The sequence below is a fragment of the Pseudomonas sp. P9_35 genome, assembly GCF_034008205.1.
Classification (GTDB): Bacteria; Pseudomonadota; Gammaproteobacteria; order Pseudomonadales; family Pseudomonadaceae; genus Aquipseudomonas; species Aquipseudomonas kilonensis.
Map to the genome: position 1 here is coordinate 3316093 of NZ_CP125373.1, position 114891 is coordinate 3430983.

The 114891-nt window shown below is 61.2% G+C and carries 99 protein-coding genes and 3 tRNA genes (2 of these 102 cut by a window edge); 56 read left to right on the forward strand and 46 right to left on the reverse strand.

Features of this window, described 5'->3' with window-relative positions:
* The 3 genes in view from QMK47_RS14480 to wecB are tightly spaced (at most 36 nt apart) and all read right to left on the reverse strand, a layout consistent with a single transcriptional unit that may run on beyond the window.
* Positions 1-1186, reverse strand: the 5' portion of a protein-coding gene (locus QMK47_RS14480; protein WP_320390472.1) for a glycosyl transferase family protein. Its footprint begins 929 nt before the window's first position; the window shows 1186 of its 2115 coding nt (coding positions 1-1186); its start codon is at positions 1184-1186; its stop codon lies beyond the left edge, outside the window.
* Between the two features lie 12 nt (positions 1187-1198).
* A complete protein-coding gene (locus QMK47_RS14485; protein WP_320390473.1) occupies positions 1199-3412 on the reverse strand; it encodes a hypothetical protein in 2214 nt (737 codons plus the stop codon).
* Positions 3413-3448: 36 nt separating this feature from the next.
* Entirely contained in the window at positions 3449-4681 is a 1233-nt protein-coding gene (wecB, locus tag QMK47_RS14490; protein WP_320390530.1) for a non-hydrolyzing UDP-N-acetylglucosamine 2-epimerase, read from the reverse strand.
* 927 nt (positions 4682-5608) lie between these two features.
* On the opposite strand from wecB, the gene QMK47_RS14495 reads away from it, so the two are divergent.
* From QMK47_RS14495 to QMK47_RS14505, 3 genes are read left to right on the forward strand one after another with little or no spacing between them, the layout of a single operon-like run.
* The gene (locus QMK47_RS14495) at positions 5609-6169 is read left to right on the forward strand and encodes a TRAP transporter small permease (RefSeq protein WP_253474556.1); all 561 of its coding nucleotides are present in this window, start codon (positions 5609-5611) and stop codon (positions 6167-6169) included.
* A complete protein-coding gene (locus QMK47_RS14500) occupies positions 6166-7446 on the forward strand; it encodes a TRAP transporter large permease subunit (protein WP_253474558.1) in 1281 nt (426 codons plus the stop codon). Before QMK47_RS14495 ends, QMK47_RS14500 begins: the two co-directional genes overlap by 4 nt.
* Positions 7447-7496: 50 nt before the next feature.
* Positions 7497-8516: a TRAP transporter substrate-binding protein gene (locus tag QMK47_RS14505; RefSeq protein WP_320390474.1), complete on the forward strand. Its 1020-nt coding sequence runs from the start codon at positions 7497-7499 to the stop codon at positions 8514-8516.
* Between the two features lie 218 nt (positions 8517-8734).
* Here the strand turns inward: QMK47_RS14505 and QMK47_RS14510 are convergent, their stop codons facing one another.
* On the reverse strand, positions 8735-9526 hold the full coding sequence (locus QMK47_RS14510) for a transporter substrate-binding domain-containing protein (RefSeq protein ID WP_258691157.1): 792 nt from the start codon (positions 9524-9526) through the stop codon (positions 8735-8737).
* Between the two features lie 92 nt (positions 9527-9618).
* Positions 9619-10272, reverse strand: coding sequence for a TetR family transcriptional regulator (locus tag QMK47_RS14515; RefSeq protein ID WP_253474567.1), 654 nt, complete (start codon positions 10270-10272; stop codon positions 9619-9621).
* Positions 10273-10413: 141 nt separating this feature from the next.
* Between QMK47_RS14515 and QMK47_RS14520 the strand changes: the two genes are divergently transcribed.
* Together QMK47_RS14520 and QMK47_RS14525 are read left to right on the forward strand one after the other, a co-directional pair.
* Entirely contained in the window at positions 10414-11640 is a 1227-nt protein-coding gene (locus QMK47_RS14520; protein WP_320390475.1) for an arabinose transporter, read from the forward strand.
* 54 nt (positions 11641-11694) lie between these two features.
* Positions 11695-12564, forward strand: coding sequence for an SDR family oxidoreductase (locus tag QMK47_RS14525; RefSeq protein WP_320390476.1), 870 nt, complete (start codon positions 11695-11697; stop codon positions 12562-12564).
* A 105-nt stretch (positions 12565-12669) separates the two neighbouring features.
* Here QMK47_RS14525 and QMK47_RS14530 read toward each other — a convergent pair whose 3' ends face one another.
* Positions 12670-13302, reverse strand: coding sequence for a response regulator (locus QMK47_RS14530; RefSeq protein WP_214512347.1), 633 nt, complete (start codon positions 13300-13302; stop codon positions 12670-12672).
* A 31-nt stretch (positions 13303-13333) separates the two neighbouring features.
* Complete coding sequence (locus tag QMK47_RS14535; protein WP_253474575.1) at positions 13334-14695, reverse strand: cache domain-containing protein; 1362 nt, start codon at positions 14693-14695, stop codon at positions 13334-13336.
* Between the two features lie 314 nt (positions 14696-15009).
* On the opposite strand from QMK47_RS14535, the gene QMK47_RS14540 reads away from it, so the two are divergent.
* Positions 15010-17070 (forward strand): carbon starvation CstA family protein, encoded by a 2061-nt coding sequence (locus QMK47_RS14540; protein WP_253474578.1) that lies wholly within the window; start codon positions 15010-15012, stop codon positions 17068-17070.
* 15 nt (positions 17071-17085) lie between these two features.
* Positions 17086-17283, forward strand: a complete 198-nt coding sequence (locus QMK47_RS14545; protein ID WP_003201656.1) for a YbdD/YjiX family protein — start codon at positions 17086-17088, stop codon at positions 17281-17283.
* A gap of 558 nt (positions 17284-17841) precedes the next feature.
* On the opposite strand, the gene QMK47_RS14550 is transcribed toward QMK47_RS14545, so the two are convergent.
* Positions 17842-19638, reverse strand: coding sequence for a methyl-accepting chemotaxis protein (locus QMK47_RS14550; protein WP_320390477.1), 1797 nt, complete (start codon positions 19636-19638; stop codon positions 17842-17844).
* Positions 19639-19928: 290 nt separating this feature from the next.
* Here QMK47_RS14550 and QMK47_RS14555 point away from each other — a divergent pair, with 290 nt between their 5' ends.
* Entirely contained in the window at positions 19929-22037 is a 2109-nt protein-coding gene (locus QMK47_RS14555) for a TonB-dependent siderophore receptor (protein WP_320390478.1), read from the forward strand.
* A 70-nt stretch (positions 22038-22107) separates the two neighbouring features.
* Here QMK47_RS14555 and QMK47_RS14560 read toward each other — a convergent pair whose 3' ends face one another.
* The 8 genes from QMK47_RS14560 to ribBA all read right to left on the reverse strand — a co-directional run bounded on the left by QMK47_RS14560 (position 22108) and on the right by ribBA (position 30588).
* Positions 22108-23115: an acyltransferase family protein gene (locus tag QMK47_RS14560; protein ID WP_413817729.1), complete on the reverse strand. Its 1008-nt coding sequence runs from the start codon at positions 23113-23115 to the stop codon at positions 22108-22110.
* 502 nt (positions 23116-23617) lie between these two features.
* Entirely contained in the window at positions 23618-24661 is a 1044-nt protein-coding gene (locus QMK47_RS14565; RefSeq protein ID WP_320390480.1) for an LLM class flavin-dependent oxidoreductase, read from the reverse strand.
* A gap of 30 nt (positions 24662-24691) precedes the next feature.
* Complete coding sequence (locus tag QMK47_RS14570; protein WP_013693314.1) at positions 24692-25177, reverse strand: flavin reductase family protein; 486 nt, start codon at positions 25175-25177, stop codon at positions 24692-24694.
* A gap of 44 nt (positions 25178-25221) precedes the next feature.
* The gene (locus tag QMK47_RS14575) at positions 25222-26373 is read right to left on the reverse strand and encodes an ABC transporter ATP-binding protein (RefSeq protein WP_320390481.1); all 1152 of its coding nucleotides are present in this window, start codon (positions 26371-26373) and stop codon (positions 25222-25224) included.
* A 17-nt stretch (positions 26374-26390) separates the two neighbouring features.
* Entirely contained in the window at positions 26391-27200 is an 810-nt protein-coding gene (locus tag QMK47_RS14580) for an ABC transporter permease (protein WP_253474596.1), read from the reverse strand.
* Positions 27201-27206: 6 nt separating this feature from the next.
* Positions 27207-28136, reverse strand: coding sequence for an ABC transporter permease (locus tag QMK47_RS14585; RefSeq protein WP_320390482.1), 930 nt, complete (start codon positions 28134-28136; stop codon positions 27207-27209).
* Entirely contained in the window at positions 28133-29158 is a 1026-nt protein-coding gene (locus QMK47_RS14590; protein WP_258691163.1) for an ABC transporter substrate-binding protein, read from the reverse strand. Before QMK47_RS14590 ends, QMK47_RS14585 begins: the two co-directional genes overlap by 4 nt.
* A 320-nt stretch (positions 29159-29478) precedes the next feature.
* Positions 29479-30588 (reverse strand): bifunctional 3,4-dihydroxy-2-butanone-4-phosphate synthase/GTP cyclohydrolase II, encoded by a 1110-nt coding sequence (ribBA, locus tag QMK47_RS14595; RefSeq protein ID WP_320390483.1) that lies wholly within the window; start codon positions 30586-30588, stop codon positions 29479-29481.
* An 81-nt stretch (positions 30589-30669) separates the two neighbouring features.
* On the opposite strand from ribBA, the gene QMK47_RS14600 reads away from it, so the two are divergent.
* Entirely contained in the window at positions 30670-30966 is a 297-nt protein-coding gene (locus tag QMK47_RS14600; protein WP_253474607.1) for a DUF1330 domain-containing protein, read from the forward strand.
* A gap of 123 nt (positions 30967-31089) precedes the next feature.
* On the opposite strand, the gene QMK47_RS14605 is transcribed toward QMK47_RS14600, so the two are convergent.
* From QMK47_RS14605 to QMK47_RS14635, 7 genes are all read right to left on the reverse strand, one after another.
* Positions 31090-31653, reverse strand: coding sequence for an NUDIX hydrolase (locus QMK47_RS14605; protein WP_253474610.1), 564 nt, complete (start codon positions 31651-31653; stop codon positions 31090-31092).
* Between the two features lie 2 nt (positions 31654-31655).
* Positions 31656-32408 carry a GntR family transcriptional regulator gene (locus QMK47_RS14610; protein ID WP_103309674.1) on the reverse strand — a complete coding sequence of 251 codons (753 nt, stop codon included), beginning with the start codon at positions 32406-32408 and terminating at the stop codon, positions 31656-31658.
* Positions 32409-32468: 60 nt separating this feature from the next.
* The gene (locus tag QMK47_RS14615) at positions 32469-32873 is read right to left on the reverse strand and encodes a carboxymuconolactone decarboxylase family protein (RefSeq protein WP_003201685.1); all 405 of its coding nucleotides are present in this window, start codon (positions 32871-32873) and stop codon (positions 32469-32471) included.
* A 134-nt stretch (positions 32874-33007) separates the two neighbouring features.
* Complete coding sequence (locus QMK47_RS14620) at positions 33008-33493, reverse strand: flavin reductase family protein (protein ID WP_320390484.1); 486 nt, start codon at positions 33491-33493, stop codon at positions 33008-33010.
* Between the two features lie 12 nt (positions 33494-33505).
* Positions 33506-34987 (reverse strand): aldehyde dehydrogenase, encoded by a 1482-nt coding sequence (locus QMK47_RS14625; RefSeq protein ID WP_258691165.1) that lies wholly within the window; start codon positions 34985-34987, stop codon positions 33506-33508.
* Entirely contained in the window at positions 34984-35817 is an 834-nt protein-coding gene (locus QMK47_RS14630) for an alpha/beta fold hydrolase (protein ID WP_003201690.1), read from the reverse strand. The genes QMK47_RS14625 and QMK47_RS14630 overlap by 4 nt, the downstream gene beginning before the upstream one ends.
* A gap of 45 nt (positions 35818-35862) precedes the next feature.
* Positions 35863-36453, reverse strand: coding sequence for an amino acid synthesis family protein (locus QMK47_RS14635; RefSeq protein ID WP_003182108.1), 591 nt, complete (start codon positions 36451-36453; stop codon positions 35863-35865).
* Between the two features lie 812 nt (positions 36454-37265).
* On the opposite strand from QMK47_RS14635, the gene QMK47_RS14640 reads away from it, so the two are divergent.
* The 13 genes from QMK47_RS14640 to nudC all read left to right on the forward strand — a co-directional run bounded on the left by QMK47_RS14640 (position 37266) and on the right by nudC (position 54353).
* A complete protein-coding gene (locus tag QMK47_RS14640; protein ID WP_253474622.1) occupies positions 37266-38675 on the forward strand; it encodes a circularly permuted type 2 ATP-grasp protein in 1410 nt (469 codons plus the stop codon).
* A 3-nt stretch (positions 38676-38678) separates the two neighbouring features.
* Positions 38679-39629 carry an alpha-E domain-containing protein gene (locus tag QMK47_RS14645; RefSeq protein ID WP_003201699.1) on the forward strand — a complete coding sequence of 317 codons (951 nt, stop codon included), beginning with the start codon at positions 38679-38681 and terminating at the stop codon, positions 39627-39629.
* On the forward strand, positions 39626-40423 hold the full coding sequence (locus tag QMK47_RS14650) for a transglutaminase family protein (RefSeq protein ID WP_024619080.1): 798 nt from the start codon (positions 39626-39628) through the stop codon (positions 40421-40423). Before QMK47_RS14645 ends, QMK47_RS14650 begins: the two co-directional genes overlap by 4 nt.
* 197 nt (positions 40424-40620) lie before the next feature.
* Complete coding sequence (locus QMK47_RS14655) at positions 40621-41118, forward strand: GNAT family N-acetyltransferase (RefSeq protein ID WP_253474625.1); 498 nt, start codon at positions 40621-40623, stop codon at positions 41116-41118.
* A gap of 99 nt (positions 41119-41217) precedes the next feature.
* Complete coding sequence (locus tag QMK47_RS14660; protein ID WP_253474628.1) at positions 41218-41712, forward strand: hypothetical protein; 495 nt, start codon at positions 41218-41220, stop codon at positions 41710-41712.
* 89 nt (positions 41713-41801) lie between these two features.
* On the forward strand, positions 41802-42473 hold the full coding sequence (locus QMK47_RS14665) for a DUF3313 domain-containing protein (protein WP_253474631.1): 672 nt from the start codon (positions 41802-41804) through the stop codon (positions 42471-42473).
* 125 nt (positions 42474-42598) lie between these two features.
* The gene (gene tpx, locus QMK47_RS14670; RefSeq protein ID WP_013693326.1) at positions 42599-43099 is read left to right on the forward strand and encodes a thiol peroxidase; all 501 of its coding nucleotides are present in this window, start codon (positions 42599-42601) and stop codon (positions 43097-43099) included.
* A gap of 177 nt (positions 43100-43276) precedes the next feature.
* A complete protein-coding gene (locus tag QMK47_RS14675) occupies positions 43277-44593 on the forward strand; it encodes an MdtA/MuxA family multidrug efflux RND transporter periplasmic adaptor subunit (protein ID WP_258691167.1) in 1317 nt (438 codons plus the stop codon).
* Positions 44590-47685 carry an MdtB/MuxB family multidrug efflux RND transporter permease subunit gene (locus QMK47_RS14680; protein ID WP_253474638.1) on the forward strand — a complete coding sequence of 1032 codons (3096 nt, stop codon included), beginning with the start codon at positions 44590-44592 and terminating at the stop codon, positions 47683-47685. The genes QMK47_RS14675 and QMK47_RS14680 overlap by 4 nt, the downstream gene beginning before the upstream one ends.
* Positions 47686-47896: 211 nt before the next feature.
* Positions 47897-51001: an efflux RND transporter permease subunit gene (locus QMK47_RS14685; protein ID WP_214512842.1), complete on the forward strand. Its 3105-nt coding sequence runs from the start codon at positions 47897-47899 to the stop codon at positions 50999-51001.
* Positions 50998-52488 (forward strand): efflux transporter outer membrane subunit, encoded by a 1491-nt coding sequence (locus tag QMK47_RS14690; RefSeq protein WP_258691169.1) that lies wholly within the window; start codon positions 50998-51000, stop codon positions 52486-52488. The genes QMK47_RS14685 and QMK47_RS14690 overlap by 4 nt, the downstream gene beginning before the upstream one ends.
* A 215-nt stretch (positions 52489-52703) precedes the next feature.
* Positions 52704-53516 carry a crotonase/enoyl-CoA hydratase family protein gene (locus QMK47_RS14695; RefSeq protein ID WP_320390485.1) on the forward strand — a complete coding sequence of 271 codons (813 nt, stop codon included), beginning with the start codon at positions 52704-52706 and terminating at the stop codon, positions 53514-53516.
* 6 nt (positions 53517-53522) lie between these two features.
* Complete coding sequence (nudC, locus tag QMK47_RS14700) at positions 53523-54353, forward strand: NAD(+) diphosphatase (RefSeq protein ID WP_320390486.1); 831 nt, start codon at positions 53523-53525, stop codon at positions 54351-54353.
* Here the strand turns inward: nudC and QMK47_RS14705 are convergent.
* Positions 54321-55100, reverse strand: coding sequence for a TSUP family transporter (locus QMK47_RS14705; RefSeq protein WP_092143641.1), 780 nt, complete (start codon positions 55098-55100; stop codon positions 54321-54323). The genes nudC and QMK47_RS14705 overlap by 33 nt on opposite strands.
* Positions 55101-55493: 393 nt before the next feature.
* Here QMK47_RS14705 and QMK47_RS14710 point away from each other — a divergent pair.
* From QMK47_RS14710 to QMK47_RS14720, 3 genes are all read left to right on the forward strand, one after another.
* Positions 55494-55567: transfer RNA gene (locus QMK47_RS14710), tRNA-Cys, on the forward strand.
* 193 nt (positions 55568-55760) lie between these two features.
* Positions 55761-55847: transfer RNA gene (locus QMK47_RS14715), tRNA-Leu, on the forward strand.
* 193 nt (positions 55848-56040) lie between these two features.
* Positions 56041-56487, forward strand: coding sequence for a hypothetical protein (locus QMK47_RS14720; protein ID WP_413817780.1), 447 nt, complete (start codon positions 56041-56043; stop codon positions 56485-56487).
* 117 nt (positions 56488-56604) lie between these two features.
* On the opposite strand, the gene QMK47_RS14725 is transcribed toward QMK47_RS14720, so the two are convergent.
* Positions 56605-56967: an NUDIX hydrolase gene (locus QMK47_RS14725; RefSeq protein ID WP_003201745.1), complete on the reverse strand. Its 363-nt coding sequence runs from the start codon at positions 56965-56967 to the stop codon at positions 56605-56607.
* 285 nt (positions 56968-57252) lie between these two features.
* Here QMK47_RS14725 and QMK47_RS14730 point away from each other — a divergent pair, with 285 nt between their 5' ends.
* The gene (locus QMK47_RS14730; protein ID WP_253474650.1) at positions 57253-57438 is read left to right on the forward strand and encodes a hypothetical protein; all 186 of its coding nucleotides are present in this window, start codon (positions 57253-57255) and stop codon (positions 57436-57438) included.
* 88 nt (positions 57439-57526) lie between these two features.
* The gene (locus QMK47_RS14735) at positions 57527-57754 is read left to right on the forward strand and encodes a PLD nuclease N-terminal domain-containing protein (RefSeq protein ID WP_320390487.1); all 228 of its coding nucleotides are present in this window, start codon (positions 57527-57529) and stop codon (positions 57752-57754) included.
* A gap of 25 nt (positions 57755-57779) precedes the next feature.
* Here QMK47_RS14735 and QMK47_RS14740 read toward each other — a convergent pair whose 3' ends face one another.
* From QMK47_RS14740 to QMK47_RS14750, 3 genes are all read right to left on the reverse strand, one after another.
* Positions 57780-58205, reverse strand: coding sequence for a hypothetical protein (locus QMK47_RS14740; RefSeq protein ID WP_253474653.1), 426 nt, complete (start codon positions 58203-58205; stop codon positions 57780-57782).
* 121 nt (positions 58206-58326) lie between these two features.
* Complete coding sequence (locus tag QMK47_RS14745; RefSeq protein ID WP_003201752.1) at positions 58327-58557, reverse strand: hypothetical protein; 231 nt, start codon at positions 58555-58557, stop codon at positions 58327-58329.
* A gap of 154 nt (positions 58558-58711) precedes the next feature.
* Positions 58712-58966, reverse strand: coding sequence for a DUF6555 family protein (locus QMK47_RS14750; protein WP_003201754.1), 255 nt, complete (start codon positions 58964-58966; stop codon positions 58712-58714).
* 230 nt (positions 58967-59196) lie between these two features.
* Here QMK47_RS14750 and QMK47_RS14755 point away from each other — a divergent pair, with 230 nt between their 5' ends.
* A complete protein-coding gene (locus QMK47_RS14755; RefSeq protein ID WP_320390488.1) occupies positions 59197-60096 on the forward strand; it encodes a polysaccharide deacetylase family protein in 900 nt (299 codons plus the stop codon).
* A gap of 103 nt (positions 60097-60199) precedes the next feature.
* A complete protein-coding gene (locus QMK47_RS14760) occupies positions 60200-60391 on the forward strand; it encodes a hypothetical protein (RefSeq protein ID WP_013693334.1) in 192 nt (63 codons plus the stop codon).
* Positions 60392-60530: 139 nt separating this feature from the next.
* Here QMK47_RS14760 and QMK47_RS14765 read toward each other — a convergent pair whose 3' ends face one another.
* From QMK47_RS14765 to QMK47_RS14775, 3 genes are all read right to left on the reverse strand, one after another.
* Positions 60531-62327: a DAHL domain-containing protein gene (locus tag QMK47_RS14765; protein WP_258691174.1), complete on the reverse strand. Its 1797-nt coding sequence runs from the start codon at positions 62325-62327 to the stop codon at positions 60531-60533.
* Between the two features lie 267 nt (positions 62328-62594).
* Positions 62595-63449 (reverse strand): prohibitin family protein, encoded by an 855-nt coding sequence (locus QMK47_RS14770; protein WP_253474662.1) that lies wholly within the window; start codon positions 63447-63449, stop codon positions 62595-62597.
* Between the two features lie 124 nt (positions 63450-63573).
* Positions 63574-63661: transfer RNA gene (locus QMK47_RS14775), tRNA-Ser, on the reverse strand.
* 124 nt (positions 63662-63785) lie between these two features.
* Between QMK47_RS14775 and QMK47_RS14780 the strand changes: the two genes are divergently transcribed.
* The gene (locus QMK47_RS14780; protein ID WP_214512834.1) at positions 63786-64457 is read left to right on the forward strand and encodes a Bax inhibitor-1/YccA family protein; all 672 of its coding nucleotides are present in this window, start codon (positions 63786-63788) and stop codon (positions 64455-64457) included.
* A 261-nt stretch (positions 64458-64718) separates the two neighbouring features.
* Here QMK47_RS14780 and QMK47_RS14785 read toward each other — a convergent pair whose 3' ends face one another.
* Positions 64719-64997 (reverse strand): DUF1652 domain-containing protein, encoded by a 279-nt coding sequence (locus QMK47_RS14785; protein ID WP_003201764.1) that lies wholly within the window; start codon positions 64995-64997, stop codon positions 64719-64721.
* Between the two features lie 191 nt (positions 64998-65188).
* On the reverse strand, positions 65189-66652 hold the full coding sequence (locus QMK47_RS14790) for an MFS transporter (RefSeq protein ID WP_258691175.1): 1464 nt from the start codon (positions 66650-66652) through the stop codon (positions 65189-65191).
* Between the two features lie 132 nt (positions 66653-66784).
* Here QMK47_RS14790 and QMK47_RS14795 point away from each other — a divergent pair, with 132 nt between their 5' ends.
* The 8 genes from QMK47_RS14795 to QMK47_RS14830 all read left to right on the forward strand — a co-directional run bounded on the left by QMK47_RS14795 (position 66785) and on the right by QMK47_RS14830 (position 80061).
* On the forward strand, positions 66785-67690 hold the full coding sequence (locus QMK47_RS14795; protein WP_258691176.1) for a LysR family transcriptional regulator: 906 nt from the start codon (positions 66785-66787) through the stop codon (positions 67688-67690).
* Positions 67691-68022: 332 nt separating this feature from the next.
* The gene (locus QMK47_RS14800) at positions 68023-69480 is read left to right on the forward strand and encodes a serralysin family metalloprotease (protein ID WP_320390489.1); all 1458 of its coding nucleotides are present in this window, start codon (positions 68023-68025) and stop codon (positions 69478-69480) included.
* A 131-nt stretch (positions 69481-69611) separates the two neighbouring features.
* Positions 69612-70049 carry an AprI/Inh family metalloprotease inhibitor gene (locus QMK47_RS14805; RefSeq protein ID WP_413817730.1) on the forward strand — a complete coding sequence of 146 codons (438 nt, stop codon included), beginning with the start codon at positions 69612-69614 and terminating at the stop codon, positions 70047-70049.
* Positions 70050-70187: 138 nt separating this feature from the next.
* The gene (locus tag QMK47_RS14810) at positions 70188-71987 is read left to right on the forward strand and encodes a type I secretion system permease/ATPase (protein WP_320390532.1); all 1800 of its coding nucleotides are present in this window, start codon (positions 70188-70190) and stop codon (positions 71985-71987) included.
* Positions 71984-73318, forward strand: coding sequence for an HlyD family type I secretion periplasmic adaptor subunit (locus QMK47_RS14815; protein WP_320390490.1), 1335 nt, complete (start codon positions 71984-71986; stop codon positions 73316-73318). The genes QMK47_RS14810 and QMK47_RS14815 overlap by 4 nt, the downstream gene beginning before the upstream one ends.
* Before the next feature lie 14 nt (positions 73319-73332).
* Positions 73333-74682 carry a TolC family outer membrane protein gene (locus QMK47_RS14820; RefSeq protein ID WP_258691180.1) on the forward strand — a complete coding sequence of 450 codons (1350 nt, stop codon included), beginning with the start codon at positions 73333-73335 and terminating at the stop codon, positions 74680-74682.
* 279 nt (positions 74683-74961) lie between these two features.
* A complete protein-coding gene (locus QMK47_RS14825; RefSeq protein ID WP_320390491.1) occupies positions 74962-78054 on the forward strand; it encodes an autotransporter domain-containing protein in 3093 nt (1030 codons plus the stop codon).
* 153 nt (positions 78055-78207) lie between these two features.
* A complete protein-coding gene (locus tag QMK47_RS14830) occupies positions 78208-80061 on the forward strand; it encodes a polyurethanase (RefSeq protein WP_320390492.1) in 1854 nt (617 codons plus the stop codon).
* Positions 80062-80320: 259 nt separating this feature from the next.
* Here the strand turns inward: QMK47_RS14830 and QMK47_RS14835 are convergent, their stop codons facing one another.
* Positions 80321-80545, reverse strand: a complete 225-nt coding sequence (locus tag QMK47_RS14835; protein ID WP_253474707.1) for a YgdI/YgdR family lipoprotein — start codon at positions 80543-80545, stop codon at positions 80321-80323.
* Between the two features lie 220 nt (positions 80546-80765).
* Between QMK47_RS14835 and QMK47_RS14840 the strand changes: the two genes are divergently transcribed.
* The 3 genes from QMK47_RS14840 to QMK47_RS14850 all read left to right on the forward strand — a co-directional run bounded on the left by QMK47_RS14840 (position 80766) and on the right by QMK47_RS14850 (position 86941).
* A complete protein-coding gene (locus QMK47_RS14840) occupies positions 80766-82535 on the forward strand; it encodes a VRR-NUC domain-containing protein (protein WP_320390493.1) in 1770 nt (589 codons plus the stop codon).
* Complete coding sequence (locus QMK47_RS14845) at positions 82532-84862, forward strand: ATP-dependent DNA helicase (protein WP_320390494.1); 2331 nt, start codon at positions 82532-82534, stop codon at positions 84860-84862. Before QMK47_RS14840 ends, QMK47_RS14845 begins: the two co-directional genes overlap by 4 nt.
* A gap of 150 nt (positions 84863-85012) precedes the next feature.
* On the forward strand, positions 85013-86941 hold the full coding sequence (locus QMK47_RS14850) for a PAS domain S-box protein (protein WP_320390495.1): 1929 nt from the start codon (positions 85013-85015) through the stop codon (positions 86939-86941).
* 153 nt (positions 86942-87094) lie between these two features.
* On the opposite strand, the gene QMK47_RS14855 is transcribed toward QMK47_RS14850, so the two are convergent.
* Entirely contained in the window at positions 87095-87325 is a 231-nt protein-coding gene (locus QMK47_RS14855) for a hypothetical protein (protein ID WP_003201793.1), read from the reverse strand.
* 153 nt (positions 87326-87478) lie between these two features.
* Here QMK47_RS14855 and QMK47_RS14860 point away from each other — a divergent pair, with 153 nt between their 5' ends.
* Entirely contained in the window at positions 87479-88015 is a 537-nt protein-coding gene (locus tag QMK47_RS14860; RefSeq protein ID WP_003201795.1) for a hypothetical protein, read from the forward strand.
* Between the two features lie 148 nt (positions 88016-88163).
* Here QMK47_RS14860 and QMK47_RS14865 read toward each other — a convergent pair whose 3' ends face one another.
* Positions 88164-89501, reverse strand: a complete 1338-nt coding sequence (locus QMK47_RS14865; protein WP_320390496.1) for a cation:proton antiporter — start codon at positions 89499-89501, stop codon at positions 88164-88166.
* A gap of 324 nt (positions 89502-89825) precedes the next feature.
* Between QMK47_RS14865 and QMK47_RS14870 the strand changes: the two genes are divergently transcribed.
* From QMK47_RS14870 to ligD, 4 genes are read left to right on the forward strand one after another with little or no spacing between them, the layout of a single operon-like run.
* Positions 89826-91211: an iron-containing redox enzyme family protein gene (locus QMK47_RS14870; RefSeq protein ID WP_320390497.1), complete on the forward strand. Its 1386-nt coding sequence runs from the start codon at positions 89826-89828 to the stop codon at positions 91209-91211.
* Positions 91212-91221: 10 nt separating this feature from the next.
* Positions 91222-92235: a methyltransferase gene (locus tag QMK47_RS14875; RefSeq protein ID WP_214512819.1), complete on the forward strand. Its 1014-nt coding sequence runs from the start codon at positions 91222-91224 to the stop codon at positions 92233-92235.
* Positions 92207-93370, forward strand: a complete 1164-nt coding sequence (locus QMK47_RS14880) for a carboxylate-amine ligase (RefSeq protein WP_320390498.1) — start codon at positions 92207-92209, stop codon at positions 93368-93370. Before QMK47_RS14875 ends, QMK47_RS14880 begins: the two co-directional genes overlap by 29 nt.
* A complete protein-coding gene (gene ligD / locus QMK47_RS14885) occupies positions 93367-95976 on the forward strand; it encodes a DNA ligase D (protein WP_320390499.1) in 2610 nt (869 codons plus the stop codon). Before QMK47_RS14880 ends, ligD begins: the two co-directional genes overlap by 4 nt.
* Before the next feature lie 404 nt (positions 95977-96380).
* Here ligD and QMK47_RS14890 read toward each other — a convergent pair whose 3' ends face one another.
* On the reverse strand, positions 96381-96992 hold the full coding sequence (locus tag QMK47_RS14890; protein WP_258691192.1) for a Yip1 family protein: 612 nt from the start codon (positions 96990-96992) through the stop codon (positions 96381-96383).
* A 167-nt stretch (positions 96993-97159) separates the two neighbouring features.
* Between QMK47_RS14890 and QMK47_RS14895 the strand changes: the two genes are divergently transcribed.
* From QMK47_RS14895 to QMK47_RS14905, 3 genes are read left to right on the forward strand one after another with little or no spacing between them, the layout of a single operon-like run.
* The gene (locus QMK47_RS14895) at positions 97160-97660 is read left to right on the forward strand and encodes a CinA family protein (RefSeq protein ID WP_258691193.1); all 501 of its coding nucleotides are present in this window, start codon (positions 97160-97162) and stop codon (positions 97658-97660) included.
* 9 nt (positions 97661-97669) lie between these two features.
* Entirely contained in the window at positions 97670-98188 is a 519-nt protein-coding gene (locus QMK47_RS14900; protein ID WP_320390500.1) for a hypothetical protein, read from the forward strand.
* A 7-nt stretch (positions 98189-98195) separates the two neighbouring features.
* Positions 98196-98645: a DUF421 domain-containing protein gene (locus QMK47_RS14905; protein WP_024618528.1), complete on the forward strand. Its 450-nt coding sequence runs from the start codon at positions 98196-98198 to the stop codon at positions 98643-98645.
* A 160-nt stretch (positions 98646-98805) separates the two neighbouring features.
* On the opposite strand, the gene QMK47_RS14910 is transcribed toward QMK47_RS14905, so the two are convergent.
* On the reverse strand, positions 98806-99663 hold the full coding sequence (locus QMK47_RS14910) for an SDR family oxidoreductase (protein ID WP_320390501.1): 858 nt from the start codon (positions 99661-99663) through the stop codon (positions 98806-98808).
* Positions 99664-99850: 187 nt separating this feature from the next.
* Here QMK47_RS14910 and QMK47_RS14915 point away from each other — a divergent pair, with 187 nt between their 5' ends.
* A complete protein-coding gene (locus QMK47_RS14915; RefSeq protein ID WP_253474750.1) occupies positions 99851-100255 on the forward strand; it encodes a VOC family protein in 405 nt (134 codons plus the stop codon).
* A 149-nt stretch (positions 100256-100404) separates the two neighbouring features.
* Here QMK47_RS14915 and QMK47_RS14920 read toward each other — a convergent pair whose 3' ends face one another.
* On the reverse strand, positions 100405-101553 hold the full coding sequence (locus tag QMK47_RS14920; protein WP_253474754.1) for a MalY/PatB family protein: 1149 nt from the start codon (positions 101551-101553) through the stop codon (positions 100405-100407).
* 300 nt (positions 101554-101853) lie between these two features.
* Here QMK47_RS14920 and QMK47_RS14925 point away from each other — a divergent pair, with 300 nt between their 5' ends.
* From QMK47_RS14925 to QMK47_RS14935, 3 genes are all read left to right on the forward strand, one after another.
* Positions 101854-102930 (forward strand): alpha/beta hydrolase, encoded by a 1077-nt coding sequence (locus QMK47_RS14925; protein ID WP_320390502.1) that lies wholly within the window; start codon positions 101854-101856, stop codon positions 102928-102930.
* Positions 102931-103157: 227 nt separating this feature from the next.
* Positions 103158-103904, forward strand: coding sequence for a YkgJ family cysteine cluster protein (locus QMK47_RS14930; RefSeq protein ID WP_258687811.1), 747 nt, complete (start codon positions 103158-103160; stop codon positions 103902-103904).
* Positions 103905-104147: 243 nt separating this feature from the next.
* The gene (locus QMK47_RS14935; RefSeq protein WP_320388576.1) at positions 104148-105056 is read left to right on the forward strand and encodes an AraC family transcriptional regulator; all 909 of its coding nucleotides are present in this window, start codon (positions 104148-104150) and stop codon (positions 105054-105056) included.
* Positions 105057-105102: 46 nt separating this feature from the next.
* Here QMK47_RS14935 and QMK47_RS14940 read toward each other — a convergent pair whose 3' ends face one another.
* The 3 genes from QMK47_RS14940 to QMK47_RS14950 form a co-directional block, all read right to left on the reverse strand.
* Positions 105103-107340, reverse strand: coding sequence for a xanthine dehydrogenase family protein molybdopterin-binding subunit (locus tag QMK47_RS14940; RefSeq protein ID WP_253474766.1), 2238 nt, complete (start codon positions 107338-107340; stop codon positions 105103-105105).
* A 12-nt stretch (positions 107341-107352) separates the two neighbouring features.
* Positions 107353-107826, reverse strand: a complete 474-nt coding sequence (locus QMK47_RS14945; protein ID WP_003201837.1) for a (2Fe-2S)-binding protein — start codon at positions 107824-107826, stop codon at positions 107353-107355.
* Between the two features lie 125 nt (positions 107827-107951).
* The gene (locus QMK47_RS14950; protein ID WP_320388577.1) at positions 107952-109160 is read right to left on the reverse strand and encodes an MFS transporter; all 1209 of its coding nucleotides are present in this window, start codon (positions 109158-109160) and stop codon (positions 107952-107954) included.
* A gap of 152 nt (positions 109161-109312) precedes the next feature.
* Here QMK47_RS14950 and QMK47_RS14955 point away from each other — a divergent pair, with 152 nt between their 5' ends.
* A complete protein-coding gene (locus tag QMK47_RS14955) occupies positions 109313-110194 on the forward strand; it encodes a LysR family transcriptional regulator (protein ID WP_320388578.1) in 882 nt (293 codons plus the stop codon).
* A 265-nt stretch (positions 110195-110459) separates the two neighbouring features.
* On the opposite strand, the gene QMK47_RS14960 is transcribed toward QMK47_RS14955, so the two are convergent.
* The 4 genes from QMK47_RS14960 to QMK47_RS14975 form a co-directional block, all read right to left on the reverse strand.
* On the reverse strand, positions 110460-111161 hold the full coding sequence (locus QMK47_RS14960; RefSeq protein WP_320388579.1) for a YafY family protein: 702 nt from the start codon (positions 111159-111161) through the stop codon (positions 110460-110462).
* Positions 111162-111164: 3 nt separating this feature from the next.
* On the reverse strand, positions 111165-112097 hold the full coding sequence (locus QMK47_RS14965) for an NAD(P)-dependent alcohol dehydrogenase (protein WP_320388581.1): 933 nt from the start codon (positions 112095-112097) through the stop codon (positions 111165-111167).
* A gap of 183 nt (positions 112098-112280) precedes the next feature.
* On the reverse strand, positions 112281-112670 hold the full coding sequence (locus QMK47_RS14970) for a putative quinol monooxygenase (protein WP_320388582.1): 390 nt from the start codon (positions 112668-112670) through the stop codon (positions 112281-112283).
* A gap of 78 nt (positions 112671-112748) precedes the next feature.
* The gene (locus QMK47_RS14975) at positions 112749-113654 is read right to left on the reverse strand and encodes a LysR family transcriptional regulator (protein ID WP_320388583.1); all 906 of its coding nucleotides are present in this window, start codon (positions 113652-113654) and stop codon (positions 112749-112751) included.
* A gap of 174 nt (positions 113655-113828) precedes the next feature.
* Between QMK47_RS14975 and QMK47_RS14980 the strand changes: the two genes are divergently transcribed.
* On the forward strand, positions 113829-114128 hold the full coding sequence (locus QMK47_RS14980) for a superoxide dismutase (protein WP_253474787.1): 300 nt from the start codon (positions 113829-113831) through the stop codon (positions 114126-114128).
* 69 nt (positions 114129-114197) lie between these two features.
* Positions 114198-114891, forward strand: partial view of a type 1 glutamine amidotransferase domain-containing protein gene (locus tag QMK47_RS14985; RefSeq protein ID WP_253474790.1) — the 5' portion only. 2 nt of this gene lie beyond the right edge of the window; the window shows 694 of its 696 coding nt (coding positions 1-694); the start codon lies at positions 114198-114200; only part of the stop codon is in view: it crosses the right edge, with 1 base visible at position 114891.

Consider the following 114891-nt stretch of genomic DNA (forward strand, 5'->3'; position numbering starts at 1 on the left):
GGAAGGTGACATCCCACAAGCCGCTGTTGCGCAAAATGATCAAGCCCAGCAGTTGCACCAGAATGATGTAGGCGATGATGCTGACAAACGCCGTCACCACCCCCTTGCGATCACGAAACAGCAGGTATCGGTTGGCCAGCGAGCCGTGCCAGCCCATCTGCTCCCAGCCTTGCAAGCCGATGCCCAGGGTCCAGCGGGCTTTCTGCCGGAAGGCGGTGCGGAACGTGTCCGGGAAAAACTCGCGCACGCACAGTGGCATCGTCAGGGTCGATTCGTAAGGTTTGCGGAACCAGGATTTGCGCAGCACCCGGAACTGCACCGGGAAACGTACGAAAATCGCATTCATGCCGACCTTGGCCAGGCGCGCGCCAACGTCGTAGTCCTCGGTGAGGCTGTCGGTGTTGAACGGCTGGTTTTCGGTTTCACCGGCCAGCACCCGCAGGGCGCGATGGGAAAAGCAAGTGCCAACGCCGGCCGAGGGCACGGTGTCGGTCATGCTTTCACGCACCACCAGGTCCTTGCCGTGCCATTCGGCGAACTCGTCCATGTAGACGCCCGCCACCCATTCGTACCAGTTGCGCTCCAGCGACACCACAGGCAACTGGATCATGTCCTTGCGTGGCAACAGATAGTTGAACAGACGCAGTTCCAGCGGATGCAGCACGTCCTCGCTGTCGTGCAGGACGACGCCAGCGAAGGTCATGCCATGGGTTTTCTCATGCAGGAAAATCGCCTGGATCACCCAGTTCAGGCAGTCGGCCTTGCAGGTCGGCCCGGCGTGGGGCACTTCCACGCGGTGCAGTTGCTTGTAGCGCCTGCGCATCCGCTCGACTTCGTCGATGGTGCGCTGGTCGTTGATGTACGTACCGACGAAGACCACGTAGTTCTGGTAGTCGAGTGTCGACACCATGTTCTCGATCATCGGCGCGATGACGTCGTATTCCAGCCAGGCCGGCACCATGATCGCCAGGGGCTGTTCGTCCCGGGCCAACAATTGCTCGACGGTCAGCGGCCGGTAGCGGCGGTCCACGGTGAACTTGCGGTACAGGCGACGAGACCAGTACCACACGTCAACGATCAGATCGTCCAGGCTGGAGATCAGGATCAGCACCGCGACCACGATGGTCGCGATCTCCAGGTAGTTGTAGTAATGGGCCAGCCAATAGGGCCAATAAAGCGACGTCATCGAAAGGTACCGTTACTGGCGATTGCGACGGGCACTACGGCCTGCCAGCAACAAGAGGAGGAACAAGATAAAGGCACCTGGAATCAGCCAGAGCAGCGAAGGTTTACGCCAGGCGTCCAGGCCCTTGGGTTCTTCGCGGCCGATCAGCAGGCTACCGCTTGGGTCTTGGGTATCGAAGATCGCCACGGCCCCGTTGTTGCCCAGGATCGCCACGTCGCCACGGGTCAGCACAATCGGCTTGGCCAGGCTTGGCGGCTGGTTGCCCAGTGCCCGGTAGACCAGGCCATGCTGGCCTGCGGTCTGCACCACTTGCAGCGAGGCCAATTGGTTGAGGGGTTGTACGTCCAGCAACACCTGGTCCTTGTGGTTGATGCGCAGGCGACCTTGCTCGTCGACCTGGACCGATTCCTTGCTGTCCTTGAGCGGCAACTCGAAGGCCAGGAAGGCTTTGTCCGGGCTGACGACGGCTTTCGGATCAGCGCTGACCTTGAGCTGCGCGCGCAGCGGCGATACACCGCTGGTATCGGCCACCGAAATGACCCGCGCCAGGCTGCTGGCCGGTTGGTCGAGGTAGGCCTGGGGAACCAGGATCTGGGTGTCCACCGCGAAGCGTGCGGCCATGCCGGAGAAGTCGTCGTCCAGCGAGGTTTTTTCCAGGACGATGTGGCTGGTCGGCAGGACCGATACCGGGAAGGCTTGCGGCGTTTCCAGGCAGCGGTCGCTGACCGGCTGGCGCTGGAACGATACGCGCAAGGTGTTTTTCGAGCCCAGGGCGTAGCGTGGGATGTGGGCCTGGATGCGCTGTGACTCACCATCGGTGGTCAGTTGTTGCGCGCCGATCAGGAAATCATTGAAAAACAGCGAGGCTACCGGCGCTGTAGCGGAAGCACCCGGTGCTGCGGAGACGTCCACCACGGCCGTGACCGGCAGGCGACCGTCGTAGGCCACGCTGCCCAGAGGGAACGAAGTGCTCCAGTCGAATCGCGAGGCCACGTCGAAGTTGCCAGGGGCGCCGCCCAGCCGCGCCAGGGCCACACGGCCATCGTCGCTCAACGGTGTTTGCGCTTCGCTGACGGTCAATTGGCGACTTTTCGCCAGTTTGCTCCACGCCGAACCGAGCAGCGACAAGGCTTTGCCAGTGGATTGCGGGGCGATCATCAGGACCGGGCGAGTGCCGAGCAGCGCCAGGCTTACGTTGTCGGTGCCGGCGCTCGCCAGCGCTGCGTTGACGTGCTGTTCGCGCCATTGGGTCAGTGCGCTGGCGGCCGTTGCGTCGAGGCCTTGGACCTGGCTTTGCAAGGCGTCCAGGGACTGGTTGATGGCCTTGAGCAGTTCCGGGTCGTTGATCGCCAGGTCTGCCTGTACGTTCGGGGTCTGGCCCAACACCAGCAGTGCACCGATCTCGGCCGGGTTGGCCAAGGTGTGCGGGCCTTTGCCGTTGAGGCTGGCGAAGGCTGGAATGCTCAATAACTCGGCAGGGATGCGCAGGCTGCTCAGGTCCACGCTGTCCTGCACGACAGGGAAGGGCAGGATGCGGCTGTGTTTGCCGATGCGCTCCAGTGCGACACCCAGGCGCCAGGCCGAATCGTAGCTGGCGGCGGACAATGAGCCAGGGGCGACGAGGATGCCGGGCTCACCGGGCAGGGCGGCCCAAGCCGCACCGACGTCGCGCAACTGGCTGGCGTCGTAGCTGTAGTTCAGGCGCGTTTCAGGCTGGATGCGCAGCACGTTGCCGATGACCCGATCGTCTTGACACAACGGCCGAGACACTATCGAGGACCAGGCAATGCCCAGGCGCACCAGGCCGTTGTCACGCGCGGCCTTGTCGACGCCGAGTGTGGCGCTGGCATCGCCTTGTGCCTCGCTGAGCCCTTCGGCACGCACCGGGTAGCCATCAAGGGACAGCAGCAGGGTGTTGCGACCGCCTTCGCCATTGAGGTAGTTGGCATCCAGTTGCAAGGTTGCGTCATTGAGGGCAACGCCGGCGGGCACCGGCAGGTAGAGCTCGCGGCGGGCGTCGCTGGCGCTCAAGAGGATTGGCGCAGTGATGCCCAGGTCGCTCAAGCGCACTTCACGTGTCTGGCGGGTATCGGCGTTGAGTCGATGAATAGCCTGGGTCAGCGGGCTGTCCGCAGCCAGGGCAAAGGTCGGCATGAGCGCGAGCAGGCTCAGGCCACAGGCAAGGGCGCTGAGCGCGCCCGTAGGGATGGCAACGGAAGGCTTCATTCAGGCAAATCTCGATCTGATAAGGGTGGATAGCAGTTATGAGGTGAAATCGGCGAGCAACTCTTGTGGTTCGGACGTTGGCGCGTGTGCCAATTCCTGGAACGAATGCGCCTGGCCCACGACAAAGTCGCTGACCGGGCGGCCCATCAGGGTATCGACGATACGTTGGCTGGCCTTGCCATCGCCATAGGGGTTGGCGGCCTGTGACGCACGACGCCACAAGGCCTGGTCGTCGAACAGCGCGTCCACACCGGCGATGATCGAGGCCGGGGAGGTGCCCACCAGGCGCACAGTGCCTGCGGCCACGGCTTCGGGGCGTTCGGTGACGTCGCGCATCACCAGCACCGGCTTGCCCAGGGACGGCGCTTCTTCCTGCACGCCGCCAGAGTCGGTGAGGATGACGTGGGCGTGTTGCATCAGGCGCACAAAGGCCAGGTAGTCCAGCGGCTTGATCAAGTGCACATTGAGCAGGTCGCCCAGCTGTTCGGTAACCGGCCCGAGCACGTTCGGGTTGAGGTGCACCGGGTAGACGATCTGGATATCCGGGCGCTGGGCCAGTTGGCGCAGGGCCTTGCAGATGTCCAGGAAACCCTCGCCGAAATTCTCCCGGCGGTGGCCGGTTACCAGCAGCAGCTTGCGTCCGGTTTGCAGGAACGGGAACTGTTGGTCCAGTTCGTCACGCAACCGGGCATCGTCATCGATGCGTCGGGCCGTCAGTTGCAGCGCGTCGATCACGGTATTGCCGGTCACCAGGCAACGGCCTTGCAGACGCTCGCCCAGCAGGTTGTCGCGCGATTGTTCGGTGGGAGCAAACAGCAGGTCGGCGCTGAGGTCGATGCAGCGGCGGTTCATCTCTTCCGGCCAGGGGCTGTAGATGTCACCGGTGCGCAGACCGGCTTCCACATGGCCGACGGGAATGCGTCGATGGAAGGCGGCCATCGAAGCGACCATGGCCGAAGTGGTATCGCCATGGACCAGTACCCGATCCGGCCGGGTCTGCTCCAGTACCGGGTCGATGGCGCTGTACAACGCGGCGGTCAGGGAGTTGAGCGTCTGGTGCGGCGTCATCACGTCGAGGGTGAAGTCGGCCTTGAGGTCGAACAGGTCCAGCACCTGCTTGAGCATGCTTTGATGCTGGCCGGTGACGCAGATCAGCGACTCGATACCGGGTTCTGCGGCGAGGGCCTTGACCAAAGGTGCCATCTTGATGGCTTCTGGACGGGTACCGAAGATCGAAAGGATCTTGATCCGTGAGTCTTGAATAGCGATGACGTCCTTCCTCGCGCAGTTTTCTGCGCCGCACAACAGCCGTCCAAGCACAACAATGTGGTTGGGCAAGCCAGCGGTCTAAGTTAATTGGATCCAATATCAGTTAGATACTTACGAGCACGGGAAGTGACGTAGTGGCATCTTGATCTGGGCCGTCAAATTAATAACATTAAAGCTCGTTGCCGCAAAGTTTTATATGTGAAGTTTAAATATTTTTTTAAAAGGGGCTTCGTGGAAGGGCGAAAAAGAGGCTCTTCTGGAGATCTTTAGAATCTTATTACTATTTGATTAATAAGGATTTTTTTGTCTTTTTTCGAGATGCAGCGTGGCTGCGCGGGCGGCAGTAGGCGATGCTGACGGTTTTTTGACAGGCGGCGCCAATGTTTTTGTAAGAGATTTGCTCGCCATTAAAATGGCGCCTACATATTGTCAAAGTTGCTTGGTTCTCTAGTACCTTAGTGCCAATTCTTATAAGTGTGTAAAAAGTTCCATTTAAATTACGTTTTTATTTTAAAAGATTCACGCATGTGCACATTGTCGATGTTTATAAGCGGCGTGATTCTTAATTGGACTGAGTGATGTTTGATACGTTCTTGAATAGCTCTAATGCCCTCGCAAACCCAATTCGCCTCTAGCCGATAATCGCACGCTTTGTAATGTGTTCGCGCCAGGGATATTGACCGAACTAACTGGTTGGTACATTTTAGGCGCCGTACGTCTTGCGACGCATTGCCAAGACCATAATAAAAAAGTAGAGGAACACCTCATGCGGATCTATCTGCAAACCCCCGATGCCTTTCCCTCGCTCTGTCGCACCTGGTCTGGAGCCCCCGGCAATACCTGCGTCTGGATTCGATAGCGGACACCGCTACCGTTCCACCGCGCCGGTTGGACCCCCGGCATCCGACAATCCGAGAGGCCTTCAAGATGACAAAAGTCGTCGATCTGTATTTCAAGCTGCTCAAGCTACTGATCGTGTTGTGCATGGTCGCGATGATCGTGCTGGTGTTCGGCAATGTGGTGCTGCGTTATGCCTTCAACTCTGGCATCAGTGTGTCGGAGGAGCTGTCGCGCTGGTTCTTCGTCTGGATGATTTTTCTCGGTGCCCTGGTGGCGCTCAAGGACCGTGCTCACCTGGGCATGGACAGCCTGGTCAAGCGCCTGCCGCCGGCCGGCAAGCGTATCTGCCTGGTCATCAGCCATCTTTTGATGTTGTACATCTGCTGGCTGATTTTCAGTGGCAGTTGGCAACAGGCAGCGATCAACCTGAATGTAGTTGCCCCGGCGTCAGGATTGTCCATGGCGCTGTTTTATGGTGCCGGCCTGGTGTTTGGCGCCAGTGCCGCAGCGATCCTGTTTTACGAGCTCTACCTGGCGCTGTTCGGCAAGCTGGGGGATGACGAGTTGGTGATGGTCAAGGACAACGACGCCGAGGTGATCACGCCTAATCCCATCACCCCCGACCACATCAAGAGTACCCGCCCATGACACTGGTTATTTTCCTCGGGTCCTTGATTGGCAGCATGGCACTGGGCATGCCCATCGCGTTTGCCTTGCTGGTGGTCAGCGTGGCGTTGATGTTCTACCTGGATCTGTTTGACGCGCAAATCATTGCCCAGAACCTGCTCAACGGGGCGGACAGCTTCCCGCTGATGGCCGTGCCGTTCTTCATGTTGGCCGGCGAAATCATGAATGTCGGCGGCCTGTCCAAACGCATCGTCAACATTGCCATGGCGCTGGTGGGGCACAAGCGCGGAGGTCTCGGTTACGTGGCGATCATCGCTTCATGCCTGCTGGCATCGCTCTCCGGTTCGGCCGTGGCCGATGCGGCGGCACTGGCGGCGTTGCTGGTGCCGATGATGGTGTTGGCCGGGCATAACCGAGGGCGCTCGGCCGGTCTGATCGCTGCCGGTAGCATCATCGCACCGGTCATTCCGCCAAGCATTGGCTTCATCGTCTTTGGCGTGGCGTCCGGGGTGTCGATTTCCAAGCTGTTCCTGGCCGGTATTGTGCCGGGTCTGATGCTGGGGGCTTCGCTGGCCGTTGCCTGGTGGTACATCTCCCGCAGCGAGAACGTCGAGACGCCGCCCAAGCGTTCCCGTGCCGAAGTGCTGCGCACATTGCTCGACGGCAGTTGGGCGATGGGCCTGCCCTTGATCATCATCCTGGGCCTCAAGTTCGGCATCTTCACCCCCACGGAAGCCGCCGTGGTCGCGGCGGTCTATTCGCTGTTCGTGTCCCTGGTGATCTACCGGGAAATGAAAATCAGCCAGTTGTACGAAGTGATTCTGTCGTCGGCCAAGACCACCTCGGTGGTGATGCTCCTGGTGGCGGCGGCCATGGTTTCATCGTGGCTGGTGACCATCGCCGACCTGCCGGGCCAGTTGGCGGAAATGCTGGCGCCCTTCATGGACAACCAGACCCTTTTGTTGCTGGTGATGATGGCGCTGATCATCCTGGTGGGAACGGTGATGGACATGACCCCGACCATCCTCATCCTCACCCCGGTGCTGATGCCGGCAGTCATCCAGGCGGGGATCGACCCGGTGTACTTCGGCGTGCTGTTCCTGATCAACACAGCCATCGGCCTGATCACGCCTCCCGTGGGCACGGTGCTCAACGTGGTCTGCGGGGTGGCGAAGCTGGACTTCGAGGAAATCGTGCGCGGGGTGTGGCCGTTCATGTTTGCGCAGTTTGTGGTGCTGTTCTTGTTGGTCCTGTTTCCGCAATTGGTCCTGGGACCGTTGAAATTCTTCACCGGATAACACCGGTGCTGGCTAGCTCGACCTTAAAACAATAATGATCGGAGAGTGACATGGGACAACTGATGAAAACCCTGTTGGTCGGGGCGTGCGCAACGGGACTGCTGCTGGGTAGCGTGGTCAGTCACGCTGATGAAATTCGCGAGCGCACCCTGCGATTCGCGTTCCAGAACGTCAAGGAACATCCACAAGGGCAGGGCGCGCAGAAGTTCGCCGACCTGCTCAGCGAAAAGAGCGCTGGCAAGATCAAGGTCCGCCTGTTCCCCGGCGGTACCCTAGGCGGCGACGTGCAAACGGTGTCGGCGTTGCAGGGCGGTACGCTGGACATCACCGTGCTCAACTCCGGCATCCTGGCCGCCCAGGCACCGGATTATGCCATGCTCGATTTCCCGTTCCTGTTCAACAACGTCGAGGAAGCCCATGCGGTCATCGATGGGCCGGTCGGGCAGAAGCTGGCCGCGCAACTGGACAGCAAAGGGCTGGTCGGGCTGGGTTATTGGGACCTGGGTTTCCGTAACCTGACCAACAGCAAGCACCCGGTGACCAAGCTTGAAGACATGCAGGGCTTGAAGATTCGCGTCATCCAGTCGCCGATCTACCTGGAGACCTTCTCCGCCCTGGGCGCCAACCCGGTGCCGATGGCGTTCCCCGAGGTCTACACGGGCCTTGAGCAGCACACCATCGACGGTCAGGAAAACCCGTTCACCGTGATTGAGGGCAACAAGTTCTACGAGGTGCAGAAGTATCTCTCCGTCACGGGCCACATCTTCAACCCGCAGTCGTTGATCATCAGCCAGAAAACCTGGAACCGCCTCAACGACGATGAGAAGGCGATGATTCGCGCGGCCGCGACTGAGGCGCAGAAGTTCCAGCGTGAAGTCACGGCGGCGGGCATGGACAAGGCCAAGGTGACGTTGGCCGGCGCGATGACCGTGAACGAAGTCACCCCGGCCGAGAAAGATCGCTTTCGTGAGCGTGTGCAACCGGTGATCGACAAGTTTGCCAAATCCCTGGACGGCGACCTGGTGAAGACGATGTACGACGAAATCGCCAAGGTGCGGGCGGCGCAGTGAGGCAGATAGGTCAGTCCTGAACAGACCCAACCCCATGTGGGAGCGAGCTCGCTCCCACAGGAAATTTGCGGTGGACGCTAATCCCAAGGCCTGCACGACCCCATGTGGGAGCGAGCTTGCTCGCGATAGCGGTGCGTCAGCCAACATCAATGCGGTAGACGTGACGCCATCGCGAGCGAGCTCGCTCCCACAGGTTTTTTTGTTTCGTCAGCGAACGGTTATTGGGCGGCGGGAACGGCCAGCCATTGCCCAATCACTTTCTGGTAGCTGCCATTGGCCTTGCTCAGGTGCAGCCACTGATCGACGTACATCTTCCAGGTGTTGTCATCCCGAGGCAGCAGGTAGGCCTTCTCGCCATATTGCAGGTAGCGGGTCGGGTTGACCGCGCACAGGCCGGGCTTGAGCTTTTGCTGGTAGAGCGCTTCTGACGCGTCGGTAATCATCACGTCGGCTTTCTTGTCCAGCAGTTGCTGGAAGATGGTCACGTTGTCGTGGAAGTTCAACTGGCCGTTGGGCAGGAACGCCCGGACGAAGGCTTCGTTGGTGCCGCCGGCAGGCTCCACAAGACGCACCGAAGGCTGGTTCATCTGCTCAAGGGTCTGGTAGCGCTCCTTGTCTTCGCAACGCACCAGCGGGATCTTGCCATCCACGTCCAGGGTGTTACTGAAATAGGCTTTCTTCTGGCGCTCCAGCGTCACCGAAATCCCACCCATGCCGATGTCGCATTGACCGGCAACCATATCCGGCATCAGGGTTTTCCAAGTGGTCTGCACCCATTGCACTTTGACGCCCAGGCTGGCGGCCAGCGAGCGCGCCATGTCGATGTCGATGCCTTCGTATTCGCCGGTTTCGGTTTTAAAGGTATAGGGCTTGTAGTCGCCGGTGGTGCACACCTTCAGTTCGCCGCGTTGCAGGACCTGGTCCAGCAGCGAAGGTGCCGGTTCGGCCAGGGCGCCGCCGGAGAGCGCCAACAGGCCACAGAGCGTCATCGAGCTTGTTATGTTTTTCATAGTGATTGGACGTCTCGTAACTGTAGGGAACAAGACCGGGGAGTGTAGTGAAAGCGGCTGCTCGCTGTCACGGCGGTGTTGATCGTGAACAGTCAGCCGAGCGTAGTCTCGGGAGGCTGTCGCTGCAGGCTGTCCAGGTAGGCGCAGAACATATCGGCCATGGCGTCGCTATAGATGGCAACTTCCACGGGAGAACGGGGTGCGGATGAAAATCGCTTGCCCACGGTACTCAGCGTGGTGATCACCAGGTCACCTGCCAGGGCGCGGGCCTGTGCCGGGACGGCTGGCAGTGCTTGCAGCATGAAGGTGTCCACCGACTGCTGTACCGCCATCCGTGCGGCCTGGTGCTCGGGGGCGTCGCGGTAGAGTGGTGCGGCGTCGTTGAGCGCGACGCGTATCTGGGCCTCGTCGCATTCGGACTGGATGAACGCCCGCACGAGGTTGCGCAGTCGCTCGAAGGGTGGCTTGCGGTTGTCCTCAAGGATCTCGCGCAGCATATCGCTGGTTTGTCGCCATTCATCACTTTGCAGGCGGAACAGGATCGCCGCTTTGTTCGGGAAGTACTGATACACCGAGCCGACGCTCACGCCGGCTCGCTCGGCAACCCGGGCCACCGTGAAACGTGCCGCGCCCTGGGTCGCCAGAACCTGAACAGCCGCCTCCAGAACGGCGGCGACGAGCTCGGTGGAACGTGCCTGTTGCGGCTGTTTGCGCGAGGAAATCTGCGGGCTTGAGCGTTCGGACATACGGGCATGAGCCTCGGAAGGGAATGCGAATAGGAAATGCGACGGATTGTTCGTATCTTGAATGCGACGAATTGATCGCATTTTAGTCGGCTCCACAGACAACGTTCAACGTCACATCGCATTCTTTCTGTGAGTAGGGTTATGACTCAAAAAAACGTTCATCAGGGCGCCTCCTTGGCGCCCCAGGCAACCGTTGACGCCAAGCCGGTGCTCAAGCTGTTGCCACTCACGCTGACGGTATTCATCGGTTTTCTGACCCTGGGCATGCAATTGCCGGTATTGCCCCTGCACCTGCATGACACGCTGGGCATGGGCACGCTGGTCATCGGCTTGGTGGTCGGCGCACAATTTGCCGCGGCGCTGTTGTCCCGCGCCTGGGCCGGCAACTTCGCCGACATGCGCGGTGGCAAGCGCGCCGTCATGGTCGGCCTGGTGACGGCGGCGGTTTCCGGGCTGGCTTATCTGGTTTCCCTGGCGTTCGTTGCCACGCCCGTCACGTCGGTCTGGCTCTTGCTGGGCGGGCGTGTCCTGTTGGCGCTGGGCGAAAGCCTGATCGTCACCGGCGCGTTGGGGTGGGGCATCGGTCTGGTCGGCGCGCAGCATGCCGGCAAGGTCATGGCCTGGAATGGTATCGCCATGTACGGCGCCTATGCCCTGGGCGCTCCGCTCGGCGTGGCGCTGAATAGCGGCTGGGGGTTCACCGGCATTGCCGTCGCGACGATTTTCATCCCGCTGCTGGCGCTGGCGATTGTCGCGGGTGTCCGGGCTGTCGCCCCTACGGCGACCCGGCGGGCACCGTTCTACAAGGTGCTGGGCGCGGTGTGGGTGCCAGGCATGGGGTTAGCGTTTTGCAGCGTTGGCTTCGGTGTCATCACGGCTTTTATCGCACTGTTGTTTGCGGCCAGGGATTGGGGCAATGCCTCTCTGGCGTTTACCGCGTTCGGGCTGGCGTTCATCGGTGCGCGCCTGCTCTTTGGGCACCTTCCAGACAAGATCGGCGGCGCGCGTGTCGCCCTGGTCTGTGTGGTGATCGAAGCCGTCGGGCAATTGCTGATCTGGGGCGCCGACACTGCGGTGATGGCCTATCTGGGCGCAGCGCTCACCGGCTTCGGCTATTCCCTGGCCTTCCCGGGCTTTGGGGTGGAGGCGGTGAAGCGCGCGCCACCGCAGAACCGCAGTCTCGCCATGGGGGCCTATGTCGCGTTCCTGGACATTTCCCTGGGGCTGAGCAGCCCGTTGGCTGGGGCGTTGGCGGGCACATGGGGGATCGGCGCGGTTTACCTGGGCGGGGCCGTGACGGTGATGCTGGCCTTTGTCGTGGCGCTGACATTGATGATGCCAGGGGTACAAGGCCGGCAGCCGGCTTGAGCTGCGCCAGAAGTGAGTCTGTGTTGCTCGATGGTTCTAATCAGGAGTTGAAACATGCATGTATTCGTTACCGGTGCCACGGGCTGGGTTGGGTCTGCCGTGGTCCAGGAATTGATCGGTGCCGGCTATCAGGTCACCGGCCTGGCCCGTTCCGATGACAAGGTTGCCGCACTGGCCGCGACCGGCGCGAGGGTGGTCCGCGGGACATTGGATGACCTCGACGTCCTATACCAGGCGGCTTCGGCGGCGGACGCGGTGATTCACACCGCGTTCAATCATGACTTCTCGCGGTTTGCCGAGAACGCTGAGCAGGACCGCCATGTGATCGAAGTATTGGGCAGCGCGCTGCAGGGAACCGAACGGCCGCTGCTGGTGACGTCCGGCCTGCTGGGCTTGACCCAGGGGGCGAGTGAGCTGGAGGTGCCCAGCCCAGCTTCGCCGCGTAAATCCGAAACGGCGGCCCGGACGCTGGTCGAGCGCGGTGTGCACTGCGCGACCGTGCGGCTGGCACCCTCGGTCCATGGCCTCGGTGACCACGGGTTCGTTCCGATCCTGATTCGCCTGGCCCGGGAGACGGGCGTTTCGGCCTATCTTGGGGATGGCGTCCACTGCTGGTCGGGCGTGCACCGGCTGGACGCCGCACGGGTCTATCGGCTGGCGCTGGAGCAGGGCGTGACGCAGTCCGTCTACCATGCCGTCGCCGACGAGGCTGTGCCGTTCAAGGACATTGCCCAGGCGATCGGTCGTGGCCTGGGGTTGCCGGCGGAATCCCGGGAGCGTGAGCATTTCGGCTGGTTCGCCCACATGGCGGGCGCGAACATGGCGGTGTCCAGCGCATACACCCGTGCCTTGTTGGGCTGGACGCCGAGCGGCCCGAGTCTGTTGGCCGATCTTGAACAGCCTGGCTATTACCACGCCGATTGAAATGAATAACCTGTGGCGAGGGAGCTTGCTCCCGCTGGGTTGCGCAGCGACCCCAATATTTTACGGTCGCTGCGCAACCGAGCGGGAGCAAGGGCTGTGTGAGGTCTAGCGGGAAATGATCCCGTGGTCGATCGCGTATTTCACCAGGGCTGCGGGTTTGTCGATGTTCAGCTTGCGGCGAATGCTCAGGCGATGGGTCTCGACGGTGCGTACGCTGATGTCCAATTCACGGGCCATTTCCTTGTTGTTCAGGCCCTGGACCATTTTGGACAACACCTGGCTCTCGCGCGGCGTCAGCTCGTTATCGGTGTGCGGGTCGGTGGCGAGCCGCTGGGCGATCTCGGCACTGTAGAACGTGCCGCCGCTGATGATGGCTTCGATGGCCGCGATGATTTCCCGCGACGGCGCGTTCTTGAGTACGTAGCCGCTGGCGCCGGAGCGCACGGACTCGCTTACGTACTCGTAATTGTCGTACATGCTGAGGATGAGGATCTTGAGGCTGGGGTATTGCTTGCCCAGCAGCCGGGTCAACTCGAGCCCGTTCATGTCCTTGAGGCTGATGTCCATCAGCAGCAGGTCCGGTTGGCTGCGACCGACCATTTCAATCGCTTGCGCACCGTTCTCGGCTTCGCCCACCACGTCCAGTCGGGGCATTACGGACAGCAGCGCCTTGATGCCGTCGCGGACCAGGGAGTGATCATCGACCAGCGCGACGCGAATCACCGGAGGCAGGTTCATCGGCAGGTGCTCTTGTTGGAAGGGGCGCGCATCAGTTTTCCGTTACCGAGAGGTTCATGGGCAGCAGGATGTCCAGTTCGCTTCGTCCCGGTGCCGAGGTCACCTCCAGGCGTCCGCCGAAATGCTCGACCCGTTCGCGGATATTGCGCAGGCCGATGCCGGCGTGGCCGCGTTCTACTTGCGGGACGTTGAAGCCCATCCCATCATCCACCACCGTCAGGCGCAAGGACTGGCTGGAGCCGAACAGAGTGATGCCGACGCTTTTCGCCCCGGCATGGCGCTCGATATTGGTCAGGGCTTCCTGGGCAATGCGGAACAGTGAGACAGGGGCGCCATTTTCCAGGCGGCAATCGAATTCGTTGCTTCGGTAGGACACTTCAAGCCCGCTGCGCTGTTGGAACTCGGTCGCGAGCTGGCCGATGGCGGCGGGCAGGCCCAGGGTGTCGAGCAGGGACGAGCGCAAGTCGTGGGAGATGCTACGGATCTCGCCGATGGCTTCGCCCAACCGGTCGGTCGCGTTCTTGAGGATGCCCAGGCCGTTTTCCTGGCCGTTTTCCAACACATGGCTGGCCAGTTCGAACTGGAATTTTATCGACACCAGCAACTGGCTGATGCCGTCGTGGAGCTCGCGAGAGACCCGCGAGCGCTCCTCTTCCTGCAAGCTGACGATGCGCTGGTTCAGCCGCTGCAGCTTTTTATCGGCCAGGCGATGTTCGCTGACGTTGAGGGTCATGCCGCCGGCAAATACCAGCAGGACCGCTACCAAGGCGATCGCGGCGATGGCTTGCATGGTGCTGTGGATGCCACGGGCAACTTCGTCGCGGGCTTGCTGGGTGGCGCGCTCGACATCCTCCAGGTAAATCCCGGTGCCGAGCATCCAGCCCCATTGATCGAGCATCACGACATAGGCCAGCTTGTCGGTCACCTGGCCGGAGGAGGGCTTGTTCCAGGCATAGCGCTGGAACCCTTCGCCTGACTCGGCGCTTTTGAGCAATGCCTGGATGACCGGCAGGCCGTGGGGGTCCTTCATGTCCCAGAGGTATTGCCCCACCAGTTCCGACTGGCGGGCATGCATGAGGCTGCGGCCCTGGCGGTCATACACGAAAAAATAACCGTTGATGCCGAAGCTGAGCTTGCGCAGTTCTTCCAGGACCTGCTGCTGCGCGCGCTCGTCCCCCCGGCCGTTGTCGTACAGCGGGGCGATCAGGCTCTGCGCCATCTCGACATAGTTCTTCAGCTCCGCGCGCTTGCTCGCCAGGATGCTGTCTTCGATCAGTTGCGCCTGTTGATCGCCCAACTGGCGATTGAGCGAGATCACCAAGGCACAGATGACCGCGATGGCCAGGACCAGCGGCAAAATCCCGAGGGCGACGATTTTGTGTTTGAGCAGCATCTGTACTCCTGTCCGGACTCGGCGGGGAGGCGAATGGCGGCATCATATGCCAAACCCATGGGTGAGGCATAAAACCTGTGGCGCAAGACATGTGGGAGCAAAGCTTGCTCGCGATGCAGGCGCCGCGGTTTATGAAAGACCGTATTGACTCTATCGCGGGCAAGCCTTGCTCCCACAGGGGGAATTGGGGTTCTACGTAGTACTACGGATTTATTTATTGACCCATTACAGGGATATTGGGCCGGCTCCGAATAGCCGGGGCACACTATAAAAACAATCGCCGCAATCCACTGGATATCGGCAGGAGACACGCAATGACAACCCGTCTGGTTAAACACCTCGCCTGGTTTGCCGTGGCTGTTCTGGGAGCCTGTGCGTTGAGTGTCGTGGCCTTGCGCCGCGGCGAACCCATCAACGCCCTCTGGATCGTCGTCGCAGCCGTGGCCATCTACCTGGTCGCCTACCGCTACTACAGCCTCTTCATCGCCAACAACGTGATGCAACTCGATGCGCGCCGGGCCACCCCTGCCGTGCTCAATAACGATGGCCTGGACTACGTCCCGACCAACAAACACATTCTCTTCGGTCACCACTTCGCGGCCATTGCCGGCGCGGGGCCGTTGGTTGGGCCGGTGCTGGCGGCGCAGATGGGCTACCTGCCCGGTACACTCTGGCTGATCGCTGGCGTGGTGCTGGCCGGTGCGGTGCAGGACTTCATGGTCCTGTTCCTGTCCACCCGCCGCAACGGGCGTTCCCTGGGTGACATGGTCCGTGAGGAAATGGGCCGCGTCCCTGGCACCATCGCGCTGTTCGGCTGCTTCCTGATCATGATCATCATCCTCGCGGTGCTGGCGCTGATCGTGGTCAAGGCCCTGGCCGAGAGCCCATGGGGCATCTTCACGGTGATGGCGACCATCCCGATCGCGATGTTCATGGGCATCTACATGCGCTACATCCGCCCGGGCCGCATTGGTGAAATCTCGGTGATTGGCGTGCTGTTGCTGCTGGGCTCGATCTGGCTGGGCGGGCAAATTGCTGCCGATCCGGTCTGGGCCAAGGCCTTTTCCTTCACCGGGATCCAGATCACCTGGATGCTGATCGGCTACGGTTTTGTCGCGGCGGTGCTGCCGGTGTGGCTGATCCTGGCGCCGCGGGACTACCTGTCGACATTCCTCAAGATCGGCACCATCGTCGCCCTGGCGATCGGCATCCTGGTCACCATGCCCGAGCTGAAAATGCCGGCGCTGACCCAGTTCACCGACGGCACCGGGCCGGTATGGAAGGGCGGTCTGTTCCCGTTCCTGTTCATCACCATCGCCTGCGGCGCGGTCTCGGGTTTCCACGCGCTGATCTCCTCGGGCACCACGCCCAAGCTCTTGGATAACGAAACCAACGCCCGCTACATCGGTTACGGCGGCATGCTGATGGAGTCCTTCGTGGCGATCATGGCCATGGTCGCGGCTTCGGTCATCGAGCCGGGCGTGTACTTCGCCATGAACAGCCCGGCGGCGATCGTCGGCGGTGACGTGGTGGCCGTGGCCCAGACCGTCAGCAGCTGGGGTTTTGCAATCACCCCCGAGGCGCTGCAAGCGGTGGCCAAAGACATCGGCGAGACCACCGTGCTGGCCCGTGCCGGCGGTGCGCCGACCCTGGCGGTCGGTATTGCGCAGATCCTGCACTCGGTGCTGCCGGGTGAGAACACCATGGCGTTCTGGTACCACTTCGCGATCCTGTTCGAAGCGCTGTTCATCCTCACCGCCGTGGACGCCGGCACCCGTGCCGGGCGGTTCATGCTGCAGGACTTGCTCGGCTCGTTCGTGCCTTCGCTCAAGCGCACCGAATCCTGGCCGGCCAACCTGATCGCCACCGCCGGTTGCGTAGCGATGTGGGGCTACCTGCTGTACCAGGGCGTGATCGATCCGCTGGGCGGCATCAATACCTTGTGGCCGCTGTTCGGCATCTCCAACCAGATGCTGGCCGGTATCGCCCTGATGCTCGCCACCGTGGTACTGATCAAGATGAAGCGCCAGCGCTACGTCTGGGTCACGCTGCTGCCGGCGGCCTGGCTGCTGATCTGCACCACCACCGCGGGCCTGATCAAGCTGTTCGACGCCAACCCGGCGATCGGCTTCCTGGCCCTGGCGCGCAAATACAACGATGCCCTGGCCGCCGGCCAGGTCCTGGCCCCGGCCAAGAGCATTGAGCAGATGCAGCACGTGGTGTTCAACGCCTACACCAACGCGACGCTGACGGCATTGTTCCTGTTCGTGGTCTTCAGCATCCTGTTCTACGCGCTCAAGGTCGGCATCGCCGCCTGGGGCACCAAGGAGCGCACGGACAAGGAAGCGCCATTCCAGGCCTTGCCGGACGCTTGATAGGGGATTGCAACGATGTTCAATGACTTGAGTCGCCTCGGTAAATACCTCGGTCAGGCCGCCCGCCTGATGGTCGGCATGCCCGACTACGACAACTACGTCGAGCACATGCAAACCAAGCACCCGGACAAACCGTTGATGGACTACGAGGCGTTCTTTCGCGAACGCCAGGAGGCCCGTTACGGCGGCAAGGGTGGGCCCAAGTGCTGTTGAACTGAGGTCGATCCCCTTGTGGGAGCGAGCTTGCTCGCGATAGCGGAGTATCAGTCACGATGATGGCGACTGACCCGACGCCATCGCGAGCAAGCTCGCTCCCACAGTTGTTTTGGGGGGCTCAGAACTTCCATACCCCACAGTTGTTTTGGGTGGGGCTCAGAACTTCCATACCCCACAGTTGTTTTGGGTGGGGCTCAGGACTTCCATACCCCACAGTTGTTTTTGGGTGGGGCTCTCAGGACTTCCATACCCCACAGATCCCTTGTGGGAGCGAGCTTGCTCGCGATAGCGGAGTGTCAGTCACGATGATGGCGACTGACCCGACGCCTTCGCGAGCAAGCTCGCTCCCACATTTTTTTTGGGGTGTTCTCAGGATTGTTTACGCCACAAATTCCCTGTGGGGGGGGGCTCCCCCCCCCGGGGCTCGGCGGGGGGCCCTCGTCGGCCGTCCCGGCCGCCCGGCTTTTGCGGTTGCTGCGCTGCGGAGGCGGGCGGGAGGCCCCCCCCGCCACAACCTAGCGAAGGGGTAGTTGTCTGGCTTGGTTCCGGTGTTGATCACTCCGCCAACAACACCGCCGCATCGAAGCCCACTCGCAAATTGCCCCAATGACGGCCGCCGAAGAAGAACGGTACGTCGATCTCGGTCATGATTTCCCCGGTATCGCGCAGGTAGGTCTGGAGCAGGAAACGCTGGACGTTGCCCGCCGCACGCAGGCCGATCGGGTCGTTGAAGATGCGCTTGTTGCGGCACACCGGCAAATCCACCGCCCGGTCGCCGGTCGGCGGCTTGGAGACCCAGCTGTTGTTCACCGGGCAGTAGCCCTTGCTGTCGACAATGAACGAAACCTTGCCACCCGGCGTGCTGCGGGTGAGTTTGTCGCATTCTTCCTGGCAGACCTGGGCAAAGCGTTCGGTATAGCTGGCCATGTACTGCTTGGGATCGGTGCCGGGAATCAGTTGGTAATTCTGATCGAACAGGTTCTGACCTTCGCGTTGCAGCGCCTCCAGGCGGACCTGAAGCGTGTCGCGGCACTCGCTGGCGCGGGTGATGGCGGCATCCAGCTTGCCGTGGCCGAGCACGAAGCGACCCAGCAGCGCCTGGACCTTTTCGGCCACGCCGGACAGGTCGCGGGTGGCCGTTGCCGAATGCTGCATGCGCTGGTCGATCAACTGGCTGTCGGCGTGGATCTGGGTGACCCGGTCGTTGATCCCCGTGTTGCTGTCGGCGAACTGCTGGATATGGGTCGCGATGTCCGCCAGCTTGCCGTTGGTGGATTCGAAATCGCCGATCATGCTTTCAAAATGGCCAGAGGCGCGTTCCACCACTTTCTGGGTTTCCCGGGCGCTGTGGCTGATCTGGGTGGTCTGTTCGTGGGTGGAGCTGACTTCATCGAGCATGGCGTCGATGTTGCGTGAGATGTCATCGGTGGCCCGGCTGACGTTTTGTGCCAGGGTCCGCACTTCATCGGCGACCACCGCGAAGCCCCGGCCGCTTTCGCCGGCCCGGGCGGCTTCGATGGCGGCATTGAGCGCCAGCAGGTTGGTCTGGGCAGAGATCTGCTGGATCAACCCGACAATCGACTTGATGCTTGAGGAACGCTGGTTCAAGGCGCTCACCAGCGTGGCAAATTCACCGAGGCTGCTGGAGATTTCGCTGATGTTGCCAGTCACTTCCAGCAGCTCGGCATAAGAGTCGCGGGCCATGCTCAGGTTCTGGGCGGTGGTGCTGGAGATGCCCTGGGTCTGGCGCGAGACTTCTTCGATGCGGCCCACGGCGGTGTTGCTCTGGTCCATGACTTCCTTGGCGAAGCGGGCCTGGTGGGTGGCACTGTCGCTGGAATCGCTGATGTTCTTCAACGAGCGGGCCGATTCGACGGCGATGTGCACGGTCAGTGCCTGGACGTTGCTGATGATCTCCCGCTGCTTGGCCAGGAAACGGTTGCAAGTGCCGGCCAGCACGCGGATTTCGTCGTGAGTCACCAGCGGCAGGTCCTTGGACAGGTCACCTTCGCCGTTGGCGATCTCTTCCAGGGCCTTGGTCATGGCGGTGACGGGGCGCACGATGAGGTGGCGGAAATACCAGACCATGAAGCTGATCATGCACAGCGTCAGGAACGCGCCGAAGAGCAGGGCATGGGTGAGGCTGTCGAGCCGACCTTCGATCTGCCCCAGCAAGGCGCCGTCCAACTGCGCGTTGCGCAGCTGCAGCAGGATCTCGGCACGGGCGTTGAGGGCCACCCAGTACAGCAAGCCACTGACCAGCACCAACAGGAAAAGGCTCGACAGTTTTTTGGTGAGGGTATCGAAAAACTGCATCTCGATAGACTCGTACAAGGCCTTTAACGTCTGCATGCCGCTGCTCCTGGGCAAAAAAATCTCTCAATGGAATACATTCGACCGCGCGCGCCAAAGCTTTAGGGCAGTTGGGCGATTTGATATCACTGTTCGCGAAATCTGTGGGAGCGAGCCTGCTCGCGATAGCGGTGGGTCTGTTGCATTGGTGTTGAATGTACCGCTGCTATCGCGCGCAAGCTCGCTCCCACAGGGGTTCGGGGGGATCATCATTTGATACAAAAGATTTACTGGGAATCATTCTCAAAGTATATTTGCTCTCATTAACGTCCCTTCTATGAGTGCGCGTCTTGAAACGTTCCACCTCCCTCGCTAATCGCAACGTCTTTATCAAGTGTGTGTTGCCAACGCTGTCCTGCTGCTTTATTGCCAGCCCATTGTGGGCGCAGGACACTCTCGAACTGCCGGCCACGGACATCCAGGGCAGTCGCGTCACTCAGGACGAGGGCTATACGACGTCGCAAGCCAGCACGGCGAGCAAGAGCGATGTACCGATCAAGGAAGAAGCGCAATCGATCAACGTGGTGACCCAGCAGACCCTGGCCGACTATCAGGTGCGCTCGCTGAGCGACGCGATGAAGTTCGTCAGCGGGGTTAGCCAGGGCAACACCCTGGGCGGCTCGCGAGACTCGCTGGTCAAGCGCGGGTTTGGCACCAACGACGACGGCTCGATCCTGCGCGACGGCGTGCGCTCGAACCTGGGGCACAACTTCAGCGCCACCACCGAACGGGTCGAAGTGCTCAAGGGCCCGGCCTCGATGCTGTACGGCGCGCTGGAGCCTGGCGGCCTGGTCAACGTCATCAGCAAGAAACCGGAGTACACGCAAACCACCACGTCGAGCGGCTCGGCCTACAGCGAAGGCGGCGGCACCATGGCCCTGGACACCACTGGGCCGCTGGGGGACACCGGGTTGGCTTATCGTTTGATTGCCGAGCGCGGGCATGAGGACTACTGGCGCAACTATGGGGTCAATGAGAGCACGCTGGTGGCGCCGTCCCTGGCCTGGACGGGGGAGCGGGCTTCGTTGAATCTCAGCTATGAGTACAACGAATATTCCAATCCGTTTGATCGGGGGACGGTGTTCACTGATGGTCATCCAGCAGACATTGACTACAACAAGCGCCTGGATGAGCCGTGGGCCAAGAGCGTGGGGATTCGTGAGACGGCCACCGCTCGGTTCGAGTATGAATTGAGTGAAGCGTGGAAAACTCGTGTGACCTACGGGTGGAACAACGACCGGTACAGTCTTTCGATTGCGCAGCCGCGGCTGTCAAACGGAGTTTTCCAGCGTGCCGCCAACGGCGCGCATTATGACGATGAAACCCGCTACGCCAGTTGGGATTTCATGGGCAAGCAGGAACTGTTCGGCCAGCGTCATGACCTGTTAATCGGCGTCGACAATCAGGTGTCCGATCAATTCCGTGGCAAAACCTATCGCGGCGCTTATCAACCAGGCTTTGACCCTGCGGCACCGGTGTATGGTGGCCTGGGGGAGCCGAGCAGGGTGGATGCGCCGCAAAGCAACTTGAGCAACAAACTGACCTCCAGCTCGGTGTATCTGAAGGACAACTGGCACCTTGATGATCGCTGGATCCTGGTCTTCGGGGGGCGCTACCAGCATTACGATCAATACGCTAACCAAGGCATGATCAAGCGGGTCAATGTTCGCGACGACAATGGCGACGCCTTCGTTCCGTTCCTGGGACTGGTCTATAAAGCCACCGAGACCCTGTCGTTGTATGGCAACTACAGCCGGTCGTTCAAGCCTAATGATGTGGTCGACAAGAATAGTCGTACCTTCCAACCAGAGGAGGGCCGCAGCTACGAAATCGGCGCCAAGTACGATCCGCTGCCGGGATTGAACATCAACCTCGCTTTGTTCGACATCGTCAAAAAGAACGTAGTCACCACCGTTGACGAAGTCTCGGAAGCCGCCGGCAAAGTCGGCTCCCAAGGCCTGGAACTCGACATCACTGGTCGTCTGGCTGAGCGTTGGGACTTGATCGGCACCTATGCCTACACCCATACAGAAATACTTGATGATCCCAAGGACGAAGGCCATCGCCTCGCCGATGCGCCAAAGCACACCGCCAGCCTATACCTGAGCCACCATCTGAACGTGCCAGCCGAATTCGGTGCCTGGCACGCCGGTGCCGGCGCCCGCTACGTCGGCGAACGCGCCGCCAACAAGGCCAACGAATTCTGGCTGAGCAGCTACACGGTCGCCGACGCCTTCCTGCGCTGGGAGTCGCCGGTGCTGGGGCACAAAACCTCGCTGCAACTGAACGTCGACAACCTGTTCGACAAGCAGTACTACCCGTCTTCCACGGGGAGCGAATTGCAGGTCAACGTCGGCGAGCCGCGTACCGCCAGGCTGAGCGCCAGCGTGACGTTCTGATTCGGCTGCGCTGAAACACAAAATGCCCGGGACCAGCGTCCCGGGCATTTTTTTGTACGGCAGTCAGAGGTTAAGCCGCCGTGCTGCCAACGGAAACCTGCGTGGCGTCGTACTTAACGCCCGCCCTGAGGGCATGACGAAGCTTCAGCGCCGGTCGCTCGACCCCGTAGTACGAAATACCACTCAAGGCGAACGACAGCACCAGCACCGCCGTGATGATCAGGATGCTGTACTCCATCGGCCAGAATGCCCGCAACACGTACATCACCACAAAATGGTTGAGAAACACGCCGTAGCTGATATTTCCCAGGAACTCATCGAGCCGGTGATGCTTCAACCTGCTGAGCAGAAAAACCGCCGGCAGGCCCAGGGCAATGCCCAGGGTCACCTCTGCGTTGAACGGCCGACGCGGAATGATCCCCACGACAATGGCGAGAAACATCAATGCTGCAACGAATCCGGTAACGAACGCGATCCACAGCCACCTGGCCTGGGCCCGATACAGGTAGCTGCCGCAGAGGAAAATGAACAGCACACCCGGCAGCAGGCGGTAGCCATAGATGTCGGTGTTGAGGTAACCCAGCGAGGCGACCATGAACACCGTTACGGACAGCGCAAAGGCGATACCTCGTGTCCTGTAGAGGATCAGGAGCGGGATCAACAGGTAAAAGCACATTTCCAGGCCCAGGGACCAAGCGGGTGGCAGGATCTCGGGCACGGTGATGCCAAACATGTAGAAGCCCAGCGGCACGATCGGCAGGCTGGTGGCGATGTTCTCGAGCGTCAGCGCGGCTGCCTGGGGTGTTCCCGGCAGAAGGAAATGGATCACCGCGCAGGACAGGACGAAGTACACCAGAAACTGTGGGTACAGCCTTAGCAATCGATCCATGTAGAACAGGCCGATTTGCCCTGGGGTGTTGTAGGTCCTCTCGATCAACGAGGTCATCACGAAGCCGCTGATGATCAAAAAGGACACCACGGCAACGACGCCGGGGTTAATACCCATGAACGTCACGCCCATATGAGAAACCGCTACCAGCATGGCCAGCAGCAACCGATAAACCCCCACGCGCATCATCCTTAATCAGAGTTGATCCGTTTGCGCGGTACGGTATGTGGCTTTGCGAGCCGTTAATAGCGGTTTGCGGAGCGATGGCGGGGCAGTGGGGGCAATTGTCACATTTGACACACATGTTTCAGTTGGAGGGCCATCGCGAGCAGGCTCGCTCCCACAGGACTGGTGGCGTACCCGGATGTCGCGTACGCCGCAGGACCCTTGTGGGAGCGAGCCTGCTCGCGATGGCGGAGTGTCCTTCACAGAGATGTTGAATGTACTGGCCCAATCGCGAGCAAGCTCGCTCCCACAGGACTGGTGGCGTACCCGGATGTCGCATACGCCGCAGGCCCCTCTGTGGGAGCGAGCCTGCTCGCGATGGCGGAGTGTCTGTCACAGAGATGTTGAATGTACTGGCCCAATCGCGAGCAAGCTCGCTCCCACAGGACTGGTGGCGTACCCGGATGTTGCGTACGCCGCAGGACCCTTGTGGGAGCGAGCTTGCTCGCGATGGCGATGTCACTGATCACCGAAACACCGGCACCACCTGCTGGATAAACAGCTCCAGGGATTTTTTCTTTTCAGCATGGGGCAAGCTGTTGTCGCACCAGAAGCTGAACTCATCCACCCCCAGTTCCTGGTAATACTTGATCCGCTCAATGATTTCCTGCGGAGTGCCGATCATGGTGTTCTTGCGGATGTTCTCCAGTTGGAACTCCGGGCGCTCGGCGAACTTTTCTTCCGGGGTTGGCGCGAGGAAGCCGTTGACCGGCACTTGTTTGTTGCCGAACCAGGCATCGAAGGTGCGATAGAACTTCGAGATCGCCTGGGCGCCGACCTTCCAGCCTTCGGGATCATCCACCGCATGCACATGGGTGTGGCGCAAGACCATCAATTGCGGGCGCGGTACGTCGGGGTTGTTGTCCAGGGCGGCCTGGAACTTGTTCTTCAGGTCCAGGACTTCCTCATCGCCCTTCATCAACGGTGTGACCATCACGTTGCAGCCGTTGGCGACGGCGAAGTTGTGGGAGTCCGGGTCGCGGGCGGCGATCCACATCGGCGGGTGAGGTTTGCGGATTGGCTTGGGCACGCAGGTGGAAGTGGGGAATTTCCAGATCTCGCCATCATGGGCGTAGTCGCCTTGCCACAGGGCGCGCACCACCGGGACCATTTCCCGCAGGGCCTGGCCGCCGGAGGAAGCCGGCATGCCGCCGGCCATGCGGTCGAACTCCACCTGGTAGGCGCCCCGGGCCAGGCCGACTTCCATGCGGCCATTGCTGATCACGTCCAGCAGCGCGCATTCGCCGGCCACCCGCAGCGGGTGCCAGAACGGCGCGATGATGGTGCCGGCACCCAGGTGGATGGTGGTGGTCTTGCCGGCCAGGTACGCCAGCAGCGGCATCGGGCTTGGCGAGATGGTGTATTCCATGGCGTGGTGTTCGCCGATCCACACGGTGCTGAAGCCGCCGGCCTCGGCCAACAGGGTCAGCTCGCTCAGGTCTTCGAACAACTGGCGATGGCTGACGCTTTCGTCCCAGCGCTCCATGTGTACGAACAGGGAAAATTTCATGGCGCTTTCTCTTTATTGTTGACGATCGGTTCAGGCGAGGACGGGCAGGGCGCCCATCTTGCCGTGGCAATAAACCAGCGGCCCTGGTGTGTGCTGCGGGACGATCAGGTTCTTTACGGCGCCGACCATGATGGCGTGGTCGCCGCCTTCGTATTCGCGCCACAGTTCGCACTCGATGATGGCGGTGGCGTTGCTCAGCAGTGGGTTACCCAACTCGCTCAAGGTCCATTCGATGCCCTGGGCCTTGTCCTTGCCTTTGCGGGCGAAGGCGTAGGCTTCATTCTGCTGGCCGCCGGAGAGCAGGTGGATGGCGAAGCGCTTGTTCTTGATCAGTACCGGATAGGAGTCGGAGCTGTAGTTGGGGCAGAACAGCACCAGCGCCGGTTCCATCGACAATGAGCTGAAGGCGCTGGCGGTGAGGCCGACGATCTGGCCGTCGTCATCGAGGGTGGTGATCACGGTCACGCCGGACGGGAACGAGCCCATGACTTGTTTGTAGACGCTGGCATCGATCATCGGACGATCCTCGGGCTTTATCGGTTGTGGGCGCGCAATGTTCATCAGTGGGCACCCGCGGCCTTGTTCAGGTCGCTCTCGGCCCATTGGGTGTAGACGCAGGCGTCGGCGGTGGCCCAGCGCACACGCACCGAGTCGCCGGCCTTGAGAGGCATGCCGGCGGCGGACAGCGCCTTGACGGTCATGGCCGTGCCGCCGGACGTCACTACGCTGCAGGTCTGGCTTTCACCCAGGAACAGCACTTCGACGACCTTGGCCGAGACTTCATTCCAGCCGGCCGCCAAGGGTTCCTGGGCGGCTTGCTCGACGCTCAGGGCGAGGGCTTTTTCCGGACGCACCATCAGCAGCACGTCCTGGTCCGTTTGCAGGCCGGCGGTCAGGCGAATCGACAGTGACTGGCCTTCGAAGGTCGCCACCGCGTTGCCCTGGGCCTTGAGCTTGAGGAAGTTGGAATTGCCCAGGAACGAGGCCACGAAGGCGTTCGGCGGGTTCTGGTAGAGGTCATAGCCGCTGCCCAGGCCGACGATCTTGCCGTGGCTGAAAATGGCGATGCGCTGGGACAGGCGCATGGCTTCTTCCTGGTCATGGGTGACGTAGACGATGGTGATGCCCAGGCGTCGATGCAATTGACGCAGTTCATCCTGCAAGTCTTCCCGGAGCTTTTTGTCCAGGGCCCCGAGCGGTTCGTCCATCAGCAGGATGCGTGGCTCATAGACCAGCGCCCGGGCAATCGCCACACGCTGCTGCTGGCCGCCGGACAGTTGCGAAGGGCGGCGATGGGCGAACTCTCCCAGTTGCACCAGTTTGAGCATGGCGTCGACCCGGCGTTCGCGCTCGGCGCTGGCCAGTTTGCGAATCGCCAGCGGAAAGGCAATGTTGTCGCGCACCGACAGATGGGGGAACAACGAGTAGCGCTGGAACACCATGCCGATGTCGCGTTTGTGCGGCGGTACGTTGACCAGGGATTTGCCGCCCACCAGGATCTCGCCGCTGCTGGGGGTTTCAAAGCCGGCCAGCATCGACAGCGTGGTGCTTTTGCCCGAGCCGCTGGAGCCGAGGAAGGTCAGGAATTCGCCGTCCTGGATATCCAGGGAAATGTCGTCCACGGCGGCAAAGTCGCCGTAGTGCTTGTTCAGGTTGCGCAGGCTGACCAGGGTCTTGTTGTTCTGTTGTGCGGGGTCTTTGACGGCACTCATCGTGTTCTCCTAGGCGCTCAGGCGCTGATTTCATTGCGCCGGCGCAGGGCGGCGGCGATCACCATCACCAAGACCGAGAGGCCGATCAGCAGCGTCGAAGCGACGGCGATCACAGGCGTCAGGTCCTGGCGCAGGGTGGTCCACATCTTGACGGGCAAGGTTTGCAGGGTCGGGCTGGCCATCATCACGCTCAGCACCACCTCGTCCCACGACACCAGAAACGCGAACAGGGCACCGGCGACCATGCCCGGGCGAATGGCCGGGAAGGTCACCTTGAACACCGCTTGCAGGCGTGAGGCGCCGCAGATCACCGCTGCGTCCTCGATGGACTGGTCGAACAGCTTGAGTGAGTTGATGATCGAGATGATGGTGAACGGCAGCGCGACGATGACGTGGCTGACCACGAAGGCGAACATCGTCCCGGTGTAGCCCAGCTTGAGGAACAGCGCATACACCGCCACGGCGATGATCACCAAGGGCACGATCATCGGCAGGGTGAACAGGCCATAGAGCATTTCCCGGCCCGGGAAACGTCCACGCACCAGGGCAAACGCGGTTGGCAGGCCCAGCGCCACGGCGCAGGCAGTGGTCAGTACCGCGACCTTGAGGCTGGTCAGTGCCGCGTTCATCCAGTCGGGGTTGGAAAAGAACTGGCCGTACCATTTGAGCGTCCAGCCCGGTGGCGGGAAGACCAGCCATTGGGACGAACCGAACGACAGCAGTACGATGAACACGATCGGCAGCAGCAGGAACAGCGCGATCAGGCCGGTGGTGAAATACAGGCCGAACCGCATGCGCCGGCTCATGGCATTGGGAGTCAGGAGCATGACGGCTTACCTCGCGTTGCTGGCACCCACCGGGGATTCCGGCTGGAGCTTCAGGTAGAAGTAGAACAACACCAGGGTGATCGCCACCAACAAGGCGGCACCGGCGCTGGCCAGGCCCCAGTTGAGGAACGACTGCACCTGCTGGATGATGAATTCAGGCAACATCATGTTCTGCGCGCCGCCCAGCAGTGCCGGGGTCACGTAGTAACCGAGGGACATCACGAACACCATCAGCCCACCGGAGAACAGCCCCGGCCGGCACAGCGGCAGGAACACCCGGAAGAAGTTGGTCCAGGGGCTGGCGCCGCAAATCGAACCGGCCTGCAGGATCATCGGGTCGATGGCCTGCATGGTCGCCTGCAACGGCAGGACGATGAACGGGATCATGATGTAGCTCATGCCGATCACCACGCCGGTGAGGTTGTGCACCATCTCCAGCGGCTGGTCGATGATGCCCAGCGCCATCAACGCCTTGTTCACCACCCCGGAGGCCTGCAGCAGCACCAGCCAGGAGTAGGTGCGGGCCAACAGGCTGGTCCACATCGACAGCAGTACGATGTTCAGCATCCAGCGCCCCCAGCCACGGGGCACCAGGGTAATGGCCCAGGCCAGGGGGAAACCCAACAGCAGGCTGAACAGTGTCACCAGCCCGGCCACCGAAAAGGTGTTGAACAACACCCGGGCGTAGGCTGAGTTGGCGAACAGTTGCTCGTAGTTGCCCAACCCGGGCACGGGCTCCAGCACACCGCGCAGCAGCAGGCCGATCAGCGGCGCCAGGAAGAACAGACCGAGGAACAGCAGGGCGGGGAGCAGGTTGCCGGCCCCACGCCAGCGCTGTGCCAGCGACGGGGTTTGCGTCGCCGCCTTGGCCTGTACCGCACCGGCAGCGCCAATGGCGCTCCCAGTGCGAGGGGGTGTCGTTGCCGACATTTTCATTTGACCAGCCATTCGTTCCACCGTGTCGCGATGTCCTGACCGTTCTTGGCCCAGTACGCGAAATCAAGCGTGATCTGATCCTTGGCGTAGGCGGTCGGCAGGTTGGGGGCGAGCACCGAATCCAGGCGTGCAACGCTGTCGACGTTGACCGGCGCATAGGCGGTCAGGTTGGAAAAGTCGGCCTGGCCCTTGGCGCTGCTGGCGTTGGCCAGGAACTTCATGGCAGCGGCCTTGTTTTTCGAACCCTTTGGAATGACCAGGATGTCGGCCATGACCAGGTTCTGCTTCCAGCTTACGCCGACGGGGGCGCCGTCCTGTTGCAAGGCATAGATGCGACCGTTCCAGAATTGCCCGATGCTGGCTTCGCCGGAGGCGAGCAGTTGCTGGGACTGAGCGCCGCCGCCCCACCAGACGATGTCTTTCTTGATGGTGTCGAGTTTCTTGAAGGCGCGGTCCAGGTCCAGCGGGTAGAGCTTGTCTGCTGCTACGCCGTCGGCCAGCAGGGCCAGCTCAAGCACGCCGGGGCTAGGCCATTTGTACAGGGCGCGTTTACCGGGATAGGTCTTGGTGTCGAACAGTGCGGTCCAGTCCTGGGGCTTGCCGGAACCGAGCTTGCCTTCGTTGTAGCCGAGGACGAACGAGAAGTAGAACGAGCCGACGCCGTGGTCGGAGACGAAGCGCGGGTCGATCTTGTCGCGCTGCACCACCGAGAAGTCGAGGGGTTCGAGCAGGCCTTCGGCGGCGGCGCGCAAGGCGAAGTCCGCCTCGACGTCAACCACGTCCCACTGCACGTTGCCACTTTCGACCATGGCCTTGAGCTTGCCGTAGTCGGTGGGGCCATCCTGGACCACGGTGATGCCGCTGGCCTTGCTGAACGGGTCGGCCCAGGCCTGCTTCTGCGCGTCCTGGGTGCTGCCGCCCCAACTGACGAAGTTGACGCTTTCAGCGGCCATCGTCGCCTGGCTGGTGACACTCAGCAGGCCGGCAAAAAGAATTGCGGCTGCACTTTTCTTCAACACCATTTTCACGCCCTCATTGTTGTGTTTATTGAGCGGGCTTTTGTTCGCCCACTTATCGGGAGCATTGGTTCAACTGGCCTTGCGGGCGACCGTGCCAACGGTTGGCTGGAGCGTTCGGTCTATGGAATATCATATTATGGTATTCCAAACTTTCTGCAAGCGTTTTGCCGTACCGGCTATCTGTCCGGGGGCAGATTTTCCCTGTCATTGCTGGGTCGAACCCTGTGGGAGCGAGCTTGCTCGCGATGGCGGTGTGTCAGTCAATATTCATGTCGGCTGATCCTTGGCTATCGCGAGCAAGCTCGCTCCCACAGGTTTTTCTGTTATCCGGTGAAGGGAATGCTCTCCACTACTTCCAAGTCATACCCCGTCAACCCCGCGTACTTGAGCGGTGGTCCCAGGTGGCGCAATTTGCCGACGCCCAGGTCCTGCAGAATCTGCGCCCCGGTGCCCACTTCAGAATAGATGCGCGATTGCGACCGGCTGAATTGTCGTGGCGGTTGGGTCAGTTGCGGCACACGCTCAAGCAGCGCCTGGGAGGACTCGTGGTTGGCCAGCACGACCACCACGCCGCGACCTTCTTCGGCCACCCGCTGCAGGGCCGCCCACAGCGTCCAATTGGAAGGGCCGTGGTATTCGGCACCGACCAGGTCCCGCAGCGGGTCGATCACATGCACCCGCACCAGCGTCGGCTCATCCCGGCGAATCTCACCCATCACCATCGCCATGTGCACGCCGCCTTCGATGCGGTCTTCGAAGGTGAACAAGCGGAAGGTGCCATGCACTGTAGGCAGTTCCCGTTCACCAATGCGCGCCACGGTGTGCTCGGTGCTCAAGCGGTAGTGGATCAGGTCGGCGATGGTGCCGATCTTGATCCCGTGCTTGCGGGCGAAAATCTCCAGGTCCGGCCGGCGGGCCATGGTGCCGTCATCGTTCATCACTTCGACGATCACCGACGCCGGCGTGAAGCCCGCCAGGCGCGCCAGGTCGCAACCGGCTTCGGTGTGCCCGGCGCGGGTCAATACACCGCCTTCCTTGGCCCGCAACGGGAAGATATGCCCCGGCTGCACGATGTCGCTGGGCCCCGCATCAGCGGCCACGGCGGCGGCAACGGTGCGTGCCCGGTCGGCGGCGGAAATACCGGTGGTCACGCCGGTGGCGGCCTCGATGGACACGGTGAACGCGGTGCTGAACACACTGCCGTTACTCGGCACCATTTGCTCAAGACCCAGGCGCTGGCAGTGTTCGCCGGTCAGGGTCAGGCAAATCAACCCGCGCGCTTCGCGGGCCATGAAGCTGATGGCCTGGGCGTTGCAACAGTCGGCGGCCAGCAGCAGGTCGCCTTCGTTTTCCCGATCTTCGTCATCCACCAGCAACACCATCTTGCCCAGGCGGTAGTCTTCGATGATTTCCTGAATGCTGTTAAAGGCCATGTCGGGCTCTCTTTGTTCTGATGGGGCTTGCTGGAATGGTACTGTGGTATACCATAATACAAAGCAAGCCAAGAGGTCACTATGAAGGCGTACTGGATTGCTCATGTGGATGTCACCGACCCCGATCAATACAGCCAATACACCCAACGGGCGCCGGCGGCGTTTGCCTTGTATGGCGGTCGGATGTTGGCCCGGGGTGGGCGTAGCGAAGCGATGGAGGGCAGGGCCACGCCGCAGCGCAGCGTGGTGATCGAGTTCGACTCCTACGAACAGGCGCTGGCCTGCTATCACTCGGCGCAGTATCAGGAGGCCAAGCGCCATCGCGAAGGCGTGGCCCGGGCCGAGGTGATCATTGTCGAGGGTGTGATTCCACTGTAGGAGCTGTCGAGTGCAACGAGGCTGCGATCTTGTCCCAGACAGTTGAGTCTCAAGCGAAAGACCAAGATCAAGATCAAGATCAAGATCAAAAGATCGCAGGCTTCGCCAGCTCCTACAGGGGCGTCAGCGGATGAAGTGAATCTTGCCGCTGTCGTCGTTGCCCATGTAGATGCCATAGACCCCGGCCTGGCGTTCCTCGATATAACGTTCGAGGATCTGCCGGATGGCCGGGTAGTAGATGCTGTCCCAGGGAATGTCTTCGGGGGCGAAGAACTGGCAGGCGAGGGTTTCCGGGCCGAACTGGCCGGTGATCTCCAGCGCGATGGCGCGGAAGATGATGTACACCTCGCTGATCTTCGGCACGCTGAAGATCGAGTAGGGCGAAACGATTTCAGCGCGTACGCCGGTTTCTTCCCAGACTTCGCGCAGCGCGGCCTGTTCGGTGGTCTCACCGCCTTCCATGAAACCGGCCGGCAGTGTCCAGGTGCCCGGGCGCGGCGGGATGGCGCGCTGGCACAGCAGGTATTTGCCGTCCTGCTCGATGATGCAGCCGGCAATGATCTTCGGGTTGACGTAGTGGATGTAGCCGCAACCGCCACACATCAGTCGCTCATGGGTATCGCCCGTTGGCAGGCGATGACTCAAGTCATTGCCGCCGCACTTTGGACAAAAGCTCGGGCTGAACATGGTTAGCGACCTATGCGCGGTTCTTTGAGGGCGATGGGCGGGATGATCTCGGGGATTTCACCGGTCTCTTCCTGTTTGCGCTTGAGGTATTCCAGGGCGACCTTGGCGGCGGCGCGCACGTGGTCGACGCAGGCCTGGTGGGCCGCCAGGGGATCGCCGCTCTTGATCGCCTCGACCATGCGTTCCATTTCCTGGTTGCTGTCGCCGCGACGGTTTTCCTGGGACACCGAGGTCGCCCGCAAATAGCTGATGCGTGCCTGCAACTGGCGCAGCTGGGTGGCGGCGACATGGTTGCCGGAGCCTTCGAGCAACACGTCGTAGAAGCCTTGCACCGAATCGATGACCTGCTGCAGTTCGCCCTCCTTGAGGGCCTTGCGGTTTTCCGCGAGGGCTTTTTCCAGGGCCTTGATGTCCTTGGCCTTGGCCCGCAGGGTGAACAACTGGACGATCAGGCCTTCAAGCACGCAACGCAGCTCATAGATGTCCACGGCGTCGGCCAACGTAATAATGGCGACCCGTGGCCCCTTGGCATCGGCAAACTCCACCAGGCCTTCGGATTCCAGGTGGCGCAGCGCTTCGCGTACCGACGTGCGGCTCACACCCAGGCGATCGCACAGATCGCGTTCGACCAGGCGATCACCCGGCAGAAGCTGGAAGTTCATGATGGCGCTTCGCAGTTTATCCAGCACGATTTCGCGCAGGGTAACGGGGTTGCGATTGACCTTGAAGCTGTCGTCGAGTGGCAGGCGTTTCATGGGGTCCGCTCTGTAATATGGCTGTCCATGCCAAACGGGCAACATCCGTGCACGTTCAGATCAAACAGCCGAGGGTTGACTGGAGGCCTCGGCATCGGCTTCGGCGAAGGCTTCGCGGGCAAGCCGGAAACTGTCCACGGCAGCGGGAACACCGCAATAGATACCGACTTGAAGCAGAATTTCGCGTATTTGCTCACGACTCAGGCCGTTACGCAAGGCGCCGCGCACATGCAGCTTGAGTTCGTGCGGACGATTGAGCGCCGAGATCATTGCCAGGTTGATCATGCTGCGCTCCTTGAGCGACAAGCCCTCGCGACCCCAGACATGGCCCCAGCAATACTCGGTGACCATTTCCTGTAATGGCCGGGTGAAATCGTCGGCGTTCTCGATGGAGCGGTTGACGTAGTCCTGGCCCAGCACCTGGGTGCGGATCTTCAGGCCTTGTTCGTACTTGTCGTTGCTCATGCGGACTCCCTGAAAAGTAATGAACCTGTGGGAGCGAGCTTGCTCGCGATAGCGGTGTGTCAGGTACATCAATGGCGACTGTTCCACCGCTATCGCGAGCAAGCTCGCTCCCACAGGGGAGGCGTGTACGGTGATCAGGCCAGGGTGGGCAGCGGGCCCAGCTTGCCTTTGTGGTAGATCATCGGCGTTACCGGCTGTTCAGGCAGGATCAGGTTCTTCACTGCGCCGACGATGATCGCGTGGTCGCCGCCATCGTATTCGCGCCACAGCTCGCATTCGATGATCGCCGTGGCTTTGCTCAGCAATGGATTGCCCAGGTCGCTCAGGTGCCAATCGATGCCCTTGGCCTTGTCCTTGCCTTTACCGGCAAAGGCATAGGCTTCGGTGGTCTGGTCGGCGGACAGCAGGTGGATCGCGAACTGCTTGCTGTCGCGCAGCACCGGGTAGGTGTCGGAGGCGTAGTTGGGACAGAACAGCACCAGCGCCGGGTCGATCGACAGCGCGCTGAAGGCACTGGCGGTGATGCCGACGATATTGCCGTCCGGGTCCAGGGTGGTGACCACCGTGACGCCGGACGGGAAGGAGCTCATGACTTCTTTGTAGATGCCGGGTTCGATCATTTCTCTGGACTCCTAGCGCATCACGAACGGATCAGGCATAGGCGCCTGGGACAGGTTGATCCACACCGTTTTCAGTTCGGTATAGGCCAGCACCGAATCGATGCCGCTTTCGCGTCCATAGCCACTGTTCTTGAAACCACCGATGGGCGCCATGGCCGACACGGCTCGGTAGGTGTTGACCCAGATAATGCCCGAGCGCACATCTCGGGCCAGGCGATGGGCACGGCCCAGGTCACGGGTCCAGATGCCGGCGGCGAGGCCGAATTGCGAGTCGTTGGCGATCGCCAGGGCTTCGGCTTCGTCCTTGAAACGAATCACCGAGGCCACCGGGCCGAAGACTTCTTCCTGCATGATCTTCATCGAGTTGCGGTCGCATTCGAACAGCGTCGGCTCATAAAACCAGCCATCCCCCAGATTCTCTGGACGCTTGCCGCCAGTGCGCAGGCGCGCCCCTTCGGCGATGGCATCGGCCACCAGGCCTTCGACCACGGCCAGTTGCTGCGCGGTGGCCATGGGGCCCATTTCGCTGGCGTCTTCCTGCGGGTTGCCGATGCGGATGCGCTGGGCCCGTTCGACCAGGCGCGAGACGAACTCATCGTAGATTTCGTCCTGTACCAGCAGGCGTGAGCCGGACACGCAGCTCTGGCCGGATGCCGCATAGATCCCGGCAATTGCGCCGTTGATCGCGCTGTCGAGGTCGGCGTCGGCAAAGATAATGTTCGGCGACTTGCCGCCCAGTTCCAGTGACAGCTTGGCGAAGTTCTCGGCGCTGCTGCGCACCACATGGCGAGCCGTGGCCGCGCCGCCGGTGAAAGCGATCTTGCGCACCAGCGGATGGCGGGTGAGGGCGGCGCCGGTGCTCGGGCCGTAACCGGTGACGACGTTGACCACGCCCGGCGGGATACCGGCTTCCAGCGCCAGGCGAGCCAGTTCGAGAATGGTGGCCGAAGCGTGCTCGGACGGCTTGATCACGATGGTGTTACCGGCCGCCAGTGCTGGGGCGAGCTTGATCGCGGTCAGGTACAGCGGGCTGTTCCAGGGAATGATCGCCGCGACCACGCCCATGGCTTCGTGCACGGTGTAGGCAAACAGGTCGGGCTTGTCCAGCGGCAGGGTGCCGCCTTCGAGCTTGTCGGCCAGGCCTGCGGTGTAATGAAAGAACTCCGGCAGGTAGCCGACCTGGCCGCGGGTTTCACGGATCAGCTTGCCGTTGTCGCGGCTTTCCAACTGGGCCAGTTGTTCTTTGTTCTCGGCGATCAGGTCACCGAGGCGACGCAGTAGCTTGCCGCGTGCGGTGGCGGTCAGGCCGCGCCAGGCCGGGCTGTCGAAAGCGCTCTGTGCAGCCTGGACGGCGCGATCTACATCGGCTTCGTCGGCGTCGGGCAACTCGGCCCAGGGTTGGGCCAGGGCCGGGTTCAGGCTTTCGAAGGTCTTGCCGGACAAGGCATCGACCCATTCACCGCCGATGCACATCGAAAAACGTGCGAGTGTCATGCAACGATCCCCTTTATTTGGTTTTGTCGGGCGTTTGCTGTGTCGAGAAATTCCAGCAACAGCTGGTTGACCAGGCGCGGCGACTCTACCGGCATCATATGCCGCTGTTCGGCGAGCACGGCAACCGTGGCGCCGGGAATTCGCTCGGCCAGTTGCCGGGCCATTTCCGGTGTCGAGCCGGGGTCCAGTTCGCCAGTGGCGATCAGCGTCGGCACCTGGATGTTGCCCAGGTCATCGGCGCGGTACATGTCCTGGGTGGCGAACAGTTCATAGGTGGTCAGGTAACCCTGGGGATCATTCTGCGCCAGGGTCTGGCGCAGTGCGGCAATCTGCGCCGGGTTGGCCGCCTGGTATTCACGGCTGAACCAGCGCGACAACGCGGCCTCGGCATTGGCGTCCGGCCCATGCTCGGCGGCCTGGGCCGTGCGGGCGATGACCCCGGCGCGCTGTTCGGCGCTGCGGTTGAACACACTGTTGAGCACCACCAGGCCTTGCAGGCGTTGCGGGTAATGCAAGGCAAACGCACGGGCTACCAGCCCGCCCATGGAAAAGCCGATCACCGTCGCCTGGGGCAGTTGCAAATGGTCGAGCAACTCCAGCAACTGGTCGGCGTAGCCCAGCAGCGCGGTACCGCTTTGCGGACGCGGGCTGGCGCCATGGCCGAGCATGTCGTAGGCAATCACACGGTATTGCGTGGCCAGGCCAACGACCTGGCCGCCCCACATTTCTTTGTTCAGGCCCACGCCATGGATCAAGACCACGGGTTGGCCTTGGCCGGTTGCCAGGTAGCTGGTGCCGGCCGGGGTGAGTTCAGCGGTGAGCCGAATCATGGAGCGCTCCTGCATGCCTTTTTTATTGTGGTTACCGAGCCTGGATTACTGCGCATTCTCGGCGGCCAGTTCTTCCAGATCGATGTAGCGGTTGCCGATGCGCGGGTGCAGGCGGCCGCCATCGGCGCAGCCCAGCACCACGACGATTTCGTCGGCGCGCGGGGCGTCTTCAATTTGCATCTCCAGGGTGATGTAGTGCGAACGCAGGCCTTCATCGTCCTTGTGCATCATCGGGATCTGAATCGAGGTGCCAGGACCGCCGCGCTTGTTGGTGAAGCTCAGGTAGCTCTTGGCCTTGACCGCTTCGCGGTAATGGTTGCCGAAGCGCAGGGTGTGGATCACGGCGGAGGCGTGCTCGATTTCGCCGTCGGCACCGACTACCGCAGCCTTGCCGTAGGCTTCAATCTTCTCGGCGCCGCCGATGATGCCCACCAGACGCTCGACCATCAGCGCGCCGAGGTCGGAGCAGTTGGCACGGATTTCCGGCTTCAGGTCTTCGACGAAACCGCGACCCAGCCAAGGGTTTTTCATCACCACCGCCAAACCGACCATGGTCACCGGTTTGTCGGTGGCCTTGCCGCCTTCGATAAAGGTTTCTTCGACATAGCTGACGATCTTGCGAATTTCGAAACTCATGAGCTGCTCCCAGGGTGGGTGAATAGGTCTTTGCGTATGATGGTATACCATAATACTGTCGGTGCAAGTGCTGCTGTTGGATTTGTTCGAAGGGAGGCGACGGAAGGCTGGGCTACCCATGTCAGGTAGATAGAGGGCTTGAAGCTGAACAGGACTTTGTGGCGAGGGAGCTTGCTCCCGCTGGTCTGTAGGAGCTGTCGAGCGAAGCGAGGCTGCGATCTTTTCCCAGACACTTGAATTCCGAGCGAAAGATCAAAAGATCGCAGGCTTGGCCAGCTCCTACAGAGCCCAGCGGGAGCAAGCTCCCTCGCCACGGAGTATTCATTCCTTCGAAGTTCGGCGCGTCAGCTATCGTTGGGTCAAGGCCTGCGTTTTAGCGGTGGGTATAAATTTCCCCTTTTCAGGGCATTCGACGCTGGCTTCCCGCCTGGCTGCACCGATTCGACTCGTTCATGGCCTCGACGCCGGAAATGGCAATAAACGTTTCAGCCTCCAAACAGATTTTCGTCGCAAAATCGAAAATAAATTTCGCTTTTTTGTCGTTATGCGACAGTTTTTCCAGCATTGTCTCGATGCACCGCACTTAGGCACAGCCCTTGCTACGACTCCAGGACGAAAGTGCCAGCGAGGGGGTATTCGATACGTAGATAAACAGGGGGGGGCGCACGTCATCCGGACGCAAAGGCCTGATCAGAGACCCATTGCCTAACGAGGTACTCAGAGAACCAGGGCTCATAAAAAAGGCAAGGCCGTACTGAGTGGAATGACGACGTAATAAGAAATGCCGTGTACGACACGGCTGGGAGTTGGCTATGCCCCACGCTTTTTTTAATGAAATGTATGACGCCAAGGGTGACTGCCGCCCGCACTACCAAGCCTTCTCGCGCTGGCTGGCGGACACACCGCTTGAGCTGCTGGAGCAACGCCGCCGCGAAGCCGACCTGCTGTTCCATCGAGCCGGTATCACTTTCACCCTCTACGGGGACGAGCAGGGCACAGAGCGGTTGATTCCTTTCGACATCATCCCGCGCAGCATCAAGGCCAGCGAATGGCAGATGGTCGAGCGTGGCTGCATTCAGCGGGTCCAGGCCCTGAACATGTTCCTGGCCGACATCTACCATGGGCAACACATCCTCAAGGAAGGCATCATTCCTCCCGAACAGGTGCTCGCCAACGAGGGTTATCAGATTGCGATGCAGGGCCTGAACCTGCACCGGGGCATTTACGCCCATATCGCCGGTGTCGACCTGGTTCGCGACGGCGACGGCAGCTACTACGTGCTGGAGGACAACCTGCGTACCCCCAGCGGCGTGAGCTACATGCTCGAAGACCGCAAGATGATGATGCGCCTGTTTCCCGAGCTCTTCGCCGCCCAGCGCGTGGCCCCCATCGATCATTACCCGAACCTGCTGCTCGACACCCTCAAGAGCTCAAGCCCCCTCGAGAACCCCACCGCCGTGGTGTTGACCCCGGGGCGCTTCAACAGTGCCTATTTCGAGCACGCGTTCCTGGCCCGTGAAATGGGCGTGGAGTTGGTGGAGGGCGCTGACCTGTTCGTGCGTGACGACCATGTGTACATGCGCACCACCGCCGGCCCCCGGCAGGTGGACGTGATTTATCGTCGCCTTGACGATGCCTACCTCGACCCGCTGTCGTTCAACCCCGATTCGATGCTCGGCGTGCCCGGGCTGATCGCCGTGTATCGCGCGGGCAATGTGGTGCTGGCGAACGCGGTCGGCACCGGCGTGGCCGATGACAAATCGATCTATCCCTACGTCGACGAGATGATCCGCTTCTACCTCACCGAAGAACCGATCCTGAAGAACGTGCCCACCTGGCAGTGTCGCAAGCCCCAGGACCTGTCCCATGTGCTGGCCAACCTGCCGGATCTGGTGGTCAAGGAAACCCAGGGCTCCGGCGGCTACGGCATGCTGGTCGGGCCAGCGGCCACTGCCGCGGAAATCGAGGATTTCCGCGCACGTCTCAAGGCCCGTCCCGAAGCCTATATCGCCCAGCCGACCTTGAGCCTGTCCACGTGCCCGACCTTTGTCGAGAGCGGCATCGCGCCGCGCCACATCGACCTGCGTCCGTTCGTGCTGTCGGGCAAGGAAACGCGCCTGGTGCCCGGCGGGCTGACCCGCGTGGCACTGCGCGAAGGCTCGCTGGTGGTGAACTCGTCCCAGGGCGGTGGCACCAAAGACACTTGGGTAGTGGAGGACTAAGACATGCTTTCAAGAACTGCTTCGGACCTCTATTGGATGTCCCGCTACCTGGAGCGCGCCGAGAACCTGGCGCGCATGCTCGAAGTCAGCTATTCGCTGTCGCTGATGCCCCAGGCCGGGCGCAGCGATGGCCATGCCGAGCTGGCGATGTCGCTGCTGGCGGCCGGTACGCTGGACGACTACAACGCCCGTTATGACGCGCTCAACACCGAGCGCATGCTGCATTTCTTCGCGCTGGATGAAACCAACCCCGGCAGTATCTACAGCTGCCTGCGGGCCGCGCGGACCAACGCCCATGCCGTGCGCGGGCGCATCACCGCCGACATGTGGGAAAACATCAACGCCACCTGGCTGGAAATGCGCAACATCGCCAGCAACGGCCTGGGACGCTACGGCATCAGCCATTTCTGCGAATGGGTCAAGGAGCGCTCGCACCTGTTCCGTGGCGCGACGTCGGGCACCATCATGCGCAACGATGCCTACTGCTTCATTCGCCTGGGGACCTTTATCGAACGGGCCGACAACACGCTGCGCCTGCTGGACGCCCGCTATGAAATGTTCGGCGAGGAATCGGAGGAGGTCAGCGACAACTCGGCCCGCGGCTACTACCAGTGGAGTGCCTTGTTGCGCGCGTTGTCTTCGTTCGAGGCATTCAACGAGATCTACCGCAATGCGCCGAACGCCGAGCAGGTTTCCGAGATGTTGCTGTTGCGCGCTGACGTCCCGCGCTCGCTGCATGCCTGCATCGAGGAGCTGGACCACATTCTCGCCAGCTTGCCGGGCAACAACGGCCGGCCAGCGCAACGCCTGGCCGCCGAACTGAATGCACGCCTGCGTTATTCGGGGATCGATGAGATCCTGGCGTCGGGCCTGCATCAATGGTTGACCGACTTGATTGGGCAGATCCGCCACTTGGGCCAGACCGTCCATGAGTCTTACCTGGAGGTCGTATGAAACTGTCCATACGCCACGACACGACCTACAGCTACGCCGATGAAGTCTGCACCAGCATCCAGTTCCTGCGCCTGACGCCCCGGGACACTCAGCGCCAGCGCATCCTGGAATGGCACCTGGAACTGCCGCGACTGGTACGCAGCCAGCTTGATCCCTATGGCAACATCCTGCATGTGATGACCATGGACGAGCCCCACGGTGCCTTGGTACTGACGGCTTATGGCGAGGTGGAAATCCATCAGTCCATCGCAATGGAGCCGGACAGCCAGTCGCCGCTGCCTTTTCTGCGCACCAGTCGCCTGACCCAGGCGGATGAAACTCTCAGTGCCTTCGCCGTCGAGCAATGTGCCGGCCGGCGCGATCGCTCGGCCTTGACCGATTTGATGAACGGTTTGGCGGCGCGGATGCCCTACAGCCCCGGCACGACGGCGGTCAACAGCACGGCCGCCGAGGCGTTTGCCGGTGGGACGGGAGTTTGCCAGGACCATACCCACGCGTTCCTGGCCTGCGCCCGCAGCCTGGGTATTCCTGCACGCTATGTTTCCGGTTATTTGTGCACCGAAGATGAAAGCCACCTGGCGAGCCACGCCTGGGCGGAAGCCTGGCTGGATGATGGCTGGTACAGCTTCGACGTGACCAACCGCCTGACCCTTCCAGACCGCCACCTGAAACTGGCGGTCGGCCTGGACTACCTCGACGCCTGCCCGGTACGCGGCATGCGCCGGGGTGGCGGAGCGGAGCAGATGCAGGCAAGGGTGCAGGTCAGCTCGATGGTGCAGGTGCAACACCAATAGAGGCGGGCTTTATCGCCAACACTCGATCCCACATGGAATGGGTGGCGGACACCCGAGCCCCCTGTGGGAGCGAGCCTGCTCGCGATACCGGCGTATTCGTCAACACGGATGCCAAAACCACCGCTCCCACAGGTTCCCCATAGCGCCTGGCGCGGCTTATAGTGATCGGCCTTGTCACGTCTCCAGGGAGGAGCCGCATGTCCGAATCATCGATCACCCTCGTACGCTTCACTGAAGCCCACATCGCCGGTGTCACCGCGCTCTACAACGATCCGGCGGTGACTCGCCAGGTGCTGCAGATGCCTTTCCAGTCCGCTGAAGTCTGGCGCAAGCGCCTGGCAATGGACGACGAGCGTTTATTGAAACTGGTGGCCCTGCACGAGGGTGAAGTCATCGGCAACCTGGGGCTGGAGCAGTTTTCGCGCGTGCGTCGTGCCCATTGCGGCAGCCTCGGCATGGGCGTGGCTGTCGCCTGGCAGGGCAAGGGTGTGGGCTCGATGTTGCTGGCCGCCGCGCTGGAGGTCACGGACAACTGGATGAACCTGCGGCGGGTCGAGTTGACGGTGTACGCCGACAACGAGGCGGCCATCGGCCTGTACCGCAAGTTTGGCTTCGAAACCGAAGGCCTGATGCGCGACTATGCCGTGCGTGACGGCCGCTGGGTGGACACCCTGGCCATGGCGCGGCTGCGCTGAAGGACCCAGCGTGCAGGCAAAGAGGGCTTTTACGTACGCCAACGTCTTGAACCTGTCATCATCGCGCTTCGCAGCACTCCCTTAATCGAGGACCGGCCCATGGACGATGTACAGCAATTGGGCGAGATGCTTCGTCACTACGCCGACAGCGAAGCGCACAAGAAACAATTGCACCAGGCCCAGTCGATGGTTTGGGCAGAGCAGATCAAGGCGTTGTACGGGCAAATCGAGCAATGGCTGGCGCCCGTCATGGCGCTCGGCCTGCTGGAATTGAGCCGTGAGACTTATGTGGCGCACGGGCCGAGCGCCCCGGTAGAAACGTCCGGTTTCAAGACTGAAAAACTGACCTTGACCATTACCGGTAAGCCGGTGGAGTTCGTGCCGGAGGTGATGGGCGCGGGCGGGCTGATTTCTTTGTCGATCATGGGCCTGGCCGCGACCCGTCACGGCAGCATTTCCCTGGTTTGCCAACCGCCATCGGTGCAATGGCAATGGCGCCGGACCAACGGGTTGAAGGACCCCGACACGTTTGCGTTCGATGCCAACTTCCTCGCACAACAGTTGCAGAGCCTGATACCGCGCGAGCGCGGCTGAGTCACGCATTCTCAGAGCAGGCAAAAACCTGTCCATTGGCTATACCTGTAGTTCCGGCCCCGCCTCGTGTGGCTTACAGGAGTGACAGCATGAAGTTTTCGTCGATGATCGGCACTGTTTGCATGGCCTCGCTCGCCTTGGCGGGTTGCTCTAGCAAAGTCACCCAGCCGGATGAGTACTCCGGGTTCCTGGGGGATTACAGCCGGCTCAAGGAAGAAAAGTCGCCGTCGGGGGCCGAAGTGATGCGTTGGGTCGATCCGAAGATCGACCCGGGCAAGTACACCAGCCTCTATATCGAGCCGACACAGCTTTACCCCAAGCCGCAGCCGACCGTGAAGATCCCCCAGGCCACGCTGTCGGGTATCACCGCTTATTACGATCAGGCCCTCAAGCGGGAAGCGGGAAAATCCTTGCCCCTGGCGACAGCTCCTGGGCCGGGTGTATTGGTGATGCGGGCGGCCATCACGGCTGTCAGCAGCAAGACCGAAGGCTTGAAACCTTATGAGGTGATCCCGATTGCGCTGGTGGCGGCCGCTGTCAGCACGGCCAGCGGCATTCGCGACCAGGAAACCACCCTGGGCACCGAAGCGGTTTTTCTCGACGGTGGCAACAACTCGGTGGTCGCCCAGGTGGTGCGCAAAGGCACGGGCAAGCCGTTGTCCAACGAGTCCCAGGTGATGAAGCCCGATGACGTCAAAGGGGTCATCGATGGTTGGGCGTCGGATTTGCATCAGTCGTTTCTGAAATTCAAGGCTAAATAGCCACCGCCGTTACCTCACGCGCCGGCGTCCAAACCACGACTTTTTATGTCCAACCATAGGTCGCGCAAGCATTTCGTGGTTAACTCCGGCCTCACCATTTTCAAACTGTCAGAAGGAATCCGTTCATGGCTCAAGTCACCCTCAAAGGCAACCCGGTCCAAGTCAACGGCCAGTTGCCACAAGCCGGTTCCAAGGCACCAGCCTTTTCCCTGGTTGCCGGCAATCTGTCGGACGTTTCCCTGAAGGACTTCGCCGGCAAGCGCAAAGTGCTGAACATTTTCCCAAGTGTCGACACGCCGACCTGCGCCACCTCCGTGCGCAAGTTCAATGCCCAGGCCAACGGCCTGACCAACACGGTGGTGCTCTGCATCTCCGCCGACCTGCCGTTTGCCCAGGCGCGTTTCTGCGGCGCCGAAGGCCTGGAAAACGTCCAGAACCTGTCGACCCTGCGCGGTGCCGAGTTCATCCAGGACTACGGCGTGGCAATCGCCGATGGCCCGCTCAAAGGCCTGACCGCCCGTGCCGTGGTGGTGCTGGACGAAAACGACACCGTGCTGCACAGCGAGCTGGTCAAGGAAATCGGTGAAGAGCCGAACTACGACGCTGCGTTGGCCGTTCTGAAATAAGGTATTTATTACAATTGTTAACGGCCTGGCCCTGTCCAGGCCGTTTTCTTTTGTGCGTCAAGGCGTTAGCCGACTATGTGCCAGGTAAGCCCAACGTAAATTGCCGGTAAAGGCGCTTTGCTAAACACCCGCCAGTGCTTATCGTTCAGCCTCCCGTAAAAGAAGTCCACGCGCCCAATGGTTGATCACTCCATGCAATCCTCTGTTTCCCGCAATTCCCGTCGCTGGCTGTTCGGCCTGTTCATCGTATTGGTCGTCGCAGCGCTGGCCTGGAAATTCTGGCCCAGTGGTTCGGCACAGAAGCCTGGGGCAGGGGATAAAGCCGCGGCGGGGCATGTGGGGCGCTCGGGTGGCATGCGGCCAGGGTTTGGTGGGGCGACGGGGCCGATTCCGGTGCGGGTGGCGCCGGCGGTGACCGGGGATTTCCCGCTGTACTTCAAGGCGCTGGGCACGGTCACGGCCCTCAATACGATCAACGTGCGCAGCCGCGTGGGTGGCGAACTGGTCAAGATCGCCTTCGAAGAAGGGCAGATGGTCAAGGCTGGGGACTTGCTGGCCGAGATCGACCCGCGTCCGTACCAGAACGCCTTGCTCCAGGCCGAAGGCACATTGTTGCAGAACCAGGCCCAGCTGAAAAATGCCCAGGTAGACTTTGAGCGGTATCGCGGCCTGTACGCCGAAGACAGTATCGCCAAGCAGACCCTCGACACTGCCGCGGCGCTGGTGGGCCAGTACCAGGGCACGGTCAAGACCAACCAGGCGGCCGTCAACGACGCCAAGCTCAACCTCGAATTCACCAAGATCCGCGCGCCCATCTCCGGGCGGGTCGGCTTGCGGCAACTGGATATCGGCAACCTGGTGGCGGCCAACGACACCACGGCCCTGGCGGTCATCACCCAGACCCAACCCATCAGCGTCGTGTTCACCTTGCCGGAAAACAACCTCGACACAGTGCTTGCTCGTTACCGCAGCGGGGCGAAACTGCCCGTCGAAGCCTGGGACCGGGGCGATGTGAAGCTGCAGGCCAGCGGCGTGCTGCAAAGCCTGGACAACCAGATCGATGTCACCACCGGCACCTTGAAGTTCAAGGCTCGCTACGAGAACCGCGACCAGTCGCTGTTTCCCAACCAGTTCGTCAATGTCCGCCTGCTGGCCGACACCCTCAAAGGCGTGACCCTGGCGCCGACGGCGGCTATTCAGTTCGGCACCAATGGCACCTTCGTCTATGCCCTGGATGGCGACAAGAAGGTCACCATCAAAAAGCTGAAGATCGGCGCCAGCGACGGTGCGAATACCGTGGTCACCGAAGGCTTGGCCGCCGGTGACCGGGTGGTGCTCGAAGGCACCGATCGCTTGAAGGAAGGCAGTGAAGTGGAAGTGGTCAGCGACAGCCAGGAAGTGCCCACCACGCCGACCGAGCACCTGCAGGGCAAGTCCGCAGCGATGCCCGCTGAGCCGGTTGCGGCCGACAAGGCGAAAAAGGGCGGCGCATGAATCTCTCGCGGCTGTTCATCCTTCGCCCGGTCGCCACCACCCTGAGCATGCTGGCGATCATCCTGGCCGGCCTGATCGCCTATCGGCTGCTGCCGGTATCGGCATTGCCCCAGGTCGATTACCCGACCATCCGCGTGATGACCCTGTACCCGGGCGCCAGCCCCGATGTGATGACCAGCGCGGTGACCGCGCCCCTGGAGCGCCAGTTCGGACAGATGCCGGGCCTGACGCAAATGGCCTCCACCAGTTCCGGTGGCGCCTCGGTGATTACCCTGCGCTTCAACCTCGACATCAACATGGACGTCGCCGAGCAGCAGGTGCAGGCCGCGATCAACGCGGCCACCAACCTGCTGCCCAAGGACCTGCCGGCGCCGCCGGTGTACAACAAGGTCAACCCGGCCGACACCCCGGTGCTGACCCTGGCTATCACCTCCAAGACCATGCTGCTGCCCAAGCTCAACGACTTGGTGGACACCCGCATGGCGCAGAAAATCGCCCAGATCAGCGGCGTCGGCATGGTCACCATCGCCGGTGGCCAGCGCCAGGCCGTGCGAATCAAGGTTAATCCCGAGGCCCTGGCGGCCAACGGCCTGAACCTGGCGGACGTGCGCACATTGATCGGCGCTTCCAACGTCAACCAGCCCAAGGGCAACTTCGACGGCCCGACCCGGGTCTCGATGCTCGACGCCAACGACCAGTTGACCTCGCCCAAGGACTACGCCGAACTGATCCTGGCCTACGCCAACGGCGCGCCGTTGCGGCTCAAGGACGTGGCACAGATCGTCGACGGCGCCGAAAACGAACGCCTTGCCGCCTGGGCCAACGAAAACCAGGCCGTGCTGCTGAACATCCAGCGTCAGCCGGGGGCCAACGTCATCGAAGTGGTGGACCGGATCAAGGCCCTGTTGCCGAGCATCACCGACAACCTGCCGGCCGGCCTGGATGTCACCGTGCTGACCGACCGCACCCAGACCATCCGCGCTTCGGTCACCGACGTGCAGCATGAATTGCTGATCGCCATCGTGCTGGTGGTCATGGTGACGTTCCTGTTCCTGCGTCGCGTCAGCGCCACCATCATCCCCTCGGTGGCTGTGCCGTTGTCGCTGATCGGCACCTTCGGCGTGATGTACCTGGCCGGTTTTTCCGTCAATAACCTGACCCTGATGGCCCTGACCATCGCCACCGGTTTCGTGGTGGACGATGCCATCGTCATGCTGGAGAACATCGCTCGCTTCATCGAGGAGGGCGACAGCCCGCTGCAGGCTGCGCTCAAGGGCGCGAAGCAGATTGGCTTCACGCTGATTTCCCTGACGCTGTCGCTGATCGCCGTGTTGATCCCGCTGCTGTTCATGGCCGACGTGGTCGGACGCTTGTTCCGCGAGTTCGCCATCACCCTGGCGGTGGCGATCCTGATTTCCCTGGTGGTGTCCCTGACCCTGACGCCGATGATGTGCGCCCGCTTGCTCAAGCGTGAGCCCAAGGAAGCAGAGCAGGGCCGTTTCTATCGCGCCAGCGGCGCCTGGATCGACTGGTTGATCGCCGCCTACGGACGCAAGTTGCAATGGGTGCTCAAGCACCAGCCGCTGACCCTGCTGGTGGCGGTGGGCACCCTGGTGTTGACGGTGGTGCTGTACCTGGCCGTGCCCAAGGGGTTCTTTCCGGTGCAGGATACCGGCGTGATCCAGGGCATTTCCGAGGCGCCACAATCGATCTCCTTTGCCGCCATGAGCGAGCGCCAGCAGCAACTGGCGAAAGTGATCCTGGCGGACCCGGCGGTGGAAAGCCTGTCGTCCTACATCGGCGTGGACGGCGACAACGCCACGCTCAACAGCGGTCGCCTGCTGATCAACCTCAAGCCCCACAGTGAACGGGATGACAGCGCCACCGAGATCATTGCCCGCTTGCAGCCGCAGTTGGATCGGCTGGTGGGCATTCGCCTGTTCATGCAGCCGGTGCAGGACTTGACCATTGAAGACCGGGTCAGCCGCACCCAATACCAGTTCAGCCTGTCATCGCCGGACGCCGAGTTGCTCAGCCTATGGAGCGGGCGCCTGGTCGAAGCCCTGGCCCAACAGGCGGAGCTGACCGATGTGGCCAGCGACCTGCAGGACAAGGGTTTGCAGGTCTACCTGGTGATCGATCGCGACGCAGCCTCACGCCTGGGCGTCTCGGTGTCGAACATCACCGATGCGCTCTATGACGCCTTCGGCCAGCGGCAGATCTCTACCATCTACACCCAGGCCAGCCAGTACCGCGTGGTGTTGCAGGCCCAGGCCGGGGAACGGATCGGGCCCCAGGCGCTGGACCAGATTCACGTCAAGACCACCGACGGTGGGCAGGTGCGGCTGTCGAGCCTGGCTCGGGTCGAAGAACGCCAGGCGCAACTGGCGATTGCCCACATTGGCCAGTTCCCGGCGGTGATGATGTCGTTCAACCTGGCGCCGGGCGTGGCCCTGGGGCATGCGGTGGACGTGATCGAAAAGGTCCAGCGGGACATCGGCATGCCGGTGGGCGTGCAGACCGAGTTCCAGGGCGCGGCCCAGGCATTCCAGGCGTCACTGTCGAGTACCTTGCTGCTGATCCTGGCGGCGGTGGTGACCATGTACATCGTGCTGGGCGTGTTGTACGAAAGCTACATCCACCCGATCACCATTCTTTCCACCTTGCCCTCGGCGGCCATCGGCGCCTTGCTGGCCTTGATCCTCAGCGGCAATGACCTGGGCATGATCGCGATCATCGGCATCATCCTGCTGATCGGTATCGTCAAGAAAAACGCGATCATGATGATCGACTTCGCCCTCGACGCCGAACGCAACCAGGGCGTCGACCCGCAGACGGCGATCTATCAGGCTGCATTACTGCGCTTCCGCCCGATCCTGATGACCACCCTGGCGGCCTTGTTCGGCGCAATACCGCTGATGTTCGCCACCGGTTCCGGCGCCGAACTGCGCCAGCCCCTGGGCTTGGTGATGGTAGGTGGGTTGTTGGTGAGCCAGGTATTGACGCTGTTCACCACCCCGGTGATCTACCTGTATTTCGATCGATTGGGACGCCGGTTTGCCAGGCCGGATGGGAAAGAGGTGCGGGTGTGACGGCGGTGCAGCGCTTTTCGTGGCGAGGGAGCTTGCTCCCGCTGGGCTTTGGGAGCAAAGCTTGCTCGCGAGACAGGCGCCTCGATTCTGCAAGACCGCATCGCGTCCATCGCGGGCAAGCCTTGCTCCCACATAGCGGGAGCAAGCTCCCTCGCCACAAAAGCCCCGCCAATTCTTGCTGCCAGTGGCTTGAAGTCTGGAGCGGCCGTCAATGAACCTCTCCGGCCCCTTCATCCGTCGCCCCGTAGCAACCATGCTCCTGAGCTTCGCCATCATGCTGCTCGGTGGTGTGAGCTTCGGGCTGCTGCCGGTTGCGCCGCTGCCGCAAATGGATTTCCCGGTGATCGTGGTCCAGGCCAACTTGCCAGGGGCCAGCCCCGAGGTGATGGCTTCGACGGTGGCTACGCCCCTGGAGCGTTCCTTCGGCGCCATCGCCGGGGTCAACACCATGAGCAGCCGTTCCAGCCAGGGTTCTACCCGCGTCATCCTGCAATTCGACCTGGATCGTGACATCAACGGTGCCGCCCGGGAAGTGCAGGCGGCCATCAATGCGTCGCGCAACCTGTTGCCCAGCGGCATGCGCAGTATGCCGACCTATAAGAAGGTCAACCCGTCCCAGGCGCCGATCATGGTGCTGTCGCTGACCTCGGATGTGTTGAAAAAAGGCCAGCTCTACGACCTGGCTTCGACCATCCTGTCCCAGAGCCTGTCCCAGGTTTCGGGCGTCGGCGAGGTACAGATCGGCGGCAGCTCGTTGCCGGCGGTGCGCATCGAACTGGAACCACATCTGCTCAACCAGTACGGCGTGGCCCTCGATGATGTGCGCACCGCCGTTGCCGATAGCAACGTGCGCCGGCCCAAGGGGTCGGTGGAGGACGATCGGCGCATGTGGCAGGTCCAGGCCAACGATCAACTGGAGAAGGCCAAGGACTACGAAACGCTGATCATCCGTTACCAGGATGGCTCGGTACTGCGACTCAAGGACGTGGCGAAAGTCACCGACAGCGTCGAGGATCGCTACAACAGCGGTTTCTTCAACAACGATGCCGCCGTGTTGCTGGTGATCAACCGCCAGGCCGGGGCCAACATCATCGAGACGGTCAACGAAATCAAGGCGCAACTGCCGGCGTTACAGGCCGTGCTGCCGGCCAGCGTCAAGCTGAACCTGGCGATGGACCGCTCGCCGGTGATCAAGGCCACCCTGCATGAAGCGGAAATGACCTTGCTGATCGCCGTGGCCCTGGTGGTGCTGGTGGTGTTCCTGTTCCTCGGCAACTTCCGCGCCTCGCTGATCCCGACCCTGGCGGTGCCGGTGTCGCTGGTGGGCACGTTTGCGGTGATGTACCTGTACGGTTTCTCCCTGAATAACCTGTCCTTGATGGCGTTGATCCTCGCGACCGGGTTGGTGGTGGACGATGCCATCGTGGTGCTGGAGAACATTTCCCGGCATATCGACGAAGGCGTCCCCCCTATGACGGCGGCGTACAGGGGGGCTGAAGAGGTGGGTTTCACCTTGCTGTCGATGAACGTCTCGCTGGTGGCGGTGTTCCTGTCGATCCTGTTCATGGGCGGGATCATCGAGAGCCTGTTTCGCGAATTTTCCATCACCCTGGCGGCGTCCATCGTGGTTTCGCTGGTGGTCTCGTTGACTCTCACACCGATGCTTTGTGCCCGTTGGCTCAAGCCTCACGTGCCGGGGCAGGAAAACCGCCTGCAGCGCTGGAGCCAGCGGCTCAATGAGCGGATGGTCCGTGGCTACGCCATCAGCCTGGACTGGGTGCTGCGCCATCGACGCCTGACCTTGTTGAGCCTGCTGGTGACCATCGGCGTGAACGTCGCGTTGTATGTGGTGGTGCCGAAAACCTTCATGCCGCAGCAGGACACCGGCCAGTTGATCGGTTTTGTACGCGGCGACGACGGGCTGTCGTTCAACGTGATGCAGCCGAAGATGGAAATTTTCCGCCGCGCCGTGCTCAAGGACGAGGCGGTGCAAAGCGTCGCCGGTTTCATCGGTGGCAACAACGGTACCAACAACGCCTTCATGCTGGTGCGCCTCAAGCCGATCAAGGAGCGTAATATTTCTGCACAAAAGGTCATCGAGCGCCTTCGTAAAGAAATGCCCAAGGTCCCCGGCGCTCAGTTGATGTTGATGGCCGACCAGGACCTGCAGTTCGGTGGCGGTCGCGAGCAGACCACCTCGCAGTATTCCTACATCCTGCAAAGCGCTGACCTGGCGTCGCTGCGCGCGTGGTATCCCAAGGTCGTGGCGGCCTTCCGGGCCTTGCCGGAACTCACCGCCATCGATGCCCGCGACGGTGGTGGGGCGCAACAGGTGACGCTGGTGGTGGACCGCGACCAGGCCAAGCGCCTGGGCATCGACATGGACATGGTTACCGCAGTGCTCAACAACGCCTACAGCCAGCGGCAGATCTCGACCATCTACGACAGCCTCAACCAGTACCAGGTGGTGATGGAGGTCAATCCCAAGTATGCCCAGGACCCGAGTACCCTCGAGCAGGTCCAGGTGATCACCGCCGATGGCGCGCGCGTACCGCTGTCGGCCATTGCCCACTACGAGAACAGCCTGGAGGACGACCGGGTCAGCCATGAAGGCCAGTTCGCGTCCGAGGGCATTTCCTTCGACATGGCCGAAGGTGTCACGGTGGAGCAGGGCACCGCGGCCATCGAGCGGGCACTTGCCAAGCTTGGGTTGCCCGAGGATGTCATCGCGAAAATGGCCGGCACCGCCGATGCGTTCGCCGCCACCCAGAAGAGCCAGCCGTTCATGATCCTCGGGGCATTGCTGGCGGTGTACCTGGTGCTGGGTGTGCTCTATGAAAGCTACATCCATCCGCTGACCATCCTGTCTACGTTGCCATCGGCCGGGGTCGGCGCGTTGCTGTCGATCTACGCGCTGGGTGGCGAGTTCAGCCTGATCTCGCTGTTGGGGCTGTTCCTGCTGATCGGCGTGGTGAAGAAAAACGCCATCCTGATGATCGATCTGGCGCTGCAACTCGAACGCGCCGGGCAGACGCCGCTGGAGTCGATCCGCAGCGCTTGCCTGCTGCGGTTGCGGCCAATCCTGATGACCACGCTGGCGGCGATCCTTGGCGCCTTGCCGCTGTTGCTCGGTGCTGCCGAGGGCTCGGAAATGCGCCGGCCACTGGGCCTGACCATCATCGGTGGGTTGGTGTTCAGCCAGGTACTGACGCTCTACACCACCCCGGTGGTTTACCTCTATCTCGACAAACTGCGCCATCGCTTCAATCGCTGGCGCGGCGTGCGCACTGATGCTGCCCTGGAAACTCCGCTATGACCGACCGTTCGCCTTTCAATCTTGTCGCAACACTGGCGACTGCCCGTGGCTCGCGGGTGCTGAGCCTGGTGCTGTGCGTGGCGATGCTCAGTGCCTGTGCCGTCGGCCCGGATTATCAACGTCCCCAGGCCGCCGCCCCGGTGCAATACAAGGAGGCCCAGGGCTGGCGCCAGGCCAACCCCAGCGATGCGTTGGCCAGGGGCGCCTGGTGGGAGCTGTACGGCGATGCGCAACTCAATGGCCTGGTGGACCAGCTCAATGCGTCCAACCAGACCGTGGCCCAGGCCGACGCCCAGTACCGGCAGGCCCGGGCACTGGTGCGCAACGCCCGTGGCGCATTTTTCCCCACCGTGGACCTGACCGTTGGCAAGACCCGCTCCAGCCAGGGCACCGGCAGCAGCAGTTCGAGCCTGAGCAGTTCGTCCAGCGGCATTCGCGATACCTATAACGCCCAGGCCGGCGTCAGCTGGGAGGCGGACGTATGGGGCAAGTTGCGCCGCACCCTGGAAGCCGACGAGGCGAGCGCGCAAGCCAGTTTTGCCGACCTGGCGGCGATGCGCCTGAGCCAGCAATCGGAACTGGTGCAGAACTACTTGCAGTTGCGGGTGATCGATGAACAGAAGCGCCTGTTGCAGACCACCGTCGACAACTATCAGCGCTCCCTGAAAATGACCGAAAACCAGTACCGCGCCGGGGTGTCCGGCAAGGATGCGGTGGCCCAGGCGCAAAACCAGCTCAAGACCACCCAGGGCGACCTGATCGACCTGATCTGGCAACGGGCCCAGTTTGAAAACGCCATTGCCGTGCTGGTCGGCCTGCCGCCGGCCGAGTTCAACCTGGCCGAGACCCAGGACATCCCGTCGCTGCCGCAGATCCCGGTGGCGCTGCCGTCGCAACTGCTCGAACGCCGGCCGGATATCGCCTCGGCAGAACGCTCGGTGATGGCCGCCAACGCCAACATCGGGGTTGCCAAGGCCGCGTATTACCCAGACCTGACCCTGAGCCTCAGTGGCGGCTACAGCAGCAGTACCTACGACAACTGGGTGAGCGTGCCGAACCGCTTCTGGTCGGTAGGGCCACAACTGGCGATGACGCTGTTCGATGGCGGCCAGCGTTCGGCAGAGGTCGACCGTACTGTCGCAGCCTACGACCAGACCGTCGCGACCTATCGCCAGACCGTGCTCGACGGCTTGCGCGAGGTGGAAAACTACATGATCCAGCTCAAGGTGCTGGAAGACGAAGCCCGCGTACGCCAGGAAGCCCTGGACGCCGCCCGGGAATCCCTGCGCTTGACGCAGAACCAGTACAAGGCAGGGTTGATTGCCTACCTCGACGTGGTGACCGTCCAGGCGACGGCCTTGAGCAATGAGCGCAGTGTGCTGAGCCTGCAGCAGAGTCGATTGATTGCCAGCGTGCAGTTGATTGCGGCGCTGGGGGGTGGTTGGGACGGGCAACTGCAGGCGAGCGAACAAGCTCCAGCGGACTGATACCCACCACTGTCCCTGTGGGAGCGAGCTTGCTCGCGATAGCGGTGGGTCAGCTTGCAGAAATGTTGACTGAGCTGGCCCCATCGCGAGCAAGCTCGCTCCCACAATGGCTTGCGGTGAGGTCAGTCCCGCTTTTGGCCGATGCACTGCCTACGTCCTGTCGCGCTGGCTTGTTATAGTTCAAGCCTCTTTTCAGCCGGTAAAGGATCACTGCCATGTCGCAATACCAAGCGTTCAACGTCGAACTTGCAGACAACATTGCCCATGTGCAGATCAATCGCCCGGAAAAGATCAATTCGATGAACGCCGCGTTCTGGAGCGAGATCATCGAGATCTTCCAATGGATCGACGACACCGATGCTGCACGGGTGGTGGTGCTGAGCGGCGCCGGCAAGCATTTTTCCTCGGGGATCGACCTGATGATGCTGGCGGGCGTGGCCAACGAGCTGGGCAAGGACGTAGGGCGCAATGCACGCCTGCTGCGGCGCAAGATCCTGCAACTGCAAGCCTCGTTCAACGCCGTGGACAACTGCCGCAAACCCGTGCTCGCGGCGATCCAGGGCTACTGCCTGGGCGGGGCCATCGACCTGATTGCCGCCTGCGACATGCGTTACGCGGCCGAGGACGCCCAGTTCTCCATCAAGGAGATCGATATCGGCATGGCCGCCGATGTTGGCACACTGCAACGCTTGCCCCGGATCATCGGGGACGGCATGCTGCGTGAACTCGCTTATACGGGGCGCACCTTCGGTGCCGACGAAGCGCGCAACATCGGCCTGGTCAATCGTGTCTACAGCGACACCGCCAGCCTGCTCGACGGCGTGATGGGCATTGCCCGGGAAATCGCCGCCAAGTCGCCGATTGCCGTGACCGGTACCAAGGAAATGATCAGCTACATGCGCGACCACCGCATCGACGACGGCTTGGAATACGTCGCCACCTGGAACGCCGCCATGTTGCAATCGACCGACCTGCGCGTGGCCATGGCCGCCCATATGAGCAAACAGAAACCTGAATTTCAGGATTGATTGACCATGATTTCACGCTGGACCACCGCAGTACTCGATACCGCTCTTGCTGGCGGCTGGGCCGTTGCCCGTAGCCCTGAGGGCTTTCTGTTCGATGACAACGGCGCGCTGTTTCCCCGCGAATGGCTCAAGCGCCAAGACCTGTCGATTCTCGCCGAGCACGGCATCGGTCACCTGGATGGCGAACCGGTCTACCTGTTGGAGCTGCACAGCCCACTGGCCATTCCTGGCTGTAACTGGAAAGGCCTGCGGGCGTTCATGCTCGAGGATGACCACACACTCTACAAAGTGTTGGGCTATGCCGCGCAGATCGGCACCTGGGCTCGCGAGCATCGTTTCTGTGGCAGTTGCGGCAAGCGCATGAGCCAGATTCCGTTGGAGCGGGCCATGTATTGCGATGTCTGTGAGCTGCGGCACTATCCGCGGATTTCACCGAGCATGATCGTGTTGATTACCCGCGGCGACGAAGTCCTGCTGGCCCGTTCGCCGCGTTTCGTCCCGGGCGTCTACAGCACCCTGGCGGGGTTTGCCGAGCCTGGCGAGTCGGCTGAGGATTGCCTGGTGCGCGAGGTTCGCGAAGAAGTCAGCATCGAGGTGAAGAACATCCAGTACATGGGCAGCCAGTGCTGGCCGTTCCCCCATTCGATGATGCTCGGTTTCCACGCTGAATATGCCGGTGGCGACATTGTGCCCCAGGAAGATGAAATCGAGGACGCCCAGTGGTTCAACGTCCATGACCTGCCACCGTTGCCGGCTTCGCGCTCCATCGCCCGCTACCTGATCGACCTGTATGTGGCGCGGCGCTTAGGCCACGCTGAACCAGTGCTGCCAGGCTAGGCGCACGGTCAAGCCCAGCACCACGGTGATGAACACCGGTCGGATGAACTTCGCACCGCCGCTGATGGCGGTGCGAGCGCCGAAGAACGCGCCGATCATCACCGACAGGCCCATGCTCAGGCCGATGACCCAGTCCACTTGCCCGGAAAAGATGAACACCGACAGCGCCGCGATGTTGCTGACGAAGTTCATGCTGCGGGCCACACCGCTGGCCTTGACCAGATCAATGGGGTAGAGCAGCAGGCTGCTCACCGTCCAGAACGCCCCCGTACCCGGCCCGGCCACGCCGTCATAAAAACCCAGGCTAAAGCCTTGGGGCGACTGCCATGTCTTCTTGATCGGTGCGTCGCTGTCCAGTGGTGCCTTGGGCGTGCCGCCGAACAACAGGTACAAACCGCAGGCGAAGACGATCACCGGCAGCATCTTGTTCAGCCACTCGGCGGGCAAGTAATGGGCGACGATGGCGCCGGTCAGGGCCCCGACCAGGGTGCCGACGAGGGCATGAGTCCACTGCCTTGGGTGGAACAGCTTGCGCTTGTAGAAGGTGAAGCTGGCCGTCGCCGAGCCGAAGGTCGAACTGAGTTTGTTGGTCCCCAGGACCAGATGAGGCGGCAAGCCTGCCGTCAGCAGGGCTGGCGTGGTCAGCAACCCACCGCCACCGGCAATGGCATCGATGAAACCGGCAATGAAGGCGACAACAGCAAGGATAGCGAGGGTAGTGAGGTCAACGCTGAGTTCAAAAGGCATGGAATAGGCTTATTTAGCAGGTCGCAGAAGGGCTGCGGGGAAGGCCGGTATGTTACCCATAATGGTGCAGGGCTGCGACAGCCTCTAGGATCGGCGACATTCCCGTGGCGAGGAAGCTTGCTCCCGCGGGGCTGCGCAGCAGCCCCAAAAGCCTTCCACCCGCCACCTGACAGCCGAATGTGTTTGTCTGGCGGAAGCTGGGCCGCTGGACGATTTTTTTTTGAAATCAAGGGGTTGTCAGCCTAGGCAAATGAGTACATAATTGCGCCCATCGAACGCACTGAGACGTAAAAAATCTCAATGTTTTCAAGGAGATAGCGGCACCTAGATGCCCTGTATCCTTTTCAGGTTTGTACCGCGGTTGATGTAGCAGCATCGCATCAAGCGTTCTGAGGCCGAATAGCAAAATGGTTATGCAGTGGATTGCAAATCCACCTACGCCGGTTCGATTCCGACTTCGGCCTCCACTTTTAAAAAGCTCTGTAGATCTATGATTTACGGAGCTTTTTTATTTGCGAAGCATTGAAAGCTTTTGTCTTGAAAAGGACATGAGCTACCTTGCTTCGCAGGGGAGGGATGTATATATTCCCCCTCTTGCTGCACCAGCCAGCACATCGGCCATTGGATTTTGCCGATGTTTCCATGGCTAACCGCGCTACCGCCCGAATGGCGAAACTGGTAGACGCATGGGACTTAAAATCCCCCGCTCGTAAGGGCGTGCCGGTTCGATTCCGGCTTCGGGCACCATCTAAAATCAAGGGTTTGCGGGCGAAAGCTAATGCAAACCCTTGTTCGTTTCTGCTTCTGGAAATTGCTGCGGAAATGGAGTCCAAGCCTGCGGGTATTTTCAAGCGCAAGCCTCTACACTGGGTGTCGAGATCCTTTAACCATGGAGAGGTATCGAGTGAAAACAATCGCAACGATGAGTCTATTGGCCTTGATGAGCAGCAGCGCTGACGCTGGGGAGACAACCTCCGTTGATGGGAAAACGCTGGCCGTGAACTTTGGCGAGCCGACCGTCAAGCAGGTTCTGCACTATCGGAAAATGTACGATAAGAAGCCTTTTCCCGATGCAGAAATTTATTACTACAGCAACGGTTTGTACAAGATCATCTCTCAGGGAGAAAACCATTACGGTGTCTACGTCTTGCAGGGCCAACACACCGACGAGACATACACCGTGAAGTTCATCTCCCTGCCTTCCCCGGACTGGGGAAATAAAACGGCGTATCACCAGCTCACCTTTATTCGAGGTGATGCACAAAACGTATTTATCCAGAACGCAATTGTCGACACTGGCGAGGCGATAGCCCAGCAGAATGGGACCTATACGCAGGAAAAAAATACTGTGGTGAATCCGATCAGTACTGCCTGGCAGAAGAAGTGAGCCCGTTGTCCCCAGCGGTTTGAGGGCAGACTTTTGATCATCTAATATTTATAAAACAATGGGTTGCATGATATTCCTCATGCAACCTGTTTGGTGCTGACCGTCGGTACCGGCGCCTTACAACCGCCGCCGAAACGCCTCGAGAATGTCCCGCGTCCCCTTTTTCATTTGCAGTTGGGCAATGGCGTCCAGCGGGTGCCAGAGGCAATCGCTGATTTCATTCTGTGGCTTGGCCGCCGTCGAGTCGCTGACCGATGCTTCGAACACATGATGTTCGGTCTGCCCGTCACTGATTCGCATCAAGTAGAGCAGGTTCTCGACGTCCAGGCCGGTTTCCTCTGCCAACTCCCGGATGGCTGCCCCTGCATGGGTTTCGCCGCGCTCGACGGTACCGCCTGGCAACGCCCAGCGGCTATTGGCTTTGCGAACCAGGAGGATGTGGCGATTTTCCTCGCAGATGACGGTCGCTCGAATTTTCATGGAGGTGCTCGATCTGTGACTGTCATTAAAGTGAAATATAACTGCAATATTTGCGCCTGGCATTAGCTGCTTCGTTCAAATGTCGAGTTTTTCAAGGTCTTATCCACTACGACCGCGACGGAACGGGAAACACTGAGCTTATTTGTGCCTGTCATCGCTTCACTCAATCTCTCCGACCGCTAGCACTAGGTTTTCGACCGGTTATCGCCTCAAATGAATCAGCTTCAAAAAAATGAATCCATGTTGGGTGCATTGGCCGGCCCCGATAGGGGAAGGAAGCGAGAAATGACCACCGTTGAAGACTTCAAGCTCAAATCCCATGAGCTCCTGGTAGAGCTCGATACGGCGACATCGGAAATGATGAAGCTCATATGTGTTCATCAAATGAGCGGATCGACCTGGGATGAGGCGGTCCAGCGTCAACATGAGGCCTATGAGCAATGGGTCGCTTATCTGAACGAGCGGGGATAGCTGCCAATGCGCGTCCCGAAGGTGCAAATTCTTTGAACGGCGCCTCAACGGCTCTGCCTAATCCTTGAACCGACAAGAGGATTAGGCCATGTCTGAATTAGCCAGTTATTTCTGGATCGCTGTTGCGGTGCTTTTGCTGCTCGTCGATTTGTGGGCGATCGTCAGTGTCTTTCGAAGCGACAAGTCGGTCGGGACCAAGGCGGGCTGGGCCCTGCTGCTGATCGTTTTGCCAGTGCTGGGCCTGGTCATCTGGGGCGCAGCCGGGCCTCGCGGAGTCAAGGAAGGTCCGTCATCGCCAGAGCACAGCAAGGGCTAGCCGAGAAGCGGCTGTGGGAGCCACCTCACCGGTTTATCCAATTGCCGCCGGTGGTTTCGCAGTCTTCCTGGGCCTGCTGCAACTGCTCGACGCCGTAGTAGTACCACGTCACTTTTGCATTATCGGGAAGGGTGGCCGACCCACCGCGCTTGTCCTTGCTGGTTGCGTGCGGGTTGGCCAACGCTTCCTGGGTCGGCTTCGCCTGGCATGTCGCCACGTATCCCTCGGCACAACGCTCGACTTTACGCTTTTGGGTCGTGAGCGTTCCCTTGCTTTCATTGCTGCAAGACCAATCGAGGGTTTCGGCGGGCATGCCTTTATATTCGTAGCAACTGTGGCTTTCGATCACTGGAACGGCCTGGCTCTGGGACCGTGTGATGACGTCGCAGCCTTGGGCCAAGGCGGCGGCGGGGCTCGCGCAAACGATCAATAGCAGGATTCTGGCATTCATGAGTTTCTCCCTTTGCGGATTCTGCACCGGTGCCTATCCATTTCGAGGTGCAAAAAAAGCCCACGTTCCATCAGTTTTCCAACCGGTAGAACTCAGGGAGAAACGGGGCTGGCGCAGCGCGTCAGCGAAACTTGGGTAGAGGGGGTTCAGCAGGCTTGAGCGACGTCAGCGCGCTCTGGATCGACGGAGCGTCCTTGTCGATGTCGTTGAGCCGGTCCCGGATGCGCACTGCGGTGGGATGCCCACCTTGGTGGTCGACCCAGTCGGCGATTTCCTTGCAGGCTGCCGTGAGCCTGGCCTGACGCGATTCGAGCAAGGTGAGCAGGGTGGTGATGGACTCTTTTTCGGACATGTCACACCTCCATTCAGGGGTTGATGAGGCAGCACAAAACCCGCCAGGGGGGCGGGCTGCGCCGTGGTTTAAGCGTAGTTGAGTTATTTCAGGTCCGTCGAAGAATCCGGCGTCCGGCTAGACAGCCGGCGTGCCGGAAACAATCCCTGTGTTGTCAGCTGGACTCCTTGACCCAGGACGGCGTGACGCTCGCCCGCCAGCGCACGTCGGTAATACCGTATTTCTCAGCAAGGGGCTTGGAGACCCGCTTGACCTTTTCTCTCCCGAATTTCGGTATGCGCCCGACCCCTGCGTCGCAACTGGCCCAATGCCAAGCCTCGGAGTTATTCATCACTTCTGCGCGAATAATGAATGACTTGGGTTCGCCATGGAGTATGTAGTCGATGATGTAAAGCGATGGCCCGCCCATAAATCCTCCCTAATTAGTCCTATACGGATGGATACAAAGGCATTCGGAAAATTCCATCGAATTTCCAGACGGTCAAATTAATTCCGCCCAGGCTCATGCATCGAGCAGCAGCAAAACAGTCGGAACTCGCGGCAAGGAACCAAACCCGGTTACCCTTCTCCAAGATGAGCTTCAACACCATGGGCCAGGGATCAAAGGCGACGCAGTGCGGCATCAACAAAAGGCAAAACATGAAAAACATCGCCAGGGTGCTGTTCATCGCAGCCCTCGCCATCGGTTTGTCGGGCTGCATTGGCGCCCCCATCGAACTGACGCCGCAAACCGAGCAACGCTTGCGCGAACAACCCCCGATCCGTTTCCTGCTGACATTCGATGATGGGCCCAGCGCCTCGTCTATCTGGAACCCTAGCCTGGAGGTGCTCGACGCACTGGCAGACAATCCGGTACAGCCCGGCATCAAGGCGGTGTTTTTCCTGCAGACCCGCGCACCACGGGCCGGTGGCAGTGATATTGGCCGCTCGGTAATGCGCCGTGAACAGCAGGAAGGTCATGTGCTGGCCTTTCATACGGCGACCTACTGGCACACCAATCACCGGTCGCTGAGCCCTGATGAGCTGGAGCAATCGCTCAGCAATGGCGGGAGCGATATCGCCGCCATTAGCGGCGCGGCACCGATCTTGGTGAGGCCGCCATTCTGGAGCTTCGACAAGCGCACCGCGGCCGCCTACCGACAACATGGCCTGCACATTCTGTTGACCGACTTGAGCGCAAATGACGGCAAAGTCTGGGGCATCACCATGAGCCCGCGGCGGCGGATCAACCTGACCCGGCAACTTTCCGAAGTGCGCGAGCGCATCGCCGCCGGGCAACTGCCAGCGGTGGACGGAGTTATTCCGGTGGTGGTGACGTTTCACGACATCAATCGTTATACCGCCCGGCATGCTCGCGAATACCTGCAAATCCTGCTCGACAGTGCCAAGGCTACCGGCGTGAGGACCGACGCCAAGCCATTCTATGATGACCACCAGGCGCTGGAGCGAGCAGCCTTGGCCCGGACAGTCGATCACAGCACCGAGCCCGTGCATTTGCCGGGGCTGTGGGACTGGTTGTGGGATTCGGACTCCCACTGAGGGCGCCACGAATGCGGCGGGTGTCGCGACATTCGGTTGGTCGCCCGGCGCAATCCGCGTGTATGGTAGGCCGTGCACCCTTGGTTAAAGTCGGAGGTGACCAATGAGTACTGCGATGCTGACGAAAATGCACATCAACGGTTATGACGTGCTTAGCGTAAACAGCGGCCCGTGGAGGGTCTGCACCCAGGCTGACCGGTTGGGTTCCTTTGCTTCCCGTGAGGAAGCGCTGGCCTACGCCGCCGCGTTGCCGACCCGAAGGGCCCGTAGCGGCCGGCCTGTAAACACGAAATAGATGGGGCCGGTACATCCAACCTCTTGGTGACAGGTAGGCCGCTATCGCGAGCAAGCTCGCTCCCACGATTTTTCCGGTTGTTCACCAAAAATCCCCAGTGGGAGCGAGCTTGCTCGCGATGGCGTTGGGTCAGGCGTGATCAGGCGCGGGCCAGTTCCAGCGGGACTTCCAGGGTAAACAGGGCGCCTTGCCCCGGTCCGTCGCTCTGTACATGGAGGCGGCCATTCATTTCAACCGCCGCCAGGGCGCAGCTGTGCAAGCCAAACCCATGGCCGTCCTTGCGGGTCGTAAAACCGTGATTGAAGATGCGGGCCAGGTTCTCCGGGGAAATGCCTTCGCCTCGGTCCTTGACGCTCAGGCTCAGTGTCGTTTCGTCGAGGATGCGGATCCCCAGGGTCATCTCCCGCGGATGCTCGCTGATGTGCGACATCGCGAATTTGGCGTTGCTGATCAGGTTGATCAGGATCAGCAGCAACCTGTGCTTGTCCCCCATGATCGCAGGAACGTCCTGATATTCCTTGATGACGGTGACGTGATGCCGACTGAGCGCGCCCGAGTTCATGCGTAGCGCATCTTCGAACAGATCGCTGACATTGAGCGGTTCGATCAGCCTGGCGGCCCCTGCATAGGTTTGTTGAGTGGTGACGATTTCCTTGATGTGATCGATGCTCTTGGTCAACTGCGCCAGCTCATCGATAAGCACGGTTTGTTCTGCGGCGATGGAGTCGACCAGTTCGTTGAAGTAACGCGGCAGCAACCGACCTTTTTCATCATGGGTGATGAACTGGCCAAGATCTTCGGCATGTTCATTCATCATTTTGACCGCCTTGGTGAGCCCGATCGTCTTGCTGTTCCTCAACTTGCGGGTTACGAGTTCGGCTGAAATGTTCACGCTGTTGAGCACATTCCCGACGTTGTGCAACACATTCGTGGCTATTTCGGCCATGCCCGCCATTCGGGCCGCATCCACCAGTTCGCGCTCGGCCTCCATCAGCTCGCGGGTGCGCTCCTGCACGCGCTCTTCGAGCCGCTCGTTGGACGTTTGCAGTTGCTGGTTGATCTGGTTGATGACGGCGTAACTGCGAACCAGCCGCACCGCCAGGTAGATCATCAACAGCGCCATGAGGCTGGCACACGCGCCCAGGTAGATATGGTATTGACGGTCCGCAGCGGCGGTCCTGCGCTGGGTCTCGTTCAATAGTTCGGTGATGCTGTCCAGTTCCTGGGCCACTGGAATCACGCTGATGCGATCCAGCAGATCATTGACGATCGGTTGTTCCTGGATAACAGATTTGACGTGCTGGGCCAGGGCAATGAAAAGGGGCTGGCTGGTCGCGGGCAGTCGGTCGACGTACTTCTCCAGATCACTCAATTGGCGCTGCACTTCCTCGGCTTTGTCCGAGGTGACATAAAGTGCGTACTCCAGCGTCGTCAGTGTCAGCTCACGAACATTGGAAGCTGTTGCCAGACGTTCCGTCGGGCTTTCGGCGCTCATCCCGTCGAGCAAGGTTTGAATACCGTCCTCGACGATCGGCAACTCATCCAGGGCGGTGCGTAGATTGGCGTTGTGTTGCTGGAATTGATCGACCAGCACCGTTTTGTTCTTGACCGCGTCCACGTAGCCGTTGCGTCTGGATGCCCAAAGAGCTGCCAGTGGGCCAGTGTTATTGAGCTGCTCCAACTGCTCCCATCGACTGCCGGCCTCAAGCGGCGGTGCCAACGACAGGTTGTTGTTCACGCCGATCTTTTTCCTGAGGATCTTGACGTTCCAGTTGGCGTCGGCCTGCTTGAGCTGGCGAATGAAGTCGCGGGATTCGAAGTAGGTCGATGAGTCGTACGTGTATGACTTGATCAAAAAGAATATCAGTGCAGCAAACACAATCAGCGCGACGGCCAATAGGGCGGGCCATTTATATTTTTTGATAATAGTGGTCACGCTATTCTCCTGTTCAGGGCGCTTATCGAAGGAGTCGGTGAATTCCCGAGGGGGGAGAGATGCTCAAGGGAGGAGCCGGAAGAGGGGAAAGGTAAACGTCGTACGGGTTGGTGTGCCGGTTTGCTGTGGCCTGGGTACACGTTGGGCTCCCTGCTAACGATGAACGTCGGGTTCATGGCTGAGTGTAGCGCTAACGAGAGGGGCGATGCTGCTGCGCGAGTGCGCCGCAGTGAAGCAGGCGCGGCCGGGCAGGCCGCGCCTGTGGCGTTACTTGATGTCGATGAAGGGCAGGGTGCCGTTTGGCAGCACGGTGGTTGGCAAGACGCCATTCCAGCGTTCGGCCTTGGTCAGTTCCACCAGGTTCTGGTTGCTGGCCAGGGCCTGGGCCCGCGCCTTGATGGCTTCAGCTTCGGCTTTGCCGCGCAACTCAGTCGCCAGTGCATCGGCCTTGGCCTGCGCAACTTGCGAATCGGCCTCTGCCTGGGCCTGGGTCACGCGAATCTGTGCTTGCACCTGTTCGGTGGCTAGCTGTTGCTCGCGGGTCTTGACCTGGACTTCCGCGGCCATGCGCGCTTCGATGGCTTTTTCATAGGCATCACTGAAGTCAATGTTCTCGACCTGGACGCTGTCGATGATCACGGGGCCGGTAATGGTGGCCTTGATGGCCGTGGAAATATCGTTGACCAGTTGGACGCGGTTCTGCACGGCAGCCACGGCGTTGAACTTGCCGAATACGTTTTCCACCTGGGTAGGCACTTGGCGGCTGATCATCCGGTCGCGGATACCTTCCAGGTCCTTGAACTGGGTATAGACCTTCGCGACATCGGAAGGCGCGATATGCCAGGACACGGACACCTTGAGCTGGGCGGACTGTTGGTCCTTGCTGTAGGCCTGCAGGTCTTCATAAGCCGTCACTTGGCTCTGGACGCTGATCAGTCGTACCGACTCGATAAATGGCGTCTTGAAGGAAAGTCCCGGTTCAATGACGCCGACCAGCGCCCCGTTGCGCAGCAGCACACCACGCTCGGTTTCGTCGATCGTGTACCAACTGCCAAAGAACACGCACAACAGGACGATGCTCGCGATTGCAGCAAGGATGGAACCGATGGTTTTACTGGTCACTTTTCTTTCCTTGATTGGCTGGGGAGGGTTTGCCATAGCTGTGTCCAATGTTGAAGCTGCAATCGGCATTCTGAATGCCAGACACGAAAAAGCCCTGAATAATCAGGGCTTTAACGTTAGAAAATGGCGGAGGCGATGGGATTCGAACTCATGGACCTGTTACAGTCGACGGTTTTCAAGACCGTTGCCTTAAACCACTCGGCCACACCTCCGTATTGCGTTGCGGGCGCCATAATACCCGAATGAAACACACTGTCAAACTCTCTACGTAGCTTGTTACAGAGCGTCTGTTATGATCCTTGCCACTGAATGTTTCAAAACCGGAGGAGTGTCGCCATGCGCGAACAGGATTACGCAGTGAACAACAGCGTGCAGGCTGAGCAGCTAGAGGTTAGCCGCGTCCTGCGCAACACTTATGGCCTGCTGGCACTTACGCTCGCTTTCAGCGGTGTGATGGCCTACGTCGCACAACAGATGCGGGTGGGTTACCCGAACGTGTTCGTCGTGCTGATCGGTTTCTACGGCCTTTTCTTCCTCACCAACAAACTCCGTGATTCGGCCTGGGGCCTGGTGTCGGCTTTCGCCCTGACCGGCTTCATGGGCTTTTTGCTCGGCCCGATCCTCAATCGCTACCTGCAAATGCAGGGCGGTGCCGAAGTGGTCAGCTCGGCCTTCGCAATGACCGCACTGGTATTTGGTGGCCTGTCGGCCTACGTGCTGATTTCCCGCAAGGACATGAGCTTCCTGGGTGGCTTCATCACCGCAGGTTTCTTCGTGTTGCTGGGGGCGACGCTGGCCAGCTTCTTCTTCCAGATCAGCGGCCTGCAACTGGCGATCAGCGCCGGCTTCGTGCTGTTCTCGTCTGTCTGCATCCTGTATCAGACCAGCGCCATCATTCACGGCGGCGAGCGTAACTACATCATGGCTACCATCAGCCTGTATGTATCGATCTACAACCTGTTCGTCAGCCTGCTGCAGCTGTTCGGCCTGATGGGGCGTGACGACTGATTGCATTTGTGATGAGTGAGCAGCCCGCTTTGGCGTGATGCTGTTCACATAGAAACAACGGCGTTTTTCAGAAATGAAAAGCGCCGTTTTTTTTGGTTTTAGGTGCGTTTTTTTGGGGGGCATATCCGTTACCGCAGAAACGGATATACACCCCAAAGCAAGAAAATCCCGAGCCCTCTCAAAAAAAACGGCACCTCCCTTGGAAAAAGGGAAGTGCCGCTTTTGGAACCTAGGTGAACGGTATCGCCACACAAAGTGGACTTAAGAGGCAAACCGCCGCAACCCCACCGGTGGTACAAAGGCTTCCAGCTCAGCCTCCACCGCCTCGATTATTCGTTCAACATCCGGGGCATTCATCACAGTTGCGCAGGGGATACCCGCAATGGCGATCATGGTCTCGCCGCTGGCACGGTCAAACAGCCGGGCAACCATGCTGCCAGGCGCATCCATGCTCGCTTCGAATCCCATGGGATGGAAGTGCCAGCGCATCAACTGGCAAGCGTTGGGGAACGTAACCTTGCTGAAAGATCCTTTATTCATGTTGCCCGCCTTCTTCAATCGAGCGCTTCCTTTTGCTCATGTCAGGAAGGAAGAGCCATCATGGCTCTACCAGTGAGAACTAAAAATAGCACCTGAAAATGAAGCTCATGTGGATTTTTTCAGTCCATTTTGCGATTGGTTCACTTTTTTTGATCTGGATCACGACTTAAGCGGCTATGTACAGAATGCCATCACGCTTGACTGGGGTTATCCCGAGACTCGGGCAATGGCTCTGGCACGTGGCTTTTCCAGGCGATGAGCAGGGCCAGGATCATCATCGCCAGGGCGACGGCGAAGGTCGTGTGCAGACCGTTCGTCACGGCGGCAGGACTGGCGCGGGTGATGTCATTCGTCGCCGCCGCGGCTGCAAACACCGCGCCGAGCACGGAGGCTCCGGTGAAAAACCCCAGGTTGCGCGACAGGTTGAGCAGCCCGGCGATGACGCCTCGCCTCTGGGCAGCTACATCGGCCATGACTGCCGTGTTGTTGGCCGTCTGGAAGAACGCGTAGCCGAGGGTCGTCACCACGATGGCCGCGAGGTAGCCGACGGTGCCAAGGGCAGGGGGAACCAGTGACAGCATCAGGCAGCCGAGGACCATGGCCCCCAGGCCGGCGAGCCGCATGGGCTGCACGCCGAAGCGATCCGCCAGGCGTCCGGCAGGCACTCCGGCCAACGCCGCGACAGCTGGGCCTGCGGCCAGCGCCAGCCCCACGAAGACCGCCGGCAGTCCGAGGGTGATGGACAAGTAAAAAGGCCCCACCAGCAGCGTCGCCATCATGACCGTCGCAACCAGGGCGCTCGTCGCCAGGCCTGATACCAATGATTTGTCGCGAAACACCGTCAAGGGAATCAACGGCGATAAGGCCCGGGACTGGGCCCGAATGAACAGCCCGCCGCCCACGAGTGCGATCAGCAGCAACGCAAGATTCAATCCGCCAAAGCTTCCGCGTCCGGAAGTCATGGACAAGGCATAGGCGGCGAGCGTCATTGCCAACAGCAATGTACCGGTTACATCGAAGCGGGTTCCTTCGGGCTTCGGCGGCACTTCACGCACCGGTAGCGAATACCACGCCAGCCCTAGCGTCAGCAGGCCGAGAGGGATATTGACCAGGAACAAGGCCGGCCAACCGAACCCGCTGATCAACATGCCGCCAAAGGACGGTCCGAGGGCCGTGCCCACTGCCGACAGCGTTGCCAGCAGCCCCATGGCACTGCCGGTTTTTCCCTGATCGACCGTTTCGCCAACCAGCGCCAGGGTCAGCGTCATCATGATGGCGGCCCCCAGGCCTTGCAGCGCCCGACCTGCGACCAATAGCCAGAGCGAGGGCGCCAAGCCGCATACCGCCGATGCCAAGGTGAACAGGGCGATACCGGCCAATAGCAGCTTGCGCCGGCCCATCAGGTCTCCCAAGCGGCCAACACTGACAATCAGCGTGGTGATGGCCAGCAGATAGGCCAGCACCACCCATTGGATCTGCTGGAAAGAGGCCCCGAGCACCTCGGCCAGCGTCGGCAGTGCCACCGCAGCCACACTGGCGCCAAGGGAGGCTAGCAGCGTCGAGAGCGCAAGGCTGGCCAGGGCCCAACGAGGTGAAAAGAGCCGGTGTGCGGGCGCGGTTGCCGGCCGGCTTTGTTGCGTGTTGACGGGTTTCATCGTGTCACCTGTATCCGTGGCGCTCGAAACGGAGCTGTCAGAACGTTACGCCTGGGCATAACATGGCGGAAGACGCAGCATTTGCACGTTATAGCTGCAGCAAACGCCATCTGTTCAATTCGAGATACCGCCATGTCCTCGCCTGACCTCAATCTGCTCATCACCCTTGATGTGCTGCTCTCGGAAGGCAGCGTGGCCCGGGCCGCCCGGCGCTTGCAGCTGAGCCCGTCGGCCATGAGCCGGGCACTGGCGCGGCTGCGTGAAACCACCGGTGACCCGCTGTTGGTTCGGGCCGGGCGAGGGCTGGTGCCGACGCCCCGTGCGCTGGAATTGCGCGAACAGGTCAGCCACCTGGTGCAGCAGGCCCAGGCGGTGCTGCGGCCAGTGACGACCCCGGATCTTGGCCGCTTGAGCCGAACTTTCACGTTGCGCACCCGCGAAGGGTTCGTGGAGAACTTTGCCATCGACCTGATCACTCGCATTCACGAACAAGCGCCCGGCGTGCGCCTGCGTTTCGTGGAAAAGACCGACCGCGACAGCACGGCGCTTCGCGAAGGCACCGTGGACCTGGAGACCGCCGTCGTGGACAAGGACACCAGCCCGGAACTGCGAACCCAGGCGTTGTTCAGCGACCGCTTGATTGGCGTAGTGCGCGCGGGACACCCGCTGAGCCAGACAACAGTGAGCGCCGCCGGTTATGCCGCAGGTGGGCATGTCGGTGTGTCGATGCGCGGCCTGGATCATGGCCTCATCGACCAGGCCCTGGCGGCGCTGAATCTGTCCCGGGAAATCGTCACCACCGTGCCAGGCTTTTCCTCGGCGCTGGGACTGGCCCGCTCCAGTGACCTGATCGCCAGCGTGCCTGAACGCTACACCGCGAGCCTGCGGATCGGCCTGCACAGTTTTACGCTGCCGTTTCCCGTGCCTGGGTTCACGATCGCCGTGCTCTGGCATCCGCGGATGGACGCCGATCCTGTGCATCGTTGGTTTCGAGGTTGTCTGCGAGAAGTGTGTGCACGTAAAACCGTAGAGGTTTAGTAGATATTCATTAATAGCATTACGCTGGCACTTAGTTGGCGAAAGTGCGACGCCGTACGCAAATTACTAGTTATCGATATTTAATATTTAAATAGATTTTTGTCCGACAATCCGCAACTCGGGCGATTTAGTCGGGGCACTAACGAGGCAGAACCCTATTGTTTATGGGCGTTAAGGGCAGTGCGTGAAATTGAACGAAAAAAATTGCTAGACGTTTGATTTCCAATTGTGTCAGGTTTCTTACGTCCTCATTGGGCGAGTGATAGGACGATCTCGCCAGAGATTGTCTGTCTGACTAAAACTGTTCCATTTGCAAACAAGGAAGTATGTTTATGTCGAAAGTCAAAAGCAGCGCTATTGATTCTGCCGAGCAACTCCTCTGGGCGCCGCAATCATTGGCGGCTGCCAGCAATGCGTTCAACCAGATCAATAGTTTCAGCCACCAATACGACCGGGGCGGTAACCTGACCGTCAACGGCAAACCGTCGTACTCTGTCGACGAGGCGGCCACTCAGTTGCTGCGCGACGGCGCGGCTTACCAGGACCGGGACGGCAGCGGCAAGATCGAGCTGACCTACACCTTCCTGACTTCCGCTTCTTCCAGCACCATGAACAAGCATGGGATCAGCGGCTTCAGCCAGTTCAGTGCGCAGCAGAAAGGCCAGGCAGCCCTGGCCATGCAATCCTGGGCGGACGTGGCCAATGTCACCTTCACCGAAAAAGCCAGCGGCGGCGACGGTCACATGACCTTCGGCAACTACAGTGGCGGCCAGGATGGCGCGGCGGCGTTCGCTTATCTGCCAGGGACGGGTGCCGGCTATGACGGGACCTCCTGGTACCTGATCAACAGCAGCTACACCCAGAACAAGAACCCGGACCTGAACAACTACGGCCGCCAGACCCTGACCCACGAAATCGGTCACACCCTCGGCCTGGCCCACCCCGGTGACTACAACGCTGGCGAAGGTAGCCCGACCTACGATGACGCCACTTATGGCCAGGACACCCGTGGCTACAGCGTCATGAGCTACTGGAGCGAAAGCAATACCGACCAGAACTTCAGCAAGGGCGGCGTCGAAGCCTACGCCTCCGGTCCGCTGATGGATGACATCGCGGCCATCCAGAAGCTCTACGGTGCCAACACCACGACCCGTACCGGCGATTCGACCTACGGTTTCAACTCCAATACCGGCCGCGATTTTCTCAGTGCATCTTCGTCGTCGGACAAAGTGGTGTTTTCGGTATGGGATGCGGGCGGTCGCGATACCCTGGATTTCTCAGGTTTCACCCAGAACCAGAAAATCAACCTCAATGACGCCTCGTTCTCCGATGTTGGCGGCATGGTAGGCAACGTCTCCGTCGCCAAGGGTGCCGTCATCGAAAACTCCATCGGCGGCGCGGGCAGCGACTTGCTGATCGGCAACACGGTGGCCAACGAGTTCAAGGGCGGCGCTGGGAACGACATCCTTTGGGGCGCTGGTGGCGCAGACAAGCTCTGGGGTGGCTCGGGGTCGGACACGTTCGTGTTCGCCGCCAGTTCCGATTCGCGGCCTGGGGCGACGGACCAGATTCTCGATTTCGTCAGCGGCCTGGACAAGATCGACCTGACCGGTATCACCAAGGGCGCGGGCCTGCACTTCGTGAGCGCGTTCACCGGTGCGGCGGGCGATGCGGTGTTGTCGACATCGGGTGGCAACAGCCTGCTGTCGGTGGACTTCTCCGGGCACGGCGTGGCTGACTTCCTGGTCAGCACCGTTGGCCAGGCAGCGGTCTCGGATATCGTGGCCTGATGCTAAACCCTGTAGGAGCTGTCGAGCGGAGCGAGGCTGCGATCTTTCCCCAGGCACCTGAGTCTCAAGCGAAAAGATCGCAGCCTCGCTTTGCTCGACAGCTCCTACAGGACCCCGGCCAGGATGGAAAAATGCGTAGAAAATTCATGCCCAGTAGCGTTCAGGCAACCGTCGGGTTGCTCGCTACGCTGATGATGTTTTGTGGAGAAGTCGCCATGGCGCGCAGCCTGTTGTTAGCAGAACCCTCGCAGTTGGCCGGTCAATGGCAGGCTGTTTTGTCGAGCCCGCAGGACAACGCGCAAACCCAGGCGATGCAGGACAAGCCGTCCAACAGTTGCCTGGTCGAACTCAAGATGGACCAGACCCTCGGCGGGCAAACCGACTGCCTGGGCCAATGGTTGGGGGATGAACCGGTTCGTTGGTTCACCGAGCCCGACGGACTTTCCCTGATTGGCAAACAAGACTCCAGGACTCACTTGGGGCTGCGTCAGGGAGACCATTATCAAATGACGTTGAAGTCCGGCTTGATACTCAGGCTTGAACGCAATAAATCCCAGAGTGCTCATTAACGAGTGAGTACAGTTGAGTCTTGATCGAAGTGCGCTTGTTTGAACAGGCGTGCTTTTCGGTGTGGGCCGAATTGAAAAACAAAGATTGGTAAGTTGAATAACGGCCCGTTCGCGGGCAAGCCAACAGCAAGGAAGATCATGAATAGGGTAAGGAGCGTTGCCGCGGTGCCGCTGTTTAAAGCGCTGGGCGATTATAAAAATATTCTGATCAGTGTTGGATGTTTTACCGCACTGATTAATGTCCTGATGCTCGCGCCTTCGATTTATATGCTCCAAGTATATGACCGCGGGTTGTCATCACAGAACGAGACCACGCTGGCGATGTTGTCATTGATGGTTGTCGGCTTCTTCGTATTCATCGGGCTGCTGGAAATGGTCCGCAGCTTCGTCGTCATCCGCATCGGCAGCCAGTTGGAGAGACGTTTCAATCTCCAGGTGTACAAGGCCGCGTTCGAGCGCAATCTGCGCCAGGGTGAAGGCAACGCCGGGCAATCGCTGGGCGACCTCACGCATATTCGCCAGTTCCTCACCGGGCCGGCGCTGTTCGCTTTCTTCGACGCGCCGTGGTTTCCCATCTATCTGCTGGTGATCTACCTGTTCAACGTGTGGCTCGGCGTTTTCGCCTCCGTCGGCACGCTGCTGCTGATCGGCCTGGCCTGCCTGAACGAGGCCATGACCAAAAAAGCCTTGGGGCAGGCCAGCGTCTACTCGCAACAATCCAGCCAACTGGCTACCAGCCATTTGCACAACGCCGAGACGATCCAGGCCATGGGCATGCTCGGCGCGCTGCGCAGCCGCTGGTTCGCCGTGCACTCACGGTTTCTCGGCCTGCAGAACCAGGCCAGCGACACCGGCGCGGTAATCAGCTCCCTGAGCAAGACCCTGCGCCTGTGCCTGCAATCGCTGGTGCTGGGCTTGGGCGCACTGCTGGTGATCAAGGGCGACATGACTGCCGGGATGATGATTGCCGGCTCGATCCTGATGGGACGGGTATTGAGCCCCATCGACCAGTTGATCGCCGTGTGGAAGCAATGGAGCGGCGCCAAGCTGGCTTACCGGCGTCTCGACGCGCTGTTGCAAGCGTTTGCGCCCCAGGATGACGGCATGACGCTGCCAGCGCCCAAAGGCCAGGTGAGCTTCGAACAAGTGAGCGCGGGACCACCTGGGCAACGCAGCGCGATGCTGCAGCAGGTCAGCTTCAGCTTGGCTGCCGGGGAAGTGCTCGGTGTGCTGGGGGCTTCCGGTTCCGGCAAGTCGACCCTGGCCCGAGTCCTGGTGGGTGTGTGGCCGACCCTCGCGGGTACGGTGCGCCTCGACGGGGCCGACATTCATCGCTGGAATCGCGAGCAACTCGGCCCGCACATCGGCTACCTGCCCCAGGACATCGAGCTGTTCAGCGGCAGTATTGCCGAGAACATCGCCCGGTTTCGCCAAGCCGATCCGCAAAAAGTCGTCTCTGCCGCGCAGCAGGCCGGGGTTCATGAGCTGATCCTGCGCCTGCCCCAGGGCTATGACACGGTGCTGGGGGAGGACGGCGGTGGTTTGTCCGGCGGGCAGAAACAACGGGTTGCGCTGGCCCGGGCGATGTACGACCGGCCGAGCCTGGTGGTGCTCGACGAACCCAACTCCAACCTCGACACGGTTGGCGAAGCGGCGCTCGCCAGTGCCATCGCGCAGATGAAGGCCCAGGGCACCAGCGTCGTGTTGGTCACCCATCGTTCCTCAGCACTGGCCCAGGCCGACAAGTTGTTGGTGCTCGACGAAGGCCGGCTACAAGCCTTCGGCCCAAGCCAGCAAGTGTTGCGGGCGCTGTCCGGCCAGTCGGGCTCACAGGACAACGCGCCGCGCAGCTCGCCGCCGAACAGCCCCCAGGCGACTCCCAACGGACTGAGCATGAGTCGCCAATACCAGGCCGCCAGCAAACCCGCTGGTGTATGAGCAAGGAGCGCGACATGAATCTCGAACATTCTCAGGACGTTGAGCACCCGGAGCGCGACGCCCGTTTCTTCACCCGCATGGGCTGGGCATTGGCGCTCGTTGGCGCGGGCAGTTTTTTCACCTGGGCCAGCCTCGCGCCGCTGGACCAGGGCATCCCCGTGCAGGGCACCGTGGTGGTTTCAGGCAAGCGCAAGGCGGTGCAATCGATGAGCAGCGGCGTCGTCAGCCGGATCCTGGTGCGCGAAGGCGAAGCGGTGAAGCAGGGCCAGCCGCTGTTCCGCCTGGACCAGACCCAGGCCGCCGCCGATGTGCAATCGCTACAGGCACAGTACCGGATGACCTGGGCGAGCCTGGCGCGCTGGCAAAGCGAGCGGGACAACCTGTTGCAGGTGAGTTTTCCGGCCGAGCTGAGTCGCGATCCCGATCCACGCCTGGCCCTGGTGCTTGAGGGCCAGCGGCAACTGTTCAGCAGCCGCCGCGAAGCCTTCGCCCGGGAACAGGCGGCGTTGCGTGCCAGCATCGAGGGCGCCGCGGCGCAATTGGCGGGCATGCGTCGGGCCCGCAGCGACCTGACCGCCCAGGCCGAATCCCTGCGCCTGCAACTGGGCAACCTGCAACCCTTGGCCGACAACGGCTACATCCCGCGCAACCGCTTGCTGGACTATCAACGCCAACTGTCGCAAGTACAGCAGGAACTGGCGCAGAACAGCGGCGAAAGCGGAAGGGTGGAGCAGGGGATCGTCGAGTCGCGGCTGAAGCTGCAGCAGCACAACGAGGAATACCAGAAAGAGGTGCGCAGCCAGTTGGCCGACGCCCAGCTCAAGAGCGAAACCCTGCAAGAGCAACTGAAATCCGCCGGCTTCGAGCTGCAGCACAGCGAAATCCTCGCCACCGCCGATGGCATCGCCGTCAACCTGGGGGTGCACACCGAGGGCGCGGTGGTGCGCCAGGGCGACACCTTGCTGGAAATCGTTCCCCAGGGCACGCGGTTGGAAGTGGAAGGGCATCTGCCGGTGCACCTGATCGACAAGGTCGGCCCGCATTTGCCGGTGGACATCCTGTTTACCGCCTTCAACCAGAACCGCACGCCGAGGGTGCCGGGGGAAGTCAGCTTGATTTCTGCCGACCAGATGCTCGATGAGAAGACCGGCGCGCCGTATTACGTCCTGCGCAGCAGCGTCAGCGACGTGGCGATGGACAAGCTCAACGGCCTGGTGATCAAGCCCGGCATGCCGGCCGAGATGTTCGTGCGCACGGGCGAGCGCTCGTTGCTCAACTACCTGTTCAAACCGCTGCTCGACCGAGCCGGCTCTGCGTTGACCGAAGAATAAGGATGTCCGGCGGTATGAAGCGTTTCTATTGGGTGGCCGTGCTGGCCGTTTCCGTGTGCAACAACGCCTGGGCCATGGGACCGTTCGAGTTCTACGAGCAGGCCCTGCGCAATGACCCGGTCTACCTGGGCGCGATCAAGGAGCGCGATGCGGGCCTGGAAAATCGCGCCATAGGCCGCGCCGGGCTGTTGCCGCACCTGGGCTACAGCTACAACAAGGGGCGCAACCAGTCCAAGGTCACGTACCTCAACGATCGCGGCGCCAGCCAGCATGACGATCGCAACTACAGCAGCTACGGCTCCAGCCTGACGCTGCAACAACCGCTGCTGGACTATGAGGCTTACGCCGCCTATCGCAAGGGCGTGGCCCAGGCGTTGTTCGCTGACGAAAGTTTTCGTGGCAAGAGCCAGGAGTTGTTGGTGCGGGTGCTGAGTCATTACACCCAGGCGCTGTTCGCCCAGGACCAGATCGACATTGCCCAGGCCAAGAAAAAGGCGTTCGAGCAGCAATTTCGCCAGAACGAGCATCTGTTTCGCCAGGGCGAAGGTACGCGCACCGACATCCTCGAGGCGCAGGCGCGTTATGAGCTGGCAATCGCCGAAGAGATCGAGGCACGCGATGAGCAGGATGCCGCCTTGCGTGAGCTGGGCTCGCTGATTGGCGTCCCGGCCCTGGATATCGGCGACCTGGCGCCGCTGCACGACACCTTCCAGACCTTTGCCTTGCAACCGGCCAGTTTCGACACCTGGCACGAGCTGGCGGTGAGCAATAACCCGAACCTGGCGTCCCAGCGCCAAGCGGTGGATGTGGCGCGTTTCGAGGTGGAGCGCAACCGCGCCGGGCACCTGCCCAAGGTCAGCGCCTACGCGACGATGCGCCAGAACGAATCGGAAAGTGGCAATACCTACAACCAGCGCTACGACACCAACACCATCGGCCTGGAAGTCAGTGTGCCGCTGTACGCCGGTGGCGGGGTCTCGGCGTCGACCCGCCAGGCCAGCCGCAACATGGAACAGGCCGAATACGAGCTGGATGCAAAGACCCGCGAGACGCTGATCGAATTGCGCCGCCAGTTCAGCGCTTGCGTATCGGGGATGAACAAACTGCGTGCCTACCAGAAGGCCCTGAGTTCCGCCGAAGCACTGGTGGTCTCGACCCGGCAAAGCATCCTCGGCGGCGAGCGGGTCAACCTCGACGCACTCAATGCCGAACAACAGCTCTACACCACCCGCCGCGACCTGGCCCAGGCCCGTTACGACTACCTCATGGCCTGGACCAAGCTGCATTACTACGCCGGCACCCTCGGCCCGCAGGACCTGGCGAAGGTGGATGAGGCGTTTGTGTCCCAGGCGTCAATTCAATGATCGGCGTGTTGCTTTTGTGGCCAGGGATTGTTCCCGCTGGGCTGCGCAACGGCCCCAAAAAAGCCTGCGAGCGCTTCGCACTCGAGCGGGAGCAAGCTCCCTCGCCACAAAAGCCAAGGCAAGCCACAAAGCCAAGGCAAGGCAAGCCACAAAGCCAAGGCAAGGCAAGCCACAAAACTTAGGTCAGCCAAAAAGCCAAGGCTGCCACAGTGGTTGGGGTAAGTCCCATCAGGCCGCGCAAACCAAAAGGATTTTTGCAACAACTAAGGATGGTTCGTGATGAAAGTCGATAACAAAAAACAGCCCGGACAGACGGGCCGCGTGTTCCTGCTCAAGACCCTCAACCGCGCAGTGCTCTGCGCCCTGGCGACCTTGGGCACGGCCCAGGCGGCGCCTTATGTCGAGAGCGGCAGGGCGGACAATCCGGACAGCTGGCGCAGCAGCGAATTCAACGCCGAATGGGGGCTGGGGGCAATCAACGCGCAGCAGGCCTACGCCGCCGGGTATACCGGCAAGGGCGTCAAGCTGGGGATCTTCGACCAGCCGGTCTACGCGGCGCACCCGGAGTTCTCCGGTACCGGTAAAGTCGTGACCCTGGTCACCAGCGGCATCCGTGAGTACACCGACCCCTACATTCCGGTGAAGGCCGGTGATGCGTTCCGCTACGACGGTTCACCCACCGTCGGTTCCGATGGCAAGCTGGGTTCCCACGGCACCCATGTCGGCGGGATCGCTGCCGGCAGTCGCGATGGCAGCCCGATGCACGGCGTGGCGTACGATGCGCAGATCATCAGCGCCGACAACGGCGATCCGGGCCCAGAAGACGGCATCATCCTGGGCAACGACGGCGCGGTGTACAAGGCGGGATGGGATGCGTTGATTGCCAGCGGCGCACGCATCATCAACAACAGCTGGGGCATTGGCATCACCGATCGCTTCGACCAGGGCGGCCGCGATCCGGCGTTCCCGCACTTCACCGTGCAGGACGCGCAACTGCAATTCGACCAGATCCAGCCGTTGCTGGGCACCAAGCCCGGCGGCGCCTACGAGGGCGCCATCGCCGCGGCCCGCAGCGGGATCGTGACGATCTTCGCCGCTGGCAACGACTACAACCTCAATAACCCCGATGCCATCGCGGGCCTGGCGTATTTTGTGCCGGACATCGCGCCGAACTGGCTCACCGTGGCGGCGCTGCAAGTCAATCCGGACACCGCCAGCGCCGATCCGTACACCATCAGTACCTTCTCGTCGCGCTGCGGCTACACCGCCAGTTTCTGCGTGTCGGCACCGGGCACCCGGGTCTACAGCGCCGTGATCGGCGGCACCAGTGCCGACGACCTGACTGTCGGCTACGCCAACAAGAGCGGCACCTCCATGGCCGCGCCCCATGTCGCCGGCAGCGTGGCGGTGTTGATGGAGCGTTTCCCGTACATGACCGGCGCCCAGGTCGCCAGCGTGCTGCGCACCACCGCCACCGACATGGGCGCGCCGGGCGTCGATGCGTTGTATGGCTGGGGCATGATCAACCTGGGCAAGGCCATCGACGGTCCATCGATGCTGGTGACCGAGCAGGACATCCCCGAGGAATTCCGCATCGAGGGTGCTTATGGCTCCGGTCAGTTCGTGGCGGACCTGCCCGGCATTGGCGCGATCATCGATGCCGGCAAATCCACGGAGCGGGTGTGCAGTGGCATCCAATGTGGCCTGGACGTTTGGCGCAACGACATCGCCGGCCACGGCGGGCTGACCAAGGAGGGCATCGGCACCCTTGTGCTTACCGGCGCAAACACCTACAGCGGGCCAACCCTGGTCAATCAAGGACGACTGGCAATCAATGGCTCGCTGGCGTCGGCCGTTACGATCAACGACGGCGGCATCCTCGGCGGCAACGGGCGCATCGCCAGCCTCACCGCCAACCGCGGCGGCAGCGTGGCGCCAGGTAACTCCATCGGCACGTTGCAAGTGGCCGGTGATGTGACGTTCCAGCCCGGTTCGAACTACGCGGTGGAAGTCTCGCCCACCTCCAGTGACCAGATCGTGGCCGACGGCAAGGCGTCCATTGACGGGGCGACGGTGTCGTTGTCCCTGGAAAACAGCCCGACGCTGCTGACGGCCAGCGAAGTGAAAAGCCTGCTGGGCAGGCAGTTCAACATCCTCCAGGCCGCCGATGGTATTGACGGGCGCTTCGCTGAAGTCTTGCCCAACTATGCGTTTCTGGGGGGCGACCTGGCGTACAGCGCCAGTGGCATTCAACTGGCGGTCGAGCGTAACGACGCGTCATTTGCCAGCCTCGGCCTGACGCCTAACCAGCGCTCCGTCGCCTCGGCCGCCGAACAACTGGGCGCGGGCAACGGACTCTACGAAGCCTTGCTGCTTTCGCCCAGCGCCGCCGTGGCGCAACAGGCATTCCAGCAACTGTCTGGTGAAATCCATCCGGCCATCGGCACGCTGCTGATCAACGACAGCCGTCAATTGCGCGACGCCGTGGGTGATCGCCTGCGCCAGGACGCGCTGTACGACGCCGGTACGCCGACCGATGCCAGCAGCAATGCCTGGTTCAAGGTGCTGGGCGCTTGGGGCAAGAACGATGGCGGAAATGATCACGCCGGTACGACCAGCTCCATCGGTGGCTTGCTGGCCGGTGTCGACGGCCTGATCAGCGACCAGACACGACTGGGCTTCGTCACCGGCTACAGCGACAGTTCGTTGAGCATGGGCGACGGCACCCATTCCTCGGCCAAGGCCGACAGCTATCACCTGGGTGTCTATCTGGGGCATGAGATCGACGCGCTGCGCCTGACCGTCGGCGGCGCCCACAGTTGGCATCGCATCGACGTCAAGCGTGACCTGCAATGGGGTGACGTCAGCGGCCGGGAGAAAACCAAGCGCGATGCCCGGACCACCCAGCTCTTCACCGAAGCGGCGTATCGCCTCGACGTGCAACCGGTAGACCTGGAGCCGTTTGCCAACCTGGCCTATGTGCACCTGGACAGCGACAGCTTCCATGAAAAAGGCGACAACGCAGCCCTGCATGCTGGCGACGATCGTCGCGATGCCGTGCTCTCGACCCTGGGCGTGCGGGCCAGCCACACCTTGGTCCTGTCGGATCAACAGCAACTGCAGCTGTCCGGCTCCCTCGGCTGGCAGCACAACCTGAGCAGCACCACGTCCGAACAGGACCTGGCATTTGCCGGCAGCAGCAACACCTTCGCGGTGCAGAGCGTGTCCATGGACCGCAACGCGGCCGTGATCGGTGCCCGTGCCGGGCTCGCGGTCGCCAAGGATGTGCGGGTCAATCTCGATTACAACGGCTTGCTCGGCGCCCGGGATAAAACCCATGGCGTGGGCCTGACGCTGGATTGGCAGTTCTGACCAAGAGGAGGCGTTGAACAGGCATCTCCGTGGCGAGGGAGCTTGCTCCCGCTTGAGTGCGAAGCGCTCACAAGAGGGGCCTGCTGCGCAGTCCAGCGGGAGCAAGCTCCCTCGCCACCACAGCATTCCAACAACAAAAAGAGAGCAACAACCATGGGTATCTACGACTACAAGAACCTCGGCACTGCCGAATCCAAGGCTCTGGTCAGCGACGCAATGGCGATCATGCTGTATTCCTACCACAACCTCGACAACGGCTTTGCCACCGGTTACCAGCACAACGGCTTCGGTGCCGGGCTGCCGGCGACCCTGGTCACCGCGCTGCTGGGTGGCACCGATTCCCAAGGGGTGATTCCCGGCGTGCCGTGGAACCCCGACTCGGAAAAACTGGCCCTGGAGGCGGTACAGAAGGCCGGCTGGACGCCCATCAGCGCCGCGCAGCTGGGTTACGCCGGCAAGGTGGATGGCCGCGGGACGTTTTTCGGTGAAAAGGCCGGCTACACCACCGCGCAGGTAGAGATCCTCGGCAAGTACGACGCCGAGGGTCACTTGCAGGAAATCGGCGTGTCGTTTCGCGGCACCAGCGGCCCTCGGGAAAACCTGATTGGCGATTCCATCGGTGACGTGATCAACGACCTGATGGCCGCGCTGGGGCCCAAGGACTATGCGAAAAACTACGTCGGCGAAGCCTTTGGCAACCTGCTCGGGGATGTCGCGAAGTTTGCCCAGGCCCATGGCCTGACAGGCAACGACGTGCTGGTCAGCGGTCACAGCCTGGGGGGGCTGGCGGTCAACAGCCTGGCGGACTTGAGCGCCAGCCAATGGTCGGGGTTCTACTCCAGTGCCAACTACATCGCCTACGCCTCGCCAACCCAGAGCAGTACCGACAAGGTCTTGAACATCGGTTACGAGAACGATCCGGTGTTCCGCGCCCTGGACGGCTCGACGTTCAACCTCGCGTCGGTAGGTGTGCACGATGGGCAGCAGGAATCGGCCACCAACAACATCGTCAGCTTCAACGACCACTACGCTTCGACGGCATGGAACGTGTTGCCGTTTTCCATTCTCAACATCCCCACCTGGATTTCCCACCTGCCTACCGGCTACGGCGATGGCATGGGCCGGATCATGGGCTCGGTGTTCTACGACCTCACCGAAAAAGACTCCACCATCATCGTCGCCAACCTGTCGGACCCCGCGCGCGCCAATACCTGGGTGCAGGACCTCAACCGCAATGCTGAAACCCACACCGGCAGCACGTTCATCATCGGCAGCGACAGCAATGACCTGATCCAGGGCGGACAGGGCAACGACTACCTGGAAGGCCGCGCCGGCAATGACACTTTTCGCGATGGCGGTGGCTACAACGTGATCGTGGGCGGGCAGGGCAGCAACAGCCTGCAACTGCAGCAGTCGGTGAAGGATTTCAGTTTTGCCCATGACGGGGCCGGGACGCTGTATATGCGCGACGCCCATGGCGCGATCAGCATCACTCGCGACATTGGCACGCTGGTCAGTAAGGAGTCCGGATTGTTCTGGGGGCTGCTCAAGGATGAGGTGAGCCACAGCGTCACCGCCAATGGCCTGGAGGCCGGCGCCAACCTGACGGCGTATGCCTCTTCGATCAAGGGCAGCGCGGCCAACGACACGCTGGTAGCGGGAGCAAAGGGGGACTGGCTGTTCGGGCAGGACGGCAACGATGTGCTGGTGGGCGGCGCGGGTAACGACACCTTCGTCGGTGGTGCGGGCAATGACCAGATGCAAGCGGGGGGCGGCAGTGACACCTTCCTCTTCAACGGCACTTTCGGCCAGGACCGGATCAGCGGCTACGACGCGGGGGACAAGCTGGTGTTCCTCGGCGTGCCGGGCGCCGGGGCAGGTCATGACTACAGCCAGTACCTGTCACAAGTGGGCAATGACACGCTGCTCAAGGTCGGCGACAGTTCCGTGACCCTGGTGGGCGTTGGTCTGGGTCAGGTGGGGGGCGAAGGGATCGTGTTCGCCTGATATCGCTATCGCGAGCAAGCTCGCTCCCACAGGGGGCTCGGGTGTACGCAACATTTGTGTTCACCACCAAACCTTGTGGGAGCGAGCCTGCTCGCGATTGAGCCGGCACATCCAGCCTCTCTGTGACTGACTCACCGCTATCGCGAGCAAGCTCGCACACAGTGGATTTGGGGTGTATGCAGTGTTTGTATTCACCACCGAGCCTTTGTGGGAGCGAGCTTGCTCGCGATGGCGGTGCAACAGGCCAGTCACGGGTTAATCAGTCTTCCTTGCGAATGGTTGCCACATCATCGGCGCGGACCCGGACTTTCCTGCCGGAAATATCCTCGAACTCGTAGAAACCGTCGGCGGTGCGGGTGTTGGGGGTGTCCTTGGTCAAATACTGGGTACCGTTCTGCAAAGTCACCACGGTTTGCGACGCGCAGCCAGCCAGAGCCAGAAACGCCACGGCGACCATGGGCAGGCCCAGAAACCTGATGTTCATAACCATAACCTCTCAATCAAAAGGACACGGAGCAGCTGATTCGACCGCGCCATCACATTAGCTAACCGCCATTGGTCTCGCTTGCCGTAGGAAAGTTCATCGCTGGCTGAAGGATTTCACCTTAAATATAGGAGACCGTTCATCTTTTGCTGTTGCCTGGCTGGTTTACAGCTGCTATCTGTATGCATAACCAGTACCCGATATCCTTGGCGTTCTTTCTGTGGCAGTCCGTTCCCTCGACGACCCGTTTTACTACCTGAACAACTTCCAGCAAGTGCTCGCTTTGTTGACGCAGCGTTATGCCGATGTGCTCAGCACCGACGAGCAGCGCTTCATCGAGCACTTCGCCGCGCTGCCGCGTGGCGCCCAGGGCTTGCTGGTGCGGATGGTGATGCGCAAGGGGCTACGGTTTCGCCATAGCAAGCTGCATTACCCAGAAATTGGCGACATCGGCGCCGCCGTCGCGCCACTGTTGGCGCTGGGTTGGGTCGAGGAACAGGTCCCCATCGGGCTCGTCGAGCTGTTCGAGGTGCTGCTCAAGCCGGAAATCCTCCTGTGCCTGGGCCACCTGATCGAACACCCCAAGGCGAAAAAGACCGAATGGCTCCAGGCCTTGGACGAACGCCTCAACCAGCCCCAGCCGTTCGATGCCTGGTGCCCGCAGTTGGACGACCGGCTGTACAGCCTGACGATCATGAGTTTGTGTGACCGGCTGCGGTTGATGTTTTTCGGCAACCTTTACCAGGACTGGTCGGAATTCGTCCTCGCGGACCTGGGCATCTTCACCTACGAAACCGTCGAGTTCAGCGCCGAGTCACGAGGCTTACGCAGCCGCGACGACGTCGATGCCTGCCTGTTCCTGCACGACTGCCAGCAGCGCTTCGAAGCAGGCGAACCCCTGGAAGAGATCGTCGCCCAGATCAACGAACTGTCCCTGGACAATCCGTGGCTGGAGCGGCGCCGGGGCAAGTTGTTGTTCCAGATTGGCCAGCACGGCGAGCGCATCGGCGACTTCGCCTTGGCCTTGGGCATCTATCGCCATTGCACCTACCCGGGCGCGCGGTTGCGGATGATCCGGGTGCTGGAGCGCATCGGCGAATACGCCCTGGCCCTTGAACTGGGCGAGGCGGCGGCCCTCGCACCGCAAAGTGCCGCCGAAACCCAGGCCTTGCTGCGGATCGTGCCCCGCCTGCGGCGCAAGTTGGGCGGCCCGCCAGTGCCACGGGCCATGGCCCGGGAAGTGGAACGCCTGGAGCTGCAGCTGCCGCGCGTCGATCCGACCTTGTCCGTGGAGTACCACGTCCAGGCCCACCTGCACGACGACAGCGCGCCAGTGCATTACGTCGAGAACAGCCTGATCAATTCGCTGTTCGGCCTGCTGTGCTGGCCGGCGATCTTCGCGCCATTGCCGGGCGCGTTTTTTCACCCGTTCCAGCGGGGGCCGGTGGACCTGCTCAACGAAGATTTCCATGCCCGTCGCGCCGAGCTGTTCGCCGCTTGCCTGGCAGAGTTGGACGATGGCCGCTATCGACAGACCATCGGCCGTCGCTACGCCGAAAAGTGGGGCGTGCAGTCGCCTTTCGTATTCTGGGGCGCGCTGTCCGAGCCCTTGCTGGAGCAAGCCCTCGATTGCCTGCCGGCCGCGCATCTCAAGCATTGGTTTGACCGTCTGCTGCTGGACATCAAGGCCAATCGCGCCGGCATGCCGGACCTGATCCAGTTCTGGCCGCAGCACAAGACTTACCGCATGATCGAAGTCAAAGGCCCTGGCGATCGGCTGCAAGACAATCAGCTACGCTGGCTGGAGTTCTGTCATGAACACCAGATGCCCGTTGCCGTTTGTTATGTGCAATGGGCAGAGTCAGCCATCGCGAGCGAGCTCGCTCCCACAGTGGGCGAACCACCACAGCCCACCTGTGGCAGTGAACTCGGGGATGAGTCATCACAGATCACCTGTGGGAGCGAGCTTGCTCGCGATGGGGCCGCATGACCCCTGCACCCAGCTACAGCATCGCCGTGCGGGCGATGTGCGAGTTCACCGCCAAGGTGGGTGATCTCGACCTGCGCTTCACGCCGTCGCCCACGGCCCTGGAAGGCATCGCCGGCCATCGCACCGTGGCCTCGCGGCGCAGCGAGGGTTATCAGGCTGAAGTGGCCCTCGAAGGTCATTACCAGACACTGACAGTCAAAGGCCGGGCCGATGGCTACGACCCGGCCCGCCAGTGCCTTGAGGAAGTGAAAACCTACCGCGGCGACCTGAGTAAACAACCGGCCAATCATCGCCAACTGCATTGGGCCCAGGCGAAAGTCTATGGCGGGTTGATGTGCCAGAAACTGCAGTTGCCGCACATCGACGTGGCCCTGGTGTATTTCGACATCGTCAGCGAAAAGGAAACCTGCATCACCCAACGTTTCGAGGCGACACAGCTGCAAGCCTTCTTCGAAGCGCAATGCGCGTTGTTCCTGGCCTGGGCCGAACAGGAAATGGCCCATCGACAGGCGCGCAATCTCGGCGCGCAATCGCTGGTATTTCCCCATGCGGGTTTCAGGCCGGGGCAACGGCACCTGGCTGAATCGGTGTTCAAGGCCGTCAGTACCGGCCGCTGCCTGATGGCCCAGGCGCCCACAGGCATCGGCAAGACCGTTGGCACGCTGTTTCCGCTGCTCAAGGCCCTGGCGCCGCAGCAACTGGACAAGGTGTACTTCCTCACGGCGAAAACCCCGGGGCGCAAGCTGGCCCTGGATGCGGCGCGCGTGATCACTCACGGCGAGTCGTCAATGCCATTGCGGGTGCTGGAAATGATCGCCCGGGACAAGGCTTGCGAACACCCGGACAAAGCCTGCCATGGCGAATCCTGCCCACTGGCCCGGGGTTTTTACGACCGCTTGCCGGGCGCCCGGGCAGCGGCGAGCCAGGTCACCTTGCTCGACCAGGCGGCGTTGCGCGAGATTGCCCTGGCCCATGAGGTCTGCCCGTATTACCTCAGCCAGGAAATGGCCCGCTGGGCCGACGTGGTGGTGGCCGACTACAACTATTACTTCGACTTCAGCGCATTGCTCTTCGGCCTGGCCCAGGCCAACGGCTGGACTGTCGCGACCTTGGTGGATGAAGCCCATAACCTGGTGGAGCGCGGGCGGCAGATGTACAGCGCGACCCTCGACCAGGCCACGCTGACCAGCGTGCGCAAAACCGCCCCCGAACCGCTGAAGAAATCCCTGGACAGGGTCAATCGCCAGTGGAATGCCTTGCATGCGCCCCAGGTGGCGGCCTATCAGGCCTATGAAAAACTGCCGGAAAAACTGCTCCAGGCCCTGGCCACCTGTACGACGGCTATCGGCGATTATCTCAACGATCATCCCCAGGGCCTGGACAGCGGATTGCAGGCGTTCTACTTCGACGCGTTGCAGTTTGGCCGGGTGGCGGAAACCTTCGACGAGCACTTTCTGTTCGACATCCACAAGCGCGAACTTGGCCGCCAGCGCAGCCTGTCTACGCTGTGCCTGCGCAACGTGGTGCCGGCCGCGTTCCTGCGGCCCAGGCTGACCGCCGCGCGCAGCACCGTGCTGTTCTCGGCGACCTTGAGCCCTCGGCATTACTACGCAGACTTGTTGGGGACGCCGGGCGACACGGTATGGATCGACGTGGAATCGCCGTTCAAGGCCGAACAACTGGACGTGCAGGTTGTCAGCCGCATTTCCACCCGTTTTGCCCATCGCCAGGCGTCCCTGGAGCCCATTGCCGCGTTGATGGCCCGCCAGTTCAACGAGCGCCCAGGCAACTACCTGGCTTTTTTCAGCAGCTTCGATTACTTGCAGCAAGTGGCTGGACTGTTTGCCGAGCGGTACCCGCAAATTGCGCTCTGGACGCAATCGCGCGGCATGGGCGAAGCCCCCCGGCAGGCGTTTCTCGAGCGGTTCATGGAGCACAGCCAGGGCATTGGCTTTGCGGTGCTGGGTGGCGCGTTCGGCGAGGGCATCGATTTGCCGGGTTCACGCCTGATCGGCGCGTTCATCGCCACCTTGGGGCTGGCGCAGTTCAACCCGGTCAATGAGCAGATAAAACAGCGCATGGCCGCGATCTTCGGCGATGGCTACGACTACACGTACCTGTATCCCGGCCTGCAAAAAGTCGTGCAGGCGGCCGGTCGCGTGATCCGCACCCAGCAGGATCGCGGGGTGGTGATGCTGATCGATGACCGGTTTGGCGAGGCCCGGGTGCAGCACTTATTGCCGCAGTGGTGGTCTGTCACTCAGGAAGCACACCCCGCCACCTGTGGGAGCGAGCTTGCTCGCGATAGCGGCCTGTCAGTGACATGAAGGCTGGCTGAAACACCACCATCGCCAGCAAGCTCGCTCCCAAAGGGGAATCCATTAGGGCTGGGGTTTGTGAATAGCCTGGGAATAATTTTTCCTGGCACCAGACTTGTTCCATACTCCGAAAAAAGTCCACACGGATGCCCCGGCCAGATGCTTGAGAACGCCCCCAAGACCCCACTCATGAACGAGGAACAGCGCTTTCGCCTGCTCATCGACGCTGTGGTCGACTACGCCATCTACATGACCGACCCCTCGGGCATCATCACCAGCTGGAACTCTGGCGCCAGGCGCTTCAAGGGCTACGAGGAATCCGAGATCCTGGGCCAGCATTTCTCCCGTTTCTACACCGATCAGGACCGCGCCGCCGGCCTGCCGCAACGGGCGCTGGACACGGCCGTGCATGAGGGGCGCTTTGAAGGCGAGGGCTGGCGGGTGCGCAAGGACGGCACGCTGTTCTGGTCCCATGTGGTGATCGATCCGATCATCGACAGCCAGAGCGGCACCTTGCTTGGTTTCGCCAAGATCACCCGCGACCTGACCGATCGCAAGATGGCCGAGGAAACCCTCAAGCAAAGCGAGCAGCAGTTCCGCCTGCTGGTGCAAAGCGTCACCGATTACGCCATCTACATGCTCGACCCGCAAGGCCAGGTCACCAACTGGAACCTGGGGGCGCAGCGGATCAAGGGTTATCTTCCGGCCGAGGCTATCGGCCGGCATTTCTCGATGTTCTACACCCCCGAGGATCGCGATGCCGGCGAACCACAGCGCGCGTTGAGCATCGCCGCCAGCGAAGGGCGCTTCGAGAAGAAAGGTTGGCGCATGCGCAAGGATGGCACGCGCTTCATGGCCCACGTGGTCATCGATGCGATCCGCAGCGACACCGGCATGCTATTGGGCTTTGCCAAGATCACCCGCGACATTACCGATGCCACCCAGGCCCAGCAGGCCCTCGAGCAGGCCCGCGAGGCGCTGTTCCAATCCCAGAAACTGCAAGCCATCGGCCAGCTCACCGGCGGCATCGCCCATGATTTCAACAACCTGTTGACGGTCATCCTTGGCAACCTGGAGATCGTGCGCAAGCGCATGCCCAACGAGCCGAAACTCACTCAATTGCTGGACAACGCGACCCAGGGCGCGCTGCGCGGGGTTTCGCTGACCCAGCGCATGCTGGCGTTTGCCCGCCGGCAAAAACTGACCTACGAGTCGGTCGAGCTGTCGGCTTTGGTGCAGGGTATCAGCGGCCTACTGCAAAGCTCCCTGGGCCCGTCGATACACATCCAGACCCGTTTCGCCGAGGCGCTGTCGCCGGTGCTGGCCGATGTCAATCAACTGGAACTGGCGATTCTCAACCTGGCGACCAACGCCCGGGACGCCATGCCCCATGGCGGCCAGCTCATGATTACCGCCGAGGAGCGGCAAGGGTGTGATGCGGCCCCGGACAAGCCGATGGTCCCTGGGCGCTACATTTGCCTGGCGATTACCGATGAAGGCGAGGGCATGGATGAAGCCACGCTGGCCTCGGCCGTGGACCCGTTCTTCACCACCAAGGGTGTCGGCAAGGGCACGGGCCTGGGGTTGTCCATGGTGCATGGCCTGGCAGAGCAGTTGGGTGGACGCCTGACGCTCAGGAGCCAGAAAGGAGTCGGTACCACTGCGCAGTTGTGGCTACCGGTGGCGAACAACCCGGCACCGGGCAAAGCGTCGATCCAGGAAGCAATGCAGCCGGTCGATGAGCTGAAAGTGCTGGTGGTCGATGATGACAGCCTGGTGCTGACCAGCACGCGCCTGTTGATCGAGGACCTCGGGCACCGGGTCCTTTGCGCGCCATCGGGCGCCCAGGCACTGGAGCTGTATGAGCGCACCCCGGACATCGACCTGGTAATCACCGACATGGCCATGCCGCAGATGGACGGTGCGCAGTTGGCGAAGCTGTTGCGTGACCGCCAACCGAACCTGCCCATCATCCTGGCCACCGGTTATGCCGAACGCCTGGAAGGCTTCGCCACGCAATTGCCTCGGTTGATCAAGCCGTTCAAGCAGATTGACCTGGTGCAGATCATTGGGCAGACGATGAAATAGTCAGCAATGCAACGTCCGCCTCCTGTGGCAAGGGAGCTGTGTAGGAGCTGTCGAGTGCAACGAGGCTGCGATCTTTCCCCAGACACTTGAGTCCCAAGCGAAAGATCAAAAGATCGCAGCCTTCGGCAGCTCCTACAGCACAAGAGCCGGCGCTTATTCGGTATTTTTCTTGAACCCACGCAAATTCATCGCACACAGGCAAAACTGCAACACGATCAATGCATACGCGTGGGTATGAAGCCCCCAGATCACCCACAGAATATTGCTGGCAATAAAACAACTGAATCCCGCCACCCGGCGTCGCGGTTGGCGGGAGCCGATCAACCAGGCGGCCAGCACCGTGACGAGCATCGCTGGCCATTGCACCCATCCAAGATAATCCACACAAGCGTCCTCTTGCCCTTACGAACTAGAGACCCTGGCGGTTGGGGAGCGTTTCCTCGGACGTTGGATGCACCTGCGGTCCATTGGCTTGAACTTGCCGTTTGCCGGGTTCTTCTAATGAGTCCGAATCATCACCGAGGCTCAGCCTGCGCAATGCCCAGAATACTCACCGGGCCAACCCCGGAAGAAGAACTGACGGAACACAACGCCAAACTGTTCGGTTCACCCAAGGAACGACTGGATTTCTATCGACGGGAGATCCAGTACGAAACCAGCATCCTGGCCAACCGAACCGATGCTTACCTCGCCGCCCAATCTTTCCTGGTGATCGCCTTTGCCTCGTGCATGGCCAACCTGAACCCGGAGTGGGGCAAGTTGTTCACGCTGATCGTGCCGCCATTCCTGGCCTTGCTGGGGTTCCTGAGCTCGCTCAATGCCTGGCCGGGCATCAAAGCGGCCTACGAAATCATCGATCATTGGCATTTCAAACAGAGCGAGTTATTGCGCGCCGAACCCTTGATGGGCCTGGCCTACGACGAGTCACCGCTGTTCAGCGAGCGGGAGTCGACACACAAAGGCTACCGCAAGTCGCTGCTGTTCTCGGTGCGTACGCCATGGATCTTCGCCACCTTCTGGGTATTGCTGGGGGTGTATTCGGTCTATATCCAGATGGGCGATCCTGGTGGTTGAGCCACACTCGCTTGAGGACGAACATCATTGTGGCGAGGGAGCTTGCTCCCGCTGGGCTGCGAAGCGGCCCCAAGCTTTGCGGTTGCTGCGCAACCGAGCGGGAGCAAGCTCCCTCGCCACAACAGCGTTCATCTCCTGCCGCAATGCCTCACCTCGGCTGCTTGCGGCGCTCATACCATGCCAGGGTCGGTTGGGTCGTGACGCCATGGGCCAGAATGCTCAACGCCACCACCGACAGGGTGAGGTTGATGCACAGTTGCGACACCTCCGGCTGCAGGTCATGGTTCAAGGCGAAAAACAGATAAAACAGGCTGCCGATCCCGCGGATGCCAAACCAGCCGATCAGCAGCCGTTGCGGTCCGTCGAGCAGTCGCCCCCAGGGTAACGCCAGCACACTCAACGGGCGGATGACGGCAAACAACAGGGCACCGATCGCCAAGGCCCGCCAGTCCCAATGGTTGGCCAACACGACGCCGAGCAGGGTAACCAGGAATACTTCCATCGATCGCTCCACCAGACTGCCGAATGCGAGCATGTCGCTCATCATGACGCCTGCGGCCAATTGACCATCGTCCAGCGACTCGGTGTCACCGAGGACAGCCTGCTGGGGATCGACGGTTTCGTGGCCCACCACCGGTTGCACCAGGTGTTCTGCCGGCGGCGCCGCTTCGTCGGTGGACTTGACCTCGGCCTGGCGCAGCCCCAAGCCGGCGGCGAACACTGAGAGAAAGCCGTAGCCCTGGATCCACTCGGCCACGACGTACGCCAGGGCAATCAGCGCCAGGGCCAGGTAGTCATTGGGCGACAGCGTGCTGTCGGCATTCTTGATGCGCATCGACAAGGTCAGCTTGCCAATGCCGCGGCCCATCCAGTAGCCGACCAGCAAACCGGCCGGCACCGCCCAGAGGACGTTACGCAACAACCATTCACCGAGAAAACCGCTGCCGTCGTCGCGCAGCATCAACAGGCCGAGGATCACAAAAGGAAATGCCGTCCCGTCGTTCAGTCCCGCTTCGCCCGACAGGCCGAAACGTACCCGGTCGTCATCCCGCGCATCGTTGACCTGCACCAGCGCCGCCAGCACCGGATCGGTAGGTGCCAGCATCGCGCCGATCAGCATCGACACGCCCCAACTGAGGCCGAACAGATAATGCAATGCCAGGCACAGGCCGGCGATGCACAGGATCATCACCGGCCCGGCCAGCCCAAAGGCGACACGCCAGGTACGGTTCTTGAGGGGCAAACGCAACTTGAGGCCGCTGACGAACAACGAAAACACCACCGCGACCTCCGTGAGGTGCTCCATCCAGACCGACGAGTCGCTGATGTCCAGCTTCAGCACGTCCAATCCCATCGGCCCGATGACGACGCCCAGCACCAGGCACATCGCCGAGGTGGTGACCGGCATCCAGCGCAGATAGGAGGAGGTCAAGGCCAGGGTCAGCAACACCGCACCGAGCACCGCTACCCATACTGTGAAAGTCATCGTTGCTCCTTGGATAACCGGGTGCCGACTAACCCCGTGGCGAGGGAGCTTGCTCCCGCTCGAGTGCGAAGCGCTCGCGGCATTGGGGCCGCTTCGCGACCCAGCGGGAGCAAGCTCCCTCGCCACAACAGCGTTTTTGTCACATTCAACAGCTGGGCGGTTCTCAATATTCGAGGGCTGGAACGAAACGAGGGTTCCCCTCGTGAACGGACAACCCGTTTATCCGCCTGCCTTTCAACCCAACGGAATTTTTCGCCGTTGCCAGCGCTCTGCAACAGAAGAGACGTTCTGATTCAGCGTCCGCCGAGAACCCAAGAGGCCCTTATGACTGCGCTGACACCCCTTCAATCCCGGCCGGCCACCGTCCAGGCTGTCACCCATAACGGACACGTGCGCCAATGCTATGAACGACTGTTCCAGGGCCCCGACGACGCCGACAAGCAAGCCGTCGCCCAAGCGTTCCTCCAGAAATGCATCGCAAAGGCCGCGACGCTTCCCCAGGAGATGCCCGACGACCCCATGGCGCTGCAGACCTGGGTCGAGCAGCACAGCGCCGGAGTGGCCCGGCAATACGCTGACTACCTGGAGCGGCGTAAAAAGGGCGGCGCGCGGGAGTTCTTCAGCGGCAAAGCCCACGCCCTGTACTTCCTGCAGGCGGTGGCGCCGACCAAACAGGTGGACGGCGCCTGGCTGTATGGCGTGGTCAAGCACTGGCACGATCACCGTTTCGAAGGGTTGCTATGCACCTACCTGGAAGAGCTGGGGGACGGTCATCCCGCGCAAAACCACGTGGTGCTCTATCGCAAATTGCTCGCCGAACACGACCTGTCGGATGCCCCGGACATCGACGACGACCTTTATCTGCAAGGCGCCGTGCAACTGGCCTTGGGTTACGCCGGCGACGAATACCTGCCAGAGGTCATCGGCTACAACCTGGGCTATGAGCAATTGCCCCTGCATCTGTTGATCAGCGCCTATGAGCTGAGCGAGCTGGACATCGATCCGTACTATTTCACCCTTCATGTCACCATCGACAACGCCAGCACCGGCCACGCCCATAAGGCCGTGCAAGCGCTGCAGCAGCTGATGCCGATGGAAGCCGACCGTGCAGCCTTCTGGCATCGGGTCACGCTGGGCTATCGCCTCAACGACCTGGGGCAGGGCAGCCGGGACATCATCGCCTCGTTCGACCTGGATCGCGAAGTGCTGGACATGCTTGAACGCAAACGCCCGTTCGGCCAGCACATGCATTCCGATTACTGCAAGTTCGAAGGCAAGACTGTCAACCAGTGGCTTTCGGCGCCAGGCCAGTTGGAAGGGTTCTTGGCGGCAATGCGGGACAAAGGCTGGATCAAACGCCATGAAGACCCACAGAGCAGCCGCTTCTGGACGCTGATCAATGGGGCTGGCGCAGCCATGTTCGGGGTGTTCAGCCCCTACGAAAAACAGCTGCTGCATGATTGGATAGCCGGCGACTGGCTGGACGAGGGCACAAGGTCCGGCGTCCGGCGCGGTGCGGTTGCGGCTTGCGAGCCGACGACGCCGATGGATGATCCCGATGTGCAGAGCTTGCAACAGGCACTGCAAGGCCGGGCGCCCAACGAACAGATGCAGGTTCTGATGCCGTGGCTCTGTGCTCGGCGTCATAGCCATCCGGCGGGGCTGTTGGCGACTCGCCGCTTCATCGAACTCAAATCCGCACTTCGCTAGGGAGCCCTGCATGAATGAGGAAGAACGCCTGTCCGAGACGGACCTTGCGCTGTTGCAACTGGGCCGGCGCCTGCAAGCCGACGGCTACCGTTTCATTACCCCGACGCCGTTGACCCACGAGCGGGTCAACCAGCGGCCCGGCAATGAACGCGCCAAGACCTTGCGGGACGTGTTCGGCTGGTCGCGGCCGTTTGCGCCGGGACTGATCAGCGCCGATGAACAGCGGCAACTGCAAGAAGCCCAAGTGCTGGAAGAGCGCGACGGCCTGCTGCGCAGCCGGGTGCGCTGGTCGAGCCTGGATGGCTTGCTGTTCGCTCATTCGCAGTTTCCCACGCAGGCCACCGATGCGGTGTTTTTCGGCCCTGACAGCTACCGCTTCGCCCAACTGATCCATACTCATCTGCAACAGAACTTCACGGCGGTGCATCGCGCCGTGGACATCGGTTGTGGCGCCGGCGTCGGTGCGATCGTGATTGCCCGCGCCCGGCGTGAAGCGCAAGTGCTGGCGGTGGACATCAACCCGCAAGCCTTGCGCCTGAGCGCTGTGAACGCTGCGCTGGCCGAGGTGGGCAATGTCGAGGTCGCTCGCAGCGACGTGCTGCAGGACGTGCCAGGCAACTTCGACCTGATCGTCGCCAACCCGCCGTACATGGCTGATCCATCCGAACGCGCCTATCGCCATGGCGGCGGCGCACTGGGCGCCGGGCTGTCGTTGCGCATCGTCGAACAGGCCTTGCCCCGTCTCACACCGGGCGGCTCGCTGGTGCTCTACACCGGCGTGGCGATGGTGGATGGGCGCGACCCGTTCCTGGAGGCGCTGGGCCAATGGCGTGACTCGGCGGATTTCGGCTGGACCTACAAGGAATTGGACCCGGACGTGTTTGGTGAGGAATTGCTGACGCCGGGTTATCAGGACGTGGAAAGGATCGCCGTGGTGGCGTTGGTTGTAACCCGCATTGGCGCAGGTATCGGCGGGGTTATCGGAGGGATTATCGATGAACAGGCGCATGAAATTCGGCATTGAAGAGGAGTACTTCATCACCGATCTGCAAACCCGTTGCATGCCGGGTGAGCCACCCGCAGAGGCTGTCGCTGCGTGCCAGGCCGAGCTGGGCAAGCATTTCGCCCATGAAATGTTCCTGTGCCAGGTCGAGATGGCATCGCCCATCTTTCGCAGCCTGCCAGAGGCTGCCGACTACCTGAGCCAGGTGCGTACGGGCTTGAACCAGCGGCTGGCACCGTATGGCCTGGGTCTGCTCAGCGCCGGTTCACACCCGATGACGACCCAAGTGCTGCAGCCGACCGACGAGCTGCATTTCCAGCAACTGTTCGATGATTACCAGCGGGTGGCGCGGCGCAGCGTGCTGTCGGGCCTGCATGTCCATGTGGAAGTTCCGGCCACCCAGGATCGGGTGCGGGTCATGAATGAGATCCTGCCCTGGTTGCCGATGTTCCTGGCCCTGAGCGCTTCATCGCCGTTCTGGAACGGTGGCTACAGTGGCTTCAGCAGCTATCGACAAGTGGCCTGCGATGAATGGCCGCGCATGGGCGTGCCGGAGTATTTCGAAGACGAGTCGACGTTCGCCAGCTACGTCGACATGCTCATGCGCACCGGGTCCATTCGCCAGCCCAGCGATTGCTGGTGGGTGATACGGCCGTCCTCACGTTATCCCACGCTGGAACTGCGCATTTGTGATGCCTGTCCGCGGGTCGACGACGTCCTCTGTCTGGTCTCGCTGTTTCGCCTGATGGTGGCCCATGCCGTGGCGCAGCGCCAGCCTGGTGCCCACTACAGCCAGATGTCCCAGTGGGTCCTCAAGGAAAATCGCTGGCGGGCCAAGCGTCACGGGATTCTCGCGGAGTTCATCGTCGAGGGGCAGGAGCAGCCGATGCTTATTGGTGAATGGCTGACCCTGGCCGAGCAAACCTTCGGTGAGACCGCAGCAGAGCTGGGTGTCCAGGACGTATTCAAGCAGGTGCGCCGCATGGTGCAGGAAGGCACCAGCGCCGACCGGCAAATCGTCCTCTTCGAACAGGGGCTGCTGCTGGGCGATTCCGTCGAACAGGCCTTGAGCCGCGTGGTCGATCAATTGCTCGCGGAAACCGCCGGGCTGCCGGTCGCCGATCCGGTGTTGCTACAGGTGGCAGGTGGGCCATGAGTAGCAAGACCCTGGATGACTACAACCGCATGCGTGACTTCGCCGCCACCCCGGAGCCGGCGGCGAAGCGCTCGCGCAAATCGGCGAAGACTGCCCATGCCTTGCAGTTCTGCATTCAAAAACACGACGCCTCGCGGCTGCATTACGATTTTCGGCTGGAGCTGGACGGCGCACTCAAGAGCTGGGCGGTGCCCAAAGGCCCCTCCCTGGACCCGAAAGCCAAGCGCCTGGCGGTGCATGTCGAAGACCATCCGCTGGATTACGCCACGTTCGAAGGCAACATTCCCGAGGGCCATTATGGCGCCGGTGACGTTATCGTCTGGGACCGGGGCGTCTGGATTCCCCAGGATGATCCCCATGAGGCCTATGAAAAAGGCCGGCTCAAGTTCGAACTGCAAGGCGAAAAGCTCAGCGGCCTGTGGAACCTGGTGCGCACCCACATGCCCGGCAAGCAGGAGCAGTGGTTCCTGATCAAGCATCAGGACCAGGCCGCCCGCCCCGAGAGCGAATACGACGTGGTCCAGGCCGAACCGGACAGCGTGCTCAGCGATCGCACCCTCGTGCCCAAGCGTCGCGGCAAGGCCGCCGCAGCCAAAGCGGTGAAACAAGCGGAAAAAGCCGTCCAGCCGAAACCGCCGAAACGCCCCTCGAAAACCACCCTCAGTGGCGTGGTCGCCGGGCCGTTGCCGGAAACCCTCAAGCCGGAACTGGCAACGCTGGTGGAAAGCGCGCCCGACGGCGAATGGCTCTATGAGATCAAGTTCGACGGTTACCGGGTCATGGCACGCATCGAAAACGGCGACGTAAGGCTGCTGACTCGCAACGGCCATGATTGGACCCACAAATTGCCTAGGCAGGCCGAAGCCTTGGCTGCACTGGGCTTGGAATCGGCCTGGCTCGACGGCGAGATGCTGGTTGCCAACGACCAGGGCGTGCCGGACTTCCAGGCCTTGCAAAATGCCTTCGAGGCCGGCAGCAGCGGCAAGATCGCCTATTACCTGTTCGACATGCCTTACCTCAACGGCATGGATTTGCGCAAAGTGCCGGTGCAAGAACGCCGGGCGGCATTGGCTGCAGTGCTGGAGCCCAATGAAAGCCCCTTGCTGCGGTTTTCCGATGCTTTCGAGCAAACCCCCGAAGCGCTGCTCGACAGCGCCTGCCAGATGCAGATGGAAGGGTTGATCGGCAAGCGCATCGGCAGTGCCTATGTGTCCAGGCGCAGCAATGACTGGATCAAGCTCAAGTGCAAGAATCGCCAGGAGTTCGTGGTGGTGGGCTTCAGCGATCCCAAGGGCGCTCGCAGCGCCTTCGGTGCCTTGCTGCTGGGGCTGCATGATGCCGACAGCGGCCAGTTACGCTACGCCGGCAAGGTCGGCACCGGATTCAACGAAACCACCCTTAAAAGCATCTACCAGCAACTGCTGCCCTTGGAGACGAAAAAGGCCGCCGTGGTGAATCCGCCCACCGGTTACGAAGCCAAGGGCGTGCACTGGCTCGAACCGACGCTGTTGGCCGAAGTGGCCTTTGCCGAAATGACCAAGGACGGCTCGGTGCGCCATGCGGTCTTCCATGGCTTGCGCAACGACAAGCCGGCCAAGGACATCACCCAGGAGCTGGCCAAGCCTGTGAAACAAAACGCTGCCGCAAAAAAAACCAAAGCCAAGGATGAGCCTGGCGCGACACCGGCCAAAACCAAGAGCAAGGCCAAGGCACCGGCCTTGGACGGCAAGGTCCGCATCACCCATCCGGAGCGGGTCATTGACGCCAGCAGCGGCACCACCAAACTGCAACTGGCCGAGTACTACGCCAGTGTGGCCGAATTCATCCTGCCGGAACTGGCGGATCGCCCGGTGGCCTTGGTCAGGGCGCCGGATGGCATCGCCGGGGAACTGTTCTTCCAGAAGAACGCCGAGCGCCTGGCGATTCCCGGCATTACCAGTCTGGACAAGGCGCTGACCGGGCAGCCGGTGATGATCATCAACAACGCCGAGGCGCTGATCGGCGCGGTGCAGATGAGCACGGTGGAGCTGCACACCTGGAATGCCACCTCCGTCGACCTGGACAAGCCTGACCGCTTCGTCCTCGACCTTGACCCGGACCCGGCGCTGCCCTGGAAAAGCATGGTCGAGGCGACGCAGCTCACCTTATCGGTACTCGATGAGCTGGGGCTCAAGGCATTTCTCAAGACCAGCGGTGGCAAGGGCATCCATGTGGTGGTGCCGCTGACGCGCAAGCTGGGTTGGGATGAGGTCAAGGGGTTCAGCCATGCGATTGTCAGTCACATGGCCAAGCTGCTGCCGGACCGTTTTTCGGCGGTGTCGGGGCCGAAGAACCGTGTGGGGCGGATTTTTATCGATTACCTGCGCAATGGGTTAGGCGCTACCACCATTTGTGCCTACGCGGCTCGGACCCGGGAAGGGTTGCCGGTTTCGGTGCCTATTTTTCGTGAGGAGGTGGCTGAGCTCAAGGGGGCGAATTTGTGGAATGTGCATAACGTTCATGAGCGTTTGGCGCAAGTGGGGCATGAGCCTTGGGCTGGGCTTAAGCGAACTCGGCAGAGTATTACGGCTGAGATGCGGAGGCGTATTGGTATGAGGAAGACTTGAGGTGTTTTGGGGGGGTGAATATCCATTGCTGCGGTCACGGCGGCTTATGGTTCCGCCCTTACGGCGGGTCACTTTTGGAAGAGCGCCAAAAGTAACCAAAAGCGCTTTGCCCCACCACTCGGCACCTCGCCTAGGCTCGGTGTGCCCTCACTCCGGCATTGCTCCGTGGGCCGCCACGAGGCGGCCTAACAGCCGACCTGGTTCCTGTGGGAGCGAGCTTGCTCGCGATGGCGGTGGTTCAGTTATATGGATTTTGAGCTTGCTGGCCTCATCGCGAGCAAGCTCGCTCCCACAGGTTTTTTGGTGTGTCCAGATACTGTGAACACCCGTAAACCCATGTGGGAGCGAGCTTGCTCGCGATGAGCACTGCAACACCGCCGTCATTGGCGGGTGCAGTATTACCTTCAGCCCACCGGCAGTCGCAGATATTCCGGCTGCAGGTAGTTGAACCACAGCAGGATCATTTCCACCAGGATTGTCACCAGGACCAGCAAGCCGACGCCCCAGACACTCGTCGAGTAGAGCAGGCCCTGTTCTTTCCTGAGGTTCATGAACTTGGGCAATCCGACGAACAGCAGGAATGTCGAGTAGGCCGAGGCCAGTAACAACACCGCCACCGCCAGCCAGCGATTCGGGTAGAGCCCGAAGATCCCGGCCAGGAAGTATGGCGTCGCGGTGTAGGCGGCGAAGCCGATGCATTGGTTGACCGTCGGGCGGACGTCGAAGGTGCGGGACATCCAGCGAATGAACAGTCCCATCAGCGCGACGCCGACCACGATGGTCAGGTACAGCAGCACGCACAATTGAAATGCGCTGGCGCGGCTGAGACGTACCGTTTCGTTTTCGGCCAGGCTCCAACCGGTCCAGGTGGTGCCGATGAACAGGCACACCGCGGGAATCAGGGCCAGCAATAGCAAATGATTCAGGTAGTGGCGCGGATGAGCCTGTTCCTGCTCGCGAATGTCTGTCCAGGCGAAATCAGGGTGCGTGAACAGTTTGACGAAAGGTGCAGACATGACGACCTCCTGATCGGGATGGCCTCTGCATGAGGCCCTTATAGGTTTGAGGTACAGCAAAAGACAGGGGTTTCATTTATTTCTCGGCGCAGGGCGAGGGCGCGATAAAGGGAATGAATCACAACGGCAAGAGTCAACCCATCAGCATCCCTGAAGGACCCTTTGCCATGACTGCTGCTCAAATCCTGGTTGATTATCTACGCGAGCATGACCTGCGCCTGACCACGGCCGAGTCCTGTACCGCCGGGCAGATCGTCACGTTGTTGGCCGAGGTCCCGGGCAGTGGTTCACTGATCGAAAGCGGCTATGTGGTGTATTCCCCTGAAGCCAAGCAGCGCTTGCTTGGTGTCAGTCCACGCACCATCGATACCTTCAATCTCACCAGTCGTGAAGTGGCCGAGGAGATGGCCCTTGGCGCCTTGCGCGACGCCAATGCCAATGTCGCAGTGGCGACCACCGGGCTGCTCGGGCCAGACGACAGGGACGGCATACCTGCCGGCACCGTGTGTTTTGCCTGGGCGTTCGATGTGAATGGCCAGCGATCGCTGTTCAGCCGCTGCGAACGCTTCTTTGGCAGTCGCGGCCAGGTGCAACTGTGGGCAGCGCAGTACGCGTTGCAGCAATTGCCGGCCTTTCACCAGCGGGCTGTGGCCGGTGAGCGTCGGTAGGAAGAGATCATGACCGATCAATACGAGCAGGACGACCACCGCAGCCGGCAGTTTCCGGTGCGTGAAGACATGGCCTTCCAGCACAAGGTCTGGCGCTTCGAGCGAATGGGCTGGTACGTGTTGGTGCTGCTGGTGATCCTGACCTTGCTGGGGCTGTTTTCCCGTGGGCCATTGAGCAGCCGGGAGCTGCAAAGCCGCGACGGTAACCTCGGCGTCGAATACGAGGCCTTCCACCGCAACGGCTCCACCAACGCCATGGTCATTCGTCTCAAGGGACAACCCAATGCCGTGCTGGAAGTCGAGTTGGGCGGCGACTGGCTGGAAGGTTTCGAGGTGCAAGCGTTACAACCGGCGCCAATACATTCGGCAGGCGCGGGGCAGGGCATGACACTCCGGGTCCAGGCCGATGAGCGGGGGCAGGCCAGCCTGCATCTGTCATTGCTCGGCGAAGGACTCGGCACCTACCACAGCCGCATCGCCATCTCCGGCGGTGCTGCGGTCAGTTTCACTCAGTTCATTTTCCCTTAGGTGACCTATGGATTCGGTGCTGCGGGCAACTGCGATTTACCTGGCATTGCTGGTGTTGTTCAAGATCGCTGGACGCCGGTCGCTGGCGGAACTCACCACCTTCGACTTCGTGTTGTTGATGATCATCGGCGAGGCGACGCAGCAGGCGTTGCTAGGGGATGATTTTTCGCTCACCAACGCGCTGATGGTGATCGTGACGCTGATCGCCATCGATGTGGGATTGTCGTTGCTCAAGCAACGTTCCCAATGGGTGTCACAACTGATCGATGGTGGCCCGACTGTCATCGTCGAGGACGGGCGAATCCTCCAGGGCCGGATGCGTCATGCCCGGCTGGTAGAAGCCGACATCATGGAGGCGGCGCGCTCGAGCCAGGGTATCGAGACCCTGGCGCAGATCAAGTTTGCGATCATCGAGCGCAATGGGAAGATTTCGGTGATTGCCAAGGAGCCGTCCTGAGCGCTGTCGTCGAGCACTTTTTTGTGGCGAGAACTTGCTCCCGTCGGGTCTGTAGGAGCTGGCGAAGCCTGCGATCTTTTGATCTTTCACTTGAGCCCCAGGTGTCTTGGTAAAGATCGCAGCCTCGTTGCACTCGACAGCTCCTACGCCGCTTCTATCCCTACAGTATCGGCTTACCCCCGGTGATCCCATAGCGGGTCCCGGAGATGTAGCTGGCTTCGTCCGAGGCCAGCAGCACGTAGATCGGCGCCACTTCAACTGGTTGGCCGGGGCGGCCGAGCGGGGTCTGGGAGCCGAAATTCTGTACCTCTTCCTCGGGCATGGTCGCCACGATCAGCGGCGTCCAGATCGGTCCTGGTGCGACGCTGTTCACTCGGATGCCCTTGGGGCCGAGCATTTGCGCCAGGCCGCCGGTGAAGTTGGCAATGGCGCCCTTGGTGGTGGCATACGCCAGCAGCGTCGGCTTGGGCATGTCGGAGTTGACCGAACTGGTGTTGATGATCGAGCCACCCGGCTTCATGTGCGGCACGGCAGCCTGGCAGATCCTGAACATCGCCGTGATGTTGATATCGAATGTACGCACCCATTCTTCGTCGGATATTTGCTCGAGACTTTCATGGGTCATCTGGAACGCGGCGTTGTTGACCAGGACGTCGATATGCCCGAAGCGGGCGACGGTTTCATCGACGATTTTGCGGCACTGGTCTTTGTTTGCCAGGTCACCGGGCAGCAACAGGCATTGGCGTCCGGCCTGCTCGACCCAGCGCGCGGTTTCCTTGGCGTCTTCATGCTCGTCCAGGTAGGCAATCGCCACGTCCGCGCCTTCACGGGCAAAGGCAATGGCGACGGCGCGACCGATGCCGCTGTCGGCGCCGGTGATCAGGGCGATTTTGTTCGCCAGTCGTCCGGAGCCGGTGTAGCTCTGTTCGCCGCAGTCGGGGTAGGGGTCCATTTTCCGTTGGCTGCCGGGCACCGGCTGGCTTTGTTTCGGGAAAGGTGGGAAAGGGTATTCGACCATTGTCGTTCTCCAGGCTTGGTTGCGATGGAGGGTGGACTGTGGGGTTTCGGGCAGAGTTCGGTCGGATTTTATTGTCAGTCGATGAGCGTGATGACGAGCGTTTCGTCGGTGAACAGAGCGCTGCGACGAGCGTCAGATGAAGCGATGTTCTTCAATGAACGTACGGGTTTCGATAAGGAGCAGGACCATGTTCAGTCACATACAGATCGGCGCGCGCGACCTGCCGAAAATGGTCGCTTTCTATGACGCCGTCCTCGGCTGCCTGGGACTGGAGCGCATCGAGGGTGAACACGACTCAGGCCCGCCGGGGGAGGGGTGGCAGCGACCCGGCAAGCATTGGCCACAGGTTTTCGTCCAGTTGCCTTTCAATGGCTTGCCCGCTACGTGGGGCAATGGCATGCAAGTGAGCTTCGCCGCTGACTCGCCGCAAACCGTGCGTGCTGCCTGGGAGCAGGCGATTGCCATGGGCGGTATCGACGAAGGCCCACCCGGCCCGAGGCCACAGTATTGCGAAGGTTATTTCGGGGCCTATTGCCGCGATCCGGAGGGCAACAAGCTGTGCTTTGTCCATGCGCCGGATATGCATGAATAACGCACAAATCCAGCATGGCTAGGCGCTTGTGTGGCGAGGGCGCTTGCTCCCGCTGGGGCGCGTAGCGGCCCCCAAACTATCTGAGGGCTGCTTCGCAGCCCAGCGGGAGCAAGCGCCCTCGCCACAATGGATTGTTGGCGCCTGTTGGATCAGCCCCTGGCCTTCAGGCTACGCTCCATTCGCGCAATCCCTTCCTCCAGCAGCGCCCGCGGGCAGCCGAAGTTCAAGCGCACGAACTGACCGGCGTCGTCGCCAAAATCCAGGCCTGCACTGAGCCCCACCTTGGCTTCTTTCAGGAAAAAGCCTTGCGGGTCATCCAGCCCCAACCCGGAGCAATCCAGCCAAGCCAGGTAAGTGCCTTGGGGCACGGTCATGGTGATGCCCGGCAGGCGAGAGTTCACCGCTTCGACCAGGTAATCGCGGTTGGCTTGCAGATATGCCTTCAAGGCCTCTAGCCACGGGCCGGCCTCGCTATAGGCCGCACGGGTCGCTTCAAGGCCCAGGGCATTGACGCTGTCGACCATGCCGGCCCGGGCGCTGTTGACCCGTTCGCGCAGCTTGGCGTTCTGGATAATCGCGAACGAGGTTTTCAACCCGGCGATATTGAAGGCCTTGCTGGCGGACATCAGGGTGATGGTGCGCTCGGCAATCTCCGGGCTGAGGGAGGCGGTTGGAATGTGCACACGGCCGTCGAAGCACAGTTCGGCATGGATTTCGTCGGAGATGATCCAGGCGTCCTGCTCCAGGCAAATGTCTGCCACGGCCTTGAGTTCCTGGCGGTCAAACACCTTGCCCAACGGGTTGTGAGGATTGCTCAGCAACAGCGCGCCACCGCCCTGCAATGCTTCGCGCAACGCAGCCAATGGCGTGTGGAATTCACCGTTGACCGGGTTGAATGGCAATTCCACTTTGTTCAACTGCCAGTGACCCGGGGCGTTGCGCAGCGGCGGGTAGTTGGGCACCTGCACCACGACATTCTGCTGGGGTTCTACCAAGGCATGCAGCGCCATGTTGAAGCCCGGTTCGACACCCGGCAGGAACACAATCTGCTGGGGTTCGACGCGCCAGGCGTACTTGCTCCACAGGTCGGCCACGACGGCGGCACGCAGATCGTCCTGGGCCACGCTGTAGCCCAGCATCGGATGTTCCAGGCGCTTGTGCAGCGCTTCGATGATCACGGGGGGGGCAGGGAAGTCCATATCGGCAACCCACATTGGCAACACATCGGCCGGGTAGCGGCTCCATTTGGTACTGCCGGTGCCGTGGCGCTCCAATACCGTGTCGAAATCGAAAGTCATGGGGGCTCCCATCAGTCAGCGAGTTGAGATGGCGAACATCATAAAGCAAAGGCCAATGAGAAATGCCGACAACATTGGCATCCTGACCCAGGTGATTCCCTGCACCTCTCGGTTTGTCCGGCAAACCGAGCCTTGCGCATACGCATGTATCTCTGTGTATCCACCACCTGTACAGATACGGATTGTTTCTTTTAAGCGCTTCGATGACACATCCGGGATACCTCGCCAGCGTCAAATGAACCCATCGAGACCGTCCAAGGGGTCTCACGGGCTCACCCGTCGTTTGCAAGGAGATCCACCATGGATACGACTCTGACGCACCACACGTTTGTACCACGCCTTCATCGCCTGCTCGCGCCTTCCATCCTGGTGCTCGCCATGATGCAACTCTGTCCCCTGGGGCTTGCCTCGTCGCAGGCAAACGCCGCCGAAGTACCTGCCAGCACCATCGGCGCCATTACCCCGGGTAGTCACACGTCGTTCGGCCCGTTGAAGCAGGTCAAGGCCGGCCTGTTGGACGTTTCCTATGCCGAGGTCGGTCCCGCCGATGGGCCGGTGGTCATCCTGCTGCATGGTTGGCCCTATGACATTCACAGCTACGCGGATGTGGCGCCAGCGCTGGCAGAGAAGGGCTATCGCGTGCTGATTCCGTACGCCCGCGGTTATGGCGATACGCGTTTCCTGTCGGCCAAGACCCTGCGCAACGGCCAGCCTTCTGCACTGGCAAGCGATCTGATTGATTTCATGGACGCACTGAAGATCAAGCAGGCCGTGCTCGGCGGTTATGACTGGGGCGCACGCACCGCCGACATTGTCGCGGCCCTTTGGCCGGAGCGGGTGAAGGCGCTGGTGGCGGTGAGTGGCTACCTGATCGGCAGCCAAGAGGCCGGCAAGGCACCGCTGCCACCGGCCGCCGAACTGCAGTGGTGGTATCAGTTCTACTTTGCGACAGAACGTGGCCGCCTCGGCTACGAGAAAAACACCCACGACTTCGCCAAGCTGATCTGGAAGCTGGCGTCACCCAAGTGGAACTTCGATGACGCGACGTATGAGCGAAGCGCCTCCGCCTTGCAGAACCCCGATCATGTCGCCGTTTCAATCTTCAACTATCGCTGGCGCCTGGGCCTGGTCAAGGGCGAGGCCAAATACGACGCGCTGGAAAAGAAACTGGCGACGTTCCCGTCGATCGGCGTGCCGACCATCACCTTGGAAGGTGATGCCAATGGCGCTCCGCACCCGCCTGCCGAAGCCTATGCCAAGCGTTTCACTGGCCAATACGAGCATCGCCTGATCGATGGCGGTGTCGGCCACAACTTGCCGCAAGAAGCGCCGCAGGCGTTCGCCCAGGCGGTGATCGACGCCGATCATCTTCAATGATGCCGCGTTCCCGGCATCTGAAGTGAAGGGTTGCCTGAAACAACGGATTTTCCGCCCAAGGGCTGATACTTGAAATCACCTTGGATCAGGCAAACATGCCGGCGGATCCGGCAAGCGGATTGGCATTTCGCTCCACATACTCTCGCGGCCCTGAGGCCCTGCCACGGATGTCTCCGAGTGGCAGGGGCTTCTGTAGGCCATCGAAAACATGTGTGCGAGTGCTTGATATGGAAAACAACGCGATCCGCTTTGCCTGCAACGGCTGCGGGATTTGCTGCAAAGGTCGGCTGATTCCACTGACGCTGGACGAGGCAAGGCAGTGGCTGCAACGCGGACATGAGGTGGCGGTCGTACTGGAGGCGTTCGATGAGTCGACCTGGCCTTCGGAGCCTCGACAATTTGCCCATAGCGCCCAACGGGCCGTGGAAGTCACCAGTGGCGATGCCCAGATTCGAGTCGTTGCGGTACTGGCGGGCAATGCGCTGACGCAGTGCCGCAATCTCGGCGACGATGGCCGTTGCGGTATTTATGAAGAGCGGCCGTTGGTCTGTCGAATCTACCCGATGGAAATCAATCCGCTCATTGCCTTGCGTCCTGCCGACAAGGTCTGTCCGCCGGAGGTCTGGGAGGCGGAAGAGGTCTTGTTTACCGACCGCGTGGTCGATCCGATCCTGGCCGATCAGATCGAACGTTCCCGCCAGGCGGACAGGGACGATGCCCAGGCCAAGATTGCGCTGTGTGAAGCGCTGGGCATGAACGTCGCCGCTTGGAAGGGCAACGCGTTGGCGGTGTACTTGCCTGATCGGGCGCGGTTGGCTGAAGCGATCATTCGCTACGATCGCGCCCCCGTGGCACCGACAGGCCTGGATTGGAAAGTGCGGGTCGAAACGCCGGACCTGGCCCAACGACTGCAGCAAGTGGGGGTCGCGCTGGATGATCAACAGTCAACCGGCTACATCTTCCAGAATCTTTAGGCACCCAGCCAAACCATCACTTTGTGCCCAGCCAACTCCTGAAACACATAGTCATTTCTGGCCCGAGGTGACTGATGCGAGCTACGGATCGTTAAATCGAGTAAGAAATTGCCTCAATCAGGCAAGCGACTCGAACCGCCGACCCAGCATACTGCGTCCATATTGATCAACGACTTAGGGTGATGCCGAACAGTGTTCGCCATCACCGCAAGTCGTGGGTCCGATGTTTTCAAGGAGTGAACTGTGCACACCGATTTCAACAGCGACCAGGGCGCCAGCGACATCAGTCGCCTGGCCGGCTCGGTCAGCCAGCTTGTGCCCAGCGAAGGCGACCAGATCACCGCCATTGCCGGCTTGAGCCTGCATCGGCGCAACGCGATCACCGCGCCGACGCACTGCATCTATGGCCTGGGTATCGGCGTGACCTTGCAAGGCCGCAAGCAAGCCATGCTCGGGGACGAGATACTGACCTACGCACCCGGCCAGTCCATGGTGACCTGCGTGGATCTGCCGGTCATTTCCCATGTCTCCCAAGCCAGCGTCGCCAAGCCGTTCCTGGGCATGATGCTGAGATTCGACGGCACGATGGTGATGCAGGTGGCCGAGCGCATGCAGTTGTCGCAACGCATGAGGGACGACGCGTTTCGACCGGTTACCGTACAAGCGCTGGATGCCGGGGTGCTGGACGCCCTGCGACGCTTGATAGACCTGCTGGACGAACCGTCGCTGCTTGAGACAGTGGCGCCGCTGATCAAGGAAGAGATCATCGCTCGGCTGTTGAGCGGTGCCCACGCGCCACAGTTGCTGCATGTGATCGCTGCCGGGTCACCCAGCCAGCACATCGCCAAGACAGTCGCCTGGCTGAAACTGAATTTTCGCCAGGCGTTGCGTATGGACGATCTGGCGGCACAAGCGCACATGAGTCCATCCACGTTTCGCCAGCATTTTCGCACCGTGACCGGAATGAGTCCGTTGCAATACCAGAAGCAGCTGCGGCTACAAGCCGCTCGGCAGTTGATGTTGAGCCAGAATGTCGACGCGAACAGTGCAGGGAGCTTGGTTGGCTATGAAAGTGCCTCGCAGTTCAGCCGTGAATACAGCCGCTTGTTTGGTGCGCCACCGCAGCGGGATATCAAGCGCATTCGCTTGTGATCGTGAGGCTTGCCTGGCATTGCGACCAGACAGCCTCACACGCCTGTCACGCCAGTTTGAAAGGCAACTCACGCAACGGTTTCCCCGTCAGGCTCGCCAACGCGTTGGCAAAAGCCGGGGCCAACGCTGGCAGGCCGGGTTCACCCATCCCCGTAGGAGGCTCGGCGCTGGGCACGATGTGGACGGCAAATGTCGGCATGTCGGTAATGCGCGGCACGCTGAAGTCAGCAAAATTGCTCTGCTGCACCACGCCATCTTTCAGGGTGATCGCGCCACCTGGCAGGCACATCGACAATCCCATCAGCGCCGCGCCCTGGACCTGGGCCTCGACACTGCGAGGGTTGACCGCCAGGTTGCAGTGCACACCGGCCGTCACGTTGTGCAGTACCGGACGACCGTCCTGCACCGAGGCTTCGACGACGTAGGCCACCACCGAGCTGAACGACTCGTGGACCGCCACGCCCCAGGCATGGCCCGCCGGTAACTGGCGCTTGCCATACTCGCTCTTGTCCACGGCCAATTGCAGCGCCTCGCGATGGCGTGGGCTCTGCTCGCCAAACAGTTTCATCCGGTAAGCCACTGGATCCTGCTTGGTCGTGCGGGCAATCTCATCGATCAGCGTTTCCATCACAAACGCCGTATGGGTGGAGCCCACGCTGCGCCACCACAGCACGGGAACGTTGAGCTTGGGGTGATGAACCGTCAGCCGCATGGGCACCGGGTACGGATTGCGCAGGCCTTCCGTGGCGGTCGGGTCGATACCGTTTTTCACCCGCCCGCCAAACACGGTGCCGGTGATGATCGATTGACCCACCAGGGCGTGGTCCCAGGCGAGCACCTTGCCGCTGTCGTCAAAACCGATGCGCGCACGGTGCAAGTGCATGGGCCGATAGTAACCGCCCTTGATGTCGTCCTCCCGGCTCCAAAGAGTGCGGATAGGGGCGTTGACCCCGGCGGTGCGCGCGGCCTTGGCGACCTCGCAAGCCAGTACGACAAAATCGTTGGTGGGCACGCCGCGCCGGCCAAAACCACCGCCGGCGGTCTGCACGTTCACCTGGATCTGCTCTGGCTTGAGGCCCAGCACCTTGGCGGCCGCGGCACCATCACCGCCGGGGAACTGCGTACCGACCCACAGTTGAGCACCATCCCCGGCAAGCTGCACGGTGCAATTGAGCGGTTCCATGGGGGCATGGGCGAGGTAGGGGAACACGAACTCGGCGTCCAGTTGATGCGGCGCGGTGGCCAGTGGCGTCATGTCGGCATCAAAGTGCAATGGGCCGGGCTGGCTGGCCAGTTCCCGGTATTGAGCCAATTGTTTTTCGCTGTCCACTTTTTCCACGGCGGACGTGTTCCATTCCACCTTCAGTGCATCGCGTGCCAGCTTCGCCTGCCAGTAACTGTCGGCAACCACCGCAACACCTTCGGCACCGCCGTCCAGTGGTACGCGCACCACGGCCTTTACACCTTTCGTGGCACGTGCCGCGCTGTCATCCAGGGATGCGATTTTGGCACCGAACACCGGCGGTCGGGCGACGACAGCCGTGAGCTGCCCCGGCAGATGCATGTCGATGCCAAAATCCTGCTGGCCGCTGCTCTTGGCCTTGGCATCGATACGGGTGGTGGCCTGGCCGATGATGCGGAAGTCCTTGGGATCCTTGAGCGTGATCTGCTCGGGCACCGGCATCGCCATCGCGGCTTCGGCCAGTTCGCCGTAGCTCGCTTTACGGCCTGCCGGGCCGAGTACCATACCGGCCTGGGTGCTCAGGCTCGCCACGTCCACGTTCCAGCGCGCGGCGGCGGCACTCAGCAGCATGGCGCGGGCACGGGCGCCGAGTTCGCGGTACTGGGTATAGCTGTTCTTGATCGAGTTGGAACCGCCGGTGAGGTGGATGCCGAAGGCCGGGTCCATGTAGGCGGCGTCACTGTTGCCGTTGCGACTGCGGACCAGGCTCCAGTCGGCATCGAGTTCTTCGGCAAGAATCATCGGCAAGCCGGTCTGTACGCCCTGGCCGAACTCCAACCGGTTGATGGTCACCGTGACCTCGCCGCTGGGGGCGATTTGCACGAATGCCGAGGGTTGCTGGGTCGGTTTGAGCGACGCAGCGGCGCCATTGGCCTCCTGCGCCAGGGCCAAGTGTGGAAACGCCCCCAAGGCCAGCCCGCCGATGCCGACGATCTTGAGAAAGCTGCGGCGCGGCAGCGTAGCGGGGCCGTCAGCCTCGTCGCGTTCAAGCAGGTGCTGCAAGGCGCGAGGTTGCTCGTTCGGAAAAATCTCGTTCAACATGGTCAGCTCCGATCAGGCAAGGGCTTTGGCGGCATCAGCCACCGCAGCGCGGATACGGGCGTAGGTGCCACAGCGGCAGATGTTGCCGGCCATGGCCGAGTCGATCTCGGCGGCCGTGGGCTGCTTGCCCTTGGGCTGGGCCTTGAGGAAAGCGGTGGCGCTCATGATCTGGCCGCTCTGGCAGTAGCCACATTGCGCCACGTCATGCTTGACCCACGCTTCGTGCACGGCGCTGCCAACCGGGTCGCTGCCGTTGGTTGCCGCTTCGATGGTGGTGATCTTCTTGCCTTCGGCGGCGGCAATGGGCGTCACGCAGGAACGAATGGCCTGGCCATCCAGGTGCACGGTGCAGGCGCCACACAACGCCGCACCGCAGCCGAACTTGGTGCCGGTCATGCCTAGCGTGTCGCGTAGGGTCCAGAGAATCGGGGTGCTTGGGTCTACGTCGACCGTGTATTCACGGCCGTTTATGTTCAGGGCGCTCATAGGGGGACCAGCTCCAGATGGTTTGGCTCTGGTTAACTATAGAAAGCAATATTTGGGGCAGCTTGCACGATTCGGGCTGATGCTTGCCCGATCCTGCGAATCCGTGCGCGGATGACAACTCACCCTCATTGGGTGCGCCTTGCAAACCCGTACCGACTGGCAGACCACACCACCGCCAACGTCAGCAGCAGAAGAATGACCAGGACCGGCGCAAACGCAACGACACCCAGGTGATCGAGCAGGATGCCCCCCACGATCCCGCCGCCGGCAATGGCGATGTTCCAGGCCGTGACCAACATCGACTGGGCGAGATCCGCTGCCTCTGCTGCCGTCTTGGCGATTGCCGTCTGGAACAACGTCCCGGCCCCTCCAAAGGCGATTCCCCAGGCCGCTACCGCGATGTAGATCGCGGCAGGGCTGTCGCTCATGGCGCCTAGCGTCAGTGCCGAGATGGCGAACAGCGCCGTGCTGGCAAGGGTCAATGCCCGTAGATGGCGATCGATCAGCACGCCGACGACCCAGATGCCCAGCAACGATGCGACCCCGAAGACCAGCAGGACCAGGTCGGTCCGCTCGCCCAGGCCCGCCGTCATCAGGAACGGTGCGATGTAGGTAAAGAGGATGTTGTGCGCCAGGACAAAAGCCAACACCACGAACAACACCGAGCGAACGCCCGGTAGGGTGAAGACCTGGCCCAAGGCAAGGCGTTTGCCGGTGGTTTGCCCAGGAAAGTCAGGCAGCTTGAGTCGTACCCAGACCATCAAGGCGACGGCGAACAGGCTCATGATGGCGAAGCTCATCCGCCAACCGATCAAATTACCGAGCAAGGTGCCGGCCGGTACGCCCAGGGATAACGCCAAGGGTGCGCCCACCATGGCGATCGCAATCGCCCGGCCTTTCTGGCTCTCGGGCACCATGCGGGCGGCATAACCGGCCAACAAGGCCCAGAGCAGCCCGGCCGATACGCCACCCAGCAAGCGGGCGACGATCGTCAAGCCATAGTGGGTGGACAGCGTCGTGACGGTATTGGCAACGGCGAAACCGGCGATGGCCAACAGCAAGAGCGACCGGCGTCGCATGCCTTGGGTCGCAGCCGTCAAGGGAATGGCCGCCAGCAAGGAACCTATTGCGTAGACCGTGACCAACTGGCCGGCGAGGGCTTCGGAGATCGCCAGCCCTTCGCTGATCTGTGAGAGAAGGCCGGCGGGCAAGGCTTCGGTGAGGATGGTCACGAACGCCGCCAGCGCGAGGGCAAACAGTGATCCGATGGGGAGCGGCGCAGCGTCTTGAACGACCTCGGCATCAGCGTCGATATGGGTATTGGCAATCGTCATGTGTCACCTGCCTGGAACGCTTCTGAGCCGCCTGATAGCGGCGTCAATCGCAGATTGATAAGTGCCGACTACGGTAAGTGCCCCTCCTTGGCGAGACAAGAATGCTAGAGTGCGCAACACATCGGAAAAAATGTCCGCAATTGGAGCCTGGCGTGGAATCACTGAGCGGGATTGATTTTTTTGTTCGCGCGGCTGAAACCCGCAGCTTTTCAGAGGCGGGCAGGGCGCTTGGCATTTCGTCTTCGGCGGTGGGCAAAAGCGTCGCCCGGCTCGAGGAACGGCTGGGTGTGCGGTTGTTTCATCGCAGCACGCGCAGTATCACGCTGACGGCGGAAGGGGCGCTTTTCCTTGAGCGTTGCCGGCGCATTCTCTGCGAAGTCGAAGCGGCTGAACTGGAGCTGTCGGAAACTCGCAAAGCGCCACGGGGCAAACTGCGGGTGAGTTTGCCCCTGGTTGCTGATTTGGTGATGCCGACGCTGATCGCCTTCATGCGCCGCTACCCCAGTATCGAACTGGACCTGGATTTCTCCGACAGGTTGGTGGACATCATCGAGGAAGGTTTCGATGCGGTCATTCGAACTGGAGAACCGAACGACTCCCGGCTGATGTCCCGCCCGTTGGGCCCGTTCAAGCTCGTTGTGGTCGGTTCACCCCGGTACTTCGCCGAACACGGTACGCCGCAGGTGCCAGCGGATCTGCTGCGCCATGCCTGCCTGCTATACAAGTTTCCCAGCACTGGCAGGATGCAGGTCTGGCCTGTCAATGGAGAAGGACAGCCCGATCTCAACCTGCCGGCCACCCTGGTCTGCAACACCACCGAGGCATTGCTGTACGTCGTGCGCGATGCATTGGGGATTGCCTGTGTGCCGGATTTCACCGTGCGCGATGCCATCGCCGCCGGTGAGCTGGTCACCGTTCTCGACGACTTCAATCGGCACCAGAGCACCTTCCGCATGCTCTGGCCTTCAAGCAAGCACCTGGCGCCGAAACTGCGGGTGTTCATTGATTTCATGAGCAGTGAGTTGTTCAAGTAACTCACCAACTATATGCCCCAATCCCTTGTGGGAGCGAGCTTGCTCGCGATAGCGGTGGTCCAGATACATGGATGTCGGGTTGACTGCCCTCATCGCGAGCAAGCTCGCTCCCACAATGGTTTTTCGGGATAGCAGGATTTGTATTCACCACAAATCCCCTGTGGGAGCGAGCTTGCTCGCGATAGCGGTGGTCCAGATGCATGGATGTTGGATTGACTGCCCTCATCGCGAGCAAGCTCGCTCCCACAAGGGAAATGTGCTGGTCCTAGCTGCAGTCTTTCTGTTTGCACGGGTGCGTTTCCCGGGAGCGCCACTCCTTGACCAGCTGTTGCCTCGGTCGGGCGTAGCGCTCCTCCAGGATAGCCACCTCGACGATCCGGTCCGTTCGGAATAAACGATAGTCGCCACGCAGCTCACACCAGCCGGCGATATAGCGCTGCGACTCGACAAACCCCAGCATGATCGGCCAGAGGGTTCGCTGCGTCTGCTCCCCATTCTCGTCCGTATAGACGATCCGCATTTTTCGCTGTTCGCGAAGCGCCAGCCGGACCTGCGCCAGATCCAACGCCGCCGGTGCGCCTTGATTGCGACTGACATAGATCGTGTCGTTGTCCAATGTTCGCCGCATGTGCGGCGGCAGGACACTGTCGATTTTTGCCAGTGCGTTTTGAACGGCGCGGGCCAGGCCTTCATCGGTTTGGCGGCTGACCCACTGTGCGCCGGCCATCAACGCTTGGATCTCTTCCTCGGTAAAACTCAACGGCGGCAACAGAAAACCCGGGCGCAGGACGTAGCCAACGCCGGGTTCGCCAACGATGTCCGCCCCCATCGACTGCAGCGTGATGACGTCTCGCCGGATGGTACGCAACGACACATTCAGCTCACGGGACAGCGTGATACCGGAAACCGTCCCGCGGTGGCGCCGAAGGACTTGCATGAGGTCGAATAATCTATGGCTTCTTGACACGCTTCAGTCCATGGCCACGAGGGCCTTGCCACGGAGCTTCCTGCCGCCCTCGATGGCCGCGATAAGCTGGATCGCATCGCCGAGCGGCACCACCTCTGCTACAGGAAGCCGGAAGCTGCCATTCTGGGCGGCGCGGGCGAGCGTGTCGAGGACGTCGGGGCGCGGTGTGCAGATGACCGGTTTCAAGCGCTTGTCAAAGAACGAGCGAATGAACTTGCCAGGGCTTGGGTCCAGGTCCAGCAGTACGCCACCTTTGCGCAGCAGGCTGAAGCCGAGCGACAGGGGCATTGTGGCCGCCGTGTCATACACCACATCGAAACGTTCCTGTAGCTGGGAGAGATCGGTTTTGCGATAGTCATGAACCGTATCGACCCCCAGCTGCCGCGCCCGCTCCAGCGTCTCTTCACTGCAAGAACCGGTGACAGTGGCCCCCACCATGCGGGCTATTTGCACGCAGGCTTCACCAACCGCGCCACTGCAACCGTTGATGAAGACACGCTGGCCCGCGCTCAGCCCGGCCTTGTCCCGCAGCCCGCTCCAAGCGGTCATTCCCGGCGTCCCGAGGCAAGCGGCCTGCTCGAAGGAGACGTCATCGGGTTTGCTGGCCAGCAGCGATTCCTTCGTGACCACGGCTTGCGCCAGCGCACCACTTTCCTTGAAGCGAGCGAGACCAAAAACAGCATCACCCACTTTAAACCGCGTCACGTCGCTGCCCACCGCCATGACGGTGCCGGAGAAATCCATCCCCATGGCCCGGGGGAAGGCCCTGCCCGTGACGATCTTCATCTGGCCACCGCGCAACTTCCAGTCGATAGGATTGATGGCAGCGAAGCTGATTTTCACAGCGACTTCGCGCGGGCCCGGTGAAGCCAACGTGAATGACTCGAGTTTCATCACATCCGGTCCGCCGTAATTGTAATACTGGATACGCTTCATAGCTGACGCTTACTCTGGATGATTGATGAGATAGAAGTAGGGCCGGGGGCAGGGGCGCTGTTTCCAGCGCATCGTTGATGCCTGCGGCCAATCACTTCACTCTAACCATCGACAGGGTCAGTTTTTGTCACCATTGTTTTTCCGCAGGGCACCTGCCTGGCACGGGAAGACATCGTCCCGGTTTCACTTCGAACTCAGTTGGATCGGCGTCGTCTCGATCAATTGCCTGGAGAGGATCATCGACTGGGTTTGCTCTACGTACCGTTTGAAATGCGCAGAGCCAATGTGGGACAGGTAGGCTTGCTCGTCAGCGTAGATTTCGAAGAAATGGAGCATGTGAGGGCGGTCTTTATCCGCCACCGAATAGATGGCAATCACCCCGGGTTCCACGCGCGCGGAGATCTCCATCTCTTCCTTGACGATCTGGGTATAGCGTTGCAGTTGCTCCGGATCGATTTCGAGCTGTGCGACACGCACCACCACCGTGGATGGATATGTCTGCGCGTTGGCCCCGCTGGATGCAAACAGGCAAAGCACCATCGCGCATTTGGAAAACCACTGACGAATGTTCATGACAAACTCCTGGCAAGGGCTGGGTGAATTCAATGACTCACCCACGGGCGACACGCTGTGGGCGACGATTTCTCTGGCTCACAGCTTCATGATGTCCGGCAGTCGGCTGGCCAGCACATCAATGATGTGCCGCAGCCGCATGGGCATTTGCCGCATCTGGGGTGAGACGGCATGACAATCCATCGTGGTGGGCGGATGCGTTTCCAGCAGTTGAACGAGAGCGCCCGAGCGCAAGCGATCACGCACCAGCCATGAAGGCAGCCAGCCAATGCCCATGTCGGCCTCGACCGCATCGGCGATCAATGAAAGGTCATTCAAACGAATACGCGGGGAAAGGGACACCGTCTTGAGTTGGCCATCGGTGTCCGTAACGGCCCAGGGCTGCGTGTAATCGCGCCGGTGATACAGCACCGCGTCGTGGCCGAGCAGTTCTGTAAGACTGCGGGGCTGCCCGTTTTTGGCCAGGTAACCGGGTGATGCGCATAGCAGTTTTTGCTGGACCGCCAGATGTTGTGTACGTAGGCCGCTGAGTTGCGCCAGGGGGCCAAAGCGAATCGCCAGATCGAAGCCTTCGGCAATCAGGTCTACGGACTGGTCGCTGAAGTGCAATTCAAGTTCCAGCTTGGGATGTTGGCGGGCCTGTTCCAGCAGGATCGGGCCGGCACAGTATTGGCCGAACAGGACCGGCATCGTCACGCGCAGGCGCCCCGTGATCTCTTGCTGGCCCGACTCCAGCAGGGACTGAGCCGAGCGGACTTCTTCCAAGGCGCGCAGGCAATGCTCGTAATACACCTGGCCAGCCTCGGTCAGGCTTTGGGTCCGGGTGGTCCGATGGAACAGGCGAACGCCCAGCCGCTCCTCCACCCGGCCAATCGCTTTGCCCACCGCCGATCGCGTCAGCGACAACTGTTCAGCCGCGCGGGCAAAGCCGCCAGCGTGAACGACTTCGACGAACAGTGCTACGCCATCCAATGGATCTCTCATACGGCCCTGGCTCCTGGATTGGTTCCCTTGATTCAACTTTATGGAGAAAAAATATCGTTAATGGCGATTATTATTCCACTATAAGCTACAGGTTCATTGATATTGGTGTCCAGGCGGAGCCAGTGCGTCGATTCCACTGCGCCTAAGCCCTGCACCCGACCAAGGAGCCGAACCATGAAACTGCTTTGTCTCGACATTCCTCAACCTGGCGCCAGTCTTGAGAAATATCAGCCGCACCTGTTCGACGAAGCCCGACACGCCTGGCAGCTCTACAAGGGCGGCATCGTGCGCGACTTCTATTTTCGCCAGGATCGCCCAGGTGTCGCGATCATCGCTGAGGCCGACACCGTGGAATCCGCGAGGGCGGCATTGAACGAATTCCCCCTGGTCAAAGCGGGGCTCATCGACTGGGAAATCATTCCCCTCGGACCCTTCATGAACTGGGAAATGCTCTTCGCGCCTGGTAACGCCTGACGCTTATTGCGGCGCAGACATCGTGATGAACGCGCCTGTCTTCTTCGTCTCAACCAAGAGCCCGAGACCATGAACAAACAAGCTTCCGAGCTCAAGCCGGTCCTTTTCGTCGTTACCAGCAACGCGGTGAAGGGCGCTTCCGGCATCCCCACCGGCTTCAACCTGGCCGAGGTCACTCATCCATTGGAGAAGCTGCAGGAGGCGGGTATCCGTGTCGAACTGGCCTCCATCAATGGCGGTGCCGCGCCCTTGGACGGGCTGGAGGATATGAGTGATCCCGTCATCGCCCGCTATTGGGCCGATGCGGATTTCCGGCATGCGCTTGAGCACACCTTGCCCATGAACGAGGTAGATCCATCACGCTATTCGGCCATTTTCTTCGCCGGTGGTCACGGCACGATGTGGGACTTTCCTGATAACCCTGCCGTACAAGCGGCGATCCGCGAAATCGATGCGGCCGGCGGCATCGTTTCGGCGGTCTGTCATGGGCCGGCGGCCTTGGTCAACGCACGTCGTGCCGACGGCAGCCTGCTGGTGGCCGGTAAACGGGTCGCAGCTTTCACTGACAACGAGGAAGAAGAAGTGCAGTCCACCCACGTTGTGCCATTCCTGTTGGCGTCGACGCTCAACAGACGCGGTGCACATCACCAGCTGGCGGCGAACTGGGCCGACAATGTGGTTGTCGACGGTCGCCTCATCACCGGTCAAAACCCGCAGTCCGCCGCCAGCCTGGGCGAAGCACTGCGAGATGCCCTGTTAGGGT

What these genes read in the sequence shown, in the direction of transcription:
- QMK47_RS14485 (WP_320390473.1), bottom strand. Translation starts at nt 3,412, where the DNA reads ATGAAGCCTTCCGTTGCCATCCCTACGGGCGCGCTCAGCGCCCTTGCC.
- QMK47_RS14495 (WP_253474556.1), top strand. Translation starts at nt 5,609, where the DNA reads ATGACAAAAGTCGTCGATCTGTATTTCAAGCTGCTCAAGCTACTGATC.
- QMK47_RS14500 (WP_253474558.1), top strand. Translation starts at nt 6,166, where the DNA reads ATGACACTGGTTATTTTCCTCGGGTCCTTGATTGGCAGCATGGCACTG.
- QMK47_RS14505 (WP_320390474.1), top strand. Translation starts at nt 7,497, where the DNA reads ATGGGACAACTGATGAAAACCCTGTTGGTCGGGGCGTGCGCAACGGGA.
- QMK47_RS14510 (WP_258691157.1), bottom strand. Translation starts at nt 9,526, where the DNA reads ATGAAAAACATAACAAGCTCGATGACGCTCTGTGGCCTGTTGGCGCTC.
- QMK47_RS14515 (WP_253474567.1), bottom strand. Translation starts at nt 10,272, where the DNA reads ATGTCCGAACGCTCAAGCCCGCAGATTTCCTCGCGCAAACAGCCGCAA.
- QMK47_RS14520 (WP_320390475.1), top strand. Translation starts at nt 10,414, where the DNA reads ATGACTCAAAAAAACGTTCATCAGGGCGCCTCCTTGGCGCCCCAGGCA.
- QMK47_RS14525 (WP_320390476.1), top strand. Translation starts at nt 11,695, where the DNA reads ATGCATGTATTCGTTACCGGTGCCACGGGCTGGGTTGGGTCTGCCGTG.
- QMK47_RS14530 (WP_214512347.1), bottom strand. Translation starts at nt 13,302, where the DNA reads ATGAACCTGCCTCCGGTGATTCGCGTCGCGCTGGTCGATGATCACTCC.
- QMK47_RS14535 (WP_253474575.1), bottom strand. Translation starts at nt 14,695, where the DNA reads ATGCTGCTCAAACACAAAATCGTCGCCCTCGGGATTTTGCCGCTGGTC.
- QMK47_RS14540 (WP_253474578.1), top strand. Translation starts at nt 15,010, where the DNA reads ATGACAACCCGTCTGGTTAAACACCTCGCCTGGTTTGCCGTGGCTGTT.
- QMK47_RS14545 (WP_003201656.1), top strand. Translation starts at nt 17,086, where the DNA reads ATGTTCAATGACTTGAGTCGCCTCGGTAAATACCTCGGTCAGGCCGCC.
- QMK47_RS14550 (WP_320390477.1), bottom strand. Translation starts at nt 19,638, where the DNA reads ATGCAGACGTTAAAGGCCTTGTACGAGTCTATCGAGATGCAGTTTTTC.
- QMK47_RS14560 (WP_413817729.1), bottom strand. Translation starts at nt 23,115, where the DNA reads ATGATGCGCGTGGGGGTTTATCGGTTGCTGCTGGCCATGCTGGTAGCG.
- QMK47_RS14565 (WP_320390480.1), bottom strand. Translation starts at nt 24,661, where the DNA reads ATGAAATTTTCCCTGTTCGTACACATGGAGCGCTGGGACGAAAGCGTC.
- QMK47_RS14570 (WP_013693314.1), bottom strand. Translation starts at nt 25,177, where the DNA reads ATGATCGATGCCAGCGTCTACAAACAAGTCATGGGCTCGTTCCCGTCC.
- QMK47_RS14575 (WP_320390481.1), bottom strand. Translation starts at nt 26,373, where the DNA reads ATGAGTGCCGTCAAAGACCCCGCACAACAGAACAACAAGACCCTGGTC.
- QMK47_RS14580 (WP_253474596.1), bottom strand. Translation starts at nt 27,200, where the DNA reads ATGCTCCTGACTCCCAATGCCATGAGCCGGCGCATGCGGTTCGGCCTG.
- QMK47_RS14585 (WP_320390482.1), bottom strand. Translation starts at nt 28,136, where the DNA reads ATGAAAATGTCGGCAACGACACCCCCTCGCACTGGGAGCGCCATTGGC.
- QMK47_RS14590 (WP_258691163.1), bottom strand. Translation starts at nt 29,158, where the DNA reads ATGGTGTTGAAGAAAAGTGCAGCCGCAATTCTTTTTGCCGGCCTGCTG.
- ribBA (WP_320390483.1), bottom strand. Translation starts at nt 30,588, where the DNA reads ATGGCCTTTAACAGCATTCAGGAAATCATCGAAGACTACCGCCTGGGC.
- QMK47_RS14600 (WP_253474607.1), top strand. Translation starts at nt 30,670, where the DNA reads ATGAAGGCGTACTGGATTGCTCATGTGGATGTCACCGACCCCGATCAA.
- QMK47_RS14605 (WP_253474610.1), bottom strand. Translation starts at nt 31,653, where the DNA reads ATGTTCAGCCCGAGCTTTTGTCCAAAGTGCGGCGGCAATGACTTGAGT.
- QMK47_RS14610 (WP_103309674.1), bottom strand. Translation starts at nt 32,408, where the DNA reads ATGAAACGCCTGCCACTCGACGACAGCTTCAAGGTCAATCGCAACCCC.
- QMK47_RS14615 (WP_003201685.1), bottom strand. Translation starts at nt 32,873, where the DNA reads ATGAGCAACGACAAGTACGAACAAGGCCTGAAGATCCGCACCCAGGTG.
- QMK47_RS14620 (WP_320390484.1), bottom strand. Translation starts at nt 33,493, where the DNA reads ATGATCGAACCCGGCATCTACAAAGAAGTCATGAGCTCCTTCCCGTCC.
- QMK47_RS14625 (WP_258691165.1), bottom strand. Translation starts at nt 34,987, where the DNA reads ATGACACTCGCACGTTTTTCGATGTGCATCGGCGGTGAATGGGTCGAT.
- QMK47_RS14630 (WP_003201690.1), bottom strand. Translation starts at nt 35,817, where the DNA reads ATGATTCGGCTCACCGCTGAACTCACCCCGGCCGGCACCAGCTACCTG.
- QMK47_RS14635 (WP_003182108.1), bottom strand. Translation starts at nt 36,453, where the DNA reads ATGAGTTTCGAAATTCGCAAGATCGTCAGCTATGTCGAAGAAACCTTT.
- QMK47_RS14640 (WP_253474622.1), top strand. Translation starts at nt 37,266, where the DNA reads ATGCCCCACGCTTTTTTTAATGAAATGTATGACGCCAAGGGTGACTGC.
- QMK47_RS14645 (WP_003201699.1), top strand. Translation starts at nt 38,679, where the DNA reads ATGCTTTCAAGAACTGCTTCGGACCTCTATTGGATGTCCCGCTACCTG.
- QMK47_RS14650 (WP_024619080.1), top strand. Translation starts at nt 39,626, where the DNA reads ATGAAACTGTCCATACGCCACGACACGACCTACAGCTACGCCGATGAA.
- QMK47_RS14655 (WP_253474625.1), top strand. Translation starts at nt 40,621, where the DNA reads ATGTCCGAATCATCGATCACCCTCGTACGCTTCACTGAAGCCCACATC.
- QMK47_RS14660 (WP_253474628.1), top strand. Translation starts at nt 41,218, where the DNA reads ATGGACGATGTACAGCAATTGGGCGAGATGCTTCGTCACTACGCCGAC.
- QMK47_RS14665 (WP_253474631.1), top strand. Translation starts at nt 41,802, where the DNA reads ATGAAGTTTTCGTCGATGATCGGCACTGTTTGCATGGCCTCGCTCGCC.
- tpx (WP_013693326.1), top strand. Translation starts at nt 42,599, where the DNA reads ATGGCTCAAGTCACCCTCAAAGGCAACCCGGTCCAAGTCAACGGCCAG.
- QMK47_RS14675 (WP_258691167.1), top strand. Translation starts at nt 43,277, where the DNA reads ATGGTTGATCACTCCATGCAATCCTCTGTTTCCCGCAATTCCCGTCGC.
- QMK47_RS14680 (WP_253474638.1), top strand. Translation starts at nt 44,590, where the DNA reads ATGAATCTCTCGCGGCTGTTCATCCTTCGCCCGGTCGCCACCACCCTG.
- QMK47_RS14685 (WP_214512842.1), top strand. Translation starts at nt 47,897, where the DNA reads ATGAACCTCTCCGGCCCCTTCATCCGTCGCCCCGTAGCAACCATGCTC.
- QMK47_RS14690 (WP_258691169.1), top strand. Translation starts at nt 50,998, where the DNA reads ATGACCGACCGTTCGCCTTTCAATCTTGTCGCAACACTGGCGACTGCC.
- QMK47_RS14695 (WP_320390485.1), top strand. Translation starts at nt 52,704, where the DNA reads ATGTCGCAATACCAAGCGTTCAACGTCGAACTTGCAGACAACATTGCC.
- nudC (WP_320390486.1), top strand. Translation starts at nt 53,523, where the DNA reads ATGATTTCACGCTGGACCACCGCAGTACTCGATACCGCTCTTGCTGGC.
- QMK47_RS14705 (WP_092143641.1), bottom strand. Translation starts at nt 55,100, where the DNA reads ATGCCTTTTGAACTCAGCGTTGACCTCACTACCCTCGCTATCCTTGCT.
- QMK47_RS14720 (WP_413817780.1), top strand. Translation starts at nt 56,041, where the DNA reads ATGAGCAGCAGCGCTGACGCTGGGGAGACAACCTCCGTTGATGGGAAA.
- QMK47_RS14725 (WP_003201745.1), bottom strand. Translation starts at nt 56,967, where the DNA reads ATGAAAATTCGAGCGACCGTCATCTGCGAGGAAAATCGCCACATCCTC.
- QMK47_RS14730 (WP_253474650.1), top strand. Translation starts at nt 57,253, where the DNA reads ATGACCACCGTTGAAGACTTCAAGCTCAAATCCCATGAGCTCCTGGTA.
- QMK47_RS14735 (WP_320390487.1), top strand. Translation starts at nt 57,527, where the DNA reads ATGTCTGAATTAGCCAGTTATTTCTGGATCGCTGTTGCGGTGCTTTTG.
- QMK47_RS14740 (WP_253474653.1), bottom strand. Translation starts at nt 58,205, where the DNA reads ATGAATGCCAGAATCCTGCTATTGATCGTTTGCGCGAGCCCCGCCGCC.
- QMK47_RS14745 (WP_003201752.1), bottom strand. Translation starts at nt 58,557, where the DNA reads ATGTCCGAAAAAGAGTCCATCACCACCCTGCTCACCTTGCTCGAATCG.
- QMK47_RS14750 (WP_003201754.1), bottom strand. Translation starts at nt 58,966, where the DNA reads ATGGGCGGGCCATCGCTTTACATCATCGACTACATACTCCATGGCGAA.
- QMK47_RS14755 (WP_320390488.1), top strand. Translation starts at nt 59,197, where the DNA reads ATGAAAAACATCGCCAGGGTGCTGTTCATCGCAGCCCTCGCCATCGGT.
- QMK47_RS14760 (WP_013693334.1), top strand. Translation starts at nt 60,200, where the DNA reads ATGAGTACTGCGATGCTGACGAAAATGCACATCAACGGTTATGACGTG.
- QMK47_RS14780 (WP_214512834.1), top strand. Translation starts at nt 63,786, where the DNA reads ATGCGCGAACAGGATTACGCAGTGAACAACAGCGTGCAGGCTGAGCAG.
- QMK47_RS14785 (WP_003201764.1), bottom strand. Translation starts at nt 64,997, where the DNA reads ATGAATAAAGGATCTTTCAGCAAGGTTACGTTCCCCAACGCTTGCCAG.
- QMK47_RS14790 (WP_258691175.1), bottom strand. Translation starts at nt 66,652, where the DNA reads ATGAAACCCGTCAACACGCAACAAAGCCGGCCGGCAACCGCGCCCGCA.
- QMK47_RS14795 (WP_258691176.1), top strand. Translation starts at nt 66,785, where the DNA reads ATGTCCTCGCCTGACCTCAATCTGCTCATCACCCTTGATGTGCTGCTC.
- QMK47_RS14800 (WP_320390489.1), top strand. Translation starts at nt 68,023, where the DNA reads ATGTCGAAAGTCAAAAGCAGCGCTATTGATTCTGCCGAGCAACTCCTC.
- QMK47_RS14805 (WP_413817730.1), top strand. Translation starts at nt 69,612, where the DNA reads ATGCGTAGAAAATTCATGCCCAGTAGCGTTCAGGCAACCGTCGGGTTG.
- QMK47_RS14810 (WP_320390532.1), top strand. Translation starts at nt 70,188, where the DNA reads ATGAATAGGGTAAGGAGCGTTGCCGCGGTGCCGCTGTTTAAAGCGCTG.
- QMK47_RS14815 (WP_320390490.1), top strand. Translation starts at nt 71,984, where the DNA reads ATGAGCAAGGAGCGCGACATGAATCTCGAACATTCTCAGGACGTTGAG.
- QMK47_RS14820 (WP_258691180.1), top strand. Translation starts at nt 73,333, where the DNA reads ATGAAGCGTTTCTATTGGGTGGCCGTGCTGGCCGTTTCCGTGTGCAAC.
- QMK47_RS14825 (WP_320390491.1), top strand. Translation starts at nt 74,962, where the DNA reads ATGAAAGTCGATAACAAAAAACAGCCCGGACAGACGGGCCGCGTGTTC.
- QMK47_RS14830 (WP_320390492.1), top strand. Translation starts at nt 78,208, where the DNA reads ATGGGTATCTACGACTACAAGAACCTCGGCACTGCCGAATCCAAGGCT.
- QMK47_RS14835 (WP_253474707.1), bottom strand. Translation starts at nt 80,545, where the DNA reads ATGAACATCAGGTTTCTGGGCCTGCCCATGGTCGCCGTGGCGTTTCTG.
- QMK47_RS14845 (WP_320390494.1), top strand. Translation starts at nt 82,532, where the DNA reads ATGACCCCTGCACCCAGCTACAGCATCGCCGTGCGGGCGATGTGCGAG.
- QMK47_RS14850 (WP_320390495.1), top strand. Translation starts at nt 85,013, where the DNA reads ATGCTTGAGAACGCCCCCAAGACCCCACTCATGAACGAGGAACAGCGC.
- QMK47_RS14860 (WP_003201795.1), top strand. Translation starts at nt 87,479, where the DNA reads ATGCCCAGAATACTCACCGGGCCAACCCCGGAAGAAGAACTGACGGAA.
- QMK47_RS14865 (WP_320390496.1), bottom strand. Translation starts at nt 89,501, where the DNA reads ATGACTTTCACAGTATGGGTAGCGGTGCTCGGTGCGGTGTTGCTGACC.
- QMK47_RS14870 (WP_320390497.1), top strand. Translation starts at nt 89,826, where the DNA reads ATGACTGCGCTGACACCCCTTCAATCCCGGCCGGCCACCGTCCAGGCT.
- QMK47_RS14875 (WP_214512819.1), top strand. Translation starts at nt 91,222, where the DNA reads ATGAATGAGGAAGAACGCCTGTCCGAGACGGACCTTGCGCTGTTGCAA.
- QMK47_RS14880 (WP_320390498.1), top strand. Translation starts at nt 92,207, where the DNA reads ATGAACAGGCGCATGAAATTCGGCATTGAAGAGGAGTACTTCATCACC.
- ligD (WP_320390499.1), top strand. Translation starts at nt 93,367, where the DNA reads ATGAGTAGCAAGACCCTGGATGACTACAACCGCATGCGTGACTTCGCC.
- QMK47_RS14890 (WP_258691192.1), bottom strand. Translation starts at nt 96,992, where the DNA reads ATGTCTGCACCTTTCGTCAAACTGTTCACGCACCCTGATTTCGCCTGG.
- QMK47_RS14895 (WP_258691193.1), top strand. Translation starts at nt 97,160, where the DNA reads ATGACTGCTGCTCAAATCCTGGTTGATTATCTACGCGAGCATGACCTG.
- QMK47_RS14900 (WP_320390500.1), top strand. Translation starts at nt 97,670, where the DNA reads ATGACCGATCAATACGAGCAGGACGACCACCGCAGCCGGCAGTTTCCG.
- QMK47_RS14905 (WP_024618528.1), top strand. Translation starts at nt 98,196, where the DNA reads ATGGATTCGGTGCTGCGGGCAACTGCGATTTACCTGGCATTGCTGGTG.
- QMK47_RS14910 (WP_320390501.1), bottom strand. Translation starts at nt 99,663, where the DNA reads ATGGTCGAATACCCTTTCCCACCTTTCCCGAAACAAAGCCAGCCGGTG.
- QMK47_RS14915 (WP_253474750.1), top strand. Translation starts at nt 99,851, where the DNA reads ATGTTCAGTCACATACAGATCGGCGCGCGCGACCTGCCGAAAATGGTC.
- QMK47_RS14920 (WP_253474754.1), bottom strand. Translation starts at nt 101,553, where the DNA reads ATGACTTTCGATTTCGACACGGTATTGGAGCGCCACGGCACCGGCAGT.
- QMK47_RS14925 (WP_320390502.1), top strand. Translation starts at nt 101,854, where the DNA reads ATGGATACGACTCTGACGCACCACACGTTTGTACCACGCCTTCATCGC.
- QMK47_RS14930 (WP_258687811.1), top strand. Translation starts at nt 103,158, where the DNA reads ATGGAAAACAACGCGATCCGCTTTGCCTGCAACGGCTGCGGGATTTGC.
- QMK47_RS14940 (WP_253474766.1), bottom strand. Translation starts at nt 107,340, where the DNA reads ATGTTGAACGAGATTTTTCCGAACGAGCAACCTCGCGCCTTGCAGCAC.
- QMK47_RS14945 (WP_003201837.1), bottom strand. Translation starts at nt 107,826, where the DNA reads ATGAGCGCCCTGAACATAAACGGCCGTGAATACACGGTCGACGTAGAC.
- QMK47_RS14950 (WP_320388577.1), bottom strand. Translation starts at nt 109,160, where the DNA reads ATGACGATTGCCAATACCCATATCGACGCTGATGCCGAGGTCGTTCAA.
- QMK47_RS14965 (WP_320388581.1), bottom strand. Translation starts at nt 112,097, where the DNA reads ATGAAGCGTATCCAGTATTACAATTACGGCGGACCGGATGTGATGAAA.
- QMK47_RS14970 (WP_320388582.1), bottom strand. Translation starts at nt 112,670, where the DNA reads ATGAACATTCGTCAGTGGTTTTCCAAATGCGCGATGGTGCTTTGCCTG.
- QMK47_RS14975 (WP_320388583.1), bottom strand. Translation starts at nt 113,654, where the DNA reads ATGAGAGATCCATTGGATGGCGTAGCACTGTTCGTCGAAGTCGTTCAC.
- QMK47_RS14980 (WP_253474787.1), top strand. Translation starts at nt 113,829, where the DNA reads ATGAAACTGCTTTGTCTCGACATTCCTCAACCTGGCGCCAGTCTTGAG.